Annotated in this window: 93 protein-coding genes, 1 tRNA gene and 3 pseudogenes; 22 read left to right on the plus strand and 75 right to left on the minus strand. The window is 43.2% G+C overall.

The genetic code is table 11. The features are described 5' to 3' along the window. The 5 genes from T408_RS10500 to T408_RS10510 all read left to right on the plus strand — a co-directional run. On the plus strand, nucleotides 1-280 hold a 280-nt coding region (locus tag T408_RS10500; protein ID WP_028118713.1), incomplete at its 5' end, for an IS30 family transposase. Between the two features lie 124 nt (nucleotides 281-404). Further along, on the plus strand, nucleotides 405-644 hold the full coding sequence (locus T408_RS10505; RefSeq protein WP_035419799.1) for an AbrB/MazE/SpoVT family DNA-binding domain-containing protein: 240 nt from the start codon (nucleotides 405-407) through the stop codon (nucleotides 642-644). Continuing rightward, nucleotides 638-976 carry a type II toxin-antitoxin system PemK/MazF family toxin gene (locus T408_RS0101790; RefSeq protein ID WP_028118428.1) on the plus strand — a complete coding sequence of 113 codons (339 nt, stop codon included), beginning with the start codon at nucleotides 638-640 and terminating at the stop codon, nucleotides 974-976. The genes T408_RS10505 and T408_RS0101790 overlap by 7 nt, the downstream gene beginning before the upstream one ends. A 265-nt stretch (nucleotides 977-1241) precedes the next feature. Next, a complete protein-coding gene (locus T408_RS0101795; RefSeq protein ID WP_028118429.1) occupies nucleotides 1242-1808 on the plus strand; it encodes a recombinase family protein in 567 nt (188 codons plus the stop codon). A gap of 223 nt (nucleotides 1809-2031) precedes the next feature. Beyond that, a complete protein-coding gene (locus T408_RS10510; RefSeq protein ID WP_051444726.1) occupies nucleotides 2032-3369 on the plus strand; it encodes an ISL3 family transposase in 1338 nt (445 codons plus the stop codon). Nucleotides 3370-3710: 341 nt separating this feature from the next. On the opposite strand, the gene T408_RS0101805 is transcribed toward T408_RS10510, so the two are convergent. The 5 genes and pseudogenes from T408_RS0101805 to T408_RS0101825 form a co-directional block, all read right to left on the minus strand. After that, a complete protein-coding gene (locus T408_RS0101805) occupies nucleotides 3711-4343 on the minus strand; it encodes a hypothetical protein (RefSeq protein WP_028118430.1) in 633 nt (210 codons plus the stop codon). 26 nt (nucleotides 4344-4369) lie between these two features. Next, nucleotides 4370-5365 carry a flotillin-like protein FloA gene (gene floA / locus T408_RS0101810; protein WP_028118431.1) on the minus strand — a complete coding sequence of 332 codons (996 nt, stop codon included), beginning with the start codon at nucleotides 5363-5365 and terminating at the stop codon, nucleotides 4370-4372. After that, nucleotides 5365-5976, minus strand: coding sequence for an NfeD family protein (locus T408_RS0101815; RefSeq protein WP_028118432.1), 612 nt, complete (start codon nucleotides 5974-5976; stop codon nucleotides 5365-5367). The genes floA and T408_RS0101815 overlap by 1 nt, the downstream gene beginning before the upstream one ends. A 227-nt stretch (nucleotides 5977-6203) precedes the next feature. Further along, nucleotides 6204-7873 (minus strand): annotated as a pseudogene (locus T408_RS10515) (IS1182 family transposase). 173 nt (nucleotides 7874-8046) lie between these two features. Then, on the minus strand, nucleotides 8047-9030 hold the full coding sequence (locus T408_RS0101825; RefSeq protein WP_028118433.1) for a hypothetical protein: 984 nt from the start codon (nucleotides 9028-9030) through the stop codon (nucleotides 8047-8049). Between the two features lie 676 nt (nucleotides 9031-9706). On the opposite strand from T408_RS0101825, the gene T408_RS0101830 reads away from it, so the two are divergent. Further along, nucleotides 9707-10678 carry a hypothetical protein gene (locus T408_RS0101830; protein WP_028118434.1) on the plus strand — a complete coding sequence of 324 codons (972 nt, stop codon included), beginning with the start codon at nucleotides 9707-9709 and terminating at the stop codon, nucleotides 10676-10678. An 825-nt stretch (nucleotides 10679-11503) separates the two neighbouring features. Here T408_RS0101830 and pcaG read toward each other — a convergent pair. The 3 genes from pcaG to T408_RS0101845 all read right to left on the minus strand — a co-directional run bounded on the left by pcaG (nucleotide 11504) and on the right by T408_RS0101845 (nucleotide 13630). Further along, entirely contained in the window at nucleotides 11504-12193 is a 690-nt protein-coding gene (gene pcaG / locus T408_RS10520; RefSeq protein WP_051444727.1) for a protocatechuate 3,4-dioxygenase subunit alpha, read from the minus strand. Beyond that, complete coding sequence (locus tag T408_RS11640) at nucleotides 12177-12941, minus strand: dioxygenase family protein (RefSeq protein ID WP_051444728.1); 765 nt, start codon at nucleotides 12939-12941, stop codon at nucleotides 12177-12179. Before T408_RS11640 ends, pcaG begins: the two co-directional genes overlap by 17 nt. Before the next feature lie 161 nt (nucleotides 12942-13102). After that, complete coding sequence (locus T408_RS0101845; protein ID WP_028118435.1) at nucleotides 13103-13630, minus strand: GNAT family N-acetyltransferase; 528 nt, start codon at nucleotides 13628-13630, stop codon at nucleotides 13103-13105. Between the two features lie 106 nt (nucleotides 13631-13736). Here T408_RS0101845 and T408_RS0101850 point away from each other — a divergent pair, with 106 nt between their 5' ends. Beyond that, the gene (locus tag T408_RS0101850) at nucleotides 13737-14849 is read left to right on the plus strand and encodes an SLC13 family permease (protein WP_051444729.1); all 1113 of its coding nucleotides are present in this window, start codon (nucleotides 13737-13739) and stop codon (nucleotides 14847-14849) included. Between the two features lie 89 nt (nucleotides 14850-14938). On the opposite strand, the gene T408_RS0101855 is transcribed toward T408_RS0101850, so the two are convergent. The 19 genes and pseudogenes from T408_RS0101855 to T408_RS0101935 all read right to left on the minus strand — a co-directional run bounded on the left by T408_RS0101855 (nucleotide 14939) and on the right by T408_RS0101935 (nucleotide 31202). Next, nucleotides 14939-15808, minus strand: coding sequence for an ROK family protein (locus tag T408_RS0101855; RefSeq protein WP_028118437.1), 870 nt, complete (start codon nucleotides 15806-15808; stop codon nucleotides 14939-14941). Between the two features lie 14 nt (nucleotides 15809-15822). Next, nucleotides 15823-17214: a glycoside hydrolase family 32 protein gene (locus T408_RS0101860; RefSeq protein ID WP_028118438.1), complete on the minus strand. Its 1392-nt coding sequence runs from the start codon at nucleotides 17212-17214 to the stop codon at nucleotides 15823-15825. Between the two features lie 12 nt (nucleotides 17215-17226). Then, a complete protein-coding gene (locus T408_RS12310) occupies nucleotides 17227-17724 on the minus strand; it encodes a PTS sugar transporter subunit IIA (protein WP_328285587.1) in 498 nt (165 codons plus the stop codon). Nucleotides 17725-17730: 6 nt separating this feature from the next. Then, nucleotides 17731-19101, minus strand: a pseudogene (locus T408_RS10530) (PTS transporter subunit EIIC); the annotation flags it as partial. 98 nt (nucleotides 19102-19199) lie between these two features. After that, nucleotides 19200-20198, minus strand: coding sequence for a LacI family DNA-binding transcriptional regulator (locus T408_RS0101870; protein ID WP_028118439.1), 999 nt, complete (start codon nucleotides 20196-20198; stop codon nucleotides 19200-19202). Nucleotides 20199-20306: 108 nt separating this feature from the next. Continuing rightward, a complete protein-coding gene (gene pcp / locus T408_RS0101875) occupies nucleotides 20307-20951 on the minus strand; it encodes a pyroglutamyl-peptidase I (RefSeq protein WP_028118440.1) in 645 nt (214 codons plus the stop codon). A 29-nt stretch (nucleotides 20952-20980) separates the two neighbouring features. Further along, complete coding sequence (locus T408_RS0101880; protein ID WP_028118441.1) at nucleotides 20981-21904, minus strand: DUF979 domain-containing protein; 924 nt, start codon at nucleotides 21902-21904, stop codon at nucleotides 20981-20983. Between the two features lie 20 nt (nucleotides 21905-21924). Next, the gene (locus T408_RS0101885) at nucleotides 21925-22626 is read right to left on the minus strand and encodes a DUF969 domain-containing protein (protein WP_028118442.1); all 702 of its coding nucleotides are present in this window, start codon (nucleotides 22624-22626) and stop codon (nucleotides 21925-21927) included. A gap of 64 nt (nucleotides 22627-22690) precedes the next feature. After that, nucleotides 22691-22990: a rhodanese-like domain-containing protein gene (locus T408_RS0101890; RefSeq protein WP_028118443.1), complete on the minus strand. Its 300-nt coding sequence runs from the start codon at nucleotides 22988-22990 to the stop codon at nucleotides 22691-22693. Nucleotides 22991-23003: 13 nt separating this feature from the next. Beyond that, nucleotides 23004-23309 (minus strand): annotated as a pseudogene (locus T408_RS12315) (exonuclease domain-containing protein); the annotation flags it as partial. An 18-nt stretch (nucleotides 23310-23327) separates the two neighbouring features. Then, nucleotides 23328-23537 carry a 3'-5' exonuclease family protein gene (locus tag T408_RS12320; RefSeq protein ID WP_328285586.1) on the minus strand — a complete coding sequence of 70 codons (210 nt, stop codon included), beginning with the start codon at nucleotides 23535-23537 and terminating at the stop codon, nucleotides 23328-23330. Nucleotides 23538-23548: 11 nt separating this feature from the next. After that, entirely contained in the window at nucleotides 23549-24511 is a 963-nt protein-coding gene (locus tag T408_RS10540) for a 2-keto-3-deoxygluconate permease (protein WP_051444730.1), read from the minus strand. 122 nt (nucleotides 24512-24633) lie between these two features. Then, complete coding sequence (locus T408_RS0101905; RefSeq protein WP_051444731.1) at nucleotides 24634-26256, minus strand: gamma-glutamyltransferase family protein; 1623 nt, start codon at nucleotides 26254-26256, stop codon at nucleotides 24634-24636. 88 nt (nucleotides 26257-26344) lie between these two features. Beyond that, nucleotides 26345-27307, minus strand: coding sequence for a helix-turn-helix domain-containing protein (locus tag T408_RS0101910; protein ID WP_028118445.1), 963 nt, complete (start codon nucleotides 27305-27307; stop codon nucleotides 26345-26347). Nucleotides 27308-27454: 147 nt separating this feature from the next. After that, on the minus strand, nucleotides 27455-28000 hold the full coding sequence (hpt, locus tag T408_RS0101915; RefSeq protein ID WP_028118446.1) for a hypoxanthine phosphoribosyltransferase: 546 nt from the start codon (nucleotides 27998-28000) through the stop codon (nucleotides 27455-27457). Nucleotides 28001-28122: 122 nt separating this feature from the next. Continuing rightward, nucleotides 28123-28761, minus strand: coding sequence for a hypothetical protein (locus tag T408_RS12170; protein ID WP_211230821.1), 639 nt, complete (start codon nucleotides 28759-28761; stop codon nucleotides 28123-28125). Between the two features lie 148 nt (nucleotides 28762-28909). Then, nucleotides 28910-29113: a hypothetical protein gene (locus T408_RS0101925; RefSeq protein WP_028118447.1), complete on the minus strand. Its 204-nt coding sequence runs from the start codon at nucleotides 29111-29113 to the stop codon at nucleotides 28910-28912. Nucleotides 29114-29316: 203 nt separating this feature from the next. Next, entirely contained in the window at nucleotides 29317-30063 is a 747-nt protein-coding gene (locus T408_RS0101930) for a cyclase family protein (protein ID WP_028118448.1), read from the minus strand. 2 nt (nucleotides 30064-30065) lie between these two features. Beyond that, nucleotides 30066-31202, minus strand: coding sequence for a 5-methyltetrahydropteroyltriglutamate--homocysteine S-methyltransferase (locus T408_RS0101935; RefSeq protein ID WP_028118449.1), 1137 nt, complete (start codon nucleotides 31200-31202; stop codon nucleotides 30066-30068). Nucleotides 31203-31597: 395 nt separating this feature from the next. Here T408_RS0101935 and T408_RS0101940 point away from each other — a divergent pair, with 395 nt between their 5' ends. Then, entirely contained in the window at nucleotides 31598-32470 is an 873-nt protein-coding gene (locus T408_RS0101940) for a PPK2 family polyphosphate kinase (protein WP_028118450.1), read from the plus strand. Nucleotides 32471-32551: 81 nt separating this feature from the next. Here T408_RS0101940 and T408_RS0101945 read toward each other — a convergent pair whose 3' ends face one another. Continuing rightward, a complete protein-coding gene (locus T408_RS0101945) occupies nucleotides 32552-33862 on the minus strand; it encodes a histone deacetylase family protein (protein ID WP_028118451.1) in 1311 nt (436 codons plus the stop codon). After that, complete coding sequence (locus T408_RS10550) at nucleotides 33852-35525, minus strand: hydantoinase/oxoprolinase family protein (RefSeq protein WP_051444732.1); 1674 nt, start codon at nucleotides 35523-35525, stop codon at nucleotides 33852-33854. Before T408_RS10550 ends, T408_RS0101945 begins: the two co-directional genes overlap by 11 nt. Nucleotides 35526-35764: 239 nt before the next feature. On the opposite strand from T408_RS10550, the gene T408_RS10555 reads away from it, so the two are divergent. The 3 genes from T408_RS10555 to T408_RS0101965 all read left to right on the plus strand — a co-directional run bounded on the left by T408_RS10555 (nucleotide 35765) and on the right by T408_RS0101965 (nucleotide 36683). Next, entirely contained in the window at nucleotides 35765-36094 is a 330-nt protein-coding gene (locus T408_RS10555; RefSeq protein WP_035419804.1) for an AbrB/MazE/SpoVT family DNA-binding domain-containing protein, read from the plus strand. Next, the gene (locus tag T408_RS0101960; protein WP_051444733.1) at nucleotides 36078-36383 is read left to right on the plus strand and encodes a type II toxin-antitoxin system RelE/ParE family toxin; all 306 of its coding nucleotides are present in this window, start codon (nucleotides 36078-36080) and stop codon (nucleotides 36381-36383) included. Before T408_RS10555 ends, T408_RS0101960 begins: the two co-directional genes overlap by 17 nt. Nucleotides 36384-36610: 227 nt before the next feature. After that, a tRNA-Lys gene (locus T408_RS0101965) sits at nucleotides 36611-36683 on the plus strand. A 52-nt stretch (nucleotides 36684-36735) separates the two neighbouring features. On the opposite strand, the gene T408_RS0101970 is transcribed toward T408_RS0101965, so the two are convergent. Further along, nucleotides 36736-37032: a DUF4298 domain-containing protein gene (locus T408_RS0101970; protein WP_028118453.1), complete on the minus strand. Its 297-nt coding sequence runs from the start codon at nucleotides 37030-37032 to the stop codon at nucleotides 36736-36738. A 384-nt stretch (nucleotides 37033-37416) separates the two neighbouring features. Here T408_RS0101970 and T408_RS0101975 point away from each other — a divergent pair, with 384 nt between their 5' ends. Next, entirely contained in the window at nucleotides 37417-37905 is a 489-nt protein-coding gene (locus tag T408_RS0101975) for a hypothetical protein (protein ID WP_157060748.1), read from the plus strand. A gap of 50 nt (nucleotides 37906-37955) precedes the next feature. Here T408_RS0101975 and T408_RS10560 read toward each other — a convergent pair whose 3' ends face one another. From T408_RS10560 to T408_RS11645, 6 genes are all read right to left on the minus strand, one after another. Continuing rightward, a complete protein-coding gene (locus tag T408_RS10560) occupies nucleotides 37956-39362 on the minus strand; it encodes an FMN-binding protein (RefSeq protein WP_051444734.1) in 1407 nt (468 codons plus the stop codon). 134 nt (nucleotides 39363-39496) lie between these two features. Continuing rightward, the gene (locus T408_RS0101985; RefSeq protein WP_028118455.1) at nucleotides 39497-40645 is read right to left on the minus strand and encodes an MFS transporter; all 1149 of its coding nucleotides are present in this window, start codon (nucleotides 40643-40645) and stop codon (nucleotides 39497-39499) included. Between the two features lie 19 nt (nucleotides 40646-40664). Beyond that, entirely contained in the window at nucleotides 40665-41540 is an 876-nt protein-coding gene (locus T408_RS0101990) for a fructosamine kinase family protein (protein ID WP_028118456.1), read from the minus strand. A gap of 143 nt (nucleotides 41541-41683) precedes the next feature. Continuing rightward, nucleotides 41684-43513: an ABC transporter ATP-binding protein gene (locus T408_RS0101995; RefSeq protein ID WP_035419807.1), complete on the minus strand. Its 1830-nt coding sequence runs from the start codon at nucleotides 43511-43513 to the stop codon at nucleotides 41684-41686. After that, nucleotides 43513-45234: an ABC transporter ATP-binding protein gene (locus T408_RS0102000; RefSeq protein WP_028118458.1), complete on the minus strand. Its 1722-nt coding sequence runs from the start codon at nucleotides 45232-45234 to the stop codon at nucleotides 43513-43515. Before T408_RS0102000 ends, T408_RS0101995 begins: the two co-directional genes overlap by 1 nt. 22 nt (nucleotides 45235-45256) lie before the next feature. Then, the gene (locus tag T408_RS11645) at nucleotides 45257-45844 is read right to left on the minus strand and encodes a TetR family transcriptional regulator (RefSeq protein WP_051444735.1); all 588 of its coding nucleotides are present in this window, start codon (nucleotides 45842-45844) and stop codon (nucleotides 45257-45259) included. Nucleotides 45845-45993: 149 nt separating this feature from the next. On the opposite strand from T408_RS11645, the gene T408_RS0102010 reads away from it, so the two are divergent. Continuing rightward, entirely contained in the window at nucleotides 45994-46413 is a 420-nt protein-coding gene (locus T408_RS0102010; RefSeq protein WP_028118459.1) for a bis(5'-nucleosyl)-tetraphosphatase, read from the plus strand. Nucleotides 46414-46460: 47 nt separating this feature from the next. Here T408_RS0102010 and T408_RS0102015 read toward each other — a convergent pair whose 3' ends face one another. The 4 genes from T408_RS0102015 to T408_RS0102030 form a co-directional block, all read right to left on the minus strand. After that, the gene (locus T408_RS0102015; RefSeq protein WP_028118460.1) at nucleotides 46461-47591 is read right to left on the minus strand and encodes a CapA family protein; all 1131 of its coding nucleotides are present in this window, start codon (nucleotides 47589-47591) and stop codon (nucleotides 46461-46463) included. A gap of 9 nt (nucleotides 47592-47600) precedes the next feature. Beyond that, entirely contained in the window at nucleotides 47601-51095 is a 3495-nt protein-coding gene (locus T408_RS0102020; protein WP_028118461.1) for a pyruvate carboxylase, read from the minus strand. Nucleotides 51096-51122: 27 nt separating this feature from the next. Then, complete coding sequence (locus T408_RS10570; protein ID WP_051444736.1) at nucleotides 51123-51677, minus strand: thermonuclease family protein; 555 nt, start codon at nucleotides 51675-51677, stop codon at nucleotides 51123-51125. 154 nt (nucleotides 51678-51831) lie between these two features. Then, on the minus strand, nucleotides 51832-52284 hold the full coding sequence (locus tag T408_RS0102030) for a PTS sugar transporter subunit IIB (RefSeq protein ID WP_028118462.1): 453 nt from the start codon (nucleotides 52282-52284) through the stop codon (nucleotides 51832-51834). Between the two features lie 159 nt (nucleotides 52285-52443). Here T408_RS0102030 and T408_RS11650 point away from each other — a divergent pair, with 159 nt between their 5' ends. Further along, nucleotides 52444-53592: a helix-turn-helix transcriptional regulator gene (locus T408_RS11650; protein WP_051444737.1), complete on the plus strand. Its 1149-nt coding sequence runs from the start codon at nucleotides 52444-52446 to the stop codon at nucleotides 53590-53592. Nucleotides 53593-53792: 200 nt separating this feature from the next. Here T408_RS11650 and T408_RS0102040 read toward each other — a convergent pair whose 3' ends face one another. The 4 genes from T408_RS0102040 to T408_RS0102055 all read right to left on the minus strand — a co-directional run bounded on the left by T408_RS0102040 (nucleotide 53793) and on the right by T408_RS0102055 (nucleotide 57337). Continuing rightward, a complete protein-coding gene (locus T408_RS0102040) occupies nucleotides 53793-54512 on the minus strand; it encodes a YebC/PmpR family DNA-binding transcriptional regulator (RefSeq protein WP_028118463.1) in 720 nt (239 codons plus the stop codon). 107 nt (nucleotides 54513-54619) lie between these two features. After that, nucleotides 54620-55390, minus strand: a complete 771-nt coding sequence (locus T408_RS0102045; RefSeq protein WP_028118464.1) for an ABC transporter ATP-binding protein — start codon at nucleotides 55388-55390, stop codon at nucleotides 54620-54622. Nucleotides 55391-55392: 2 nt separating this feature from the next. After that, on the minus strand, nucleotides 55393-56286 hold the full coding sequence (locus tag T408_RS0102050; protein ID WP_028118465.1) for an ABC transporter permease: 894 nt from the start codon (nucleotides 56284-56286) through the stop codon (nucleotides 55393-55395). 52 nt (nucleotides 56287-56338) lie between these two features. Then, entirely contained in the window at nucleotides 56339-57337 is a 999-nt protein-coding gene (locus T408_RS0102055) for an ABC transporter substrate-binding protein (RefSeq protein WP_028118466.1), read from the minus strand. 101 nt (nucleotides 57338-57438) lie between these two features. Between T408_RS0102055 and T408_RS12270 the strand changes: the two genes are divergently transcribed. After that, complete coding sequence (locus T408_RS12270; protein ID WP_268870425.1) at nucleotides 57439-57564, plus strand: hypothetical protein; 126 nt, start codon at nucleotides 57439-57441, stop codon at nucleotides 57562-57564. Between the two features lie 93 nt (nucleotides 57565-57657). Here the strand turns inward: T408_RS12270 and sdaAA are convergent, their stop codons facing one another. Beyond that, nucleotides 57658-59226 carry an L-serine ammonia-lyase, iron-sulfur-dependent, subunit alpha gene (gene sdaAA / locus T408_RS12370; RefSeq protein WP_028118467.1) on the minus strand — a complete coding sequence of 523 codons (1569 nt, stop codon included), beginning with the start codon at nucleotides 59224-59226 and terminating at the stop codon, nucleotides 57658-57660. 180 nt (nucleotides 59227-59406) lie between these two features. On the opposite strand from sdaAA, the gene T408_RS0102065 reads away from it, so the two are divergent. Next, nucleotides 59407-61107 carry an Rqc2 family fibronectin-binding protein gene (locus T408_RS0102065; RefSeq protein ID WP_028118468.1) on the plus strand — a complete coding sequence of 567 codons (1701 nt, stop codon included), beginning with the start codon at nucleotides 59407-59409 and terminating at the stop codon, nucleotides 61105-61107. A gap of 70 nt (nucleotides 61108-61177) precedes the next feature. Here the strand turns inward: T408_RS0102065 and T408_RS0102070 are convergent, their stop codons facing one another. From T408_RS0102070 to parE, 3 genes are read right to left on the minus strand one after another with little or no spacing between them, the layout of a single operon-like run. Continuing rightward, nucleotides 61178-62110, minus strand: a complete 933-nt coding sequence (locus tag T408_RS0102070) for a manganese-dependent inorganic pyrophosphatase (RefSeq protein ID WP_028118469.1) — start codon at nucleotides 62108-62110, stop codon at nucleotides 61178-61180. Nucleotides 62111-62170: 60 nt separating this feature from the next. Beyond that, entirely contained in the window at nucleotides 62171-64675 is a 2505-nt protein-coding gene (parC, locus tag T408_RS0102075; protein WP_035419810.1) for a DNA topoisomerase IV subunit A, read from the minus strand. Between the two features lies 1 nt (nucleotide 64676). After that, nucleotides 64677-66728, minus strand: coding sequence for a DNA topoisomerase IV subunit B (gene parE / locus T408_RS0102080; protein WP_028118471.1), 2052 nt, complete (start codon nucleotides 66726-66728; stop codon nucleotides 64677-64679). Nucleotides 66729-66865: 137 nt separating this feature from the next. Here parE and plsY point away from each other — a divergent pair, with 137 nt between their 5' ends. Then, nucleotides 66866-67486 carry a glycerol-3-phosphate 1-O-acyltransferase PlsY gene (gene plsY / locus T408_RS0102085; RefSeq protein WP_028118472.1) on the plus strand — a complete coding sequence of 207 codons (621 nt, stop codon included), beginning with the start codon at nucleotides 66866-66868 and terminating at the stop codon, nucleotides 67484-67486. Between the two features lie 277 nt (nucleotides 67487-67763). Here plsY and T408_RS10580 read toward each other — a convergent pair whose 3' ends face one another. After that, complete coding sequence (locus tag T408_RS10580; RefSeq protein ID WP_051444738.1) at nucleotides 67764-68576, minus strand: transporter substrate-binding domain-containing protein; 813 nt, start codon at nucleotides 68574-68576, stop codon at nucleotides 67764-67766. Between the two features lie 141 nt (nucleotides 68577-68717). Here T408_RS10580 and T408_RS0102095 point away from each other — a divergent pair, with 141 nt between their 5' ends. Next, entirely contained in the window at nucleotides 68718-69830 is a 1113-nt protein-coding gene (locus tag T408_RS0102095; protein ID WP_028118473.1) for an alanine racemase, read from the plus strand. A gap of 133 nt (nucleotides 69831-69963) precedes the next feature. Here T408_RS0102095 and T408_RS0102100 read toward each other — a convergent pair whose 3' ends face one another. The 14 genes from T408_RS0102100 to lspA form a co-directional block, all read right to left on the minus strand. Then, a complete protein-coding gene (locus tag T408_RS0102100; RefSeq protein ID WP_035419813.1) occupies nucleotides 69964-70860 on the minus strand; it encodes an aldose 1-epimerase family protein in 897 nt (298 codons plus the stop codon). Nucleotides 70861-70877: 17 nt separating this feature from the next. Beyond that, nucleotides 70878-72314, minus strand: coding sequence for an ATP-dependent protease ATPase subunit HslU (gene hslU, locus T408_RS0102105; protein ID WP_028118475.1), 1437 nt, complete (start codon nucleotides 72312-72314; stop codon nucleotides 70878-70880). A gap of 9 nt (nucleotides 72315-72323) precedes the next feature. Then, on the minus strand, nucleotides 72324-72851 hold the full coding sequence (hslV, locus tag T408_RS0102110) for an HslVU peptidase proteolytic subunit (protein WP_028118476.1): 528 nt from the start codon (nucleotides 72849-72851) through the stop codon (nucleotides 72324-72326). A 6-nt stretch (nucleotides 72852-72857) separates the two neighbouring features. Then, nucleotides 72858-73784 carry a tyrosine recombinase XerC gene (gene xerC / locus T408_RS0102115; RefSeq protein ID WP_028118477.1) on the minus strand — a complete coding sequence of 309 codons (927 nt, stop codon included), beginning with the start codon at nucleotides 73782-73784 and terminating at the stop codon, nucleotides 72858-72860. Between the two features lie 312 nt (nucleotides 73785-74096). Next, nucleotides 74097-76157, minus strand: a complete 2061-nt coding sequence (topA, locus tag T408_RS0102120; protein WP_028118478.1) for a type I DNA topoisomerase — start codon at nucleotides 76155-76157, stop codon at nucleotides 74097-74099. A gap of 95 nt (nucleotides 76158-76252) precedes the next feature. After that, on the minus strand, nucleotides 76253-77158 hold the full coding sequence (dprA, locus tag T408_RS0102125) for a DNA-processing protein DprA (protein ID WP_035419816.1): 906 nt from the start codon (nucleotides 77156-77158) through the stop codon (nucleotides 76253-76255). A gap of 46 nt (nucleotides 77159-77204) precedes the next feature. Beyond that, entirely contained in the window at nucleotides 77205-77990 is a 786-nt protein-coding gene (locus tag T408_RS0102130; protein WP_028118480.1) for a ribonuclease HII, read from the minus strand. Beyond that, on the minus strand, nucleotides 77983-78852 hold the full coding sequence (gene ylqF, locus T408_RS0102135; protein WP_028118481.1) for a ribosome biogenesis GTPase YlqF: 870 nt from the start codon (nucleotides 78850-78852) through the stop codon (nucleotides 77983-77985). The genes T408_RS0102130 and ylqF overlap by 8 nt, the downstream gene beginning before the upstream one ends. A 157-nt stretch (nucleotides 78853-79009) precedes the next feature. Continuing rightward, the gene (locus T408_RS0102140; RefSeq protein ID WP_028118482.1) at nucleotides 79010-80449 is read right to left on the minus strand and encodes a S41 family peptidase; all 1440 of its coding nucleotides are present in this window, start codon (nucleotides 80447-80449) and stop codon (nucleotides 79010-79012) included. Between the two features lie 12 nt (nucleotides 80450-80461). Continuing rightward, the gene (gene deoD, locus T408_RS0102145; protein WP_028118483.1) at nucleotides 80462-81187 is read right to left on the minus strand and encodes a purine-nucleoside phosphorylase; all 726 of its coding nucleotides are present in this window, start codon (nucleotides 81185-81187) and stop codon (nucleotides 80462-80464) included. 11 nt (nucleotides 81188-81198) lie between these two features. Beyond that, nucleotides 81199-81420: a YozE family protein gene (locus T408_RS0102150; protein ID WP_028118484.1), complete on the minus strand. Its 222-nt coding sequence runs from the start codon at nucleotides 81418-81420 to the stop codon at nucleotides 81199-81201. Nucleotides 81421-81440: 20 nt separating this feature from the next. After that, nucleotides 81441-82139, minus strand: a complete 699-nt coding sequence (locus tag T408_RS0102155; RefSeq protein ID WP_028118485.1) for a DUF2786 domain-containing protein — start codon at nucleotides 82137-82139, stop codon at nucleotides 81441-81443. A gap of 99 nt (nucleotides 82140-82238) precedes the next feature. Beyond that, nucleotides 82239-83168 carry an RluA family pseudouridine synthase gene (locus tag T408_RS0102160; RefSeq protein ID WP_035419818.1) on the minus strand — a complete coding sequence of 310 codons (930 nt, stop codon included), beginning with the start codon at nucleotides 83166-83168 and terminating at the stop codon, nucleotides 82239-82241. After that, complete coding sequence (lspA, locus tag T408_RS0102165; protein ID WP_028118487.1) at nucleotides 83168-83626, minus strand: signal peptidase II; 459 nt, start codon at nucleotides 83624-83626, stop codon at nucleotides 83168-83170. Before lspA ends, T408_RS0102160 begins: the two co-directional genes overlap by 1 nt. Before the next feature lie 128 nt (nucleotides 83627-83754). Here lspA and T408_RS0102170 point away from each other — a divergent pair, with 128 nt between their 5' ends. The 4 genes from T408_RS0102170 to T408_RS12340 all read left to right on the plus strand — a co-directional run bounded on the left by T408_RS0102170 (nucleotide 83755) and on the right by T408_RS12340 (nucleotide 87372). Then, nucleotides 83755-84393 carry a YkyA family protein gene (locus T408_RS0102170; protein WP_028118488.1) on the plus strand — a complete coding sequence of 213 codons (639 nt, stop codon included), beginning with the start codon at nucleotides 83755-83757 and terminating at the stop codon, nucleotides 84391-84393. Between the two features lie 41 nt (nucleotides 84394-84434). After that, complete coding sequence (locus tag T408_RS10585) at nucleotides 84435-85820, plus strand: putative glycoside hydrolase (RefSeq protein ID WP_051444739.1); 1386 nt, start codon at nucleotides 84435-84437, stop codon at nucleotides 85818-85820. Nucleotides 85821-85945: 125 nt separating this feature from the next. Further along, nucleotides 85946-86533, plus strand: coding sequence for a helix-turn-helix domain-containing protein (locus T408_RS12335; RefSeq protein WP_028118489.1), 588 nt, complete (start codon nucleotides 85946-85948; stop codon nucleotides 86531-86533). Further along, nucleotides 86497-87372: an IS3 family transposase gene (locus T408_RS12340; protein ID WP_328285589.1), complete on the plus strand. Its 876-nt coding sequence runs from the start codon at nucleotides 86497-86499 to the stop codon at nucleotides 87370-87372. The genes T408_RS12335 and T408_RS12340 overlap by 37 nt, the downstream gene beginning before the upstream one ends. A 614-nt stretch (nucleotides 87373-87986) precedes the next feature. On the opposite strand, the gene T408_RS10590 is transcribed toward T408_RS12340, so the two are convergent. The 12 genes from T408_RS10590 to T408_RS12050 all read right to left on the minus strand — a co-directional run. After that, complete coding sequence (locus T408_RS10590; protein WP_035419821.1) at nucleotides 87987-88223, minus strand: hypothetical protein; 237 nt, start codon at nucleotides 88221-88223, stop codon at nucleotides 87987-87989. A gap of 209 nt (nucleotides 88224-88432) precedes the next feature. Then, nucleotides 88433-88645, minus strand: a complete 213-nt coding sequence (locus T408_RS0102195) for a hypothetical protein (protein WP_028118491.1) — start codon at nucleotides 88643-88645, stop codon at nucleotides 88433-88435. A 221-nt stretch (nucleotides 88646-88866) separates the two neighbouring features. Continuing rightward, complete coding sequence (locus tag T408_RS10595; RefSeq protein ID WP_051444740.1) at nucleotides 88867-90303, minus strand: sugar transferase; 1437 nt, start codon at nucleotides 90301-90303, stop codon at nucleotides 88867-88869. A gap of 188 nt (nucleotides 90304-90491) precedes the next feature. Next, complete coding sequence (locus T408_RS0102205) at nucleotides 90492-90677, minus strand: hypothetical protein (RefSeq protein ID WP_028118492.1); 186 nt, start codon at nucleotides 90675-90677, stop codon at nucleotides 90492-90494. Between the two features lie 14 nt (nucleotides 90678-90691). Then, entirely contained in the window at nucleotides 90692-93061 is a 2370-nt protein-coding gene (gene secA2, locus T408_RS0102210) for an accessory Sec system translocase SecA2 (RefSeq protein WP_028118493.1), read from the minus strand. Further along, entirely contained in the window at nucleotides 93042-93524 is a 483-nt protein-coding gene (asp3, locus tag T408_RS10600) for an accessory Sec system protein Asp3 (RefSeq protein WP_051444741.1), read from the minus strand. Before asp3 ends, secA2 begins: the two co-directional genes overlap by 20 nt. Further along, nucleotides 93508-95052 (minus strand): accessory Sec system protein Asp2, encoded by a 1545-nt coding sequence (gene asp2 / locus T408_RS0102220; RefSeq protein WP_028118494.1) that lies wholly within the window; start codon nucleotides 95050-95052, stop codon nucleotides 93508-93510. The genes asp3 and asp2 overlap by 17 nt, the downstream gene beginning before the upstream one ends. Beyond that, the gene (gene asp1 / locus T408_RS0102225; RefSeq protein WP_028118495.1) at nucleotides 95045-96607 is read right to left on the minus strand and encodes an accessory Sec system protein Asp1; all 1563 of its coding nucleotides are present in this window, start codon (nucleotides 96605-96607) and stop codon (nucleotides 95045-95047) included. Before asp1 ends, asp2 begins: the two co-directional genes overlap by 8 nt. 44 nt (nucleotides 96608-96651) lie before the next feature. Then, nucleotides 96652-97914 (minus strand): accessory Sec system protein translocase subunit SecY2, encoded by a 1263-nt coding sequence (gene secY2 / locus T408_RS0102230; RefSeq protein WP_028118496.1) that lies wholly within the window; start codon nucleotides 97912-97914, stop codon nucleotides 96652-96654. A gap of 20 nt (nucleotides 97915-97934) precedes the next feature. Beyond that, a complete protein-coding gene (gene gtfB / locus T408_RS0102235; protein ID WP_028118497.1) occupies nucleotides 97935-99278 on the minus strand; it encodes an accessory Sec system glycosylation chaperone GtfB in 1344 nt (447 codons plus the stop codon). Then, nucleotides 99271-100782: an accessory Sec system glycosyltransferase GtfA gene (gene gtfA, locus T408_RS0102240; protein ID WP_028118498.1), complete on the minus strand. Its 1512-nt coding sequence runs from the start codon at nucleotides 100780-100782 to the stop codon at nucleotides 99271-99273. Before gtfA ends, gtfB begins: the two co-directional genes overlap by 8 nt. Nucleotides 100783-100911: 129 nt before the next feature. Next, nucleotides 100912-102666: LPXTG cell wall anchor domain-containing protein (locus T408_RS12050; RefSeq protein ID WP_035419855.1), on the minus strand; the 1755-nt coding region annotated here is incomplete at its 5' end.

Genomic DNA, 102666 nt, shown 5'->3' on the forward strand with positions numbered 1-102666 from the left:
CACCTCTGACCGTGGGAAAGAATTTGCTTGTTATTCTGACATCGAACAACAAGAGATCGCTTTTTACTTTGCGGATGCTTATAGTGCTTGGCAGAGAGGGACTAACGAGAACGCCAACGGATTACTGAGAGAATTCTTTCCTAAACGCACAGATCTAGCTAAAATTACGGAAGATGAACTTTTCAATGCGCTATGGTTGATAAACAATCGACCTAGAAAGTGTTTAAATTTTAAGACGCCCTTTGAGGTATTCATGCACGAACTTGTTCAGTTAGAATGATTTTTTGTCGCAATAATTATTGCAATTCATCAAATAAAAAAAGTTAAACGTATGACAAATGTATGACATTTAATCGAATATAGGGTATAATGAGTAGGAGATATAATATGATGGAGGGTTTAGCATGGAAACTACTGTGATTAAGAACGGCAATAGTCAAGCTATTAGACTTAGTAAGCAGCTTATGACACAAGCAGGTTTAAACATCGGCGATGAACTAACTATAGAATTAAAAGACAATGCTTTAATTTTCGAAAAGAAAGAAGATCACTTTAAAAACAGACTACGAAAATTTTATCAAAACAAAGGAACCTATAATGAAGAATTTATAGATTACGGCGAGTCGGTAGGTGAAGAATGGTAAAGCAGTTTGACATTGCATGGATAAACCTTAATCCTATAAAAGGAAAAGAAAAAGCTGGAAATTATCGACCAGTAGTAATTGTTAGCAATGAATATATTAATGGTAGTACAGGGCTAACATGGATTATGCCTATCACTAGTCGGAAGGCTAAATATCCTTCAGATATTCCGATAAAAACGACCCATGGAAAAATAACAGGGTGCATTGATACCGTTCAAATACGCTGCATTGATTTCAAAGCTAGACAGGCTAAAGTTGTTGATCATCTGGATCCATCGCTACATCAAATGATTATAGATTCTATCGAAGTCCACACAGAAATTATTGATTAACTGATCACCCACTTAATGGAAGCAAGGTTTATGAAATTAAACTTTGCTTCTTTTTTATTGTCAAAACTTGTGTTTCCACTTCTTGCCATCGTGGCAAGAAGTGGAATATAATTCAATGAATCTAGTCCAAATAGAAAGCATTCTTTTCAATAACGGTACCATAACTTAGAAGTATTGACACCGAAAACTAACTAGCGTATTATCAATGTTACTAGGGTGTCATAACTTAGGTTCATAAGTACACGATATATAAGAGGTGAAAAGCATGATTTATGGCTACGCTAGAGTCAGTACTTATCAGCAAGACTTACAATCTCAACTTAACCAATTGAAACTAGCAGGCTGCGAAAAGATATTCCAAGAAAAATTTACAGGAACTAAAATCGAAAGAACTGAATTTAATAATTTAATTCAAACAATTGGACAGGGTGATACATTAGTTATTACCAAACTAGATCGTTTTGCTAGATCAACGTCTGGGGCTTTGAAAACTATCAAAGCTTTATTTGATAAAGGTGTAACGGTTCATGTTTTAAATATGGGGATCATCGACAATACACCAAGTGGAAGGTTGATTTTTACTATATTCAGCGCTTTTGCGGAGTTTGAAAGAGATTTGATCGTTGAACGAACGCAAGAGGGCAAATCATTAGCTAAACTAAATCCTAATTTCAAAGAAGGGCGACCACGTAAATATTCGAAGCAGCAAATTGAACACGCCTTATCTCTTCTGAAAATCCATACTTATAAGGAAGTTACACAGATGACCGGAATCAGCAAAAGCACGTTAATTAGGAGTAAAAGAAAAGATAGTCATAATAAGTCTGAATAATCACTAGATTTGATCATGTTTATATCCATTATATCTGCTTTTTTACAAAAATACTCTAATAAACAGAATCATAAAATAAAGAGAAACTTCTTGCCATTCTGGTTCTATAATATATGGTGTTGGTGAGTAAAAACTCGCCAACACCATTTTAAATTTATATGGAAAAAGAGCCATAGAATTCCTACAATGTAGTTACCAACAACCCATTAGAAAGGAAATCTCTATGACTCTCAATCATTGTATCGCAAAACTCACACAAATGAAAGAACCGCATATCACTTTTGAAAAGCGTATCGAAGAGGATCAAAAGAAAGTGCTTTTATTTGCCTCTTTAACCTATACCCCGACCTGTTGTGAACACTGTGGGGTGGTCAATCAGTCCGCAGCGGATATCATCCGCCATGGTAGTAAAACTTCTACCGTCTTGCTTGGTCAGTTTAACTTTCAAGCCATTTATCTCAAGCTCAAGAAACAACGCTTTCTATATAAACATTGCGGACGGACCTTTACGGCCCAAACCAAGCTGGTTGAACCTCATTTCTTCATCAGTCAACCTATCAAGCAAATGATCCTCTTTGAATTAAAGGAAACCCAAGCCATGTCCTTGATTGCCAAACGTCTCCATGTCTCTTCTCAGACCGTTATACGAGTCTTAGAGGGCGTCCTAGCAGCTGAAAAGAAGTATTTACCCAGTCTGCCCATTCATCTAGCTATCGATAAATTCAAGTCCGTCAAACAAGTCAAAGGCGCCATGTCCTGTGTGCTGGTGAATAGCCACCGACACACCTTATTTGATGTGCTAGAAGACCGGACACAAGCGACTTTAAGAGACTATTTCCTTCGTTACCCGCTAGAGGAACGCCTGAAGGTCCAGACCATCACCCTCGATATGTATAGTCCTTATTATCAATTTCTGCAGCAGCTTTTTCCTAACGCTCAGGTGATTATCGACCGCTTCAATATCGTTCAATTACTCAACCGCACGCTGAATCAACTGCGGATTCAAGTCATGAATCGCTTGAAAACGAAGCAACCCCGGGACTACCGCAAATTAAAACAACAGTGGCGGCTCCTTCTCAAGAATGCCAACAAACTAGATTTTACTCATTATCAAGGACACCGTCTTTATGAGGGCTTAATGACCGAGAAGATGATGGTCAACTACTTGATTCAACTGGATCCCAAACTCGCTCAGGCACATGATTGGGTGAATCGAATCAAGGTCGCGCTTGAACGCCGAGACTTCCCACGCCTGCTTCATTGGCTAGAAGAAAGTCATAAATATACCTTTTCTAGACCTTTGCGCAAGAGCTTTCAGACACTGGAACGCTACTTGGAAGGTATTCAAAATGCCTGCCACTACACCTTATCCAATGGCTATATTGAAGGTCTAAACAACAAGATTAAGCTCATGAAACGGACAGGATATGGGTATCGCCGCTTTGATCACTTGAAGGCTAGAATCTTCTTAAGTCAGAATTTAAAAGATAGGGGCTTTAAAGAACCCAGGCCTCTTACCTTTGAAGAAGAGAGGCAACTACAGGTGGATTCGGTCGCTTAGTTCCTTATCTAAATAGCTTCACCTCTACTTAAGCCTAGGTTTTCTACCGGAAAAATATCACTGGTGGAGACCTCAGTTTGTTGTACCTAAAATAGACGCTCTCTTTCTTCTTTCGTTCATCCATCAATGAACGCACATTGGCTCATTCAATTTGCCTGGAAAACATAACAAAAAAGCCCAGAGATTATTGAAATCTCTGAGCTAGGACTTTCTCACCAACACCATTTGACAAAGAATCGAATTTTATTCTTTCAGAATAAGATTCTGGTTTTTTTGAGACTTATCATACATCCTCTCGATCATTAGTCGTTAACTTGAATATAAACTAAGTGTAGAGAAGTCTAGTCCCTATAACTGAGGGGCTTGTCCAAGATTTCCTTCATAATCACAGCTTGGCGTAGGCTCCTAGGCTCTAGCTGTAAGCTTGGGCGACGGGCCCCTTGAGCTTTCCGCCTTCTTTCGACCTGTGGTTCTTCTATAAATTCTTGATTCATCAACTCATCATAGAACTCATCCCGTCGAAAAGGACGGTCATCAGTTAAGGTCTGACGCTGCTCTCGCTTCTTAAGCGAGGCTTGCTTGACTCTAATCGATTGGTCGATCGATGGCGTCTCGGCGGGATAAGCTTGTGTTGGCTGTTCAGGTAGGAAAGCGCCTTGCTTTGTGACCTTGGCTTCATGTTCCCAGTTCTTAGCCAGCTGTAACTGGTCTTTCTCCGGGTGAGTGGGTATTTGAACCGGGTCCTCTGCTTTCTGTCTTTCTTGGTCGCCGCTTGATTTAGGCTTAGTTTCAGCACGTTTAACTTTAAACCAAGAGAGGGGAGAGTAGACGATCTCTTCATTTGCTTCGGCTTTAGCTAGCTTTGCCGTTTGCTTGTTTTCTTTGGCTTTTCTTGTCTGCTTAGCTTCTTGCTTTTGCTTGGCTCTTCCAGCTATAAAAAGAAAGACAAGGAGCACCAACAAATCAATAATCATTATCCGACTCACCTCCACTGCTTAACTTATTTGGAATCATTAGATGGGTCGCCGTCATCTTGGGCGATGGCTTGGCGCATTTGTGAATCGGATTGGATATTCTGCATGCGGTAATAATCCATCACGCCAAGGCTTCCTTCCTTGAGGGCTTGGGCCATAGCCAATGGTACTTCAGCTTCAGATTCGACCACCTTGGCCCGCATCCGTTGCACTTCAGCTAACATCTCTTGTTCTTCGGCGACTGCGAAGGCCCGGCGTTCCTCAGCCTTAGCTTGGGCAACATTCTTGTCGGCGATGGCTTGGTCGGCTTGTAATTTGGCGCCGATATTGCGGCCCACATCGACATCAGCGATATCAATGGACAAGATCTCGAAGGCGGTTCCGGAGTCTAGACCTTTGCGTAAGATGGTCTGGGAGATGGCATCCGGATTCTCTAAGACAACCGAGTGGGTCTGGGAAGAGCCGACGGTCGTTACAATACCTTCGCCTACTCGGGCGATGATAGTCTCTTCACCGGCCCCACCTACTAAGCGTTCAATATTAGCACGAACGGTTACCTTGGCCTTAGCTTGGACTTCAATCCCGTTCATGGCGACACCGGCAATCACAGGTGTCTCAATGACTTTCGGATTGACGGAAACTTGGACGGCCTCGAAGACGTCTCGCCCAGCTAGGTCAATGGCTGCTGCTTGTTCAAATTCCAGATCAATATTAGCTCTTTGGGCAGCAATCAAGGCATCGATCACCAGGTTGATATTCCCACCGGCCAGGTGGTGGGCTTCCAATTGGTCGGTCGTCAAGGATAAGCCGGCTTTGGTAGCCTTGATCAAGGGTTGGACGATATCAGCCGGCCGGACTCGACGTAGCCGCATCCCGATTAGGTTTCCAATCGATACTTTTGCCCCAGAGAAGTAGGCCGTCACCCATAAGCCTATCGGAACAAAGCGGAAAAAGATAAGGAGCAATAAGATAAGAACGAAAGCAATAATACCAACAGTAATTATTGAATAAGGATTGTGCATTATTTATCCACCTTTCTGACGAAAATCTGGTTGCCACGTAGTTGCGTGATGATAATTGCTTGGCCAATATCAATGAAGCCTTCATCAGAAATAACTTCTAGATGACGGTCATTAAAGACGGCTTTGCCGACGGGTCTTAGAATCGAGACAGTCGTCCCTTTTTGACCGATTGTTAATTCATTCAGTTGATCTGACTGGGCTGGGTAGTGGGTGGATTGGATGGCTTCTTCTAAAACGAAACCAGGGCTCAATACCAACTCTCGACCACTGCGAAGATAAAGAAAGCCGGTTAAAGCAATCGTAAAGAGGGCGGCGAGTAGGAGAATAACAATGGTAGTAAAGTCTTGATATTCTGCCCACAGAGTATACAAGATAGCCCCTAGACCTAAGAGACCCACCAGCCCGAAATCAGGCACATAGAGTTCAACAATAATTAAGATAATACCTAGCATAAAGAGTAAAAACAAAAGTAAGTTAAAGCTAATGGACCAAAAATAAAGGCCAAAAGAAATAACCGACAAGGTCAAAAAGAGTCCTGAGGGCCGGTTAAAAACCGCCGTGACGATAAAAACGAGCCCCAGTAAAAAGAGTAGGACATTCCATTCAAGCATTGATAACCTCCTTTTTGATAGAATTGATGCTTCATAATCAATTCTCTAACTTAATTATAACATAAGGTCAAAAGAGATGGCTAACAGTAACCCTGGTCATTTATGGGTTAGTGGGATTATACTAGCACTAAAAAACACCCTGTAAAGTGACCCCAAAAAGTTAGACTAAATTTAAGGGACATAATTAAATGTAAATCTTCTAGTTAACTAAAGCCTTAGTTTGAAGGCTACATATATGCTAAAAAAGTTGTCCTTATATTAAAAAAATCTCTAAGAGGCTGTATGATAAGTCCAAAAAAGACCCAGAATCTTATTCTTAAGGAATAAAATTCTTGGGTCTTTTTATTTGCCCATGATCTTAGGGTAAGCTTCCTCATATTGCAGGCCATCAAGGCTAATCCTACCTCATTATTAACCTTTTCATTGCCCCTAACGTGACATCTTGTGAAGCCCAAAGTGGCCTTCAGAAAACCGAAAGCTGGTTCTACATCGATCTTCCGAATGCCATATACTTCTTGATAATCTTTATCAGAAAGATATTCTCGTTGCTTTGCTTTGTAATACTCTAGCTCTGGGTTCACTCGTATCTTTCTTACTTTACCTTTAGGTGTTAGTGCCTCTTCTATGATGTTTTGATCGGCGTCATATTTCTCTGCCTCATATTCTTTAAAACACCTCTCATAACCATAGCGGTCGGTCTGCTTGCGATAAGCTTTAAAGTTAAAGCGAACCCCATCCAGATCCACGTAGTAGTCTTAGTCTTCATGATAAGTTCAATTCATCACCTTGGTCCTATCTGTTCGCCACTTCTTACATTGTTCTTTGAGATAAGTGTTGTAAGGGACGAGCGCGACAAGCTCAGGAAATTCATCCTCTAAAAATTCATAGTTGGACTGAGACCCATAGCCGGCATCCATGCTGAGTATGTCACTGGCTTTGAATAGACACTGATGGGCTTGCATAAAAGGAATCAAGGTGCGAGTATCCGTCGGATTAGGAAAGAGAGAGTAAGCTAAGAAAAATTGATTTCTTGTCGCTACTTGTAAGTTATAGCCCGGTTTTAATTGACCATTACGCATGGGATCTTCTTTCATCCGCATAAAGGTGGCATCCTGATCTGTCTTTGAATAGGAGTTACGCTCACCCAGTATTTCGTACTGATCCTTGTAGTCTACGACTTTGGAACGTCGCTCTTTCAGTCGGTTCATCCGGCTTTTAACAAAGCGGCGCTCTTGTTTATCGAGGTTAGGGGAACGTTGAGGCTCTGCTTCAATCTGCGCTTCTAAATCTTGTAAGCGAATCTCCAGCTCAGTTAAAATTTCACCAAGATCCTCTAAGGTCAAGGGCGTGTCCTCGGGGGGGTGGCTCTTTCGTAATAATCATTCAGTTCATTGATCAATTGAATCAATTGTTTGCGATTCATTTCTTCATAGCGAATCGTATTTTTCTTCCAAACAAAGGTATATTTATTGGCGTCCGCCAATAACTTGGTTCCATCAATGAAGACTTTATCGTCAATGAATCCCTGTTCTTTCAAGAAGGAGACGAAGCGTTCGAAGGCATCGGTCATTATTTCACCCAGTTCTTCTGACCGTCTGAATCGACAAATCGTATCATGTTGGGGACATTGTTCTTGTGTCAACCATCTCGCTGGCAAGTTTTCTTGAGCGAAGCGAGCCATCGGTCGACTCGTGAAGATGCCACGAGAGTAAGCATAGAGGAGTAATTTTAGAAGCATGGCAAAATCATACTCTCTCGGTCTTCCGAAAATATAAGTGTATTGTATTTCAAGACTCTCAACAAATTCGTGAATATGCCACACAACATGGTCAGACTCAGGCAAATATTGCGTAGAGAGTTCCAAAGTGACTTGATTCATGTTATAATAAGTATGCATTTTGGGTAGTCCTTTCTGGATTATCTTAGACAGAGGGTGGCTGCCCTCTGTTTTTTCATTTTATACACTAATATTATACCACAAAACCGTCAGGAATGCTGATTCAACAGCATTTCTGACGGTTCTTTGACCTGACTTATCATACAGCCTCAAAATGAACATATCTGGATCGATTAAGCGGCAGATTCAGTAAGTTCGTCACTTTCTGACGCATCGAAAGTTGGAGCACCTTCAGGCACTTGAATAACCACATCTTCCCCGTACTGATCAATCACTAGGTGGAAGTCCACTGAAACAGATAAATTAGCAAATTCTTCTGCGTCAGCTCCCATAATATCAGTAAGTTGATCTGGACTTAAGGCAAACTTCATCGTCATTTCTTTGAGCTTCTTGCTTTCTTTGTCATAAACTGCTTCACTTTGCTGAATTCCAGCAAAGGCTACCTTGATTCCTTTTTCCTGGGCCTCTTTAATTGCCGCTTCTTCTTCAGCGCTGAGTGGCTCGTCCTGGAGTTCGCGTGCTTGAGCGAGAGAGTCTTCGATTATCTGGTCAAAGTTTACCGTCTCATTTAGTCGCTCATACAAGCTATCTGGGTCCAGGTCAGTTTTCATGGACACAACATAAGCGTCATCTGTTTCAGTGATTTCGCTTAATTCTGCATTTAATTGTCGATTAGCAGCTACATTTGCTTCCGCCTCATCTTTGGCTTCTTCGTAACGTGACTGAAATTCATTAATCTCCCCTGAGACATCTTGGACCGTCCAAGTTGTGCCATCGAAGAGGTAAGCTACATTATCAACAATTGTCGCTGATCCAGCGAAGTGGATGGGTTCCGCTTCACTACTTGACTCAGAATCTTCGCTGACGAAGTCTTGAGCCAGACCGTCAATTTGACCACTTAGTTGAAGAGCAAAGGGCTCTGGCTGGAACTGAAACTCAAGATCAGTCTGAACATCTAGCAAGTCCGCCGTGGAATCAGCGATAGTCACTGTGACAGCACCGTGTCCGGTCATAGCCTCCACGTCTTGATTGGCAGCTTCTAATTCTTCTAGAATGGCTTCTGAATCTAACTCTTCCGCTTGCACTAGATGACTGACAGGGGATAGGGCTAAACCTAGAATACTCATACTTGCTAACCACTTATAAACTCGTTTCATGATAAACTCTCCTCCTTTACTCAATGATACCACAAGGGTTGTGACTGAAGCAATTTTAACTACTTGAACAAGCACAAAAAAAGGGGCTGTATGATAAGTCAAGACATCTTATTCTATTGTTAACATTTAATAAAAATACGTGATGAATGTTCCGATAAGTTATATTAGAGATAGAAATATATCGGAAGAATCGAACAATCCCCATGCAGTGGTCCTAGGACGACCTGGCACACCTCAAGGCGTTACCGCTTTAGCGGTTTTACGCCTTGAGTAGCCAGGCGAGCCGTAAGCTCTTTTAAGAGCGTCAGGCGGTCCACCACAGCATGGGGATTGTTCGTATTCTGGAGAGATGTTTCTATTATCGAGAACTTATCATACAGCCTCTTTTATTATTCAGATATAAAGACGCTAAAAGGCATGGAAAATTTACATTAAAATAACAAATATTAAGGTTGTGTAACAAAATATGGGGCGTAAGAAAAGAGAATACATCTCTTTTCAGATTAGGAGGTCACTTTAATCTTTAACTCTACGTTAACAGTCATGACATTCACCTAGTATATCTATTAGAGTACCAATTCTTAAAAGGATAACCATACCTAATCGCTCTCATAACGTAAAAAACGAGGGTTTGTGTGTGATATTTCTGTGATATTATTGAGCTGAAGGTGATAATATGCTTACAGATTATTATAACTATTTGCTTCAAAATAACTATTCAAAACACACCATTAGACTTTATACTAGAGTTGCAGAAGAGTTTAAAGAAACAGATCATATTATACCAATCAAAAAAAGACTTCATCATCTATTTGTTAAGTGGCATAACAGAAATATATCCAATCGATCGATAAACGCCATGAAAAGCGCTCTAAAAAGATTTATTAAATACTTAGCTTTATATCACGATAGGCGGCTTTCAGACGGGTTGAACTATATCCATTACAACTATGGTTATCATTTGCCGAAAAAACCCGATGAAAGACATGTAAAACTTCTAAGAGAAATAGCTCAAGATATAGAGGATGACCAGACTTCGATCATTGTGTACCTTATCAGTTACCACGGATTAAAAGGAAGTACGATTAGTTCAATCAAAGTATCAGATTTTAATAAGCAAGAAAGCAGTTTGACAATCCGTTATCCATACTCAAAAATTAAAATATCTTTCAAAGGAAAGTTAAAGAAGAAAATGGAACGATTAATCAAAGGAAAGGAAAACACAAATCCTATTTTCGATAAAAATGGGAAAGCGCTTACTAATGATCAGATATGGTATTTGTTTAAAAAGCTGAACACTAAATACAATATCTACATTACACCCAGACTAGCACGTAATCAGTTTGTTATTGATTTCCTAGATAGATCGAAAAATATCCTTGCTGTTAGAGATTACATAGGAATTGCTAATATTAAAAGAGTAGCTGAATTTATGCCATTTACACCCGATTACGTTAAATCCGTCAAAGAAAAAGTAAATTTAATGAGATTTAATAGCAGACTTTCGACTAAAATATTTAAGATTAAGGAGAAAAGAGAAAATGTTAAAGAAAAGCAGCCTTGTCAAACTAAAGTCAGACATCGCGTTACTATCAACAGAGGAAAGAAAAGACTTAATACATTCACTCCTACACGAATACACCGTTAACCAAACACTAGCTTCAGAAATCCTAGACATTAATACTTCCCATCTTAAACGCCTCGTAAAATCAGGCAGAATATCGGAACCCTTATATAAATATACAACGCATAAACAAACACAACATTATATCTTTTACTATCAAGACATTGTTAATTACCTAAATTTCCTTGAAGCCTATAGAGAAACCCAAGAATTATTAAAACATAAATGAGTAAAAAGAGAACGAATGTTCAAAAAGGTATGGACATGCAAATTATAAATGTTATAATTATGTTAGAGGGCAACCTCTTCGCTCATTGACAATCTAGAGCAGTCTGGGAAACTGCTGAAAAGGGGATAGCTCCCCTCTATTTAAATTATCTTAATTTATTTAGTAACAAGTAGTCGGTCGGAAAGGACGGACTATTGCTTATAGAAATAAGCTGCAACGCTGTGAAAGATAATGGTATGTAAATTAACACCTACCTATATCAGCTATGAATGCGCCACGACCTAATTTCTAGCGAGCCATTCAGAGACGCCGAGACATTCTTAGTAAGAATTGAGCGACTAAAATATGATAAATGATAAAAATTATTCTCCTATAGGAGAATAATTATGTTTAATGATATATATGATCAGGCAAACCCAAGCAAAAAGTAGTCAAAGGCTTCAGGCCTTTATTATTTTTTGCTTTTTTATTTTCCTGATAATATATATTATGTAAACTCAAATAAAAACTAACTTATTTAGCCTCTTCCCTAGTTAGATCTAAGTCTGCTCTCTAGTGTTATTTAATAAATAGTAATACCGCCTCCATATCCACTTTTGAGGCGGTATTATTTTTAGTTATTAATCGATGACGAATAGATGAGTTACTGGACGATGAATCTCTTCTTTTAAGTCTTTAGCTTGTTGGTCAGTAATCAAGGGTTCATTAAGAAGCTCTTTACCTGTGCCATCAAGAACAATATCTATATGATAACGGTTCATACCTGCAGAACCTACTTTCTTAGCAATAATGCCTTGGTGTTCTTGGTCTGTAAGCGTTTTACTATAATCATCCACTGTATTTTCATCTTCAAAATAAATACGAGTGGCTAAAGGATGCGCTACACCACGCGAGTGGATAATCATCATAATATGTGGCGCCTCACTGTCTTCGAAATGATTAGAATGCTTGGTAGGTCCCGGTTTAAAGGTCTTAAATTCAAAATGCCCCATGCGATTGGTAATCGCTCGTCCAAAGCCAACAAAGCTGGGATCATAGTCTGGATTGTCATGGTCAATACTATGATTAAAGACGCCTTTAGAATTGGCTTGCCAAATCTCAACCATCACATTAAACATAGGATAATTATCACTGGCCATAATATTACCTTCGATAATAATTTTCTCCCCGGATCCTCCTTTTTCAGTTAAATCGTTATTTAATTCATCACGGTTAGAAAATTTATTCAACAAACCTAAGGTAACATAAGGACCAACGGTTTGCTGTGGCGTTTTTCCAATAGCTGCATCGGTTTTATTTATTTTTGCCATATTTTTCCTCCTGCATGCGTTCAATTTCAGCCAGATCTTCGTCCGTTAGTTCATGTTTATTAGGCATCACGGGTAAGGACTGGGAACCACGAAGGACGATATCGAAGTCGAAGCCTAAAGCCCAATCCGGCAAGGTCTTATCGTGGTTATAAGTGGCGATTACTCGTTTCTGTTCTTCTTCGGATAACTTTTGGTAAACAGTGCTATCATATGGAAGCAGCGGGTCTCCTTCAAAGTACAATTGTGTGACTAATCGGTCAATAAACTTGGGTCCCATAACCGATAAGTGGATATGAGCCGGTCGCCAGTGGTTATTCTCTGGTCTAAAACAATAATTCCCGGGCTTAATGGTCGTGAAGGAATATCTTCCATGGTCATCCGTATGAGTCCAACCGCTCCCTACAAAGTTCGGATCAAGGGGCGCATCCCAGTACTCTAACTTGTGAATGTAACGACCGGCGGCGTTGGCTTGCCAGATTTCAATAAAGGCATTAGGGACGGGTTCGCCCTCTTCGTCAAGAACACGACCTGAAATAACGATCCGCTGGCCGATAGCTTCTTCGCCCTCTTTGGCTGAATTAGTCGTCAAATCATCATTTTTACCGTAAAGCTTAGCCAGTGCTGGTCCTGGGCCTGGTTCAAACAATGGAAAGTAACTCTTGAATTCTTCACGGTCCATATCTTTTCCATTTTCGACAATGTACTGGTAGGCTTCAAGATTCGAGGCCTTTTTTATCTCTTTAGTCATTCGATCGCTCCTTCTCATTAAAATATTATTTACTTTAAATTTTTACAATAAAACTCATTATTGTCTAATTATATGCCCGTAGATCATTGCTTGCTATTTGTCTAATAAAAAAGAGCCAAAATTTCAGCTACACTGAAATCGGCTCTTATTCCCGATTCTAATTACTGGGTAGAATCAGTATTAACCCAATATCTATGGTAAGTGAGTCCTTGATGTTCAACCTTATTTTCTAGCTGGCCACCGTTACCTTCAATGACTTTGGCGCTAGCTCTATTATCACTTTGACAGGTGATTAAGACCTGATCAAGGCCAAGATTATAAGCTTGTTTGAGACCCAAGGCCAACAATTGACGACCATAGCCTTGCCCTTGATACATGGGGGCTACACTATATCCAATATGACCGCCTACATGTTCTAAGTAATCATTGAGTCGGTGACGAATATTAATTACACCGATGATCGTGTCTGGCTGGCTTGAATCAATCAATAAGTAAGTCGAAGCCGGCACCCAACCCGGTGCAACAGTAGGCTCAGATTTAGCCTGATGGAGTATTTCAAGCCAGTCTTCAAAGCTTTCAGCCGATTCAAGGCCAAAAGCACCGGGTATCCCTGTCCCTTCATTGAATTGATTTTTGAAGGCAAGTAAGGCTTCCTTGTGTTTAGCTGATAGTTCAACGATTTGTAACATCATTAGCTCCAGATTCTAGCCTGTCTTCACAAGCGAAAATTAGCAAAAATTTATTAAATTTAGCTATAATTGTATCATATTATCATGTAGAAAGAAGGATCAATCATTGATCAAACGTTTATTTCAATTTATTTACCAGGATAAGGTCTTCTTGATTGCCTTACTGTTGGCACTTGCCAGTGTCTTTTTGGGTGAATTTCAGCTGGCCTTTATTAATTGGCAAGTCATCTTGAGCTTATTCGGAATGATGTTAGTCTTGGCCTTATTTAGTGCTTCAGGCTTACTCCAGCATGTTTCTATTCGTATTATCCACTGGAGTCACCATACCCGGCAGATGGCTCTGTGGATGGTTAATCTAGCCTTTTTCTTCTCAATGATCTTGTCTAACGATGTCGCTGTTTTAACACTTCTGCCTCTATACTTGATGATGGTGGCCGAGATTGGTAACTTTCGTGGAAAAGTTGCTGGCAGTGTCCTAATTACGGTCGCCGCTAATCTAGGGGGCATTATTTTTCCTTTTTCAAATCCTCAAAACTTAATTATCTATATTCAAAATAATATGACCAGTCAAGATTTTTTAAAGATGTCATTGCCGATGACACTATTCTCATTTTTTATCTTGATCCTAATAACTTGGTTGTTAGTAGAGGACAAGCCGATCGTTCATGATCTTGAACTCAACCCCCTCCATCAACAAAAACTGCTCGTAGCTAGTTTTAGCTTCATCGTGATGGCCTCAGCGATCTTAGGCTTTATGCCGATTTTAAAAGCAGTAATCATTGTTAGTCTCATCTGTCTCTTCTATTTGCCGGCTAGTTATCAGAAGATAGACTACCGGCTCTTGATAACCTTTGCTTGCTTCTTTATTATAGTGGGTAATGTCAGTCACTTAAGTGTCCTAAACGAATTTCTTACCAAGGGTCTTAATCATTCCAGTCAGACTTTTCTAACCAGTTTAGGGCTTAGCCAGATCTTCTCGAATGTACCAACCACTATTTTACTTGAACCCTATACTCAACATATTGAAGCTCTCTGGTACGGGGTTAATATCGGGGGTTTGGGATCTCTGGTAGGTTCACTGGCTAATCTGATTGGCTACCAAATCATCAAGGCCTACCATCCTGCTTCTTTAGGAGCTTATTTAAAGTCTTTTCTAGTGATCAATTTTTCTGTCTTGGCTATTCTTTCTGCCTTTTATTATCTAATAACGAGTATGTAACCTTGTCAATTCATGACCATACTGAAAAACCAGCGCCGGCCGGTTGCCCTAAGGCGACCGACTAGCGCTGGTTTATTGATTGATCCGATTTAATTTTTAAGCGCCTCCTGAGCTAGGAGGAGGCAACCTACGATACCTGCTTCATCTCCCAGTCCAGGTCTAACAATAAATTCATCCAAGTCCGGTAAGGGAAGATAGTCTGCCCATTCCTCTTGGAAGTGCTTCTTAACTAGATCCATCATCTTCTCTTGGTGCATGACACCGCCACCAATAATTATCTGCTCTGGCATCAAGGTTAAGCTATAATTTCTCAAGGCTTGAGCAATATAGTAGGCAGCCTGATTCCAGATAGGATCATCTGCGTCAAGATCCTGGCCCTTGACACCTGCTGGAAAACGGTCAGCAATGGCCGGCCCACAGACCAAGCCCTCCAAACAATCACCGTGGTATGGGCAATGCCCTTGATAATCATCTTCTGGATGTTTTCGAACGACGACGTGGCCCATCTCTAAGTGGCCCATCCCAATCTGAATTTCTCCACGATTAATGAAGCCACCGCCAACACCCGTTCCTATGGTTAAATACAGGCAGGAATCCTTATCGACTGCGGCTCCTTGATGGTATTCACCAAAGCCAGAGGCATTAACATCGGTAGTCCAATAGACTGGAATGTCGTACCGCTTCTTAATCGATCCCAAAAAGTCAAAGTTTGCCCATCCGGGTTTAGGAGTCGTTGTAACATAGCCATAAGTAGCGGAATCTTCCAGAACATCAATCGGTCCAAAGGATCCAATTCCCATAGCATCCAAGGAATATCGGTCAAAGAAATCATAGACACTCTCCATAGTTTCCTCAGGTTGGACCGTGGGAAATTGTACCTGGTCAATGATATTAAAATTTTCATCGCTGACGGCACAATTGAATTTAGTGCCTCCAGCTTCAATGGCTCCAAAAATCATCTGAATCTTCCCTTCTATTTGGCCAAGGACCAAAGCTTTACTTCAAGTTCTTGGTCAGACTTGATCTGAATAGTATCTGCGTGCTGATCTGGATAAATACGACTTGTTAAGGCGTACTCACCCCCATTGACAAAGATTTCAAGCGATGAATAATCACTAAATATTTGCAAGGAGTCTAATTGTGATAATTCTAACAGACGTTTGCGTCGGCCAAAACCTGATGAACCATGACGCAGGCTGAATAGACCTTCTTCCTTATCATAATGGATCTGGCTGTCTTGACGAAGGAATAGCTCTATTTGCTCTATATCTTGACCTTTAATGGCTAATTCATAGACTTCTCCTTGGAGTTGGATCTCTTTGCCCTTTTCTTCGACAAGCTCTTGTCTAAGCGCTTGATATTCTTCTAAGGGAACTTGATAGAGGTGATTTTCCTTGACCACTAATTGTCTAGGGATCGTCAGGCAATGCTGCCAACCGTATGAGACCGTCGGATTAACATAATCGGGTTCATGGTCCGGTACCCCCATCCAAGCCCACATAATTTGTCTACCGCTTTCGTCTGTAAAGGATTGAGGCGCATAGAAGTCAAAGCCATAATCCAGTTCCTCGAATTCACTTGTCGGTTGGAAGATCTTGTCAGTCCAATTTAACTCACCTAATAAATAACCGGCTGAATATTGATTTTGGTAATGGGTAGGTGAACCAATGACCCCCTGAGGCGAGAAGATCAAGACCGTTTGCCCAGCTTGTGTAAATAAGTCTGGACATTCCCACATAAAGCCTTGATCTTCATTGCCTCTGAGTAGGTCCCCGACAAAGGCCCAATTATCAAGATCTTGAGACTCAAATAATAAGATTGCTCCTCTATTATCTCGCGTACGTCCTCCTAAGATCATATAATAGCGATCTCCTTGCCACCAGACTTTAGGATCTCTGATATGGTCTGAATAACCCGAAGGAAAGTCATCGTGGTCAATAACTACTCGGCGTTCTTTGATTTGAAAGCCATCGGCTGAGATAACCCGGACGACATTTTGTTGGCGGCCAGAATAGACGTAGTCATAAAAGCCCTCTTTCTTGACGTTTCCAGTATAGAAAAAGTTCAATTGGCCGTCAACTTCAATCGCAGAACCGGAGTATACCCCATCACGGTCAAAAGTTTGATCCGGCGACATAAAGATAGGTTCTTCTTTGAAATGAATGAGGTCGGTAGAAGTCTTATGGCCCCAGTGGGTGGCTCCACCCTTAGCTGAAGTCGGTTCGTATTGATGGTAGACATGGTAAGTACCTTGGAATTGACACGTTCCATTAGGATCATTCAGCCAACCCTTTTCTGGCATTAAGTGATAGGCTTGCCGCCACTTAGAATCTTTTTGGACTAATTCCTTAAGATCTAACTTCAAGTCGCTACCTCCTTAAACTTTTGCCGTCATTAAAGTCTCTGAATCACCGTCGAAGTCAACCGAGCTGAAGTCACCAGCATTAGTGACAATCACTGGGGTAATTGTTGAGCGTCCGGATTCTTCAATAGCTACTAAGTCAACATCAACGAGTAATTGACCGCGTGTCACAGAATCCCCCGCTTGAACATGAACTTCAAATGGCTGACCGGCTAATTCGACCGTATCAATACCTATATGAATAAGTACCTCGGCTCCGGTATTTGCCTTAAGACCAATAGCGTGCTTGGTATCAGCAATCATGACCACTTCACCATCAAACGGAGCCACTACTCGACCTTGACTTGGCTTAATGGCAAGACTTGGTCCCATCGCCCCCGATGAGAAGACAGGGTCAGGAATATCTGCTTGTTGGATAATATCACCAATAAGTGGAGGATAAATAGGAGTATCAGCTAACAGCGAATTTTGGATTTCAGCTGGTTCTTCGTCCACTTGAACTTGTTCAACCACTGGCTCTAGTTCTTGACGAATGGCAGTTCCTTGACTTCTAACTAATAAGAAGGCAACAACAAAGGCAGAAGCAACGACAATCAAGTAACGAGCCATTGACCAGAGAGAATCAGTATAAAGTAATAAGCCAGGAATAAAGGTAATTCCCATTCCAGTTGCTGATAAGTTCAATAGGTATGCTAGGAAGCCAGCCACCGCACCACCAGCAACACCGGATAGGAGAATTCTTAAGGATCTCAAGTTAACCCCGAACAAGAGAGGCTCAGTGATTCCAAAAAGCGTTGATGAAGCAGAAGAAATCATATTAGAACGACGAACCTTATCCTTCATCAAGCTAGCTGTTGCGATCGCTGCCCCAAATTGACCCGCCATCGAAGCCGTCATCAAAGGATTCAAGATGTTTCTTCCGGTATCTTCAATCAAGCTAATCTCGATGATCGATAAGGAATGGTGGAGTCCCGTTACCACTAGTAACTGCTGCAAACCACCAAACAAGATATAACCAATGCCAAATGGCGCTTGAAGAATCATAACAATAAAGCCAATCACACCATCTTCAATAAAGGAGATCACTGGTCCCAAAGCAAAGAGCATAATCACTAAAGTTAAGGTAATCGTTAAGAATGGCGTCACAATTAAGTCTAAAGCCTTAGGAACAAATTGACGTAATTTCTGGTCCAACCAGGAAATTAACCAACCCGCAATGATTGCTGGGAAGATGGATCCCTGATAACCTTGAATGTTGATGCCAAATACGTTTAATGGTGTCGCATCGCCTCCTGCAACTGAATAAGCGTTAGGAAGTTGTGGAGCGACCAACATTAATCCAACCGCAATACCAATGATCGGATTACCTCCGAATTTCTTGGTAGCTGAATAAGTGATAAAGACAGGTAAAAAGGCAAAAGCTGTATCAGTTAGGACTGCAAACAAGGCCGCAAAGTCATCACTCATAACCATGCCTAATTCAAGCAAGAGCCCTCTTAGCCCCATTAAGAGCCCAGTGGTAACCAATACTGGAATCAATGGCACCAAGATATCAGCTAGAATACGAACCACCTTTTGTACCGGATTCATATTGGCATAAGCATCTTCTTTAACTGAATCTGAAGAAATTTCGATATTGGCTTGTTGCAAACGATTGGCTAAGGCTTGGTAGACATCATTAACCTTACCCGTTCCAAAGACAAATTGGTGCTGCCCGGTGGAGTAAAAATAGCCTTGTAAATTATCAATTTGTTCGGCCTCCTGCTTATCAACCACCTCATTATCCTTAAGGACAATCCGCAAACGAGTCGCACAATGTTCGAAGTTCTTGATGTTATCTGCCCCACCAATCACTTCCAGTAACTGATCAATTATTTTACTAGTATCCATGGAATCCCTTCTTTCTAAAAATTTATGAAACCGATTACTAGAACCGGTTCCAGTTTACCATAAATTTATTATTTTGCAATATAAAAAATCCCACGAAACTAAATTTCGTAGGATGATGGATCAAATTTTTGAGTAGACTCCCGTTTCACCAACTCAACGGGCAAGCTGGTTTGGTAGTTGTCTTGCTCCTTATCGGTTAGTTGAAGCAAGGCTTCCATGGCTTGTCGTCCTGCTTGGCGGTAGGGATAATGGACGGTCGTTAGAGATGGATTCAAGTAGAGGCCATCGCTATATCCCCCAAAACCAGCTACCGATAAGTCGCCCGGTACTGATAACCCAAGATGACTAGCCGCCTTGATAATCGCAATAGCCATCCGGTCAGTAGCCGCAAGCAGAAAACTAGCTTGAAGTTGGGGTAAAATTTTAAGAGCTAGTTGATAATTATCTTCTTGCAAGAAGGTGGACTCGACGACTTGGCAATTTGCCCCTGCTTCTTGAATAGTATCCAAGAAACCTTGCAGGCGAACTTGGCCTACCGCCACGTCGTGGCGATCGCTATTAATATAGACGAATTCTCGGTGTCCTAAATCTAAGGCATGACGCCCGATTAAAGAGCCCGCATGATAATCATCATAGCTAATGTAATTCAAGTCAGGGTAAGCCTGCCCGAGAATCAACATCTGTGCGCTTAATGATTGGTCTATTTCAAGTAAGGGCGCTTGCAAATTACGTGTTAATACAATCATCCCGTCAACGTTCTCACGGTCAAGCGCTTGAATCTGATCGAGTTCGACTTGAGGATCGAGATTGGAATTAACAATCAGTAAACGACGATCATGCTGGACAGCGACTTGATCAATTCCATCCAGAACATCTGAGATCGACGAAGAGTTAAAGCGTGGAACAACGACGCCAATCAGCCGAGTTTTAGAAGCCTTCAGACTCCTAGCAAAGCTATTGGGTTGGTAGCCAGTCTGTTCAATAATCTCCTTGATCTTCTCACTGGTCGCCTGGCTCACTTGTCCCTTGTTTAAATAGCGAGAAACAGTGCTCTTGGAAACACCCGCTAAGCGAGCAATATCATTTAAAGTTGTCATCACTGCCTCCTTATCTTAATTACCATTAACTAATTGTAGCTATTTAATCTTGGGATTGCAATCAAGACAAGAAAAACTCTCCCAAGTAATGGGAGAGTATCTATAACATTAGTGAGTAGTCCCACCTACAGCTTCGATATCTTGGTCTTTGTACTTGACCACTGCCTCTACAGCTGCTTCAAGACCACGGGCAATATCATCCAAGTTCATGGCTGCTTGGTCAGGCTTATCAACAACTTGCTGCATCATATATGGAATATGGACAAAACCACCTAATACATGAGGAAACTCCTTATCGATTAAGTATAAGGTCTGATACATAATATGGTTGCAGACAAAGGTTCCAGCCGTATTCGATACACTTGCTGGAAGGCCAGCTTGGTGAATAGCTTCCACCATGGCCTTAATAGGTAAGCTTGAAAAATAAGCATTCTCACCATCTTCTTGGATCACAACATCAATCGGTTGGTTGCCTTCATTATCTTCAATCCGAGCGTCATCTTGGTTGATAGCCACTCGTTCAGGAGTAATTCCTGTCCGGCCCCCTGCTTGTCCGATATTAATAATGACATCCGGTTGGTGTTGTCTTACTTTATCACGCATAACTTCTGCCGACTTGTGGAAGACGGTTGGTATTTCCACCTTGATGATTTCGGCACCTGCAATTGTATCAGGTAACCTCTTCACCGCTTCAATAGCTGGATTAATGGCTTCGCCACCAAATGGATCAAAACCAGTAATTAAGATCTTCATCGAATCTCTCCTTTAACTATATTTCCTTCTTAAAAGGCCCACATATACATTAACACAATATGAGCTAAAATCATGACTAAAGCAACTGGAATTTGTTGAATAATCACAGAATAAGGACTCTTCATTTCCAATAAGGCTGCTGGTAGCGCATTAAAGTTACCCGCCATAGGCGTCATTAAGGTGCCACAGAATCCGGCAGTCATCGCCAGAGCAGAAGCAATGGCAGGATCTGCTCCCTGGTTAAAGACAAATGGAATACCAATACCTACGGTAATCACTGCAAAAGCCGCAAAGGCATTACCCATAATCATGGTAAAGATGACCATGCCTAGGACATAAGCGATTACGCCCCATAGGCGACTATCAGCTGGTATGACGCCAGAAATGATCTGCGCAATGACTTCTCCAACACCAGCAGCAGTAAAGACGGCTCCAACAGCTGCTAATAATTGAGGCAAGATACCAGTCGTTGAAACTTGTTGAACCATCCGGTCGGACTCTGCCAGGAACTCTTGCCCGCTAGGCTTAACTAAGATAACCATCGCAATAGTAGCCACCAAGCCACCAAAACCAAGTACCGCCGAACTAAGTGAAGGTAGGAGCGCGGAGACAATAATCGATGTCGCCCCAATGAGTATAACTGGAAGAAAGACCCAGTTTCCATAGCGATTTCCCCTAGCTGTCTGCTCTTCTTCACTCACCTGTTTGATCTGACCAATTTCAACTTGTTTAAATAAGGTTAATCCTCCCAAGACGAAGATCAAGAGTCCAGTTAGAGCTGATGGAATATAGGGTCCAGCGATAAAAATAAAGCCAAGAATTCCCCAGAACAGACTGGTCCCAATGCGCTTAGGGTTTGTCGAATCAGTGATGGATTGGTAGGCAGTATAGATAAGTTGAGCACCAATAACGATAAAGATAATTTCTAGTATCAAATTTGTGTATTGTGCCAAAAAGCTATCTAAATTTTGCATTATTTAGTCCCTCCCTTATGTCTATTAATAATCATTCGTTCCTTAATAAGGTTATAAGCACTTCCTACAACTAGAGCAATAATCGCAATCGGAATCGATGCAAAGGCAATTTGAGCTGCCCCTGTATTGAAGCCTTGGTCGTTAAGTATGCCGACCATTAAAAGGACACCCCCTGCCCCAACAAAGGTATCTTGACCAAAGAAGTTTCCGATATTCTCATTAGCAGCGGCTAATGCTTTAACTTCATCATCCGAGGTCGAATCCAAGTGGAAGTCTTCCGCATCCTCCTTGGCAATTTGTGTCTTGACCGCTGCTTCTCCCATCGGATGAACAATCGGTCTAACAAATTGCGGGTGTCCGCCTAAACGAACTGAGAAGAAGCCGGCGAGCAGTCGAATCAGTAAGTAGAAGCTGTAGAATAAGCCCATACTCATTCCCTTGATTGACTGAATCAGCTTAACAGCTTGTTGCTTCAAACCGTAAGATTCTGCTAATCCGATAACGGGTAGCGTTAAGAAAAACAAGGAGACAATCCGGTTGTTGACAAATGATTCACCAATGATTGATAAGAATTCAACCAAATTGATCCCAGAAACCAGGGCTGTAACTAGCCCTGCGATAATAACCGTTCCGATAGTATTCAGTTTAAATACAAAGCCTAGAACGATAATGACGATTCCTATTAAACGAATCCATTCCATATCATTTCCTCCTTTAAGAGTAGATAAATTTTTGTAGCTGTAACGAGTGATATAAAGGTGATCTTTATTTTTCGAGTTCTCCTGGGTAATCCAGCGTGCCCTCTGTAATATTAATGGCTTGATAACCCTGATGGTCTAATAATTGACAAGCCTGTTTGGATCGATTACCAGATCGACAGATGAGATAGTAAGTCTCGTTGTGATCCAGGTCAGCCAAGGAATCCTCTAATTCCTCCAAGGGTATATTAATAGCAGCTGGAACGTGCCCTTGGCTATAGGCAGAAGCTGGACGTACATCTATGACCTTAAGCTCTTGACCTGCTCTCTGCATTTGATAAAAGTCATTAATTGAAATTTGTTTCATACTTTCTCCTTCTTTATTGGTGACGAATAAAATCACTGACCCGATCATCTCCAAACTCTTGCAGTTGATGACTGAGAATTAGTCCACATGCTCTAGCGTCATCGAGCGCTTGGTGGTGGTTGAGTGGAATTTGGTAGTAAGAAGCTAATGTATTCAACTTGAAGTTTGCTACCCTTCCAGTTAAGAAATGCCTAGATGTAACAACTGTATCTAGAGTCTTAACCGGCGGTAAATAAAGTCCGTAATAAGCCAAACTAGCTCTCATGACTTTGAGATCAAAGGGCATATTATGAGCCACAAGAAGAGGCTCTCCTTCAAACCAGTCTGCCCACTGGCCTCATAATTGGTTAAATTTTGGCGCATGAATGACATCAATCGGGCGAATATGGTGAACTCGTATATTTCCCGGGTGGAAACTGGTTTCTGGCCGGATCAGTGAATAGCGTTCATCCACTATCCGACCGTCCTTTATATGAACCATTCCCAATGAACAAGCACTATGCGCTTGCCGGTTAGCCGTTTCAAAATCCATCGCCAAAAATTCCATAATTAACCCCTTTATTCGTGCAAGTTATTTTTTCCGTAAGCCGATTGGAAGAGTCTTTGAGCGACAATCGGTGAAATGACAGAAGTGATAATACAAACCATCATCACAATCGCTGTTCCACTAGTGACTTGCTCTTGGAATAATCCTGGCAAGGCTGCCCCGACAATTGCCGGGTTGGCTACAGAGACTCCTGCCACATTCCAAATAGCAGCCCCATCGACCCCAGCATTATTCTTGGTTACAAACTTATCAAAAGGAATAAGTGGTAACATCAAGACCATAAAGATAAGGCCCATCATAATACCTGGTAAACCTGACTTCACCGCATCCATTAGGTTCATTCCGGCTCCTAAGTTCCAACCCAGGAAGGGTAACAATTTACCAACTAGAGGGGTGAAGAATTCTTTGAAGTCTGTATCAATATTACCCAAGGCAATCCCGACTAGTAGCGGAATGAAGATCGAAATAACTGGATCCCAATCAATTCCCCCTAGGCCTCCATCAGAAGTTAGCACACTCAACAAGATTAGAGGGGTAAAGGATAAACCCAAGATCCCAAAAATACCATAAACAGCACCAAACTGTTGGTCACCGTAATCATTGTGGATCGCTAAGGCAACCGCTGGGTTCAAGGAATATATAACACAAGCAAAGGCCAGTAAATTAATCCCGGCCACACCTTCAACACCGAACAGATAATAAAAAGCGACAATAATAACAGTAGATAAAACTAATTTAAATAAAATCATCGGCAAGTGACGCTTCAACAAAGGGCCAACCTGGCGAATATCCAAAGAAGTCCCAGCAGCAAAAACTAAAAAGCCGATAACGGCACTGGTTCCGTTTTGGAAGGCGATTTGCGTCGTACCTCCAAAGACCTCATACATATTAGGGAAAAATGAAATCAGCAACATACTGACAACCATCGGCACCAAAAAGGTTCCCGCTGGTATCCTAGAGATGGCTTTAAACATGAGTCATACTCCTCCTATAAATAATTTCTTCTTTTATTATAAAGATTTGCTATATTTAAGCAAGTTTGATTAACGAAACTTAGACTAAATAGAAAAAGAGACAGTTACCTGTCTCTAAAATTTTAATAAGCAGCAATACTACCATCTGTCCGGCCATCAGTGGCTCCAACGAGGGCGCCGTTTTCCTGCAACCAGACTACTTGTCCCCGGCCAAAGAAATCATAAGTGGAAACAATTTGTACTTCGTGCCCTAATTCAATTAATTGCTTGACTTGATTGAAAGGCATGTGAGGCTCCACTTCAATCTGCCGGCCGCGTTTCCACTGCCATCTTGGGGCATCTAATGATTCTTGAGGATTCATCTGACCATCAATTATTCGGTTCAGCATCTGAACATGAGCTTGCGGTTGAAGTGTTCCTCCCATACAGCCATAAGGACCGATATTTCTGTCTCCTTTTGTCAGGTAGCCCGGCATGGTTGTATGATAAGGCCGTTTACCTGGGGCTAAGCAGTTAGGATTATCAGGATCCAGACTAAAGTGAGTCCCCCGACAATGGAGGGCAATTCCTCTACCAGGAACTACCAAGCCTGAGCCAAAGCCCTTACAATTACTTTGGATAAAGGACACGCCGTTTCCTTGACCATCCATAATACTGAAGTAAATGGTTCCACCAATGACTTCTTCCCCATTCGGCGGTTGCCAGGCTGCCTGGTCATCCAGCTCTTGGAAGCGTTCACGGGCATGGTCAACTGAATAGAGATGATCGTAATCTAAATCGTTGAATCTTGGATCTCCAATATAGTTCACTCCGTCTACAATGGCCATCTTACAGGCATCAATCAGTCGGTGCTGAACCAAGGGTGAATCACAATCAGAGAGGTCTTCAAAGTTCTCTAGTATCTTTAAGGCTTCCAAGGTAATAATTCCCTGACCATTCGGTGGAAGTTGCCAGACATCATAACCACGATAATTAGCAGTAATAGGTTCCACCCATTCCACCTCAAAGGACGCCAGGTCCTCTTTTCTCAAGCTACCGCCCGTTTCTCTAGCAAAAGCATCAATATCATCAGCAATCGCTCCCCGGTAAAAAGATTCACCTGATGTAGCCGCAATCTCGCGGATGGTATCTGCCATCTCTTGATTGAAATAGATATCACCGGGTTCAGGTACCCGGCCATCTGGTAAGAAGGTATCAAACCAAGTCTGAACCGCTGGTTCAATCTCGACTGCTTGACGGTATTTGCCAATATTATTCTTCCAAACATCCGCTACCGTTGTCTGAAGCGGAAAGCCTTCTTCGGCTAGTTTAGCTGCCGGCTCCAACAAATCAACCAAGGACATGGTGCCAAAACGTTGATTCAAGGCCACCCAACCCGCAACCGTTCCAGGAACGGTAACTGGATCCCAACCGACTTCTTGAATATATTTACCAGACCGAGCCCGACTCTTGATCCCATCATAGTCAGTAAGTGCTGGAGCTGGTCCAGTCGCATTTAAACCATACATCTTGCCCTCATAATAGACAAGCGCATTATTGTCCGTTCCCAATCCATTAGAGATGGGTTCCATAACAGCGATGGCTGCAGCAGCTGCTACCGTTGCATCAATCGCATTTCCCCCTGCCTTTAAGACATCTAGGCCAATTTGAGAAACAATGGGGTTACTGGAAGCAACCATGCCCTTCTTCCCATACTGCAGACTACGCCTGGAAGGATAACGGTATGAATATTTATTAAATTCCATGATAGATTTCACCTTTCTTTTAATGTATCACTCTATTTATAACATAGTAAACCATTAAAAATAAATGAAAACTACTTATTCAATTAAATTAAACCAAAATCCAATAATCATCTTCAAAGATATTTAAAATATCCTCTTTTTTCTTGAAGTTATTGAAGTCTTCAGAATACTTGACAAAATACTCTGGGAAATGCTTCAAAGTCTCAACATAGAATAAGTCAAAGTAATCTTCATGACCCATGGCCTGCATAATAACAAAAGCTTTACGCGTCTCATCTAAGTCCTTGGTAGCAATCCCCCGTCGCACTAAATAGGTTAAGTAAGACCGCAAGGGTAACAAGGGAATCCATTCAGGCTTGATTAAGTCCAAGACTTCGACCGCTTCCTTGAAGTTTAAATTCAAGATATGAATCTGGCTCAGATTGAGCACAAAAGCTGAAAAACCATCTAAGTACTCTCGGTGATCCTTGAAATCCTCATAGCGAGCGAGAATGTGAGGAACTTGCACTTGAATGACATCATAAGGCAGACGACTCAAAATAAAGTTAATGACCCGTAAATCTACCCAATACCACTCGTTGACCGACTGCAGCCCTTGCCAGAGTTGGTTGATCTGGTAGGCCAGGTTCTCACGAAACTCCTGCCCCGTCAATTGACCCGAGCGATACTGCGTCAAGGTCACCACATAAAAATCAATGACTTCTAAATAAGGATCCAGGGGATTCTCTTGATGATAACATTCAATATCTTGGTGCAACTGCATTAACTGCTCATCAGTCCCCGTCTGATGGATCACAATAAAGCGATCATATAAGCTTTCCCGATCTTCTTTATGATAGCCATTACTGATAAAAATAAATTCAGAAACCGTGACATTAAAAATTTTAGAGTAATTCAAGAAGTTCTCCACGGTAATTTTCTGGCTACCGTTTTCATGCTTAGAAACGACGGAATTGGTTTGTCCCTTCAAATTCAATTCCTTTTGCCGTAGTCCCTTGCTAGTTCTAATTTTTTTAATGGTTTGACCAATTTTTGCATTGATATCTTTCATATTACCCTACCCCTATTATCCGATTTGTTATTACCTATAAAAATTTGATCGTTAACTCTTATTTTACCATACTTTTCACGTGCTTAATAACAAAAATTTATAAAGAAAAAGTAACCAGACCCAGCTGGTTACTTAATCGTGACGGTCTTATTCATAGATTTCATGCTTCAAGACACCAATATATGGTAAGTTTCGATACCGCTCTTGGTAGTCTAAGCCAAAACCAACCACAAATTCATCCGGAATCTCAAACCCTACCCAATCAGGCTGGACCCCTTGATGCTGGGGGCTTCTTCGTGCCGGCTTATCCAGCAGGCAGACCGTTTTAACAGAGGCAGCATCACGCGAATCCATCAGATTATACAGATACTTGAGGGTCAATCCGGTATCAACAATATCCTCAACAAACAAAACATGCCGACCAGTAACCGGCTGAGACAAGTCCTTAAGGATCTCTACTTCCCCACTGGATTGAGTCTGGTTGCCATATGAAGAGACAGCCATAAAATCAATGGATAATTCGGTTGCTATTTCTTGCATTAGAGCAGCCATAAATGGCATCCCGCCCTTGAGGACACAAACCAGGAGTGGACGCTTACCGGCATATTCTTGGGTTAATTCTCGACCCAATTCCTGAATTCGTTGCTGCAGGGCTTCTTTGCTTAATAGGACTTCTTCAATAAATGATTCCATATTTAACTCCTTTAACCTAAATCTTTCAATCTCTCCAAGAATAACTGGCCCCAGAGCAGACTTCAAGTAAATAAGTAGCAATTTCCATTAGATTTACTTGAATGTTCGCTATTTAACTAGAATTAAATGCCTAGCTCATCTACGAGTAATTGATCAATCCGTCCGTCGGAGGTCATGGATACAATGGTAATCAAGGCATGATTGATCTGAAATTGCTCATTAACTAAGACTTGGCGTTCTTCTTTGAGGGCGTAATAACGAAGTAATTCTTTCATAGTCTCTCCATGGTCAACAGGCAAGACAATCCCAGTCTCAGCGATCACATCCGCCACCAAGTCACCACCAGTGAATTGGTTCTCACTTCGACTGACAAAATCATTGACCCGGCTAGTAACCAAAAAGCGCATCACCACGAAAATAATTGCGATTGCCGTGGTCCCTAAAACCAAATCAAGCATGGTCGAAGCATAGATAAGCATCTTGCGCGCAATCACAAAAAGAATCAATTCCAAAATTGCATTGGTTGAATGGTACAAGATCATTAAAATCAATTCAATCCCCACAATTAGCAACAAGGCATAACCTAAGAAAGATTGGATGACATCATAAGTGGCAACGGTATCCGCTTGAAAAATACGAATTAAATAGTCCAGTAAATCAATGATCCCAACCGCAATTCCAAGGCAAATAATAATCGCAATCACTAATTCTAAGATACCCGTGGAGTGTTTAATATGGTGCTTGGCCGTTTCAAGTCTCATAAAGGAAGTCCTTTCTCATCATATGCTTAATAAATCTATTGTATCAAATGAATTGAAATCTGGGTAGAAAAATAGACCCTTAACTTTGATCGTTAAAGGGTCTTAGGATAAGTATTCAATTAGGTCTAGAGGCATGACGCTCGGCTCCTTATCTACTTGGGCTGACAAGAGATGCTAAACTACTTTGATATTCTTGAATCTGTTCTTTGGAGAACCTAACAACAAAGTCTTTGTTGGATTGGTCTAAAACGACATCTTTGATATATTCAGTGGGCGTTTTATCATAATAGTCAGCCATTTCGCGGATTAATTGAAACTCTTTATCCGTTATTTTTATGCTGATTGTACACATTTTCGTACACTCCTTTCTTCCGTCCTTAACTATAATGGATAAAAGAAAGATTGTCTAGTTAATTACTTTTAAAAGTTTTTGAATAATTTAAGAATTTATGATGTGAATGATAAGCGACCGTCTCATCTCCCACTAAAAAATCTAGGCCATAGACCAGCTAATGCGCTACTACAGCCTAGTTATACTAATTAATAGATCGACTTTTAAGCCTCAGGATCAACAATGGCATAGACTTGCGCATTAAAGCCGGGACATTGGTCAATTCTAGGGAAACCAATACTAATCAAGCTACCCGTGCTAGGAAGCTGGCGCAAATGACACAAAACCTCCACTTGAAACTTGTTTAAACCCAGCCAGTAGCGTTCAGCCACCAAGTCTCCCTGATCGCGGTAGTCCAAGGAGCTATCCGTGTTCAAGGTCTCATGGCCAATAGCCTTGACCTGACGGACTTGGTCTAAGTATTTCAAGGCATCAATGGTCCAACCCGGTGCATGATCCAAGCCCTCTTCATCTAAATTAAAGAAGGCGTCAGGATCCAAGAATTTCTCGGACCAGCCGGTCGACAAGGCAACAAAAGCCCCGTTAGGAATTTCACCATGAATGGCTTCATAGTCTTGGATATCTTGAGCTGTGATGGCATAATCAGCATTGCTTGTCGCCTCCTCTTCCTTGTGGATCACGTAGAGGGGTAAGACCAAATCCTTGAGTGGAATATCATTAAGATAAGCCCGGTCTTCAACAAAATGAATGGGGGCATCAATATGCGTTCCATACTGACTGCCCAAAGTATATTTCTTAGCCAAGAATCCCCCATCAGCAACGGTTGCTAGGGTCTCCTCCTCAATGGGATCAAAGATCGGGAAATGAGGAATTTCAGGAGTTACCGTATGAGATAAGTTGACCCATTCATATTCTTTAAGGTCAGCTAAAATTTGATATAACTTACTCATCCTTAAGCCTCCTCGCCCCAGACTTCCTTAGCAACTTCAATAATTAGACGGATCTTATTCCATTGATCTTCTTCAGTTAATTCGTTACCTACCTCATTGGAAGAAAAGCCACATTGAGGACTCAATGATAATCGATCAAGATCAATATACTGGCTGGCTTCTTGAATACGTGCCTTCAAGTCTTCCTTGCTTTCTAACTGGCCATTCTTACTAGTCACCAGTCCCAGAACAACATGTTTACCCTCGCTTACTTTAGCTAGAGGTTCAAATCCCCCTGCTCGGTCACTGTCGTATTCCAAGAAGTAAGCATGAACATTTTCTTGGTCAAATAAAGGCGTTGATACTGTATCATAAGCGCCTGAGGCAAACCAGGTGGAACGGAAGTTCCCCCGGCAGACGTGGGTATTGATGCGAAGTCCTTCTGGCTTGTATGAGATGGCTAGGTTATTGACTTTGACATAAAGGGCTAATAATTGATCTTTTTGTTCTTGACTATAAGGCGTACCATCATAATCTAAGCCCCCGGCTAGTCGACCCCATGTACAATCATCAAACTGAACCGTCCGGCAACCCGCATCATAGAGGTCTTGCAAGACTTGGCCATAGGCCTTGGCTACATCTTGAACGAGATCTTCTTGAGAGGCATAGACCTCTTTAGTGAAGTTGATATTGAAGTCCCGGCGAACTTCTTGAATAAACTGAGCAGGGGCTGGAATGGTCTGCTTAACGTCAACGGTTTCGCTAGCATGTTGACGGGTAAATTTGTAGTGGTCAACAAAAGGATGATCTTCACCAGAGATCGGCCCTACAATTCGTGCCGTCGTAGCAAAGACTTGTTGACCTTGAAATTGAGTACCCGCTTCGACTTCCACTTGTTCCACCCCTTGAAGGCCCCAGAAGAAGTCAAAGTGCCAGGATTTACGACGGAATTCTCCGTCCGTAATCGTCTTCAAGCCCACTTCTTCCTGCTTATGAATCAGATCAATAATGGCTTTATCCTCTAATTGAGTGAGTTCTTCTCTTGATAAGTCTCCGGCTTCAAACTTATGACGAGCTTCTAGCAAGTACGCCGGTCTTAGAAATGAACCGACATGGTCGTAGCGGAAAGGTGATTGGTTGAGTTGTGTAAATGTTGTCATTGATATCGCTCCTTTAATAATAAAAAATCCCTAAGCACTTCAGTGCTTAGGGACGAATACAAAGTTATCCGTGGTACCACCCACATTTAATCTACAAAGAGATCCTTATTACTATTAGTAATTACAAGATATCGGTTGCCCGTCTAGAAAGCTTGCACCTTCTAGAAAATCCTGAGTTCATCTAATAATCCGGTCATACTTGGTTCCACCACCCCCAAGCTCGCTTGAAATCCCTAGATTATCTCTTCTCAATCATCTCTTAACTATTAGATTGACATTAGATTATCATGAAATATATTTTAATTCAAGTCCTTTTATCATATTTCTTGAAATATTCTTTAATAAACAGTAATTTAATATTAGGATCAAAAATATTTAATAAAGGAGAAATAATTATGGACCTTAAACGTTTTATGGTGGAACCCGGTCAAGCCATTAACCTGGCTCAAAGGCAGACCAAATGGGAAGCCTCACCCTTTCAATCGAGCCAAGAAGTGCTTGAAGCGATTGATACCAACATGGAAGAAATCAAAGAACTTCAACAAAAATTAATGGCCCAAGAAACCGAAGCCCTCATCTTCGCCCTTCAAGCCCTTGATGCGGCTGGTAAGGATGAAGCCGAACGTTACCTCTTCTCGCAGCTTTCCAGTCAAGGCTTACGAACAACGGCTATGAAAAAGCCTACTTCAGAAGACTTGAAGCATGACTACCTCTGGCGCTTAGGGCCCGCCATGCCAGAACGGGGGGAAATCGCTGTCTTTAACCGGTCTCACTACGAAGAAGTTATCGGGGCCCGGATGCACCAATCTTATCAAGACCAGAATCTTCCCGACCAGGCAGTAGGCGGTCATATGTGGCAGCAGCGCTTCAAGCACATCAATCACTTTGAAGATTATTTATATGATAACGGCTTCTACATGATTAAGATCTATCTTCATATCTCTAAAGAAGTCCAAAAGGACCGACTCCTTCAGCGGATGGAGGATCCTGACCATCTATGGGAATTCTCCATGAGCGACTTGGATGATCGAGCTAAATGGGATGAATACATGGATTATTTCCAAGAAACCTTCAGCCAGACATCAACTGAACGCGCCCCATGGTATATCATTCCAGCTGATGATGGGGACTTGGGTCGTTATATTATCTCTGAGATTTTACTGGATAAGTTGCGCAGTCTTGATCTTTCATATCCTGAAGTGAGTTCCGAATACAAACAAGAAATTCAAGAGGCTGCCGATAAGTTACGTCAAGGCGATTACGATTAATGGTTAAACTTTTAAATCAACTAGACGCTCCCGCAGGCATTGATCAGGTGTCAAGCTGGAGCGTCTTAAATTTATAGGTATTTAAGCTAGTCGATGTTTATAGATATCATTAACACGATCTTGTAAATAGATATGGGTATAGGGGCCGGTTTTCTCTTGGTATTCTTGGTAGGCTTTTTCAAGGCAAGCCGGACAAGCTCGCCGATGCAAACAATAGGCATAAATATGTAAGCCGGTATCGGTCTTGGATTCAATGGTTTCAATGCCTGGACAATCTGGACATCGGTGGAAGACCTTCTCCTCTTGGGCTAAGATGCCATCGGTATCATAGTAAATTTGTTGATTATAGGAAACGGCCTCTAGACCTTGGAACTTGGCCTCAGCAATAGCTTGACGATTTTGCCAATTAGAGCGAATTTGCTGGCAGAGTTGGTCGATATAGTGAGTGATTTCAGCTGATTGCGCCGTTTTAGACGCTTGGAAATCCGGTTCAATCACTTGAGAATAATCCAGCCCTGCTAAGGCTAAGACTAGAGCCAGATTCACATAAGGCAGGGCTGATTCAATCGAATAGCCCCCTTCTAAGACCACAATATCCGGATCTAATTGGTCAGTTAGATGGCCATAACCTTGAGCGGTAAAATTCATATTAGTCAAGGGATCACTGTAATGATTATCTTGGCCAGCTGAATTAATAATGATATCTGGCTGGAAGTCTTCCAGAATCGGCATCACCACTTGATCCATCACCTGCTGGAAACCTTGTTCTCCCGTACCTGGAGGCAAGGGAACATTTACTGTGAGCCCATAAGCAGCAGGCCCACCTGCCTCTTCGATAAATCCAGTGCCAGGGAATAAGGTCCGTCCATCTTGGTGAATAGAAATGAACAAGGTATCCGGATCATTCCAGTAGATATCTTGAGTCCCGTCTCCATGGTGGCAGTCGGTATCAACAATGGCTACCCGGAGCTTTTTGTTGCCTTGGCGAATATGTTCAAGCGCTACCGCCTCGATATTAGCAATACAAAAACCCCGGTCACCAAAGACGGTCTTAAAAGCATGATGACCCGGCGGACGAACCATGGCAAAGGCCTTTTCAACTTCTTGACTCTGGTATAATTCAAAGGCCTTAATGGTCGCTCCAATTGAGACTAGATGAGAATCTGTAACCACCTGATCGACACTAGGTGCCACAATATGTACACGTTCAATATCCAGAGGGCTCGCCATTTCATGGCGGTAGAAACCGATTGAATCAATATCTTCAATGCCCTCTTCTCTTAATTGGTCTTGCGTATAGAGAAGTCTTTCTTCTCGTTCCGGATGAGTGGGACTAATGGCCCAATCAAAGGCTGGGAAAAAGACAATCCCTAATCGCTTCTTATCGCTCATAAACGCTTCCTCCTTCTAAGTTGGTCAATGGATCCAAAGTAAAGGCCGGACCGGGCTTAATCTGAGCTTGAATTCGGATAATCTGACTTATTCGATAGCCTTGAACTCGATTGAACCGGGATTGGTCAATGATTTCAATTGACTTTGAATCCAGCCCTCTCTTACTAGCTTCCCGGGTGAGTAGGTCCCTAATAAGCTGGAGTCCCTCCTCAAGGCTAAAATTAGGGTCAATCTCTTGATAAGAGTCAAACTCCGGAATCGTCAACCGTCTTCGGTCCGTATCCGCTAGCAAGGTAGCTTGGAGGGTCGGCTTAGAAATAGCTGCCCCAATCGCATTTGCCACTTGATAAAGCGGGGTTAAATGAGTAGGGAGATTAAATTGAACTTGTAAATAAGGACTTAGATCAGCCACAGGACCCCCAATCAAATATAAGGATTCTGGCTCGATTTGCCGATCAGTTAATACTTCCTTAATGGTTTCTACTGGGCGATTATTGAGTTGCTGAAGAAGTTGATCAACACGGTCTTTTATCTGCTGGCATGCAAGGTCCACAATCGCCTGAGCCACTGCTTGGGGATTTTCTTGCTGGCTAGTGGTCAGTTGGGCAAGATAAGGTTCAACCAAGTCTACCTGTTCACCCTTCAAGTAAGCCAAAGCATCAGTCAAGGTCAAATCAGACCCACCATGAATGAGGGCCGGCCCCATTCTCTTAGGGCCCACGGCTAACTTCCCATCCACCTGGCTCACTTTTGAGTCGCCTCCTAGAGCCACCGAATCACTATAGATGGCCCGAACCAAGGTCTTATTGCCTTGAATTTCAATCCCTAAAGGTTCAAAAACAACCGATCCATCCACCAAAAAGAAAATATCCGTCGTGGTCCCACCAATATCCAACAAGACGGATTGGCCTTTGGGATCGCTCAAGGCCCACATGCCCATAAAGCTAGCTGCAGGTCCCGATAAGATCGATTCCACTGGAATATCTTTGGCCTCTTCTAAGGTCATAGTCCCTCCGTCAGCCTTCAAGATATTGACTTGGGCCTGATCGAGTCCAAAATCAGCCAGAGCCGAGGCTACAGAATTCAAGAAAGCTTGATTGGTTGAGGCTAACTGACTATTCAAGATAGCTGTATGGACCCGTCTTGGGTAGTTTAATCGACCAGACATCCGGTGGCCCAAGCTGACAAAGTCACTTGAAGCTAAGACTGCTTGGCCGATTTGATCTTCATGAAGTGGGTTGCGGGTTGAAAAGCGACTCACCACCGCTAGATGAGGATAAGTTACTTGTTCAGTTAAGTGGTCCAACTCTTCCTGATTGACAGGCTCCACTTCGATTCCGCGGTGGTCAACATAGCCGGATAAGACCAAAGTCTGGCTAGCTACATCCGAAAAATCATGAGCCATCCCCGGCCCTTTTTGGGTAATTAAGGTTACGGGATCCACTAGTCCTTGGACAATCGCGTTAGTCGATACTGTAGTTGATAAATTGATTCGGCCTACTTCCTTGGGATCAATCCCTTGAGTTAGGGGCTCAAGACACGATTGAATGGCCTGGGTCAGACGATTCTTGTCATAGGCTTGCTTAACCGTCTCCAGAACCTGCCCTTGATCAATTAAGACACCGTCGATGTTGGTTCCGCCTACATCAATTCCTATAATCATAGCTACCTCCTTTATGGATACAGGAACAACTTAGGATAAGTATAACATAGATTGAATGAGCCAAACATTTTCCTTGGATATATTGTGAGGAAGATCAGCTTTGAAGAGAAGTAAAATAAAAGGTTGTATCATGTATATTTAGAAATATTGCGGTTGTAAATGTAAACCCAAGTTGTTACTCCTTGGTGAACTTGTTATAATGTAATTACCATGTAAATACCCCTGAGGAGGAATCTAATATGGAAGTTAAAGCAAGAAAACAGGGTAATTCATTAGTAATCACCATACCTAGTAGTTTTAACATAGCTGAAGGAACAAAGTTTAATCCTCAACTACAAGGAGATACAATTATCTTTAAGCCGATTCAAGCAGAAGCTCCTAGATATATCGATCAATTTGACGATTTGTTGATTGACGATATTCTTAATGATGGTTTCACTACTGGTAAAGAGATTGCCAAAGAGATTGAACGGCGGAAAGCAGCAATGGATGATGAACTAGGTGAGATAATGGCCCAACCAGCTGTTGAGATGTCTATAGAGGACTTTAATCGTGAATTTGGATTATAAAATAAAATTTAGACCTTCAGCCATTAAAGATTTAAAAAAATTGAAAGATAAGCATCTTCAAAAGCTGATAAGAGATCAAATATTCTTTAATATTGCTAAAGCTCCTTATGAGGGAGATAAGAAAAAGGCTAACCTTAAAGATATATACACCCGCCCCATCACCTATAAGAAAAACCAATACAGAATAGCCTATTCAATTAATGACCAAGAGATAACCGTTGAAATCATTCAAGTAGGTAGCCGAGAAAGATTCTATGAAAGGCTGACTAGAAGACTTAATAAACATTGAGATGAAAGGCTAAGATTTTATAATTCTATATCCGTCCTAGCTTCAATGAATGGTAATATAACCGTTAATACTATATTTTCTTAAAAATAAAAGCTCAAATCTTTTATGGTTTGCGTCCTCTTCTTTGAGGCTCGATACATTTTAGGGTAAATAAATTTATCTGAAATTTTTAAAAAATGTTTGACAAGATTAGCTGACGGGTGTATCATATATTCATTGATTGATACGGACGCTTAGCTCAGTTGGTAGAGCAACGGACTCTTAATCCGTGGGTCGCGGGTTCGATCCCCTCAGCGTCCATAAAAAGAGCAAACCTTTACGGTTTGCTTTTTTATTTTGAATGACGATTAAATTAAGACTTCAATAACTTTAGAGCTAATTCCAAAAGGTCAATGGATAGATAGTGTTCTTGCACAAATAAATTATACAGGGTATCTTCGGTAAGTATCCCTTGGTTGAGATCCTCAGGCAAGTTCCCTGCTTGGCTAGCTAAAAAGTCCTCGGTCCAAGCTTCCTTATAGTAAGCCTTTAATTGATCGGATTGACTTTGTAGTTTTTGGACCTGTTTGAGGCTTTCTTCTAATTGATCCAGAGCCTGGCTAACTTCTTGGTAGGCTTGGGTCATCTGCTTGATGCGTTGGATAGACATGATTTCCTCCTTAGAAAGATAACGAAAGGAGCCCCACCTAGCGACTAGTAACAGAAGTGGTAGGTAATTATCGGAAGAGTTACTAGCCGCTAGCTGGAGCTTTCATTCGATATTAGAATATTTACTTTGAAATATTTCTTAATTTAATTAGATTATAAAACAATAACCATTAAAAAGATAGTAAATATTATAAAAATTTATTAATAATCAAGGCAAATCAAAGGCAAAAGATTTTGTTGAATGCAATTTTGCATGTTTTTAGATACAAAATGAGAATCAGATGATAAAAAGACGTCATATTTATTGCTTAATCATTGATTTGTGATATAATGGACATATAAAGATGATGATGGAGTCATTGAATAACATTTAAAGAAGGTGGAAATGATGAACCCTACTTTGTCTCGTTATCAATTGTTTATCTCTCCAGTCTTGAAGCAACATGGTGTGTCTTCTTATCAGTTATCCGTCTGCTATTTAGGCAGAAGCTTGTGTATTTTAGTTGAACTTAAGCACAATGAATACTTATCGTCAAGTGAATGCCACCAGATTGAAGCGGAAATTAATTCTTTAATCAATAGTTATCAATACAATGGACTCGGACGCCCGTTCAAGATACAAGTTCTTAACTCCATCGATCGATGTGTGCTAGTGACTGACCAAACTTTACAAAAAGCCATCGGTCAAGACGTCTATCTTACTTATATCCAGGATTATTCTTCCCACTTACCAAATCAGGGTAAGTTATTGGATGCTGACTTTGATCATTTATTGATCGCCTCCGAATGGAACAATAAACGGATGATCGTTCGGGTACCAAGAGAGCTTGTTGGTGAATTGAGAGCTCCACTTATCAATCCTATTAGTGCATAAGAATAGGCCAACCTTCTCAAAGTAAGGTTGGCCCTTTTTACTATCTAAAATTATAATTTTTGACTAGCTGAACTAGCAGTATCAGAGACTTCTTCAATTCCCTTTATTTGAGGTTTCGGTTTATCAGCCTTTACTTCAATATTAGCTTCAGGCATCTTATGCTGCGACTCAGAAGCACCCGATACGCTATCTTGATTTGGACTCGCTTCTACTGATTGGGTATGGCTTGCGCTAGCACCAGAGTGGCTATCCGTTTCCGGCTGGTCCTTTTTCTTGGTGGCTTGGGTAACGCTATCTGCATTCGCCCCACCTTGAGAACTTTCAATATATGGAATATCACGCACTTGCCCTTTCACTGGATCTAAGCCAGCCCGGTAACGCGCTTCAAACCAATCTTCCACATCCTGAGGAATCTCACCAATAAATGGATTGGGTACCGCTGGATCGTGCAAGGTACGGTCCCAGACAGACCCGTCAGTATCGATAAAGGGTTGGCCATTTTGGACCGTTTCTAGGACCCCTAGATACTTGCCATGCTTGTCATAAACGGGGCGATAAGTTAAGAAGATCTTGTAGCCATTGCCCTTGGTATACCACATAGACTCACTCCGACGGCTACCATTAGCCAAGTCGGCCATAATCTTCTCCACCTTATCACGAATTTGAGGTGGGTGGCAGTCAGAAACATTGCCTCCAAGAGTAACAGGTGAACGAGGGGTTCCAGCGTGTTCTTGGTGGCGACGCTTATTGTAATACAAGAAACGGTTATCCGCATCAACGAAACTAATCTCTACTTCCAAATTATCCAAGATAGCTTGGACTTCATCCAAGGTAAGACGGCCAGTACCAAAGTCAATTCGTGTATCCAACTCATGACTATAAGGCTTCGCATGCGGATCCTTGAGACCCCGGGCATAGTCTAAGGCCAGGTCGAGGGCTTCTTGGATTCCCTTACTGGTGTAGGTAGCTCCTGAGACGACATCTAGGTCACGAATCGACCCATCCGCTTGAATGTCAGCCATTAACTTCTCTTTAGCTCTTCCACCTAATTCTGGCGTTTCAATATCTTGAATGTCAATTTCTGTAATAGATTCTTCATCCACGGTTACCTTCAAGCTAATCTTACCCTTATATCCATCAGCGATGGCTTGGTAAGTCCCTGGAGTGAATTCTGCTGGTAAGGGAGCACCCATGGCTTGTCTGATTGCTTCTCTGGTTGCTTCCAAGAAGCCTCTAGACGATGAGGTAGCTCCAGATACCGTATCCACTTCCACACTTTGCTCCTGGATGACTTGTTGGCTTAAATGTTGGATGGCCAACTTACCAACGCCATCACTATCTCTTTGGCCCACTTCAATCGATTCAATTCGGTCTGGGGAGACACTGACCCGAACGCTTACTTGGTCTAGAAATCCTTTAGCACTCGCTTGATAATCCCCTGCTTGATATCTACTCATTGCTTCCTCCTTTAATTTTGTAACCAATTACATTTAATCATATTATATATTTTTCTATATAAAAATCAATATAAATTATCTAAACTCATCCGACAAAAAAACTCCAAAGACAAAATTGCCTTGGAGTTTGATTATTAACGTTTAAAGAAACGTGATTGAAGGTTGACAATCACAAGTCCGATAGCAAAGAGGACAATGGCTAAACTTAAGTTAGCCTGAAGACCGATCTTCTCTAAGATAAAGCCGCCAAATAGACTGGCTGCCATAATTGAAAAGTCAAAGGCAAAGGTTTGAATAGAAGCAGCCACATCCTTGCCCTGCTTAACTTGCCCCATGGTTAAGTTCTGCAATAAGGAGGAAATTGGACCATAGGACATCCCCCAGGCAAACATCCCAAAGTAAGTTAAGAAGGTCTGGCCAGATAGAAAGGACAACATGGCAAGAATCCCCAAGCTAAAAGCCGCAATAAATAAGTAGCGTAAATACTTATCTATATACCGGGCCACCAAGGTCACGGCAAGAATCGCTCCCAAGCCAAAAATAATTTGAGCCACTTGCAGTTGGTTCCCAGTGCGAGCAGTAATTAACTGCATATAGACATAAGTTGAATACTGCGCCATCACTAAGAGGACAACCACTTGAAGGGCTACTTGGATGCCCCGATTCTTGAAGAAAGACCCAAGAGGTAAGCGGTCTCCTTGCACTTCACCAGGGACACTCATAAAGGTAAAGTAACCAAGAACAGCCAAAGTTAAAAACAAGCCAGCCACCAACAAGAAGGCCACTCGCCAGCCCAACATTTGACCCAGCCAAGTAAATAATGGAAGCCCCAATGAAAGGCCAATCGTTGATCCGGATAATACAATCGTCACTGCCCGACCAGAATGTTCTGGAGCGACTGTTCGGCTAGCATAAGAAGCAATCAGGGGCCAAAATAGACCAGCCGCTGACCCGGAAATTAATCGGGCAATCACGGTAAGCGCGTAAGTTTGACTTTGAGAAAGGATCAGGTTGGCCAAGGCAAATAATAAGCTAGCCCCCATTAAAATATACTTGCGGTTATACTTGGCCACCAACTGGGTCACTGGTATGGCAAGAATTCCAGCCGGGAGCGAGTTAAGACCTACTAAATTACCTATTTGAGCGGGACTGGCGTTCAGCCCCTGGCTCATTTGGGTTAAGAGACCCGAAGGCAAGAGTTCTGAGACAATTGCCAAAAAGACCACACTGGCCATAGATAACCAGGCCAGCCAGGGAGATGTATTTGTTTGTGTGTGTGACATCATGTACTCCTTTTCTGATTTAATTGCTTGAAGCTGGATTCGAGAGAATCTTCTGAAGGCTCAGATCCACACTTCCTGCATAGGTTGAACCAAACTTATTGAGGTGAATCATCAAATAATACAAGCGGTAAAACTCCAGCCTTACTTGATAGCCCGCTTCCAAGGGATAAACTTCATGATAAGCTTGGAAGAATTCCGGTCCAAAGCCACCAAAAACCGTTGCCACACCTAAGTCTAACTCCCGGTCCCCGTATAAGGAAGAAGGATCGCACAAGGCGACACTCCCATCTGCTAGATACATATAATTTCCAGCCCAGAGATCCCCATGTAGTAGGCTAGAATCAATATGGCGATGGGCCAAGTGGTCAAGGATAATTGATCGAGCTTGCCTATAGACTTGAATGTCTGACTCCTGCCATAAGCCTTTATTAAGGATGGACTGAGCCAGCCCATCAAGACGTCGCTGGACAAATAATTCCACCCAGCAATCCGTCCATTGATTGGAAAAGGAAATATCGGATCCCTGATAAGGATAATCAAATCCGTACAAGCCCTCCGGTTGATGTGTTAAATGAAGACGGGCAACCAGCTCGCCTAGTTGTTTCTGACTCCCCTGCCCAACTTCATCTAGATAAGTCAATATTAAATAAGCATCCCCCTCTAAGTCACCAAAGGCGATCACTTCAGGGACTTGAATGCCGGCTTGGGCCATCCGTTTCAAACCAGCCACCTCACCAGCAAAAAATGCCTGGTCTCTACCAGCTTGAACTAGCAAAAATAAGGATTCCCCAGCCTGGGTTTCTATCCGATAAGCGGCATTGACATCGCCACCACTTACTTCTTGGTAATGGATAACGGGATCAATGGGTAATTGTTTGAGCCAATTTTCTTTCATTGTCGACTCCTTTCTACTTGAATCTATTCTTTATTCCTATTCACTCTAGCATAGATCAGGAAATCAATTCAAGAAAAAATCGCCTACCAGTAGGCCGTGCTACCGGTAGGCGGATTTTAGTTGATATTACATCAAGTATATTATCAAGCAAACTGAGCATTATATAAGTTTGCATAGAAGCCTTCAGCTTCCATCAACTGATCGTGAGTTCCTTGCTCAATAACATCTCCTTGATTCATCACAATAATCTTATCAGCATTGCGAATGGTTGATAGACGGTGAGCCACCACGAAAGAGGTCCGTCCTTCTAGCAACCGATTCATGGCTCGCTGGATAAGAACTTCCGTCCGGGTATCAACACTAGAAGTGGCTTCATCCAAGATCAGAACGTCCGGATCTTGCAAGAAGGCACGGGCAATGGTAATCAATTGACGTTGACCTTGGGATAAGTTGGTTCCATCTTCTTCTAGAATCGTCTCATAACCTTCCGGCAAGCGTTCGACGAAGTCATGAACGTGCGCTGCCTTAGAGGCTTTAAGAACATCTTCATCACTGACATCCGGTGAACCATACTTCAAGTTATCCCATATCGTCCCACTAAAGAGCCAAGTGTCTTGTAAGACCATAGAGAAATCATTACGCAAAGCTTCCCGACTCATATTGCGGATATCGGTTCCTTCATAATAGATCGCTCCTCCACTAACATCATAGAAGCGTTCCAATAAATTAATCAAGGTCGTCTTACCAGCTCCAGTAGGCCCAACAACAGCTACCATTTGGCCAGGCTTTACTTCCAAGTTAAAGTCGGTCATTAACAGTTCATCTGGATCCGAAGAATAGCCAAACTGCACATGATCAAACTCAACCTTGTAGGGGGTCTCTGGTTTTGAAGCTAGCCCTTGAGGGTGTTCCATTTCTTTCTCGTCTAAGACTTCGAAAATCCGTTCAGCCGCTGCAATAGTCATTTGGATGGTAGAAGCTAGACTGGCCATTTCTCTAAAGGGTTGGTTGAACTGGCGAGCATATTGAAGAAAGCTCTGCACGGTCCCAACCAAGGTACCACCCGCTAAGACCTTGAAACCACCAATGATAGCAACCAATACATAGGTCACATCACCAGAAAACCCAATCATCGGATTCAAGAGACCAGCGAAATATTCAGCCTTCCAAGAAGCTTGGTTTAAGAGATCACTTTGCTTGTTGAATCTAGCCATTTCATAATCTTCTTGGTTGTTGACCTTGACAGCGGAATGACCTGAATAGACCTCTTCAATTAAGGCATTCAAGTGACCCAACTCTAATTGACGTTTCGAGAATTGCTTTTGAGATTTGGGTGCAATCCAAGCGATCGCTCCTAGACTAATCGGAATGGCTGATAATAGAACTACCCAAGATAAGCCTGGATCCAAGAAGAACATAATGACTAGTACCGTGATGAACTGCAACACACTGGTAGAAATTTGGGTCAAGGTCTGGCCTAGAGCGTTTGCAATTTGGTCCATATCATTGATCACCCGAGAGAGGATATCCCCTGTGGAATGCTCATCAAAGTAAGAGATCGGCAACCGCCCCATCTTCTCCTTAAGTGCCCGTCTCAAGTCATAGACAGTGCGTTGAGCCACGCGGGTCGTAATATGTTGTTGGAGAAAACGGAAGATAGAAGCTGCTAAGTATAAGCCAACTAAGATCACGATATGTTGACCCACAGCGGCATAGTCTATCTCGTATAAGAGCTGGCCTCCCTGGTCGCTCATCCCTCTACTAACCCCTTCAACCAAGAGGTTGGTAATCCGTCCCATCACGATCGGTAGCAAGGCATTCAATAAGACTGACAAAGCTGAAAAAACAAACACTAAGACCATTAACCAGGCACGGTCACTCATGAAAGAAACAAATTTCTTGATCGTCCGCCAAGAATTTCTTGGTTTACGCCGGCGGTGATAAGATTTCTTTTGAATATTTTCTTGACTCATTAAATATCTTCTCCTTTCATTTGTGATTTGACGATGTCACGGTAGACGTCATTATTAGCCTTTAATTCTTGGTGGCTACCCATTCCAACAATCTGACCATTATCCAAGACAATAATTCGGTCCGCGTCAATAACCGTGTTCACCCGTTGCGCAATAATAATATTAATAGCATCCTGAGTAGCCGGCTTCAAGGCTTGGCGCAACTTAGCATCGGTCTGGAAGTCTAAGGCACTAAAGGAATCATCAAACAAGTAAATATCTGGTTGGCTAATAACTGCCCGAGCAATACTCAAGCGCTGTCTTTGACCTCCAGAGAAGTTGACGCCTCCTTGTTCGACAATTGAGTCTAGACCGTCATCTAAGCGTTCGACAAATTCCAATCCTTGAGCAATCTCCAAGGCCCGCCACATCATTTCTTCACTGGCCTCCGGATTTCCGTATAATAAGTTGGAACGAATCGTTCCACTGAAGAGGACTGCCTTTTGGGTGGCAAAACCAATCCGACCGCGTAGATCTTCTAGTCCCAGTTGGCGGATGTCGATTCCATTGAGTAGGACTTTCCCTTGGGACGGGTCATAAAGGCGAGGAATCAAGTTAGCAATGGTCGTCTTACCCGATCCGGTCCCACCAATGATGGCTAGAGTCTCCCCTGCTTGAGCCTTGAAGTTGATCTGACAAATGGCTGGTTTCTCAGCTCCTGGGAATTCATATGAAACGTCCTTGAATTCTAGGGTTAATTCAGAATTAGCTGGTAAGCTCTTAGCATGATCAGCCTCTTCAACTGTAACTGGTGCATCTAAAACTTCAATAATCCGTTCAGAAGAGATTTGCGCCCGCGGAACCATCATAGTAATCATAGCCAAATTAATCACCGAAAAGATAATCTGGAAACCGTAGTTGACAAAAGCAATCAAGTTCCCTACTTCGGTTTGACCTTGGGCAATTAAACGAGTCCCAAAAACAAAAATCAAAATATTAGAGACACCTAAAATACTAATAAAGGATGGCAACATTAAATTATTAATTGAAAAAGCCATAATCGCATTGTCACGGTAGTCACTATTGGCCTCATCAAAACGCTTGGTCTCATAATCCGTCGTATTAAAAGCCCGAATCACTCGTATACCAGTCAAACCTTCACGAAAAACCTGGTTTAACTTATCTAACTTGGTCTGAATCTGTCTAAAATATGGCATCGCCCAGCGGAAAATCAAGGCCAAAGCTAGAATAATTAAGGGCAAAGTAATCGCAAAAATAAAGGCCAAACGATCCTCTCTTAAATAAGCCAAGACCGTTGAGACAATGATCACCATGGGTGACATAAAAGCTAGACGCATGGACAACATGGTCACAAACTGCAATTGCATGACGTCATTGGTAGTCCGTGTCATCAAGGTAGAAGCGCCAAATTGAGCCATATCCGCACTTGAAAAGTGCATAATCTTCTTGAAAATATCCTTGCGAATCTTATTCCCCATCTCTTGCGTCTCTTGAGCGGATAGTCGGACATTGACCGCAGCAATCAAGATCGAAATAAAAGAAAAAGCAATCATCAAGGCTCCGAGCTTGATAATAGTCTGCGTATCACCAGGAATAATTCCATCGTTGATGATATTAGCAGCTAAACTCGGCAGGGAGAGAAAGGTAATCGCTTCTAATACAATCAAGAAAAATATTTGAATAACTCGTTTGCTATTCATATATTTCCAAAGTCTAATCATACATTATAACCCTCTTTCTATATTAATAATCCAGACCATAAAACAACCAATCCAAGCGTTGGCAGATTTCCAAGTGACAATCGCTTTGGCTGAGACCTAATAAAAAACCATCACTAATGGTTCGGTGGATGGTCTCAACTAAGAAGCGAATTTTAGGACTGGCTTGGCTTTTTTCTAATTGCAACCATGTTTGGGACGGTCTAAGGTCCAAGCATCGCTGTAAATATTGGTCAAATTCCACCAAGGCATGATGGTCCATCGATAAATAGACTTGCTTGAAAAAGGCTACCTGGTCCGGTTGATAAATAAATTTCAGGTAATCACCAGTAAAGGTCTTCATCGATTTCAAGAGTGAAGAAGCATCCTGCCAGTCAATAGAAGCTAAATGATGCTTCATGAACCGATCTTTTTCTAGGAAAATAAGATAAAAGTATAAATCCTCCAAATTGGCAAAGTATTGGTAAAAACTTCCCCTAGAAATATCAGCTTGGCGGACAATTCGAGCAATCGAAGCCTCCCAGAAAGGAACCTGCTCGAATTCGTGCCTAGCTACTGCCAATAAGCGCGTCTTCTTATCCTCAGCCAAATTAAAAAAAGTTTGAGTGGGCATGATTCCTCCTTCATAAGATGACACCCTGTCACATCAACTTTACTATTCTAGCTAATATCCCCAGCCCTGTCAAACATCCCACCTCTCCTTCAGCTTAAGAGTGACAAAAGGGTCCCCTTCTAGCTATAATAGAAGCTGAGGTGATCAAGATGAAAAAAGAAAAATCATGTGGGGCCATTGTCTACCGATTAGGTGAAGACATGGATCAAGTGGAATATTTATTGATTCGTCATGTCAATGGTGGACACTGGGCCTTTACCAAGGGGCACGTTGAAGCCGGTGAGTCAGAAAGCGACACAGCCTTAAGAGAAATCCGTGAAGAAACGGGTCTAGAAGTAGAATTAGATCAGAATTTCCGCCAGGTAAATACCTATAGCCCCGCAGAAGGGATTGAAAAGGATGTGATTTATTTCATCGCCCAAAGTCTTGACCAAGCAGTCACTAAGCAGACAGTTGAAGTCTCAGACTTTGCCTGGTTACCCTATGAAGAAGCTCTGGACCGCTTAACCTATTCCAACGACCAAGGGATTCTAAAACTAGCCCAAGACTATTTAACACAAGACGAGTAAAGAAAAAGACTCCACAATATTGTGGAGTCTTTTATCTTTTGTATTCATTAATCCAAGTAATCGACTACTTCCAGGTCTGTATAGACTCGCATGTAATCACGGATCTGGGCAAATTGACCTTCAACGTCAATCCCGTATTCTCCAGCATCTGCTAACGGCATGACCGTGCAAACAGCTGATTCTGGCATCCCATGAGTATAGACAGGCATCAAGCGCATTTTATCTAAGGTGACCTTCCCATCCTTGTGTTTAGTATAGACGGTCTCTAAGATACCACCGATCCGGTTCTCAATATCCCACTGGCCGGAGATAAAGTTCCCTTGAGAGAAGATAATCCCTTGGCTATCGCTGTAACGAAGGGCCGGCTGCATCACGTGAGGGTGTCCGCCCAGTACAAAGTGACCACCCGCATCACGGATTAATTTACCGATATCTAATTGGAATTTATTAGGCAAGTATTCATACTCTTCACCCATCTCCACATTAATAAAGGAAATATCGGCCGCTTCATTGAGCCGTTCCACTTCCAAAGGAATCAGTTCCGTATCAATTTGCGTGAAAAGATAACCTTCATCTTCAGGAATAGGATTACCATTAGCATCCATCGCATAGGCTAGGAAACCAACCTTAACGCCATTGACGTCAATGATTCGTAAATCATTATAATCATCCCAAGATTCATAACTCCCTACATACATCATGTCACGTTCCTTGAGAGCGCGAATAGAGGCATGGGCTCCTTCAGCTCCTAAATCCAGGGTGTGGTTGGTCACATTATTAACAATATCAACCCCGGCATCCTTCAAGCAATCAATAATCTCACTAGGAGCGTTGAAGGCTGGATAAGTTGATAGAGGCAACTCATCTCCAGCAGCAATCACTTCCAGCTTAGCAACCGTAATATCCGCATTCTCCAAGTAAGGCTTGACCGCTGCCAATTGATGGCTAAAGTCATAGCCATCTGCAGTAGCCGCGTCTTGATAAACAGTATCATGGATCAAGACATCCCCAACCGAACGGACCCGGATGGTAACATCTTCACCAGACGTCTCTTCTACTTGTTGGTCCACTTGTGAGCTAGCCTCACTGGATTCATCGCTTGCTGGCTTAGTTTGGGGGCTGCAAGCTGCTAATAAACCTAAGCTTGTCAATAATAAGATTGTTTGTTTTAGCTTCATGGTCAACTCCTATTCGAATTCAATCAATAAGTCACCGGCTTCAATTTGGTCTTTGACGTCGACATGGATGGCCTTAATGACACCGGCTTGAGGGGCTTGGACAGCAGATTCCATCTTCATCGCCTCTGTCACCATCAAGACTTGACCTTGTTCCACTGAATCACCAACAGACACTTCTACTTTATAGACTGATCCGGGCATCTGGCAGGCAATATGTTTTGGATTGGCTTTATCAGCTTTAGGTTTAATAGCTAAGTGAGTATCGGCTGATAAATCTTGGACTTCCACCGTCTCAGGCATACCATTCAAGTTGAAGTAGACATTCCGTAGGCCGTTTTCCTTAACGGGACCAATACTGGTCAATTCAATCAAGAGGGATTTACCAGGCTCCAAGTCAACAACAATCTTCTCATTCAAGTTCATCCCATAGAAGAAGGTTGGTGTTTCAACGTTGGTAACCTGACCAAATTCATCGATGAAATCCAAAAAGTCCATGTAAACTTTCGGATAAATAGCGTAAGACAAACGACTGGTTTGGTCAATTTGCTTGTAGAGACGGTCGGCTAGAATCTGGTCATTGGCTTGGAAATCATAGGCTTCTAAGCGCTCGCCTGGTCGGCTAGTATAAGTAGGTTCACCCTTTAAGACGACAGCTTGCAATTCTTTGCTCATACCACCAGCTGGTTGACCAATGTCTCCTCTGAAGAAGGAGATCACGGATTGTGGGAAGTCGAGTTGGGCTCCTTTTTCGATGACACTTTCTTCGTCCAGATCATTTTGGACCATGAATAAGGCCATATCACCCACAATCTTAGAAGATGGAGTGACCTTGACGATGTCACCAAACAACAAGTTGACGCGGTGATACATATCAGTCACTTCGTCATAGCGGTCACCGAGGCCCACAGCCTCAGCTTGCATCTTCAAGTTAGAGTATTGGCCGCCTGGCATCTCATAGAGATAGTTCTTGGTCCAAGCATTCTTAATATCAGATTCAAATGGCGCATAATAGGACCGTGTCACTGACCAGTACTCTTGAAGGGCATCGTTAGCTTCCAAGTTGGTCTTCACATTACGGTCTCTTCCTTGACGAGCATAGAACAAGGCATTAGCGTCCACTTGGGAGTTCTGACCAGACAAGGCAGCATTGGCCGTATCGACAATATCGGCCCCGGCATCAATAGCCCGTGAATAGGTTAACAAGGAATTACCACTCGTATCATGGCTATGTAGGTGAATTGGTATTTGAATTTCTTCCTTAAGGGCGGATACTAGCTGGTAGGCCGCTTCAGGCTTCAATAGTCCAGACATATCCTTAATGGCTAAGGTATGAACACCTAGAGCTTGAATCTCCTTGGCTAAATTAACATAGTAATCCAAGGTATAAACCTTTGACCGTTCAGGATTCAAGATGTCCCCGGTATAACACATGGTCCCTTCGACCATCTTGCCAGTCTCTAGCGCCACTTCAATTGGAAGCTTTAAGGATTCCAACCAGTTCAAGGAGTCAAAAATTCGAAAAACATCAATTCCCTGACTAGCGCTAGTTTCAATAAAGGACTTGACCACATTATCCGGATAATTAGTATAGCCTACAGCGTTGGAAGCTCTTAAGAGCATTTGGAACGGAATATCCGGAATCGCTTGCCGTAAGCGAGTTAACCGGTCCCAGGCGCCTTCTTTTAAGAAGTTGTAGGCCACATCGAAGGTCGCCCCACCCCATACTTCTAGCGAGAAGTAGTCTCTTAGGGTTTCATTCATAAATGGAGCCACCTGTAGCATATCGGTGGTCCGAAGCCGAGTGGTTAAGACCGATTGATGCGCATCTCTCAATGTCGTATCAGTAAGCAGTGCCATTGGCTCTTCTTGAATCGCTCTCACTACAGCTTCAGGTCCTTCTTGATCGAGGATCTCCTTAAAGGTTCGGTCCTCTTCCTGGTGAGCTTCAAAGCGTTGGCCAATCGCATTAAAGGATTCACGGTGAAGTCTTGGCGCTTGGGTCTTGATTTGTGGAACTTTACGCGTAGCAAACTTCGGCTTGTCCCCTTTTTCGATGCCGGGGAAACCATTAATGGTCACATTGGCAATATACTTGAGTAATTTAGTGCCTCGGTTTCTAGGGGGTATAAAGTCGAATAATTCTTGGTTGCTGTCGATAAAGGTCGTATCGTAGTCCCCTTCAATAAAGGTCGGGTGACGGAGAATATTCAGCAAGAAGCGAATATTAGTCTTAACCCCGACAATAGAGATTTCAGATAGGGCCCGAATCATCTTTTCGATGGTCTCCTTCTTGGTCATCGCACTCGTTGATAGTTTAACCAAGAGCGAGTCATAATAAGGGGAGACAATGGCCCCACCATAGGCATCGCCAGCATCCAAGCGGATACCAAATCCACCCGGAGAGTTGTAACCAATAATTTTACCAGAATCCGGGGCAAAGTTATTTTGCGGATCTTCAGTGGTCACCCGGCATTGGATAGCATAACCGCGAGTACTAATCATTTCCTGCGATTTCATGCCAATAGCTTCACTGTCTAATCGTTGGCCATCAGCAATCAAGATTTGTGTCTTAACAATATCGTAACCCGTAATCAGTTCCGTAATCGTATGTTCCACTTGAACTCTCGGGTTAACTTCAATAAAGAAGAACTCGTCACCAGAAACCAGAAACTCAACCGTCCCAGCATTGACATAGCCAACGTGTTGCATCAGTTGAAGAGCTTCCTGACAAAGGGCTAGCCGCACATCATCACTCAATCCAAAGGATGGCGCCACTTCCACTACCTTCTGATGGCGACGTTGAATCGAGCAGTCCCGTTCATACAGGTGAACCACTTGACCGTGTTGGTCGCCTAAAATTTGAACTTCAATATGCTTAGGATGATCAATATAACGCTCAACATATAGGGAAGGATCCCCAAAAGAGGTCATCGCCTCAGACTGGGCCCGTTGATAGGCTTCATCGATTTCTTCCAGGTCGCGGACAATCCGCATCCCCTTACCGCCTCCACCGCTAACGGCCTTAATAATAATGGGTAAGCCATGTTCTTCAGCAAAGGCCTTGACTTCATCAACGCTGGCCACTGAACCATCACTACCAGGAACTACCCGTATACCGGCATCAATAGCCGTTTGACGAGCCCGGGTCTTGTTACCAAACATCTGTAAGTGTCTGATTTCTGGCCCGATAAAGATAATCCCTTCTTCTTGACAGCGACGAGCAAAGGTCTCGTTCTCACTCAAGAAGCCGTACCCGGGGTGAATAGCGTCAACGTTCTTCTCCTTGGCCAAAGAGATAATGCCTTCAATATCTAAGTAGGCCGCTACGGGTTCTAACTCTTCTCCAATCAAGTAGGACTCATCAGCCTTCCGGCGGTGCAGGGCCCCGACATCTTCCTTGGAATAGATAGCAACTGTCTCTAAGGATAATTCCTTACAAGCCCGGATAATCCGTGTGGCAATCTCCCCCCGGTTAGCTATTAGTACTTTCTTAATTTGATTCATCTTTGTAATTCCACCTTCCTATCTATCCTAGCGCCAAAGATTGACCCGGTCAGCCTGTGCAGCTTCTTGGCTTTTGCGTAGTAAGTTCTCATACGAATTATTAGGTGGGTAAACATACCGCACCTCTGCCAATCCCTGACGAACCAGGGCTTCATTAATCATCAGATCATCACTATAAACATAAGCCAACAAGCGCTGGTACTTATCTGTAGCCGGTCCTCGATCTAATTCCAGATAGATCTGATTAGCCGATTCCAGTAATTCGCGGTTACGCTCCTTGGCCACTAGCCCTAATTGCTTGCGTTTACTCGTTCCCGTCCGCAATTCGGGCGTATCAATGATTAAATAACGCACATCCACAATGTACCCAGCTAAGTCCACTTGAATGGTATCACCATCCTTGACTCGTTCGAGTTCAACTGGCAAGCGCATATGTCTCGGTAACACTTCATAATTGCTGCCATTAAAGTCATAGGAAACCTGACTCCATTCATCCTGGGTAACAATATCGCCTTGATAATCAGTTTCCAACCATTCAGGAGCAAATATGGCAATGAGAACAACAATTATTATCGTGATCAACCAATCTCGCCAGGTTCTTGGCCTCAGTGATGATTGACTTCTTTTATTTCTAATAACTATCGTCCCCAATCTAAGACCCAAATGAGAGGCCTATTAGCGTAAATTATAGCATATTAATTCAATTTTAGGGATAATAAAGTTGCTTTATTCTTATTTATTTCTCATCTTTGGGAAGATTTTGATAGTCCACTCGGGTTCCTAGGTTTTCCAACCAAGCAATGCGTCTCAGATCCTCTTGATTTAAGCTGACATCTTCATTGATGACTTGTACTTGACCACTTCCTTCGTAATTAGCAATTACCAACCGTTTAATTGCTACACCCGTTCGCGCGAGCAAGAAGAGATCATCTAGATCCTTGAAGATCACCAGACCCTTCTGGTTGGATTTCAACCTAGCTAACTGATCATGGGCTTCTTCCAATGAATAACATCGAAGAATACGATCGCCCCCTAAATTCATTTCAATGAGTCCTTGTCTTAAATTATCTTGCGCTAATTGGTCATTAATGATGACGACAATCTCTGAATTAGCTTCTTGACACCACAATTGACCGACCTGACCGTGCGTAAAATAACGGTCGATTAATGCAATTTCTAGTTGTACCACTAGTCCAACCCTTTCTCTATCAATCTACCTTATAGTGTAGGATAAGCCCGCCTCTGAATCAATTCAATTTTAGCAAAAATACTCGCATCCTGATCAAAATATGATAAACTAGGTCTAAGTAAAAAAGATAAAATAAATTTTAAAAGGAGGTAGCATTCATTGATTCGTTCGATAAAAGAATTAATAAATGTTAGTCCAGCTATTGATATTGACCATTCTGTTGTTAATAAAGACTCAAAAACTGGCCTGGTCCCTTTAAAAAACAATTTCACCAAAACCTTATTCCTATTTAACGTCCCTGTTCGCTTGGCTCCTCAACAAGGCTTGGCTGCACTAGTCGTTGCCTCAAGCCTTGATCCATTGGTAACTGAAGTCTATTTATTGGACCGACAAATCCGCCTCCAGGCCAATACTCCCTTCAACATGTTAAGTATGACGGGTCAGGACAGTATCTACCTATTAGCAGACAAGGCTAAACAACCGCGCCTGATCAAGCTAGATCAAACGATCTCCCTTGAACCAGCCACGGAATCCTTACAAGTCCAAGCAATCTATGATTTCCGCTCGACCTTAACCTTAAGTAAACATGAAGAAATTTTATACACCAGTAATTATTACCAAGTCTTGATTGCTAGTGACGGTGCCCTTGAAGTCCATGAAGGTCACAAGAAGCATCTAGTCAACCGAAATGACTGCTATATTTTAGCCCCCTACTCCAAGGCAAGCATTCAACCTTCTAATCGAGCGAGTGTTCGCTATCTGTCAATCTGCTTGAACTTTAACCAAGCGATCCAGGAATTAGTTGGCCGAGTTCACTCCTTAAATAACGCGGAACTCAAGGCACTGGTTAAAGCTCAAGAATTAGCCCAGCAAGAAAATCCGCGGATGGAATGGCTGAAGTTCTATTGCCAGTATCTCTTCCTGTCTCTAGCTTCAGGTGGAGAAGCCACTGTTAAATCAGACACAACCATCATGCAAGCCAACCATGACCATGAATTATTAGAAGAAATGATTGCTTATATTCAGGATAATATCGAAACTAAACACGAAGTTAGCGATTTAGTGGAGCATTTTGACCTGTCGCGGTCAACCATCCAAGGGCTCTTTAATCATTACTTGGGTCAAAGTCCCAAGGACTATATTAACGATGTCCGAATGGAGAAAAGCAAACAACTGATCCGAAACTCACAGATGAACTTATCACAAATTTCTGAAAAACTAGGTTTTGGTTCCATTCAATACTTCTCCAGAGCCTTCAAGAAAAAATATAAGATCACCCCGTCCCATTATGCTAAGACCGTCCATTAATCGAGCTAATGTAAAATAATCCAAATAATTCCCTCAGCAGTAGTCACTTGATACTAGACTCTGTTGCTTTAGCAACTTAGAGCCTCAGTAGGCAAGGCGCTAGACGTGCATCCGCACTCTAGTCCACTACAGCTGAGGGAATATTAGATTTTTTTGGCTTTATATTTTGTTGATTCAACAATTAGCTCAGGTAATAGCTCTTAATAATTGGCATTATGAATAACCTCGGTGACGTCGTCATCATCTTCCAAGGCGTCAACCAGCTGTTCCAACTTCTCGCTAGCTTCTGGGCTAATATCAATAGTAATATTTGGAATCATGGTCAATTCTGCCCGCGCTAAGGTGAAATCTTTCTCTAATTGGTCTCTAACGCTAGCAAGGTCAGTGGGTTCAGTGTAGATTTCAAAGACTTCCTCTTCGACATTCATATCTTCAGCCCCTGCTTCCAATACGGCCATTAACATTTCATCTTCATCTACTTCAAGACCTTCTCGTTCGATGACAATATAACCTTTGCGATCAAATTGGAAAGAAACGGATCCCGTCTCACCCATGTTACCATGGTTCTTGCCAAAGGTCGAACGAACATTGGCACTGGTCCGGTTATGGTTGTCTGTTAAGCCGTAAACAATGATTCCAACACCTTCTGGGCCATAGCCTTCATAGACAACCTCATCAAAGTCATCGCCAACATTCGGATCGGTGGCTTTCTTGATGGCACGGTTGATATTGTCTTTAGGCATATTTTCAGCCCGTGCTTTGTCTAATACCATCCGTAAGGCTGGATTCATTTCAGGGTCTTCCCCTTGTTTAGCTGCCACATAAATTTCTCGTGACAATTTTTGGAAGATTTTTCCTCGCTTGGCATCTTGGGCTCCCTTGCGTTGCTTAATATTGTTCCATTTAGAATGTCCTGCCATATCTTCACTCCTATAACTTATAAAGTATTGTAACATGACTAGTATAGCAGATTGGCTAGCCCTTGACAAACCGCTTGATGGCAAAGTTTCAATCACTTAAATCTAGTTTATAGAACCAGGGATTCTAATTCCTCATAGAGCTCACCAGCTGATAGTTTTTGAATTTGATCTTTCTGGTAGATCTTTTGGATACTTCCCTGATGCATCAAGAGAATCCGGTCACTGTAAGTGAGGGCATCTTGTAGATGGTGGGTAATCATCAAGGTTGTCAAACCTTGCGATTGGATCATTTCTTGAGTCATCTCCATGACCTGGCGGGCAGTTCTTGGATCTAGAGCCGCTGTATGTTCATCCAAGAGTAGGAGCTTGGGGCGCTTCAAGGTGGCCATCACTAGGGATACCGTCTGTCTTTGGCCACCTGATAAATATTCGATGGGAACATCCAAGCGTTTCTCTAAGTCCAAGCGGAAGCCAGCTAGGTAGTCATGCATGGCTTGATAATTATCGTTGGTTAGAGACCGGCCAAATCGCCGAGCTTCGCCCCGTTTTTGGGCCAGCATTAAGTTCTCAAATACCGTCATCCGTGGAGCCGTTCCCATAGAAGGATTTTGGAAGACGCGACCAATGAATTCAGCTGTCTGGACCTGGTTGAGTCCATCGACGCGAATGCCGTCCAAGTAGATTTCACCTTGGTCGATGGGAATCTGCCCACTCAAGCAATTAAATAAGGTCGACTTGCCAGCACCATTGGTTCCAATCACAGAAACCACTTCTCCTTGACCCAAGGTAAGATTAACATCACTTAGACCGCGAATCGTCTCCCCCGTCTTGGATTGGAAAGCCTTGGAAACTTGGCGCATTTCAACTTGTTCTTGCATTCTTAGGCTCCTTTCTTGTGACTAGATTGCCCTTGAGTCAACTTACGCTTAACAGTTGGAAAGGCTAAGAAGACGGCTAAGACTAAAGCTGATACCAGTCTAAAGTCATTCGGATTAAAGCCTAAGCGCAAGACAAAGACCAGAATCAGGCGATAAATAATCGCTCCAAAGACAATGGACACTAGGCGTAAGGACAAAGTTAATTGCTTGCGGAAGAGGACTTCCCCGATAACAATTGAAGACATAGCAACAACGACCGTTCCGCTTCCCATGGAGATATCTGAGAAACCGTTATCTTGGGCGACCAAGGCCCCACTTAAGGCAATTAGACCATTAGCTAACATCAAGGCGATTCGCTTCATTTGATTGGCCGGAATACCTAGTGACCGAGCCATAACTTCATTATCACCGGTCGCAATAATAGATTGACCGAGATCCGTTTTAAAGAAGTAATTAAGAGTTAGAATAATCACTAAAACAACCAGCCCACCCAATAAATATTGACGCAACAAGGCAGAGTCCAATTGATTGGCCAGTTGGTCATAGACCGTCTCAAACCCTCTCAAACTCAAGTTTGGCCGTCCCATAATTCTCAAGTTGATCGAATAGAGTCCGGTTAATGAGATAATCGAACTTAAAAGGCCCGGTATCTCGAAGAAAGTAGTCAGGAAGCCAGTAATCCAACCGGCAAACATCCCGGCAAAAATAGCAAGAAAAGTTGCTAGAAACGGATTCATTCCTGTCGTAATTAGATAAACGCCACTGGCTGCCCCCATGGTAAAGGAAGCTTCACTGGTCAAATCGGCAAAGTTCAAAATACGAAAACTGATGTAAAGGCCGATTCCCATCACACTCCAGAGAACCCCCTGGCCGATTGCACTTAAATATACTTGCATAATCTACTCCTAACTAAACAACCAGGCCCCAAAGGGACCTGGCAGTCATCTTTTATTCCTTGGCAGCAGGTCGTGATTGGTCTAAGATTTCTTTTGGAATTTCAAGCTTGAGTCGGTCTGCAGTATCTTGGTTCAAGACCGTCTCCAACTTATCGATAAAGGCAACGGGGGTTTGGCTAATGTCTTGTCCAGAATCTACCAGTTGTTTTAAGAATTTGGCAGCTTGAAGGCCAATTTCCTTCTGGCTCATTGCTTCCCCGGCAAGGGCGCCTTGAGCAACCATTGGTTCCACTGAAGTGAAGACTGGAATACCTTGCTTATCTGTCGCATCCAATAAAGATTCAAAGGCTGAAGCAATCGTATTATCTGATCCGACAAAGATAGCATCCACTTGACTGGCTAAGTTTTCGGCCACCATTTGCATATCCAAGGCACTAGAGATCCCTTCGAGTTGAACTTCAAGTCCTAAGGATTCAGCCGCTTGCTTGGCTTCATTCATCTCAGCTTCTGAATTGTCTTCACTAGTTGTATAGATTAATCCTACCTTCTTAGCATCGGGTAAGATTTCTTGAAGTAGCTTGAATTGAACATCGTGAGGAATCTTATCTGAGATACCTGAAATATTACCACCCGGTTGATCAAGGGATTCCACTAGGTTAACTGATTCTGGATCAGTAATACCAGCCATAATGATCGGAATCTCCTTGGTTTCATTTTGTAAGGCTTGGGCAACTGGTGTCGTGATCGCGAAGATGTAATCCGGTTCACTGGAGACTACTTGTTGTGCAATAGTCGAGAGAAGGTTCATATCTCCTTCAGCATTTTGGTAGTCAATCTCTAGGTTCTCACCTACTTGGTAACCCTCGGCTGCAAGCCCTTCTTCAATTCCTTGGTGAATTAGATCCAGGGATGGATGAGAGACCAGCTGAATGATTGCGACCTTCAAAGACTCCTTGGCTTCATTGGCTTTGGCAGTGCTTGGTAGAAGTGAGCTGGTTAAGACTAGGGCGACTAGGGCTAAGACAGTTAAGACTTGCTTGAATTTTTTCATGGGTATTCCTTCTTTCTAATTAGATACATCAAAAAAGCTAGTGCATGATTATCTTCCATGCACTAGCTTAGATAAACTACCACATAGGAGATAATCTCTACGTGGTAAACTGGATGGGTCGCCACATAGATACAACTTCAGTCCATTCAAACTGGGCTGTATCCATAGAACATGTCCAAGTCTACAACCTATCTATGCCAGCTTTGCCAGTTAGCGATGCGGTTTAGAACGATTTCTTGATACATGTTTTGGACCCCTTTCTTTCTTAGTGAATCCATCTTAACTAATTGCCATCAAATTGTCAAGCAACTCATTGTATTTTAATTTGTTTTGACGACTTTAAGATCGAGGATAAAGGGACAAGCTTCTAGCATGGCCTTTTGTAAGTCTTCAGTAAAGGCTTGGTCTAATTCAAAGACGGACAAGGCCGGACCATGAATCTTACTGCGTCGATTGGCCATATGGGAGACATTTAAGTCATGCTCTTGTAAGAAGTGACTCAAACTAGCAATAGCCCCTACCCGGTCTTGGTGGGCAACCAATAAGGTCGGCTGGTCCCCACTAAACTTAATCGGATAATCATTTAATTCTTGAACTTCAATCTTACCGCCACCAATTGAAGAAGCAATCAGTTGGACATGGTTAGTCGCCCCCCATAAGTTCACTTCTACAGTATTAGGATGATAGAAGCCTAGATTACGCTTAACAAAATGATAGGTCAGCCCCCGCTCCTCTGCCCTTGCTTCAGCTTGAGCAATATCTTCATCCTTGGTTGTATACCCTAGAACACCGGATATTAAGGCCTTGTCAGTCCCATGACCTTGGTAGGTCTCGGCAAAGGACCCCATCAAGACAAAGACCACTTCTTCTACCTCTTCTCCCAGAAGCTGGCGAGCGACATTGCCAATTCTAACTGCACCTGCTGTATGCGAAGAAGAAGGGCCAATCATAATGGGGCCAATCACTTCATAGGCACTCTGATAGGTTGCCTGGGTCGATTCTTCTTCTAATTGGTCTTGGCCAAAGATCTCTTCCTTGATTTGGCAGCCGGTCTTGGTACCAGCCAGACCACCGATACCTGTTTCTCTTAAGGAGGCGGGCATTTCCTGGCCAATTGCTCCCATAGCATCAATGACTTCATCGGCAGGAATGACACTTTGAACGCCAGCCAAGGCCATATCACAAGCAGCTAAAGCCGTTAGAGCATGGAAGCCATTACGAACAATACAAGGGATCTCTACGAGACCAGCTACCGGATCACAGACAAGGCCCAGAGAATTCTTCAAGGCCAAGGCAAAGGCTTGGCCAGATTGACTCGGACTCCCCCCTCTTAACTCTACCAAGGCTGCTGCACTCATGGCAGTAGCAGATCCAATTTCAGCTTGGCAGCCTCCGGTAGCTCCTGCAATTGAAGCTCGGTTAGCCACCACCATACCAAAGGCCGCTGCTGTAAACATCACTTGGATCAAGTCTTCCTTCTGGTAGTGGTCAGTATCATACTGCTGCACCAAGACAGCCGGTAGAATGCCAGCTGACCCAGCCGTAGGGGTCGCTACTATCCGCCCCATGGCAGCGTTAACCTCATTAACAGCCATGGCGTTGGCCAAGGCTTGTAGCGGGGTCGGGTCGATTAAGGGATCCCCCTGTTCTAAATATTGATAGACCCGGTGGCCATCTCCTCCAGTTAAGCCGGTCTTACTCATCGCCGGCTTCAAGGTCCCTTGACGAACAGAGTCAACCATCACCTCAAACTGGTCAGCCATCTCTTGGATCAATTGGTCGCGGCTGACGCCCCGAAGATCGATTTCACTTTGGATCATTAATTCTGATATCGGGGTCTGCTTTTCTTCAGCAAGTTTAATTAAGGCTTCTAAACTTGTAAAAGACATTTACTCACTCCGTTCTCTTGGATCATTTCTCACTGACTGCTTCTTCATTCTAGCATGCCATTTCCATGACTGCAATCAATTGATCACCCGGTCTTAATGGCTCTGAATTGGCTATCTGATCGATTTGTTTTATAATAAGAGTCGTTAGTATTTCAGTAAGTATTTATAGGAGGTAATTTGATGTCATTTGATGGATTTTTTACAAGAGGGGTCGTCCATGAATTACAGGACCTCGTTGGTGGCCGTATCAATAAGATCTTCCAACCTTATGAACAAGACCTCCATCTCGTCATTCGCAGACAAAGGCAGAATTTCCGCCTCAATGCGTCGATTCATCCCCAATACTACCGCTTGCACCTCAGCCAGGAACGTCCCAATAATCCGATTGAACCCTATATGTTCTGTATGGTCTTACGCAAGCATATCGAAGGAGCCACGATTCAGGCCATTCGCCAAGTGGATAATGACCGAATCATCGTGATCGATTTATCTGGAACTGATGAATTAGGCGACCGTCAAAATTATCAACTCATCTTTGAGCTGATGGGACGCCATAGTAACATCCTCTTGATCAACCATCCTAGTCAAACGATCATTGACTGTATGAAGCATGTGCCGGCTTATATGAATTCCTACCGTAGCCTCCATCCAGGCGCAGACTACCTGCGGCCACCCCTTCAGGAAGGCCAAGTCAATCTTTTTGACCTAGACTTTATCCAGCTAAGCGACTGGGCCAATCAGCACCAGGAAGACTTGTTAGCTGGACAAGCCGGCCGGTTGGTCCAAGGTCTCAGCCGCTTAGGAGCACAGGAGATCGGCTACCAGATAAAGCAAGGGCAATCGGCCTTTCAAGCCCTAGATCGTCTAATGAAGGCCTGCCAGGAACCTCAAGCCAGCCTTATTCAGACTGACAAGAATGTCTTCTTCTACCTACTGCCCTTGGAACACTTTAAGGGGCAGATTCAGTCCTACGAGAGCTTGAGCCAACTGGTCGAGGCTTATTTTCAAGAGAAAGTTCGCTTTGACCGGATCAAGCAAGTTTCAGGTGACTTGACCCAACAAGTTCAGCAACTGATTACCAAGCGCCAACATAAACTTAAGAACCTAGCCAAGGACCGGCTAACAGCAGCCAAGGCCCCTACTTACCAACTCTATGGTGAGCTCTTAAGCGCTTATGCCTACCAAGTCCCTAAAGGGAGCCAAGAAGTCCGTCTTGCTAATTATTACCAAGACAATCAAGAAGTTACCATTCCTCTGGATCCTCGTTTATCAGCTATTGACAATAGCCAGGCCTACTTCAAGAAGTACAGCAAGTACCGGGATTCCCTTAAGTATATCGACCGAGAAGAAGCCAAGGGGCAAGCAGAGATTGACTATCTGGAAGGCATCTTGGTCCAACTGGCCAATGCTGATATTGAAGACTTGCCAGATATCAAGCATGAACTCATTGACCAAGGCTTCATTCGTTCCAAGAAAGACCAGAAGAAGAAGCGAAGCAAGTCTAAGTCCAAGCCACGTCAGTTCCAATCAAGTGATGGCAGCTTGATCTTGGTCGGACGTAACAATCAACAAAATGACCAACTATCCATGAAGTCAGCCAATAAAAATCACTGGTGGCTCCACACCAAGAATATTCCTGGCTCCCACGTGATCATTCAAGATAGTCATCCCAGCCAAGAAACCTTTATCCAAGCAGCCCAGCTGGCAGCCTATTACTCCAAGTCGCAACAATCGGCTAATGTGCCCGTCGACACTGTTCAAGTCAAGCACTTACGTAAGCCTAATGGCGCTAAGCCTGGCTATGTGATCTATGAAGGACAAGAGACCCTCTATGTCACACCTGAAGCCAGCCTAGTTCAAGCACTAGCCATCCAAAAATAATAGCAAGAAGCCCCAGCCAAAATCAGGTGATTTCGGCTGGGGCCCTTTTAATATTCACGATACTAGCTTATTAAGCTTGGTCAAATCGCTCTTGAAGTGGGGGAACAATTTGTTTCTTACGTGAGACAATGCCTGGTAATTCCAAGCGGTGGTTAACTAGAGATTGGCCAAAGGCTTCGGCAGCTAATTCAGTCTGCTTACCAGATACAAAGGCAAATGAATCGTTATCCAAGATATTAGTGATCACTAAGACAAATAAGTCTAATTCATCCGTCGCGATATCCTTATCCATCTCTTGGAGAAGGATAGATTCACGCAAGATAATATCAGAGAAATCAACAGTATTGACTTGGCCGATACGAATCTTGGCTCCATTCATATCAAAGTCCTTGCTGTCAGATTCCATCAAGTCCCGGTCGGACTTGTCGGCGATATTGGTTCCGGCCTTCAACATCTCAAGACCATAACTTTCCAAATCAACGCCAGCTGTTTCAGCTAATTGATCAGCAATTTCCCGGTCTTCAGCGGTGGCAGTTGGCGACTTGAATAAGAGGGTATCTGAGATAATCGCTGACAGCATGATACCTGCTACCTTAGGATCGATAGCTAGACCGGCTTCGCGGTATAACTTGAATAAGACACTCGCCGTTGAGCCAATCGGTTCACAACGATAATAAAGCGGTTGGGCAGTCTCAAAACCAGCAATCCGGTGGTGGTCCACCACATAATCAACCGTAACTTCTTGAATATCAGCAACGGATTGTTGGGGTTCATTGTGGTCGACTAGGGCTACCCGGTCCGTTTGATCAGCCACTGATTCAACGACCCGTGGGGCTTCAAAGCCAAAGTATTCCAAGGCATAAGCCGTCTCATCATTGGGACTTCCCAATGCAACCGCTTCTGCCTCCTTACCTTGTAGATTCAAATAAGCCGCAAAGGCAATAGCTGAGCCGATGGCATCCGTGTCCGGATTTTTGTGGCCAAAAACTAAATATTTTGTCATATTAACTCCTCCTTTAAGCTTCTCTTAGTGTATCATTTTTCTGTCTAAAGTTAAATTGAATTATTTACCAGCTTTAGCGGCTGCTAACTGGGACAGGCGGTCCGGATAAATGGCCAGGACCTGACCCAACCCTTCAAGAGCTGGCAAGGAATTACCATTACTTAAGCGTTCAGTAATTGGAACTTCAGTGGAGCTGAAGCGAGCTACCTGGCCACTCTCAGTCATGATAGCTAGGTCCTGACTGCCTTCATTCAGGGCTAGGCCATCTAAGACCCGGTGTGGATCATTCTTACGGTCTTTGTATAAGAGGATTCCGCGACTGGCCCGAGCGGCTTGGCCGATAATCTCACTGTCAAAACGTTTAACTAAGCCATGCTGAGAGACCACCATCATCTGTGGTCGGCTGGCCTCTAGGTCAATTAGTCCCGCCAAGCGTAATTGATCCCCTTCCTTGAGATTGATGGCGACAACCCCTTGGGCCCTGAGGCCATAGTTAGAGACTTCATCCAAGGAATAGCGCAAACTGTATGACCGTTGGGTGACTAGTCCAATCTCGTAAGGATGGTCTTGTTTGATGAGATGGGCTACCAATAATTCATCATCGTCAAACTTGAACTTCATGGCCATAGCCGTTCGGGTCTTATAGGAGCGATAAGTCACAAATTCACTTAATGAGGTCTTTTTAATCATGCCTAGACGGGTAATTAGGACCACCTGCATGGACTCTGAATAGTCAGGATTTACCTGATCATCTAGACCATATAAGGCTGGGAAGGCAGCAATCATTTGCTCTCCTTCAGCCAGCTGATAACTTTGTGACAAGTGAGTGCCTAAGTCCTTCCAGCGGGCTTCTGGAATCTCATGCACAGGCAGATGGATATAATTCCCCTTGCTAGTAATCAAAATCAGAGCCTGGTGGGTGTCCATACTTTGGATAAAAAGTGGATAATCCAAGTCGCGGCAACCAAACTCACTTGCTTCACTGGACCCGTAAGACCTTAGACTGACCCGCTTAATATAGCCTTCCTTGGTGACACCAACCATCACTTCTTCTTGAGGAATCAGGAGACTGGTATCTATTTCGATTGCTTCGACTTGGGCTTCCACTTGAGTGAGCCGATCACTGTGATATTTCTTCTTAATCACTTGCAATTCTTGCTGGATGGTCTGGTTGAGTATTTGCTTGTTGGCCAAGATATTCTGGTAGTGAAGAATGTTCTCGTTTAATTCCAGACGTTCTTCCTGGAGCTTGACAATATCTGTATTAGTCAAGCGGTATAGCTGTAAGGAGACAATCGCTTCGGCCTGGTCCTGACTAAAGTCAAAGCGGGCCACCAAGTTATCCTTGGCATCTTGCTTGCTATTGCTTTGCCGGATGGTGGCAATAACTTCATCCAAGATTGAGACCATCCGAATCAAACCATCTACAATATGAAGTCTGGCTTGGTCTGAGGCTAGCTTGTGCTGGGTCCGTCGGGTCACTACTTCCTGGCGGTGTTGGATGTAAGCTTCCAACATCAAGCCCAGACTCGCTTGAACCGGTCGGTTGTTATGAATAGCAACCATGTTGAAGTTATAATTGGTCTGCAAGTCAGTATTCTTCAAAAGATAATTCAAAATTCCTTCAGGATCCGCCTCGCGCTTGAGTTCGATAACTAGACGAACCCCATTGATATCGGATTCATCCCGGACTTCAACAATCCCTTCGACCTTGTTTTGAAGGCGGATATCGTCAATCTTTTGGATTAATTTGGACTTGTTGACTTCATATGGGAGTTCGGTAGCGACAATTTGGTGTTTGCCGCCGCGGAGTTTTTCGATCTCGGTCCGACTTCTAACAACTACCTTCCCATGACCGGTCCGGTAGACTTCTTCAAGGTCTTCGGCACCTTGGATAATAGCCCCCGTAGGAAAGTCTGGCCCCTTAACAAACTGCAATAAATCTGACAATTCATAGTGGTCGTGGCTGAGGATATAATCAGTAGCATCAATCACCTCACTGAGATTATGAGGCGGGATATCGGTGGCATAACCAGCTGAAATTCCTGTGGCCCCATTCACCAATAAGTTTGGGAATCCTGCGGGTAAGACTAGGGGCTCTTCCAAGGTATCATCGAAGTTAAGCCCAAATTCAACCGTCTCACTATCAATATCTGTTAAGAGCTCACTAGCTATAGGCGCTAGTCTCGCTTCAGTATACCGCATAGCTGCAGCGGGATCCCCGTCCATACTCCCGTTGTTACCGTGCATATCAATGAGGGGCATCCGGTTCTTCCAAGATTGACTCATCCGGACCATCGCCTCATAGACTGAACTATCCCCGTGAGGGTGGTAGTTACCAATCACATTCCCCACCGTCTTGGCAGACTTGCGGTAAGGATGGTCATGGGTGTTGCGGTCCTTGTACATGGCAAACAAGATTCGCCGTTGGACCGGCTTCAAGCCATCACGAATATCCGGTAGGGCCCGGTCTTGGATGATATATTTAGAATAACGACCAAAACGGTCACCAATCACATTGGTAAAGGATAATTCTTCAATATGTTCATTTATTTGCTTCACCATCTTAATCCTCCTCTTGGAATAAATCTAGCTGGTCGGCCTGATCTTCAAGCTTCTCTTCTACATCCAAGCTTGTGGTGGTCTGGTTCTCATTAAGGAGTGTGTCCTCCTCAGCCAAGGTGAACTGAACATTCTCTTCAATCCACCGACGACGCGGTTCTACTTTGGATCCCATCAAGGTAGTCAAACGGCGCTCAGAAGCTGCCGAATCATCGATGGTCACCCGGATAAGGAGGCGGGTTTCGGGGTTCATCGTCGTCTGCCATAATTGGTCTGCGTTCATTTCCCCTAGACCCTTGTAGCGTTGGAGGATATAGCCTTTGCCAATCTTTTGGATCGCTTCATCCAATTCCTCATCGGTCCAGGCATAGGCTTCCTTGTAAGACTTGCCCTTCCCCTTAGAGATTTTATAGAGCGGTGGCATGGCCAAATAGATCCGTCCGGCCTCCAAGAGTGGCTTCATATAACGATAGAAGAAGGTCAAGAGTAGGACCTGGATATGGGCCCCATCCGTATCCGCATCTGTCATAATAATGACCTTGTCATAATTGGCATCCTCTAGGTTGAATTCGCTACCAACACCAGCCCCAATGGTGTAGATCATTGTATTGATTTCTTCATTCTTAAGAATATCGTCCATGGAGGCCTTCTCAGTGTTAATAACCTTCCCTCGCAGAGGTAGAATCGCCTGGTAACGACGGTCCCGACCCAGCTTAGCTGATCCTCCTGCGGAGTCCCCCTCCACCAAGTAGAGTTCATTCTTGGAAGCATCCTTGGACTGGGCCTTGGTCAACTTACCTGAGATTAATTTCTCTTGCTGGGACTTCTTCGCCCCAGACCTTGAAGCGTCCCGAGCCTTGCGAGCGGCTTCTCGAGTCTGACGAGCCTTAATCGCCTTGCGCAAAATCATTTGCGAGAAGGCCCCATTCTCATTCAAGTAAGACGTAAGAAAGTCACTAATAAAGCTCTCAACCAAGCGTCTAGCCTTAGGTGTTCCGAGCTTGTCTTTGGTCTGACCTTCAAATTGCAAGTACTCTTCTGGAATCCGTAGGGATAAGACCGCTGTTAAACCTTCCCGGACATCACTTCCTTCTAGATTCTTGTCCTTTTCCTTGAGTAGGCCAACCTTGCGACCATATTCATTGAAGGCCTTGGTAATTCCAGACTTCATGCCCGTCTCATGGCTACCCCCGCCACCTGTTCGAACATTATTAGCAAATGACAGGATCGTCTCAGAATAGCCATCATTGTATTGCATGGCAAAGTCGATCTCAAAACCATCCTCTTCCCCAGATACCGATGCAATCTCTCCCAGGGTATCCTTTTCTTCGTTGAGATAGTTGATAAAATCTTCTAGTCCTTGTTCATAGTGATAAGTCTCACTCTTAGCCTGTCCTTCCTCATCAACTTGCCGTTCATCAACCAAGCGAATCGAGAGATTCTTCAAGAGAAAGGCCGATTCCCGCAATCGCTCACTAATCACACTGGCATCCACTTGACGCTTGCCGAAGATCTCAGGATCCGGCATAAAATGAACACTTGTTCCTGATGGCATGGACTTGGCGATCTTCTTGGATTCCAACTTGCTGACAGGCTTGCCCCCATCTTCAAAGCGCATCCGGTATTCCTTACCGTCTCTATGAACCCGGACTTCCAGCCAAGCCGATAAGGCATTAACCACGCTGGCACCTACACCGTGGAGTCCCCCGGCAGACTTGTAGCCTCCTTGGCCGAACTTACCTCCAGCATGAAGCACAGTAAAAATAACTTGAATTGTCGGAATACCGCTCTCATGCTGGCCAACCGGCATCCCACGGCCATTATCCTTGACTTCAATACTGCCGTCAGAATGGAGAATCACTTGAATCGCATCACAAAAGCCCGACAAGGCCTCATCCACTGAATTATCAACGATCTCATAGATCAAGTGGTGGAGACCCCGTTGGTCAGTGGATCCGATATACATACCCGGCCGCTTACGGACGGCATCCAGGCCTTCTAATATTTGGATAGCTTCATCGCCATATTGATTTAAATTAGTTTTTGCTGCAACCATATAGTCACCTCTTTATTATTTGCACCCTTAAAGTTATCATAGCACAAGAATAGTCGCAAGACTTATTATAGCACACAAAGGCGCTACTAATTAATCAGCGATTATGATAAAATGACCTCATAACGGAGGTGGAATCCATGACATTATTATCCATTATATATATTCTGCTAGCCTACTGTATCGGCTCCATTCCCACGGGCGTTTGGTACTCTAAGCTGATTCATCAGACTGACGTTCGCACCCTTGGATCCGGCAATAGCGGAGGCACTAACATTGGCCGGAATTTCGGACGGACCGGAGCGATCATCGTTATCGCTATCGATGTGCTCAAGGGCTGGATTCCGCTCCTACTGGCCAAGTTCCTCTTCCCAGGTATGGATGGAGTGATCATGTTGACTGGTATTGCTTGCGTTCTCGGTCATGCTTATACTTTATGGGCTGGTTTTCGTGGAGGCAAGGTCGTGGCTACTTCCATTGGGGTCCTCTTGGGCTTCAACTTCTTCTTAGCCCTCGCCATGGTCCTCGCCTTGGTCATCTTGCTGATCATAACCAAGATGGTCTCCTTGTCGGCCATGGTCAGCTATGGCCTAGCCGCCATCTATATTGCTCTAACCTACCCGTCTCTTAGTTATAAGTTAGGCTTTCTCGCCATCTGGCTCTTTATGATCTACCGCCACCGGGATAACGTAAAGCGCATCCTATCCGGCACCGAACGCCAGGTGAACTTAGAAGCCATCTTCTCCCTACGGAAAAAATAAATTTAACTAGACCGGAAATCTAATCAAAAAATACTAAAAGCGAATCACAGGCACCCTTGCCTATCATCCGCTTCAAAATAATTTATATATAAATGAACTTGCCTAGAGTTGAAAGAATAGCTGCTTAGGATCAAAACCATTGTGCCTTTGCACTGGTGAATTGACCAAGCAAATAAGCCACCGAACCTTATCCGGTGGCTTAACTTTAGTTGCATGTTCATTTTTTGTTTGATTCGATCTTGAGATAGTAATACCTCAAGATCGAACTAGACTTTAATTAATTAGCACCTGTTTCTTCGGCTAACTTAACATTGCGGTTGAAGATATCTTCAAGTTCTCCAGAATCCTTTAATTCTTGAAGTACCTTGTTAATAACATCCATCAACTCTTGGCTATCTAAGTCCGTCACAATCGCTGAGCCGTCTGGATTTTCTTCAACTTGAAGATCCATTAACTTAGCTGTTGTGTCAGGATTTTGTTGGTGGAAGCTTTCAGTAACGATGCCATCGAACAAGACAGCGTCCACCCGTCCGGCCTTCAAGGCTTCCACAAGGTCACCATTTTTGTTCATGGAAGTTAATTCAGCTTCAGGGAATTTTTCTTTGGCTAGAATTTCTTGCGAATTCCCTTTTTGAACACCGATCTTAGCATTTTTGAAGTCGTCTAAGCTCGTGTATTTATCCGCATCTTCCGCACGAACCAAGAAGCGGCTGTTGGTTTCGTAATAAATATCAGAGAAAAGCACTTGTTTAGCACGTTCTTCTGTGTAAGTCATCCCCGCTAAGGCCATGTCAATCTTACCAGACTTAGCTTGTTGGATCAGGGAATCAAAGGTTGTCTCCACAATCTCTAACTCAACCCCTAATTCATCCGCAATCTTCTGGGCAATCTCGACGTCAACCCCTACAACTTTAGGTTCGCCTTGAGACATATCCACCCATTCAAATGGTGGGAAGTCTGGGCTGGTTCCCATGATTACCTTGCCACGGTCTTGGATATCTTCCACCGTCACCGCTTGAGCTTGGGGAACGACCAGAACAAAGGCTAGAAAAGTAACAATCATGACTAAGTTCCGCATCAATTTCTTCATACTTTTACCTACTTTCTTTAAATGATGCCTCTATTATAACTAAAGCTTGGGGGATGTGCAATCTATGCCCATCAAGGCTGACCTTTCTCAATTGTACTTTTTCTCAATTAGTCTTATACTAAGCTACTAGGAGGTTATTCCATGTCTATTATTACACCTTATCCCCAATTGTTGATTGATTTAGCCAAGGTTAGGGCAAATGCAAGAGCACTAAAAGCTCTCAATCAAGAACAAAACATTGAGACCACCATTATTACCAAGGGGGTGGCTGGTGACCGCCAGGTGAGTCAAGCTATTCTAGAAGCTGGTATCTCTTCTATTGGTTCTTCTCGCCTAAGTCATCTGGAGACGGTTAAAAGCTTAGATTCCACCATTTATACCTTAATGATCCGCATTCCCATGTTGTCTGAATTAGATCAGATGCTTGAAGTCGCAAATGCCTCGCTCCAATCCGAGCTAGTGACTATTCAAGCAACAGACCAATTAGCTCAAGACAAAAGTCAAGTCCATGACATTATCTTAATGGTTGAGTTAGGTGATTTGCGCGAAGGCTTCCTCCATCCACAAGAATTGGTTGAGGTGGCTAAGCGAGTAGAATTTGACTGCCCCGGCCTCTATCTTAAAGGGATCGGAAGCAACTTGGGTTGCTATGGATCTATTCGCCCGACCCGCGAGAAGATGGAAGACTTGAGTGAACTTGCTCGCCAAGTCGAAGCAGCCATCGGTAGATCTCTTGATTGGGTCTCGGGTGGAGCTTCTACTAATATGCCCCTAGTTCTTAATCAATCCATGCCAGCTAAGATCAACCACCTCCGCCTGGGCTATGTCACCTATTCAAGAGGTTTGGAGGCTGATTTTGACTTTTCTCTTGAGCAGACCCAAGACGCTGCCTTCCAGATTCGAGCCGAGATCATTGAAGTCAAGGACAAACCCAGCCATCCAATTGGTGAAATTGTTGCCGATGCCTTTGGCCGGCGACCTGTTTACCAAGATATTGGCACCCGAAGACGGGCTCTTTTAGCACTTGGACGCCAAGATGTCGGAGAATTAGAGAAGTTAAGCCCTCTAGACAGCCACATCACCATCGTTGGAGGATCTAGTGACCATCTGATTGTGGACCTTTCTAACTGCCAAAATACCTACCAAGTCGGTGATCAGCTTGACTTTGTGCTCGACTATGAGAACATCCTCTATGCCATGAATGCTCAAGACTTGAACAAGCAATATAGTGATGATTCTAATTCTAGCCTATAGCCGGACTGGCGAAATCAAAATAAAATTCAAAAAAGTTCCCTCACTCATCTTGAAGCCAGTGCCTAAGACAAGTGAGGGAATGTTTGTTTTTGGTCATTATTCCAACCAGCCCTAATAGAAAGGCTTGAGATTGCTAGTTGATCTTCTTATTAAAGGTCATTGTAAAGCCGTGGGTGGCCAATTCATGTGGTCCTACTTGAGAGATACTATACTTGTCTTCAAGATGACCACTGGCATCCTTGGAATCAGCAATGCCCGACCAAGGCTCAATACATAAGAAGCCCGCTAACTTAGGATAAGGAGTCCAAATACCAATAAAGTCCATATTATTATGGCTAAAGTTAATCTCTACTTGGTTGGCCTGATCCACCAAGCTCACTTCAGTAGTCTGAGGAAGTTGATAGATAAAGGTATCAGCCTTAAAGTCTTCATGAGCCACTTGCTTGAGGCCGATATTAGTATAGCTCTGCCGGTTCTTGTTGATTAATCCTTGATCATTAAGCGGTAAACGCAAATAGAGTGTCTCTGGATCGAATTTGACATATAGATCCTTGAAATCAGGCTCTTCTTCCCCTTCCTGAAGGGAAACATTAAAGGCTGGGTGAGCACCGATCGAATAATAGAGGGGTTCATCAAGGCTAGGATTTAGAATTTCATAACTCACACTTAACTTATTATCATAGAGGACATAATTAATTTGTAAGCTAAACTCAAAAGGATAGACCTTCATCGTCTCTGGCGTACTCTTCAAGTTAAAGCTAGCGGTAGAATCCGTCACACTTTGAACGTCAAATTCTAAGTCACGAGCAAATCCATGACGGCCTAACAAGTAAGATTGGCCTTGATATTGATAACGGCCATCTTTTAAATTACCAGCAATCGGGAAAAGATTAGGTGCCCGACGTCCCCAATAATCGGGGTCGCCTTGCCATAAATACTCATAAGCGGCATCATTATCATAGATGGACTGCAATTCCGCTCCCATCCGGCTAATCTTGACTGTTAAATGGTCGTTTTTTAATTCTATCATCCTCACAAACCTCACTTCTATAAGATATAATGACTCAAATCCTTGTTTTCAACTATTGGATCTAATTTATCCTTGACATAAGCGGCATTAATTTCTACCTGAACAATCCCGTTATCGGATGCTTCAAATAAGAGCTCTTCCAACACGGTCTCGATAATTGTGTGCAAGCGTCTAGCCCCGATATTATCAGTATGGGTGTTCAAGTCCACAGCATATTCAGCCATTTGACTAATGGCATCTTCCGTGAAGACCACTTCCACGCCTTCCGTCGCTAGTAAGGCCTGATATTGCTTGGTTAAGGCATTCTCTGGTTCTTCTAGAATCCGCTTGAAGTCATCGCCTGTTAAGTCATCCAAGTTGACCCGAATTGGGAACCGTCCCTGTAATTCTGGGATCAGATCCGAAGGCTTGCTGACGTGGAAGGCACCACTGCCGATAAAGAGTATATGATCCGTCTGGATGATTCCATACTTAGTCTGAACTTGTGTTCCTTCGACAATTGGTAGGATATCGCGTTGGACCCCTTCCCGGCTAACCTGACCGCCTTGGGAGCCTTGACCATTGCTGGCAATCTTGTCAATCTCATCAATAAAGATAATGCCTCGTTCTTGCGCCAGTTGCAGGGCTTCTTGGTGGATGTCTTCTTGATTAATCAATCGATCAGCCGCTTCTTCGGTTAAGAGTTCAATCGCTTCAGCGACAGTGACCGTGCGTTCCACCTTCTTCTTAGGTGACATAGAATTCAAGGTCTCTTGAATATCCATCATTTGCTCCATAGCTGGATTCAGGCTATTTAATTGAACCTTCTTCTCCTCCAATTGGATCTTGACTTCTCGCTTGTCAAGCTTGCCCTCAGCTAACTGTTTTTTTATTTCGCGGCGACTGGAGGCAATCTCTTCTGTGACTTCTTCCTCTTCTTCACCACTGCCATCCATTAAGTTACCCGCTCCAGGTAATTGGTTCAACATCTCAAAGAATTGATCAAAACTACCTGCTTGAGGATTAGCTGAAGATTTGGCTTGTCCTTTTGGCTTCTTGAGGCCAGGCTTCAAGATCTTAGCTAATTGGTCTAGGGCTTGATCTCTAGCTTCATCTGCTACTTCTTCATGCTTAAGACGGCGAACAATGGTGATCGCATTCTCAACCAGGTCCCTAACCATGGACTCCACATCCCGGCCCACATAACCTACTTCGGTAAACTTCGTCGCTTCCACCTTGATAAAGGGGGCGTTAGCAATATCAGCTAAACGACGAGCAATTTCGGTCTTACCTACCCCAGTTGGTCCGATCATCAACAAATTCTTAGGTTTAACTTCCTTTTGCATCGCGGCATCAAGACGCAACCGACGCATACGGTTTCTTAAGGCAACCGCAACTGCCCGCTTGGCTGAAGCCTGGCCAATAATGTACTGGTCCAAGGCTTGCACTATTTCTCTAGGACTTAATTGATCCATTCTCTCCTCCTATTCAAAACTTTCTACAATAATATTGTCATTGGTAAAGATATCAATCTCACTAGCAATTTGCAGGGCTTGACGGGCTGTCTCTTCAGCTGATAAGTCAGGGGCTTGGCGAATCATCGCTCGGGCAGCTGCCAGGGCATAATTGCCCCCCGAGCCAATGGTTAAGACCCCATCATCAGGAACAATCACTTCACCGGTTCCACTGACTAGGAGTAACTCATCCTTGTCCATCACGATTAGCATAGCTTCTAACTTCTGCAAGGTCCGGTCGGTCCGCCAAGATTTGGCCACTTCAATGGCTGCCCGCGTGAGTTGCCCTTGGTGGGCTTGCAGCTTGCTTTCAAACATTTCTGATAGGGTAATAGCATCTGCTACCCCACCGGCAAAACCTACCACCACTTGGTTATTGAAGATCCGGCGTAATTTCTTAGCTCCGCCCTTCATGATAACTGACTCACCCATGGTCACTTGACCATCGCCAGCCATGGCTAATTGATTATTCTTCTTGACCGCACAAATTGTTGTCATGCTTGATTATTCCTCCTCTGAATGTCTACGCGCTCTGGGAAAAGCTTGCATATAAGCTTTCTTAAGATTGTCTTTAGTAATATGGGTATAGATCTGGGTGGAAGAGAGGTCTTCATGCCCCAGCAATTCTTGAACGGACCGCATGTCTGCTCCATGATTCATTAAATGACTGGCAAAGGTGTGGCGGAACTTGTGGGGGTGGATTTTTAGTTTGTTGCCCCCTTCTTGACTCAGTAAATTCAAGATGCGTCTAACTTGGTCCTCACTCAAGGCCTGCCCCTTATCAGATAAGAAGAGATGGTGACTTAAGTCAGGATCAGCCCCTAAGGCTAATAAATGGGGACGCTCTTCCTGGCAATAATTCGTTAGAGCCTCAATCGCCGCATCACCCACAGGAACAATTCGTTCCTTGTCCCCTTTACCTCGAACTCGGATGATCTGATTTTGAAAGTCAACTTGATAATCTTCCAGACCCACTAGCTCAGCGACCCGCATCCCCGTCGCATACAAAAGCTCAATGATCGCCAAATTACGCTTGGGGTTAGCTAACTTGGATTGTCTGGCTAGTTGGAGGATCTGGTCAATCTCCGCTTCATAGAAGAAGTCGGGCAAACGGTCCCGCTTAGACGAATAATGGACCAATTCCATGGGATTATGCTCAATCCAGCCCTTACGCAGGCTGTACTTAAAGAAAGTGCGCAAACTCGATAATTTGCGCGCCACACTGGTCCGTTGAATCCCCTGTTCATGTAAGTATGCAATAAACAAGCGGATATCTGTATAAGCCAAGTCAGCTAAATTCGTAGGATCCGTTGAATCCACGAAGCCCTTGAATTGATCTAAATCACTGGCATAGGCCTTAATCGTTTGCTTGGAGTAACGCCGTTCCACTTCAAGATAAGTCAAAAATTCATCAATCTGACTATTTTTCATCTTAACACCTTCTTTGACAATCCTTGACTTTCATTTATTGTACCGGCTAAAGTGCCTTCTGGCAACCAAAAGCTTCCCTTAAATTAAAACAATCACTAAATGTTCACAAATTTTTAATGTTTAATCCTGTGACTAGTAGGCCTCTTAAAGCTCCGGGATTAAGAACGCAAAAAGTCGAATCCTTTTGTTGCTCATTAAGGGGGCAGTCAGGGCAACGAGGCCCTTAAGACGATCTCCTACAACAAAAATCTTCGACTCTTCTTGTCAGCCGGTCCCCTAGAAGGGACCCATTGGCAAGCATCTGATAGTTTCTTAACTTACCAAATCCTCTTGGTAATCGCAATTTGAACACTTCACTTGGCTTCCCTTCCGGGTCACCTTTTCGATCAAGAAGTGATCGCACTTAGGACAATTACGGGCAATGGGCTTGTCCCAAGAAGCAAAGTCACATTCTGGGTACCGGTCGCATCCATAGAAGATCCGATTCTTCTTAGACTTACGTTCAACCACTTCACCCTTCTTGCACTTAGGACACTGGACACCAATCTTCTTGACAATCGCTTCAGTGTGACGGCAATCTGGGAAGTTGCTACAAGCATAGAACTTACCGTAGCGACCAATCTTAATAACCATCGGGTTGCCACATTCAGGACAGTCAAATCCAGCAGGTTCATCCTTGATCTCAATTTCTTCCATATCTTCTTCGGCCTTGTCTATGTCCTTCTTGAAAGGTTTGTAGAACTGGTCGAGCACCTTGACCCAATTGCGTTGGCCTTCTTCAATCTTGTCCAATTCACCTTCCATGGTGGCCGTGAACTCAGAATCAACTATATCTGGGAAGAATTGAACCATCACATTATTGACAATCTCCCCTAACTCGGTTGGCTTGAAGCGCTTGGCTTCCATCTTCACATAGTAACGCTTACGCAAGGTCTCCAAGGTAGGTGCATAGGTGGAAGGTCGACCAATTCCTAACTCTTCCAAGGTCTTAACCAAACTCGCCTCATTGAAGCGCGCTGGTGGCTGGGTGAAGTGCTGGCTGGGTTCAATCTTAGCCAACTTGACCCCATCACCTACAGCTAGTTCAGGCAAGTAATTATCCTTGGTGTTGTTAGAAGGATAGACTTTCAAGAAACCTTCGAATTTGATTCGTTGCCCGTTAGCTCTAAAGTTGACCTCATTCTGGCTGATATCTGCCCGTATGGTATCAAACACAGCGTCAGCCATCTGACTAGCCACAAAGCGAGCCCAAATTAAAGCATACAGGCGGAACTGGTCTCTAGATAAGTGGTCCTTAATCGAATCCGGCGTTAAGGTCACATCTGAAGGACGAACAGCCTCATGGGCGTCTTGGGCGCCTGCAGGTACCTTGCCACCAGATCCTTTGCCTAAATAATTCTTGCCATATTCTTCTGTAATGAATTTGCTGGCGGCACTGGCGGCTGAGGCTGAGATACGGGTTGAATCTGTACGCATATAGGTAATCAGACCCACCGCTTGGCCTCCCAGCTTAATCCCTTCATAGAGTTGTTGGGCAATCATCATGGTCTTACCCGCTCTAAAGTTCAAGCGGTTAGCCGCTTCCTGTTGTAAGGTAGAGGTTGTAAATGGCTTATAAGGTTTACGGCGCCGTTCCCGTTCAACAATATCGTCTACTTGGAAGTCCGCTTTTTGGTCCAGCCGCTTCATAATGTCTTGAACGGCTTCTTCATTAGGTAGGTCCATCTTCTTACCTTCAAGACCATAGAAGTCGGCCTTAAACTTCTTGCTCCCCTTCTTGAATTCCGTTGGGATTGTCCAATATTCTTCCGGCTTGAAGTCCCGAATCTCTTGTTCGCGGTCGACAATAATCTTCAAGGCAGTCGATTGCACCCGGCCGGCACTCAAGCCTCGCTTAATTTTCTTCCATAATAAGGGAGAGATGGAGTAACCAACAATCCGGTCAAGAATCCGCCGGGCCTGCTGGGCGTCTACCAAGTCTTGATCAATATGTCGTGGTGATTTGAAGGCTTCCTTAACCGCATCCTTAGTAATCTCGTTAAAGACTACCCGGTTGGCTTGGTCTGGATCCAATTTCAATAAGTGGCTAAGATGCCACGCAATCGCTTCCCCTTCGCGGTCCGGGTCGGCTGCAAGGTAGACATTTTCAGCTTTTTTGGCTAGTTTCTTAAGTTCCTTGACCGTATTCCCACGGCCTCGAATAGTAATATAGTCCGGTTGGAAGTCATGTTCCAGGTCAACACCCATCCGACTCTTAGGCAAGTCTCTCAGGTGTCCTTTACTGGCCACAACCTTGTAATTTCTTCCTAAATATTTATCAATGGTCTTGGCCTTTGTCGGAGATTCGACAATCACTAAATGTTTATAAGCCAAACTCATACCCCTCTCTGGCTATTCCCGTCAGGCAGGAATTTATCTAAAATCGAACTAATCTTATTCGAAAGTCCCCTATCTGTCAAATATTATCTTTAATTAATTTGCTGGAAGGCCATTAATTCAGCAATCGTCTGGATGGTGTCAGCTAGATCAACTACCGGTTGAGCACCCGCTTGAATTAAGAGATTACAGCCCTTGGAGCAAGGATCATCAATCCGGCCCGGCACCGCTAAGACCTCCCGGTTAAACTGCAAGGCATAGTTAGCCGTTATCAACGACCCGCTCTTTTGGGCCGCTTCAATCACAATCGTTACCGGCGATAAGCCAGCAACCAGTCGGTTACGCATGACAAAATGATGTTTCAAAGCTCCTTGCTTGGGTGGGTATTCACTCAAGACCAGGTGACGTTGGCTTAGCCGATCCTGGAGCTGCTGGTTGCTTGTTGGATAAGCTTGATCTAAGCCTGTAGCAATAATGGCTATCGTCTGGCCTGACTGCCACTGGTCTGCCGTCTGGTGGCTGATGGTGTCAATACCCTGAGCTAGACCTGAGACCACCACCCAACCCTGGTCGATAATGGCTTGGGTCAGCTCCTGGGTAACCTTGCGCCCATAAGAAGAGATCTGCCGCGTTCCCACCAAGGAGACACAGGGCTGCTTCAATAAGTCAATCCGGCCCCGGTAATAGATGAGCAGGGGTGGTTGCGGAATCTCCAACCAAATTCTCGGAAATAAATCTGTTTCTTCTATAAAGATAGCTTCTTGAGACCAAGACCTAACCTGGGCTTGAAGCGATGGGTAATCTCTAAAGGATATCTCTTGCGCCCAGCACTTCCCCAACTGAGACTGGACTTGGCTCAGAACAGCTTGACAATCAGCTAGGGATCCTGCTTCTTTACCGACTCTTGCATAATAACTTCTTAAATACTTCCATTGTTGACTATAGGTCATTCCTTGAGACTGTAGATAGATTAATTGTTCTTTTAATGTTATTTCCATGTGTATTCACCTCATCTAATAAATACACATTTTTTGCCAAATTACATTATTTTTCTTGATATTTCTGTGTCATCGACTTGATCGGTTCAAAGCTTTTCCGGTGCAAGGGGGTATAACCGTATTGGTCGAGGGCCTGTAGGTGTTCCTTGGTCCCATATCCCATATTCTTATCCCAGCGGTATTGAGGGTAAGATTGGGCATATTCAACCATCATTTGGTCACGGTGCTCCTTAGCCAAAATACTAGCTGCAGCAATGGATAAAGACCTTTGGTCGCCCTTAATAATAGCTGCTTGAGGAAGGGCAGATGGAATCTCTAGGGCATCAATCAAGAGGTAGTCGGGTTGGATAGATAGACCAGCCACAGCTTCCACCATCGATTGTTTGGTCGCTTCTAGAATATTCAACTGATCAATCTGATCAACGCTGTAGACCGAGATTGAATAAGCCAAGGCTTCTTGCCGAATAATCTCGGCAAAGCTGGCTCGCTTCTTAGCTGAGACTTGCTTGGAATCATTGATTCCGACAAAGGCAGTCGTATCTTGAGGTAGGATGACCGCGCAAGTTACCACTGGTCCAGCCAAGGGGCCACGACCGACTTCGTCAATACCAGCAATCAGCCGGTAACCCGCTTGGTGAAGATCAGTCTCTATTTGAAGCCGTGCCTGATGATCAGCTTGAAGCTGGGCTAGTTGGTCCAGTTGCCGGTACTTTTGCTGGAGTAACTTTTGGACGCCTGATCTGGGATCTAGGGCTAGCTCTTGAAGAAGGGATGCCTCCTTATTATTAATTAAGATTAGTTCCTCTTTAATTTGTGCAATGGTCTTATTCATTTACTTCGGTGTCCTTATCGGTTAATTCCAAACTAATAGCGCCTAATTTGCCTGATCGGAAGTCATTAATCAAGCGCAGACTGGCTTGGTCATAGTCCTCCTTGAGTCCCATCTTCTGGGTGATTAATAACAAGAGATCCACCTTGGATAGAGCTTCAACGTCTTCTGAACTGATCTTGTATCGTTGGCTAATGGATTCGGGGTAATGGTTTTGCAGGTGGTCCAGCAAGGATAAGGCTAAGTCATCCATATATAAGAGACTGTCCTTGATGGCTCCAGAGATGGCTAATTTAACACCAGTTTGCGGATCTTCGAACTTGGGCCAGAGGATACCTGGGGTGTCTAATAATTCGAAGTCACGGCCGATTTTGAGCCAACGTTGGGCTTTGGTCACTCCAGGTTTATTTCCCGTCTGGGCTTGGTTTTTGCCGACAAATCGATTGATTAAGGTGGACTTGCCCACGTTAGGTATACCTAGAATCATTAAGCGGATTGGACGATCTTTAACGCCCTTCTCTCTTTGCTTTTGGAAGTAGTCGCTCATCATCTCTTTCAGATAGTCCTGGACCTTCTTGATACCTTTGTTATGTTGAGCGTCAATTGCGATCGCTTCAAGACCCGATTGCTTGAAGTAATGAATCCAAGCTTGGGTGGCAGCTGGATCAGCCAAGTCGGCCTTATTTAAGACAACTAGACTCTTCTTGTTGCCAATAATCTCTTCAATGACAGGATTACGACTAGCCAAGGGGAGTCTTGCATCAACTAGTTCGATGACGATATCAACTAAGTTTAACTTTTCTTTGGCTTCCCGGCGGGCCTTGGCCATATGGCCAGGATACCATTGGATGTGGTGGTCAGACATAGTTTCCCTTCTTTCTCTTGATTTTTCTTTTGATACTTTTTGTTAATATAAGTGATTCTTGATCCTATTGCAAGTCCAGACAAAAATCAAGACCACCCAGCCTTCAAGCCCATCACTAGCTTCCTAGCTGGCTTGTCTCTGGGTGGTCTCAGTGATCTTACTGCTTGTCTAAGACTTCTTTAGCTGCTTGATATTGACGGTCATTAGCTTGTAGGTAGTCTCTAATTTCTTGGTAGAGTTCTGTTAAGAAAGCCTCATCTACTTGACCAGTAGCCTCTAGATCGTTGGCTTGTTGGAAGTCTTTGATCGCCGCTTCTAATTGGTCATCAAAGTAATCACTCTGATTAGTCTGATAGCCTAAGCGATCAAGAATCATAGCAATGGACTTGGTTTCAGGTGAACTCTTGCCCGCTTCAAGCTTGCTTGGATCACTCACAAGGAGGGCCTGGCTGACCGGATCCGCTTCAACGACTTGGGTGGGTTCAACCCCCTCCTCGTGGATCCATTGTCCAGTTGGGGTTAGCCATCGTGCGATGGTTAATTTCAATTCACCCAGATCGTTTTGGGTCAAGATGGTTTGAACGGAGCCCTTGCCAAAGGTTTGCGTCCCCACCAAGTCATGGTCAGTATTTTCCTTGATGGCTGCTGCTAAGATCTCAGAGGCACTGGCAGAACCTTCATTGACCAAGAGAACATAAGGTTCAGTGATCTTGAAGTCACCATATTCCTTCTGATCCGCCTTGTAGACGGTTGGATCTTGATGGCCGTCATCCGTCTGCATTAAGACTTGACCTTCTTCAACAAACATATTGGCAACTTTTAAGGCCTGGTCCATCAGACCACCCGGATTGAAGCGAACATCGAAGATGAACTTCTTTGCTCCCTTCTCTCTCAAGTCTTCAACGGCTGCCTGAAGTTCATCACTGGTGGTGCCGCTGAACTGGTTGATTTGAACGTAGCCCAAGTCCGAGTCATCCTCATCAAGCTGGCCCTTGACAGAATGAATCGGAATTTCTGCTCGCTCTAACTCTACTTCAAAGCTATCTGAACCACGTTGCAACTTAAGCTTGACTGAACTACCCTTAGGCCCTCGAATCAAGCTGACCACTTCCCCGGTGTCCATACCGGTTAATTCCTGACCATCCGCTTCAAGGAGAATATCATTGGGTTGAATGCCTGCTTGACTGGCTGGTGTATCTTCAATCGGACTAATCACGACAATCTGACCATCGCGAGAAGCGATTTGAATCCCGACTCCTTCGAAACTGCCATCAATATCATCATCAAAGGAAACAGATTCTTGCTTGTTTAAGAATTCAGAATGAGGGTCCCCCAGCGCTTGAACCATCCCCTTCATGGCCCCTTCTAACAAGTCTGTCTTATTGACATCCTCGATATAGAAGTGTTGGATGGTGGCATTCAGATCCGACAGCATCTGGAAGTCTTGCCCTGTTAGTGATTGAACATTGGAATCGGAAGCAGGACTCGGAGCTAATAAATGATAGCGGGCAGAGTAACGGCCCGCTAGAAAGATCGCAAAGGCAAGGATGAGAACGGTCAATCCTTGCACCAAGCGTTTCATGGTTTTATTTTTCATAGAGTGCCCAGCTTACTTTTCTTGAAGTTTGACTACAGTTTCTAGGGCTACTTCCATCATTTGAGTGAAGGTGTTTTGACGTTCCTCACTCGTAGTCTCTTCTCCGGTTAAGATATGGTCACTAATAGTCATCATGGCTAGCGCTTGGCGGTGGTGCTTGGCAGCCGCTGCATAAATACCGGCAGCTTCCATCTCAACCGCTAGGACACCGTAGTGAGCCAATTTCTTAAGGTCTAGTTCTTCGTTGTAGAAGCGGTCAGAACTAAGGACGTTTCCAACAAAAACCTGGTCAGCATCCAATAATTCCATCGCTGTATGATAGGCCGTATCTAGCACCTTGAAGCTAGCAATCGCTGAATAGGAGACTTGACCATTGAAGATATTAGTTAAGACACTGGAGTCCGTGGTCGCTCCTTGGGCAATCACAATATCGCGGATATGGACATCTTCTTGAATCGCTCCAGCAGATCCAATCCGAATAATCGTTTCAACATCGTATTCCTGGAAGAGTTCTTCGGCATAGATCATAGCTGAAGGAATCCCCATCCCTGATCCTTGAACAGAGATCTCCACGCCCTTATAAGTTCCAGTGAAGCCAAACATATTACGAACGGTATTGTATTGACGAACATCTTCTAAGAAATGATCGGCTATAAATTTTGCCCGCAATGGATCTCCTGGAAATAAGACTGTTTTGGCGATATCGCCTTTCTTTGCTTCAATATGTGGTGTTGCCATCTATATTCCTCCTAAATTTTTTCTAACTGGTAGCTTTGCCAAACATCATCAAATACCACCATCAAACTCCCGTAATCAGGATGCGATTCCATATACTTACTAATCTCATCAAAGTCGTCACTATGCTTGGGAAAACCCGTATCCTTTACCGCAATATTAGCAAGGCGCGCCTTGGGACTGCGGTCTTCCGGATTGGCATAGCGTCTTAAGAATTGATAGAAATTCAAATTCATAGGCGTCGGTCCTTTCTCCCTTAATCACTTAAGTAATGCTTATTCAAGGATAAGCGATTACCCCGGTCATAACCATCCATATAAGCATCCGTTTCCTTGGATAATCTAGGGCTTTCAAAGGCCAGCGAGCCGTTAATCTCCCGGTTGAACTTATCCACCACTTCCTGAGGTGTCATGATCATCAAGGCGTATTGCTCATTTTCTTGGGCCATTTCTTTTCTTTGTTGGTCGAACTTATGGTCCAGCCCGTCCATGAAGCCTTGGTAATAAGACTTACGTAACTGGCTGTCGGTGGCTTGATCTTCTTGATGAGCCTTAATGAAGTGAGAAGCATAATACTTCATCGATTCACTCGCCAAGTGGAAAACCTCATAGGCCAGGTCGACATCTTCTTGATAACCCATCAGGACCAACTTGCGTTGGACCGACTTCTGATGAGGCAGGCGGTTGGATTGAATATAGAACATCACGCGGAAGTTCTCGGCAATAATTCGAACCAGAATCTTCTCCCACCAGAATATCCGTTTGTAGACCGATAAGGACCGGATGACAATCTCATTGGAGCCATCCTGGCTGACTTGGTCTTGGGAGATCTTGTACTTGAGCATCAACTTTTGGGCCATTAAGAGGGCCGTCTGACTCTCTTCATCCCCGCCACCATCTTCTGCCAAGCTCAAGAGGTTGCGTATCTTCATTAGAATCTTCTCATTAGCATCCATCTTGAATCCCCCCTTCAAACTGTTAATTATTATACCATAATACCTAGTCCCACTTCACGTCAAAAACAATAAACCCGCCCAATTATAGAAGTCTAACCCCTAACGACTTCTTAACTGCTCCAACAAGGCTTGAAAAGCAGGCGGTAAGTCGCTAGTAAAGGTCATCGCTTCTCCCGTTCGCGGATGGGTAAAGCTCAAGGTCTTAGCATGCAAGTATTGCCCCTCATGAAGGCGGGTTAAAGGGGTGCTCTTCATCTGATGGATCCCCTCCCGGTAGACCGGGTCACCCACAATCGGATGACCAATGTATTCCATATGCACCCGAATCTGATGGGTTCGTCCAGTGGCTAGTTCTAATTCCAATAGACTAGCTTGAGGAAAAGTCTCTAAGACTTCAAAGCAAGTCTTGGCGTACTTACCCTCGGGATCCGCTCCAAACTTCAAGCGATTGTGCTTGTTGCGACCAATCGGCACCTCAATCACGCCGGATTGATTGGCCAGGCTACCGTAAACCAAGGCAAAGTAATGCCGCTTAACTTCATGGCGACTGATCGCTTCAGCTAGAGCTTGATGAATCTGTCGATTCTTAGCCACCACCAACAGACCTGAGGTATCCTTATCAATCCGGTGGACAATTCCTGGACGAATCGACCCTTCAAATTCCCCTTTCAAGGATTCGAGGTGATGGACAAGACTATTGACCAAGGTTCCAGCTGGGTGCCCCTTGGAAGGATGAACCACCAGGCCAGCTGGCTTATTAACCACTAATAGATCCGCATCCTCATAGACAATATCCAAGGGCATAGCTTGAGCTTCAATCTCCAATTCTTGCTCCGGAAGAAGAGTCACTTGAATGGCCTCCTGGCCGGTCAGCTTGTAGTTGGCTTTTTGAGAGGCTTGGTCTACTAGGACTAGCCCCTCCTTGATTAATTCTTGAACTTGCGAGCGACTATAACCTGCCATCAGGTCCGTTAAGACCTTATCCAGGCGGCCCTTTTGCCCGTCTAATTGATAATCTATTCTCTCCATTAAATAACCTCCTCATCCCAATCCAATACAACAATCAACAACAACAAGACCGCCCCTAAACAGACGAAGGAATCCGCCAAGTTAAAGACTGGAAAGTCTATAAAGGACAAGCGGATCATATCGATCACATAACCATGAAGCAGGCGGTCAATCAAGTTACCACTGGCCCCACCCACAATCAGACCATAGGCCAAGAAAGAAATGGGCTGGAGGTCTTGGGACTTTTTCCATAAATGATAACAGATTAAGCCAATAATCAATACAGAAACTATAATCAGACCTCCTGTCTGATTGGCTAGCATTCCCCAGCTGGCTCCTGTGTTCTGCAAGTAGTACCAGTCGAAGACGCCGGGCCAGGCTTGTAGGTGACTATGAAGGGGGATCACCTGGACCGTCCAGTACTTCAAAGCCTGGTCCATGAGGATACAAATAATGCTGGTAATCAGTGCTATAATCATGTCAAGTCACATCTTTCTAATTCGTTATATTTATTTGAATTACAAGTACAGTTATTATATACTAAGTAAAGTTATAAGAATCAAGAACTAATCACATTTCTGTGAAAATCTATTTACAAGGAGTAACTATGAAAACGATTATCAAACGCTTAGTTATCCTGAGTAGCCTAATTCTCTTAGTTGCTTGTGATAATACGCTCCAACGAACGGACCGATTAATCTCGCTCGTTCAAGAAAATGTTACCCAGCTAGTCAACCAGCTCAATGAAATTCAATTGGCTGAATCCGACTTACAAGCTGACTTTGAAGAAACGCTTCACGCTCAAGGAGACAAGCTCACTTCCTTTGCCCAAGGAGATGCTAAGGTCTACCAGAACATCAAGAGGCGTCAAGACCACTTGCGTAAGCTAGAAGAACTAACCGACCAACTGGTTGAATATGCTGAAGAGTTCACCAAGCAAGCCAATAAGTCTAACTTGCCTGTTGCTGATAGCCAACGCACGGTTGACTTGATGGTTCAACTGGCTGATGACTTAACCACCTATAATGAGGATTACAAGCACAGTCTAACGCTAGAAGAACAGACCTATCAATCCATTGCCAGCCCGGAGATGGACTATACCAAATTCTTTGGCGTCTTTGACAATGTCCAAACCTTACAAACAACCAATCATATTAATCTTGAGCGTGTCCTGTCTCATTTCGAGCCAATTAACACTCAACTCATTAATTTTAAGGTTTATTTAACGAATTTACAAGAAGACTAATTCAACCAGTCAACTCTGATAAAAGGATCGGTATTTAATCTATGAATTTAACAATCAACAAACGAGCTTGGCGGTCTGCTGCCCTAGCGGCTACTTGTCTAGCCTTCTTGACGGCCTGTCAAGGAAGTAAGTCCAAGCCTGAAGAACAGCACCAAGATCTGCCCAAGGTAGAGAATAAATATGATGACAAGACGCGCGTTGACTTCTATAACCGGGTCGCCCAAGATAATGCGGAGCGCTATGAAGGGCTTGTCTTATCCAACAAACCTATATTGACCCAACCGGACAAACTCCCTCAAGGTCTCTATTATGACTCAGGAATCCATATTGAATACCCTGAAGATGGGGTCAAAGGGGTCTACTTAACGGCAGATAATGTCGCCAATGAGGAATACTTGAACTACATCATTGACTACATCAACAAGACAGACCTGAACGCAGTAGTTATCGACTTCAAGGATGACCATGGTAATATTGTTACCCCAGTGGATTCAGATAATTCCTTGATCCAAGAAAATGTTCTCAATGCTGTCGACCTACGCCCTGTTCTCAAGAAACTCGAAGAAAATAATATCTATCCGATTGCCCGGATTGTTACCTTTAAGGACTACCTACTATCCTCGGCCCGCCCTGACCTCTCCTTCCACAGTCAAGAGACAGGGGAGATATGGGAAGATGGTAACGGCGCACGCTTTACCAACCCCTTCAACAAGGAAGTCTGGGACTATAACGTTCAGATTGCGATTGAAGCGGCCAAGATGGGCTTCAAGGATATTCAATTCGACTATATTCGCTTCCCTGAAGGCTTCGAGACCTTCGCTGATGAGATTGAATATGATATTGGAGACTACCAAGCCTATCTAACAGATGATCCTGAGAAGAAGGGTTATGAACGGGTGGCAGCTATTAACGATTTCCTTGTCTATGCCAACCAACGTCTCGCTTCATACGGTGTCGATCTAAGTGCCGACGTCTTTGGTTACACGGCGATTGCCGGAGATGCCCCTGACGTACGTGGTATCGGTCAAAACTTTGCCCAAATGGCGGAACGTGTGGATGCTATATCTTCAATGATCTACCCTTCTCACTGGGGAACGGCCTTCTTTGGTTATGAATGGCCAGACTTATATCCTTATGAGATAGTAGATGAATACATGCAGCACGAAATTCCAATCTTGGAAAACCTTGACAGCCCCGTGACAAGTCGTCCTTGGCTACAAGACTTTACCTTAGCTGGTGCCCCGGGTACTTACTTGGAGTATGGTCCAGAAGAAGTTCAAGCTCAGATTAACGCCCTCTATCAACATGGCATCCATGAATTCCTACTATGGAACGCCCTGGGAGAATATACCGAAGGTGTAGACTACTCACCAGATATTGAGCCTGGCAGCTTGACTCCAGAAGATAGCCAATCACAAATTCAATAAAATTAAAGTCTATTAATTGACTTCATATAAATTCAAAAATAAAGATTCCCTCAGCTGATGTCCTAGAATTATGAACTGACCCCCTAAAGTTGGACCAAGAAAATCCAACTTTAGGGGGTATTAGTATGGCTAAATATAGTTTAGAATTTAAAATAAAAATCGTCGCTGAATATCTTTCTGGTACTATTAGTTTAAAAGCACTAGCTAATAAATACCATTTTAAATCAACCAAGCATATAAGAATATGGATCAATGCATACCAAACTTTAGGTATTGAAGGTTTAAAACGTTCTCGCAAAAACAAATCATACAGTGTAGAATTTAAGTTAAAGGCAATTATGATGTATGAGACTAGCGAGAAATCCTATCAAGACCTAGCGAATGAGTTGGAGCTAAATAATCCAACTCTCATTACCAGATGGCATCGGGAGTACCGAAATAATGGGATTGAAGGGCTTTCTCGTAAACAAGGGAGGCCAACAATGTCTAAAAAGAAAGAGTCTAAAAGCCAAAAGCAAAGCGTTTCTCAGCCACTAAAAGTAACGGATCTAGAACAAGCAAACAAGCGAATTGAAGAACTTGAATATGAACTCAAGATGCAAACGATAAAAAATAAATACTTGGAAATGCTAAGGAGCTTGCGGATTCAGAAAACAACGAAGACAAAGCAAGAATCATCCACAAGCTCCGACAAGAAGAAAAATATACCTTAACTGAGATTCTTGCGGCGATCAACTTCCCTAAATCCACTTATATGTACTGGCAGGCTCAATGGAACAAGCCAGATCCAGACCAAAAAATTAAAGATGAAATGTTGAGTATTCGTGAGAAACACCCAAATTATGGTTACCGTCGGATACATGCAACGCTTATTAAAGATGGTTGGGTAATCAACCGAAAGAAAGTCCAACGTCTCTGTCAAGAATTAAACATTCAAGTTAGAAATTATGGTCGAAAATATCGCAGATACAACAGCTATAAAGGCGTCGTAGGACAGATTGCACCCAATCGAGTCAATCGCCAATTTGACAGCTCTGTCCCCTATCAAAAGATTACAACTGATACAACTGAATTCAAGTATTACGAAGAAGATGCTTCTGATAAGCTTCGAGTTAGAAAGCTATATTTAGATCCTTTTATGGATTTATATAATTTAGAAATTATTAGTTTTAGAGTTTCTCACCAACCGAATAAGGAAACGATGCTTAAAGCATTAGAAGAAGCGATTGAGGCTTCAAAAATCTGTGCTTATCGGCGAACCTTCCACTCAGACCGTGGATGGGCTTATCAAATGAAGGATTATCAGACGCTATTAGAAGACCATCAGATATTTCAAAGTATGTCACGCAAAGGTAACTGCTATGATAATGCACCGATAGAGAATTTCTTTGGTGTGATGAAACAAGAGATGTATTATGGAAAAGTTTATCGAAGTTACAAGGAATTAGAACAAGCTATCATTGATTATATTCTTTACTATAACGAGGAGCGAATTAAAGAGAAATTGAATTGGCTAAGTCCTGTTGAATATCGAAAAACACAGGCTGCTTAAGAGATAACTCTTGAGAAAATAAAAAGAGAGACAAACATAGAATTATGTCTATCTCTCTGGTCCAACTTTTTGGGGTCACTATATTATCAACGGACGGCTAAGGGAATTTTTTGTTTTATTTGTTAGTTTCACTTTCTTAAAATAAGCGTAATTAGTAGGAATCGGTTTGATTGATCTTTACTCAATGGGTTGACGCTAACTAGGCTTTCACCCTGGTTATAACTAAAATGACTACAGTCCAGAGCAACTGTTACACGCTTAATGATTCAAAGCCTAGAACCACCCATCCAATAGATCAACCCCCACTTGAATCGGTGGTCTATAACTAAAGCCAGAAACGCTCACCTTGCAGAGAATGACAAGGAGAAAAACAATGAGAATGACAATGACAATGTAAATGACAATGAGAATGAGGTATCGGGCCCCGAATCGGAGACCGAATCACTCAGAGCCCTGAAAGTTACCCGTTCGGCAAGTTTAAATTAAGGGGATTATAATCCCTTAATTATTTTTCCAATTTGGGTGACATATTTGGAATTTATTTTGTGTATAGGTATGAGAGTACATATTAGCATAACTCCTAAATCGAGAATCTAATCCGAAAAATTGCCCTACTAACTCTGAGAATCTATCTCTAACAAATCCCTGAGTTCTGCTTCTGATAGCTTGGTCCATTTCATTAAGGTGTCGATGTCTGCCCCATTCTCTAGCATTTGATGAACTAAGTCTTTGATACCAAGTTCAGCCCCTTGCTTTCTACCCACTTTAATTCCTTGTTCAATCCCTCTTCGCTCTACTTCGTGTAGATAAGCCTCGGCGTTCGCTCGTTTATACTCAGCTTGGGTAATCATATCCATCTCCTCCTGTTCGATATTGACTCGACTGATGACATAATTATGAGCGATATCAAGTCTATAGAATCATATTATCCAGAGGAATATAAGATTCGGTAATTTGGTTAAATAGGGTAACACTTTGCTAGGGAAAAGTTGTGTATAGGTATGAGAGTACATATTAGCATAACTCCTAAATCGAGAATCTAATCCGAAAAATTGCCCTACTAACTCTGAGAATCTATCTCTAACAAATCCCTGAGTTCTGCTTCTGATAGCTTGGTCCATTTCATTAAGGTTTTGATGTTTGCGCCATTCTCTAACATTTGATGAACTAAGCTCCTAGCACCTTGCTCGATCCCTTGCTCAATCCCTCTTCGCTCTACTTCATGTAGGTAGGCCTCGGCGTTCGCTCGTTTATATTCAGCTTGGGTGATCATATCCATCTCCTCCTGTTCGATATTGACTCGGCTGATGACATAATTATGAGCGATATCAAATCTATAGAATTATATTATCCAGAAGAATATAAAATTCGGTAATTTGGTTAAATAGGGTGACACTTTGCTAGGGAAAACTTGTGTATAGGTATAGCGGTCCGTTCTTATAGATAAAGCACTGATATAAATTAAAACTAGAAAAACCTCAAATAGTATTTCCTCTACTCAATTAAATCCCTGATTCTCTCAACTAGCATGCTGACCTGAGTTTTATCAAAAACATTGGCTGAAGGACAAAGCTTCAAGTTCTTAACAGTTTCTGTGAAAGCTAAACAATTAAGATTACGTGCATTAGCCATTGCTAAACCCGAATACACTTCCGGACCGTAGCCTATATCTAAATAAAAATCACATTTATCGAGTAATTGAATAGCAGTTTCTCGACTTCCTGCCTCGTAGAGTGAAACATTAGAATATCGACTGAGTTCATGGACACCAGCTGCCATTAAAGTAGGGGCCATAATATGAAAATTAAAATCACTTAGACTCTCAAGTAAATTTTCAATACTCTCCATCTGGTGGGTAGAGATGAATATGGCAATTTCCTTTCGGCCTAAGTTTTTACGCAGTTTACTTGGCTTAGCAGACAACTGAGGTAACTTATTAGTAAGGGTTTGAAACATGGTCTCAGTTAGCAACCTTTGGCTAAAATAGCCCTGACTAATCAGTGGCCGAAAATCAGCAACGTTCTTAACTAAATTTAAGTAGTCTTGGTTGCTTAATTGATTAATGATTTGTTCAGCTTCTTCTAAATTATTTATAACATATCCCAAACCATTATCAATAATAATATCCTTATTTGATAAACTTGCGGGAATAAAAACAGGAATTCCAGCTAAAAGATAAGTGGATAGTTTGTGGGTAATACACAATTTAAAATAATCATCTATATATTCTGAATCGGTCCACACAAGACCGAATCCCCCTTCGGATAATCGACTCAAAAGAGTGTTATTAGCTAACCAACCATTGAGGTGTACATTTTCTGGTAAAGATCCTGAGTCTCCTCTTGAATAGACTTCCAAGGGTGTAGTCAAAGACCAATTTTTCACAAAATCAAATTTTTCGATATCTCCAGCAAAATGAATGACTTTATTGAACTGAATATTTCCCGGTTGAAAGGTAGATAGTTGATCCCACATTTTTTGAATTAAGATTTTTTCAACTGTTACACCTTCCAATCTCAATCGATCAGCCATTGCTTGGGATGGCACAATCAATAGATCAGCTTGATTATAAAGCTCGACGTATTTGGACATTAAAAAATAATTGCTAGGAAACATTATTGGAGGGATATCATGAATAAAGATGGCTATTCGACACTGGAGTCTTCTTAATTTAGCGACCATCTCTTCTTCAAGTAAAAAATCATTCCAGGTGGGTAATTGAACAACCACTAAATCTCCTCTTGATACACCGGCCAAAATACCATCTAATCTAGCACTCAGTTCACCATCGGTATCGCTAGATACTTGATAGGCATATATAGCTAATTCATTGAATCCCATTGACTTAGCCACATCCATTACCGTATGCTGAGAAATTTGAGCGGTACTAGATTGTGCGTGACCATGAAGTACGGTTAAATGTTTACGCATAATGATTCCTTTCAGTTCTTCAAATGATAATAATTAAGCAGAATTTAAATATCGATCATGATGATATGAAACACATCAAATTTAGTATACGAGCCCCATGACACTAATACTTAACAAATTTTTGAATACATGATCTGTTGATTCCGAATGAGACCTTACCATTAAAATTTAAGATTACATATATCTTTCTAGAAAAATCTCAATAAATTAAATAATAAGCCTAAAATTATTGAAGCCGCCATGAAGATACCTAATAATTTCCCTAACCGGGTAAAGAAGCTGTCTGGCTCCTTGTCGTTGGATATTTTATTACGCTGAGCATCCATCTGGACATCAATGACTTGTTGAAGTGGGTTCTTCTCTTCTTTCTTCATCCTTAACTCCTCTCTTAGGCAAAGTAGACAACCAGTTCACCGTCAGAATTCGTCGATATCTCACTTAAGCATAAATAGCGGACCATAGCCTGCTTGATCTTTAACTGCATTTGTTTGTAGGCTTTAACCGCTTCTTGCTGGTATTCATAGATCGGATTACGTTGGGCAGAAGACCGCATCTGAACCACTTGTTTGTATTGCGACAAGTAATCCACTTCCTCAATCCAATTCTCATCAATCGACTTCAAGGCACACTTCAAGATAAAGCTATCAAATGACTTTTGAGGGACCGTTTGACCCTTTAGATTAATGACCTGATTAAACAAATCCATTAAGACATCCTCCAAGGAAGCCCTTGATCTATATCTTCGTTCAAGAAGATTAGGGTCAACCTGAAATGACAGGTTATCATAAATAAAGCGTTCAATCTCCCCTACTGATGGATCAGGATGTTTGTCCAGAAAGGCTTGGACCACTTCTAAGGCAAAGGCTTCGATATCAATGGTCTCCCTGCCTTGTCCCTCTTGTAATTGGCGTCTAGCCTGGTAGACAATTTCTCGTTGAATCCGTAAATTTTCATCGAACTCCAAGGAGTTGCGTCTAGCTGCCTCACCGGAACTATCGGAGGCAGATTGAGCACCATCAAAAACGTGTTGATATTTCCGATTGGATAAGGGTTCAAAGCTTGCCCGATAATCCGGATGGTCAGCGATAGTAAAGCGGTGCTCTTCAGCCGCGAACTTAATGATCAACTCATCTTCTAGACAAGCAAAGAACTGACTCATTCCTGGATCTCCTTGACGACCGGCCCGACCTCTAAGTTGAAGGTCAATCCGTTCACTCATCATCCGTTCGGTTCCGATCACAGCCAATCCACCCAGTTCTTCCACACCAGGTCCTAACTTAATATCGGTTCCTCGTCCAGCCATGGAGGTGGCCACCGTGACCGCTCCTAATTGCCCGGCCTCAGCGATGATCGCCGCTTCCTTGGCAGCATTATAAGCATTCAAGACCGAATGTGAGATCCCCTCACCCAATAATAAGTTAGAGTAAAGCGCTGAGACTTCCACTGAGCCCGTCGCTAATAAGATCGGTTGCCCTGTAGCATGAATCTCCTTGACAAATTCCAAGGAAGCCGCCATCTTCTCAGGGAAAGTCCGATAGAATATATCTGGGTGGTCAACCCGTTGGTTGGGGCGGTTGGGTGGAATTTGGACCACAGTCATATTATAGGTTTCGTTGAATTCACCATCTGCTGGCTTGCCGGTACCGGTCATTCCACTCATCTTGTCAAATAGTTTGAACAAGTTCTGATAAGTAATGGTAGCCATAGCACGTGTCGCTTCGGACAAGTCGACCCCTTCCTTGGCTTCAATCGCTTGATGAAGGCCGGATTGAAGTTTAGTTCCATGAAGAACTCGGCCATTTCGTTCATCAACCAACTTCATCTCCCCATCGGTTACAATATATCGGTTATCAAATTCATAGAGCTGATTGGCCATTAGGGCTAGTTGGATATGGCGAACTAATTCGAAGTTGCCCGGGCCGTATAAGTTATCAATTCGAAAATACGCCTCAGCTGCCTTGACTCCCGGTTTTAGAAGCCAGACGGCATCTTTTTCTTCTGTAACTTCAAAGTCTGTTGCCGGATCCAAGGTCTCCACGAACTTCTGGGTCATGGCGTAATAATTGGACTGGGTCCTTGGAGCTCCTGAGATAATCAAGGGAGTCGTCGCTGAATCCATTAAGATCTCATCAATCTCATCAATCAAGACGTAATTCAAGGGACGCATATAGCGACTCTCAAGACTATCAGCCAGGTTATCGTTCAAATAGTCAAAGCCTAAAGCCGAATGTGTCGTATAGATAATATCAGAATGATAAATAGCTCGCTTCTCTTCTGGGCTAGGGGGCTCTTCATCCTCAGCGGGTCCAACACCTGAAGCGGTGGTTAGACCCAGCCAATGGTAGACCGGGCCCATCTCTTCTAAGTCACGCTTGGACAAGTAGTCGTTTACAGTAATTAAGAAGGCACCCTTTCCTTCCAAGGCATTCAAGTAGATAGGCATAGTTGCGGTTAAGGTCTTCCCTTCACCGGTCCGCATCTCAGCCACATTCCCTTGATGCATGACAATAGCCCCCATGACTTGAACATCATATGGGTACATTCCCAGAACCCGCTTATCTGCTTCCCGAACCACAGCATAAGCCTCAACTAGTAGACTATCCAAGCTTGCTCCCGCTTGAAGCCTAGATTGGAATTCTTGAGTCTTGCCTTGCAGGTCACTATCTGACAGCTTAGCCATCTGAGGAGCTAGGGCATTGATTTGCTTCAATAAGCGACGAACGGGTCGCAAGCGCCAATTATTCAAAAAGTTGGACATCCATTCGCTCCTCTCTAGGTTCTTCATTCAAGCAAATACTATTAAAAGTAAATGCCACACAGCCAGCACTAAATAAACTCATGTGATAATAATAAGTTCCCAGAGGCACTTGGAAGTCCTCTTGCCCATCCTTTACATAAACAGCTTGAATTAGATTATCATAACGATCATAGAAGCTTAGTTCGACGAAGACCGATTCCTTGGGTTGACAAGTTAGGTGGGCTTCCAGGTGGTAGTGTCGGCCCGGAATTAACTGAATCAGTTCACTCCCTTGACGATTATGGAAAAAGTTACTACCAGAGGTCCAAGTATGGATTCGTTTACCCGATGGCAAGAGTTCATTTTCGAAGCGAACCTGTCCTGAATCCATAAAGTCCACTTGAGAGCCATGCATATAGGTACTAGGCTTAATGTAATGCCACTTGATCTCCTGTAACAAAGACGTCTTACGCTTCCCGATCATCAAAACTCTCCTTTAACACTTGTTTGAAATATTGCACAAAATAATTAATCCGCGTCCCTAAATTATCTGTATGTCGCCCAGGAATCGCCTTACCAATAATCTTAACAGCTTGCCCCTTAAAAATCTGGAGCAATTGGTCATAACCATCATTATCGTAATCATCTTCAGTCATATAGACAACTCGAAAGCTAGTCCCATCAAAAGCTCCCCGTCTTAAATGGGCATAAGTCGCCTCATCAAAAGCATCACGAGCCTCTTGGGAGATCCCACCAGCAAGCTTCAGCATCATATCAAGACTCGTCTCGAAAGAATCCGGACGCTTGAGACGTAAATTTCCAGCAATTTGACCCAAACTGACCAGTGGGGTTCCTAGGACAATGGAATGAGGATTTAACTGGGCACCATAATACAAGGCACCATAAGTTCCCATGGATAAACCGGCCATCACCAATTGACGATTAGTGTAACCAAGTTTCTCCATGATCTGACGAACGTATTGCAATAATAGGTGTTCTAATTCATCTGATCCCCGGTAGAAGGACCCCCCTTCCAATCTTGGATCTGTTACTAGAATAAAGGGATGATCAAAGCCTTTCATCATCCACATACCCTCATAACCTTCAGCCGTCCGGTAACCCGAGAAGTAGATATTAAGGGGTGGCTTGAGGTTGCCTGGATGGAAATAAACGGCTAATTCTTCCCCTTGACTGTCAATCAAACGCTCCCCACCTAAGACATACATTCCGTATTTACCGCGTGAGAATCGCATATGTAATTGCTTCAGGTGGACCGTTCCTTGCCCTTTAACAAATAGAGAAAAGAGGATGAGCCCCCCTTCTGAATAATCACAAAAGATAGGATAGGGACCTTCTAATAAATAGTGCTTTTGTGATTGAATCTGACCCGTTGAATGGGGAATAAAGGTCACTTCAAGTAACAAATCAACGGAACCCTCTTGGGCGTATTCCATCCAGAATTCTAATGGAGCCCCAGCATCATAATATTGACCGTATTGATAACTTCCAAGTGGTCGCCATTGATCGCCAAAGTCATCCGTAATCGACAAGGATACATTCCCCTTATAAGAGGCTTTATTTCGAAGATCTTCTTGAAGGATCAACGTTCGCATCTCCCGCCGTTCACCGTATTGACCGTCGAAGAAGAAGCGAATAATGTCTTGAACAATCGCTTCTTGTTGCTGATTGTCGAAGAGGCGAATTCTTAAGTATTTGAAGACAGGATCAAATAACTTTTGATAAGTCTTGACAACACCAGACTCAACTAAATAACTATAAGGCTCAGCTAGACCCTTAATTACTTCCGGCTCACTTACTCCCTCAAGGCTAGTAATCACTATCCCATTAAAGTACGGGAATCGGTCATGCTCTTCTTGATAAGCTAATAAGTAAGCTTCCAATTCAGATGAGGGAACATACTCCCACTTTACATCCGGGCGGTGAGAAAATAAGTCTGCCCAATTATCAACACTCTTGCCTATTTGAAGCATCTTAACGCGTGCATTAGCCATCTACTTCCCCCTTTAATAAGGCCTTCCAGGTCTCAACGAGTTGTCCTGAATAATAAGTATTGATTTTATCCACACAGTGAACCAAGGATTGGTTCCAATTCTTTAAGCCCTTTAAGAAATAATCCAGCGCTTGGTCTAATTGGTCTAAGTTATTAACTAGATAGCCATTTTCTTGATGGGTGACATAAGCCGATTCATAACGAACCAGTTGCGGAATGCCGGTTGATACTGCTGCAATTTGGGTATACAAGTCCGCTGGATCCCCTAGATCGATGACCAACCGAGCGTATTCCATCGCCTTCATCAGATCATTCTCACTGGAGAGAATCACTGCTTCTACATAAGATTCCTCATCTTCACTCTCCTGCTTATCGGCAAAGTCTTCCACATCTGTAAGTGCTGGAATCTCATGGAAATTAGCTTGAGCTTGATTGGCAAGAGACTCAACTGTCTCTTGATCGATTGCCCCAGAGAGGTCCGTGATGAGCTTCACCCGTAACTGATCGTCCTGCTTCATGCGCTGAACCAGATGATCTAACACTTCTTGTAAATAGGTTGGGCTTAACCCATCAACCTTTAATAGGAGAATCGATTCTTCTAATCGCTGACTCTTACCTAATTGTAAACGCGTATCAAACGGGGTTACTGAGTAAATGGCTAGATCATGATGATTCTGATCATCAAGCTGGTCTTGAATCAAGGGTTTAGTGGACTCCCGGTCCGTAACCAACAGGGACAGAGCATCCATTTCGCCCTCAGTTAAGTCTACTTGGTAGCTAGGATTACGCAATTGAAATAGAGACAAGGCCACTGAATAATCTTGAGCCTGATTCAATAGTAAACCATTGTGATGAGGATGACTGGCTATAACCAGAGAATCTTGTCTCGATAAACGCCTTGGAAGCTCCTTATGAATCACTTCTTCAATAAGCTGGCTCATGGAAGTATAAGTAGACGCTTCTAAGTGCCGACTCGCTTCACCCGTGACCTGCACCTGCCCATTTAATCGGTCATCTCGGATAACAACTTGACCCTCTCGGTCTAGATAGTCATCATGACTTAAGTGATCCTCCTGGAAATAGCGAATCCGTGATAAATAGCCCCGATCATCATACTCATGATAAGCAATCTTTTGACCCGCATGGAAATAATCAATTCCTGTCAGATAACCCATTTCACTGAGATAAACTTGCGCATACAGGTCTCCCTGATGTATCACCCGGATAAAATATTGCATAAAAAGAAAATTTGCCTGCTCTGGCCAATCAATCTGCCAGTAATTAAGTGGAATGGTATGTTGATGATCAAACCCCTGCAATTGGTCGAATAAAGACCAGTAAGCTACCCCTGTTAATTCATGGCGATGTAAGAAGCTTCTCAAGAAGGGCTGGTAGTTCAAGACCATAATTTCAATGGCCTCACCGGCTTCTTGAAACATTCGCAATTGATTGACTGTATCATCAAACTCTAGAAAGCCCCTCCTCAAGGAGGAACCATCTAGGCGGTCATACCAATTTCCTTGAGAGGGGTACCAGGCAGTAATAAAGCGATACATATTCAATAGCTCCTTTCTTACATGTCCAGATAAATCTTAAGAATTTACAACAAGGGGCCATATTGACCTCTTTGATAGTAGGCTCGCATCTCTAGTACAACCGAGATCATAATTCCCCCCACAATTGAGATGGAACCGGGTAGAAAGAGAATCTGCTGATATTCTGGATAAATCACACCAAATAACATCGGCCCACCAGCAACAATCGTCAAAAAGACCGCTCCGATTAACGATAATCGTAAGACCTGTCTGGATAAGAAGTATTCTGTTGGCCGACCGGGCCGAATCCCCAGAATATAATCCCCAGATCGCTTCAACTGATCCGTCAGTTCTGACGGGTTAACATTAACAAAAGCCATCAGAATCGATAGACCAAATAAAGTTCCAAGATAGAGTAAGACTCCTGTCCAGGAAGTCATCTCCAAACTCGACCGAGTCGCTTGGATCCAATCCTTAGGTCCAATGACCAGTTCAATAGCCGCTAATAGATACTGCGGTAAAGCGAGAAAAGTCATCGCATACATAATTGCCATTCCTCCTGAAGGATTGAGTTTGATAGGTAAATAATTCTTCTCATTATACTCGCTATCGATCATAATTCGATTCAAAGGAATGCGAAGCTCTGCTAATTCAAAGATAATGGTTCCCATGAACGAGATAACCGCCAGAAGTCCCAGAATTAATAACACGCGAATCTCTTGGCTCGAGGCGATTGATGAAAAGTAGTCACGGTAAATCTCTGGCGAGAAGGCATAACGTGAGATAATACTAATACAAATAAAGACTGTAAATTGCCCAAAGCCATGCTTGGAATTTTGAAAGCCCAACCATATGGTAAAGAGCGATCCAGCAAGTAAGAATAAGACCAATAAGGCCTGCATCCAATTGATACTACCAATAATTCCGGCGCGAGTGACTTGACCTAATTGATAACTTGCTACAATCCCCATCGCTTGAATCAAACCAATCACTAAAGTTAGTAGGTTCTGAAGACGTCCGGATTGTTCCATCGATAATTTCTTCCGCTTGAACCAGTCACTCATAGAGACAAAGCGCCATATCATCATCGTGGACATATAGGGTCCAACCCCTAGAGTCACTAGACTACGAGTCGAAGCATCCCCACCAGCAGCCATCATGGCATAAGACATGAAGTTATTCATCTCTTGGCGAGGAATGGCTTGTTGACCGACAAAGGGTAATGGAATATTTCGACCTAAAATATAGATCATTAAGATCCCAAGGGTAAATAAACTTTTGCGACTAATTACCCGAAAAGAATAACTTTTGGAAAGTTCTGAAATCATAGTCTCCCCTTTCAAGTTGTTTACCTATTAGCAGTTATATCCTGCCAAGCCGCCTGGAAGCTCTCAGGAGTCAGACAGTTAGAAGATCTTACTTGTTCATCCAAGGCTTGCCAATAGGCCTGTTCATCAGCTAACAGACGATGAAGCTTGCTAATTAAATCTTGGTAGTCATCACTAGCATAGCAATTGGCTGGATCTAGATAGACAGTCTGATGCTGAGTCTCCTTAAAAGCGAGAACTAAGGCTTGATATTCGAAGGCCGCTCTAACCGCTTCGACAATCTCATTACCATGGTTAATATCTAAATAATAAGCCGATTGACGCAATAACTGCTTAATCTTTGCCATGGGCGCGCTCGGATACAGACTAACATTCTCGTAGGCATCAAAGTTCATTAACTTATTCGACATCTCAGTAACCGCAGCAATATGGAAATGAAGGTCTGGTAACCCCTCCACAAGTTCTTCTAATCGCTCAATCTGATCCGAATTTGTAAGGATCAGGGCATCCTTGGTCATTCCTTGGCGCTCTATAAATGGATAGAGATAGCCTAATGGATAGACCTGGTCGCTAGCTAATGCTTGACCCTCGGATAAGGCTAATAATCGTTGATAGGTCTCTTGATCCGGCACAACGATTCGCTTTGCACGTGGTGTTTCTTCCTTGAAGATTAATTGCATATTACCAGGAATTTCTCCGCCCAGAGGTTCTTGCCAGACTAAGATATCCTCAGCACGTGCCGGCAATTGGTGGGAGACAAAGAATGGAGTCGATAAGGAGTTGATAATCATCCCTTGATCCAATAATTCCAACTCTTCTAAGAAGTGACAGATAAAGCTTGCCTTATTGGCAAAAATTTGCAATTTCCCATCTTGCAACAGTTCAATTTGGCCACTGGTTAAGTGTTCGATCAGGACTTCCTGGCCCTTGATATCAAAGTAAGTCTTAACTAGGGCGTGGCCTTGACTGCTATAGGACACCGTTGCAAAGTGACGACCATATTGATTATAGCAATCCGACCAAGCGACCTTACCTGCCTCATCATACCAGTCCACATTTTGTACAAAACGACTATTGGATCCAGGATTATTATAATAAATAGTGCCCTTCAAACGATGGTAGTCCTTAATTTGAGCAGAACTACTCGTTGCATGGACCTCCCAGCGATCAGGAATCTGAACTTGATTAAAGTACAAGGGAATACCTGTCTCCTCCCCCATATAATAGCGATAAGGAGATGTCACTCCTTCAGGCAGGAATCCGTCTTCGTTTATGACAATCGTTGGATAATCAAAGCCAGCCCGCTTCAAGGACTGGTGTAGGTCCCGGCTTAAATCATGATACTGATCAAATAAATTAAACATGGGACTCCTCCTTAATTAATGCTTGCCACTGCTTAGCAACTTCTTCATCTAAATAAGCCTCAGCAATCTCATAAGAATGTTTGGCCATCTGCTTGTGGTCAGCTTCTTGGAAATAGCGCATAATTGCTTGAGTGAGATTAGCTACAATTTCTTCTTTCTCCATTGTATTCTCATATGGCAACAGGTAACCATTCTCTTCATGATCAATAAAGGTCGGGTTGCCATAAGGTACATCTAAGCCGATCATGGCTAGTCCGGAAGCAATTGCTTCGAGTAAGGTTAAGCCGAATCCCTCACTGGTTGAAGCCGTTAAATACAAGTCATAATTCTTATATACATCTTCCAAATGATGGTGGCCCTTCAAGCGGATGTACTCATCTGCACCTAACTTAGTAATTAACTCCTGTAAATAGGCCTTCTTACCCCCTTCGCCATAGATATCGAACTGAATAGAAGGAACTTCTTGATGAGCTTGGGCAACGGCTTCAACCAGCCAATCAATATGCTTCTCAGAAGCCAACCTTGAAGCTGTCATCATACTCGATTCCAAACGGTCGCCTTCCGGCTGTCTGACTTGATCGACACTCCCTACCGGAATGACATATATCTTAGGTTCTACGCCTAAATAATGTTTGAACTGACTAGCCAACACTTCCTTTTGAAGGGGCGTAGACACTAAATAAAAATCAAACAAATCATAATTAGTGAATTGATATTCATAATAATTATTCCAGAGGATATAGTTGTCATTCGCCTGATCTGGGGAATAATGTTCCGCATGAACAACAACACCAATACTAGCGCCATTACTATGAGAGACTAGCCCCTGAGCGGTGCCCGTTCCCCGGTCCAAGAGAATAACGTCATCTGAAGCAAAGCCTATCTTCTCAAAGAAATAAGCATGGAACTCCTCATTCGAATAAAGAATCCGATCGGGCATCTTAAAGGTTACTTGGTCACCATTCACATACTGCTCATAAGCAACCGTCCGGTCCCGATTCAAGAAACGGCGCAAACGAACTTGAGCCGATTGATCCTTAATCTCAAAGTATTCGACCAAGAAACAAGTGTCCGTATAATATTCTTTACGAACTAATTGATTATTATAGACAAATTCAACCCGGTCCACCTGATCAGATCCAGCTTGACTCAAATAACAACGAGCAAATTGGCGACCAGAATCATAGACCAGTCTAAGCACTTGATCATTGTCCTGAACCTGCTCTTCTACTGGGTAAGCCAGTGAAGCAATGACTTGGTCCACTCGATAAGTCGTTGGCCCAAGTGGAATATCCGTGAAATATAGATAAGGCCATAAGATATCCTCATCCTTGAAACCTAAGTTACGTGTTAAATGACAAATATTCTCATTCAAAATCAGATCCATAAAAATATAATTAGCTGGTTGATTGATTTGTTGAAATAATTGATTGCGGTACTTCTGGGAGTATTCTACCCCACTACTCGACCAACCAATTCCTAGATTAATACTATATACAGTCATAATCGTCCCCTCTATGAACTTTACTCTATCTCTAGAATACAGTCAAAACAAGCAGTCTTGACTGCATTCTAAAAATAAAGCTGAAGAAGAAAGACGAATCTTTCTTCTTCAAGCTTAAATATTTAAGGATTATTGATCATCCTTTTTGCGACGTTTAGAACCAAAGATTCCTAGACCACCTAGAGCTGTTAAGAATCCACCAAGTGACCATGGACTAGTCATTTCACCCGTCTCTGGTAGACTTGATTTTTCTGCAGAGGCAGTGGCTGAAGCTTGTGGCGCCTTGGCCTCCACAACTTTAGCTGATGGATCCTGAACATTTGTGGCAGAGGATTCGATAGCTCCTGCATTATCTGCACCTTGTTGGCCTCTATTAGGATCTAGATCCCATGGATTAGGTGCTTGAGAATGCGATGGAGTCGCTGATGATGAACTAGATTCGCTAGCACTTGTACTTGGTGCTGTGCTTGTACTTGCGCTTTCGGTTGTACTTGTACTAGTAACAGCTGATTGGCTAGTTGATCCGGCTGATTCAGAAGAGCTATCAGACGTGCTTTGGCTTTCAGCTGCTAGAGATTCTGAGATAGAAGCTGATAGTGATAGCGAGAAGCTTTCAATATCAAATTCTGGTAATTCAGATTCAATCCAACCAGCACCATGTGAATGAACTTCTGAAGAGGATTGTGAGTCAGAATCAGAAGATATAGCTGATTCTTGACTAGCTCTATCAGACATGAGACTGGCGATAACTGACGTCTGTTCAGAAATAGTAGCTGATTGATCTTGGCTAGTTGAAGCCTGAGCAGAAGCTGCTTGAGAAGCTTCTAAGCTGGCACTTAGACTAGCTGATTCTTGCAAGACATCAGATTGAGAATCCAAGACTGATAGTGATTCATGCATTGAAATCTCTTGAGACATCGCTGCACTCATACTACGTAATTCGGATTGTTCAGCGGATTGAACTAGACTCATTGACTGAAGTTCTGATGCAAATTGAGAATCAGATCTTGAGTCTAATTCAGACAAGGATACATGCGTACTTATTGTCTCAGACATTGCTACTGACAAGCTGTGCGCGCTAGCAGACATGGCTTGAGATAAGCTATGAGCTGATTGACTTGCAGCCACTGATGCACTATGAGCTGATTCAGAAGCGACCACTGACAAGCTGTTGGCTTGACTTAAGTCTTGTGAAGCAACTTGTGACAAACTCTTAGCTGTACTTAGCTCTTCAGATGCTACAGCAGAAGCACTTCTTAATTGACTAATCTCTTGAGAAATACTAGTCGATTGGGATGCACTCTCAGAGCTTGAGACTGATTGCGATGCGGACGCTGATTCAGACGCGCTTGTTGAGGCGGAGGCTGATTCAGACGCACTTGCTGAGGCGGATGCTGACTCAGACGCACTCGTTGAGGCGGAGGCTGACTCAAACGCGCTTGTTGACGCGGAGGCTGATTCAGACGCACTTGCTGAGGCAGATGCTGACTCAGACGCACTCGTTGAGGCGGATGCTGATTCAGACGCACTCGTTGAGGCGGAGGCTGACTCAGACGCGCTTGTTGAAGCAGATGCTGACTCAGACGCGCTTGTTGAAGCAGATGCTGACTCAGACGCGCTTGTTGAGGCAGATGCTGATTCAGACGCACTTGCTGAGGCGGAGGCTGATTCAGAGGCACTTACTGAAGCAGATGCTGATTCAGACGCACTTGTTGAAGCAGACGATGACTCAGATGCGCTTATTGAGGCGGAGGCTGATTCAGACGCGCTTGTTGAAACAGACGCTGACTCAGATGCGCTTGTTGAGGCGGATGCTGACTCTGAGGCGCTCGTTGAGGCAGATGCTGACTCAGACGCGCTTGTTGAAGCAGATGCTGATTCAGA

The sequence above is a fragment of the Hutsoniella sourekii ATCC 700629 genome (assembly GCF_000518205.1).
GTDB lineage: Bacteria > Bacillota > Bacilli > Lactobacillales > Aerococcaceae > Hutsoniella > Hutsoniella sourekii.

Excerpts from the sequence above, each read along its gene's own strand:
- T408_RS10505 (WP_035419799.1), top strand. The coding sequence starts at position 405 with ATGGAAACTACTGTGATTAAGAACGGCAATAGTCAAGCTATTAGACTT.
- T408_RS0101790 (WP_028118428.1), top strand. The coding sequence starts at position 638 with ATGGTAAAGCAGTTTGACATTGCATGGATAAACCTTAATCCTATAAAA.
- T408_RS0101795 (WP_028118429.1), top strand. The coding sequence starts at position 1,242 with ATGATTTATGGCTACGCTAGAGTCAGTACTTATCAGCAAGACTTACAA.
- T408_RS10510 (WP_051444726.1), top strand. The coding sequence starts at position 2,032 with ATGACTCTCAATCATTGTATCGCAAAACTCACACAAATGAAAGAACCG.
- T408_RS0101805 (WP_028118430.1), bottom strand. The coding sequence starts at position 4,343 with ATGATTATTGATTTGTTGGTGCTCCTTGTCTTTCTTTTTATAGCTGGA.
- floA (WP_028118431.1), bottom strand. The coding sequence starts at position 5,365 with ATGCACAATCCTTATTCAATAATTACTGTTGGTATTATTGCTTTCGTT.
- T408_RS0101815 (WP_028118432.1), bottom strand. The coding sequence starts at position 5,976 with ATGCTTGAATGGAATGTCCTACTCTTTTTACTGGGGCTCGTTTTTATC.
- T408_RS0101825 (WP_028118433.1), bottom strand. The coding sequence starts at position 9,030 with ATGAAACGAGTTTATAAGTGGTTAGCAAGTATGAGTATTCTAGGTTTA.
- T408_RS0101830 (WP_028118434.1), top strand. The coding sequence starts at position 9,707 with ATGCTTACAGATTATTATAACTATTTGCTTCAAAATAACTATTCAAAA.
- pcaG (WP_051444727.1), bottom strand. The coding sequence starts at position 12,193 with ATGGCAAAAATAAATAAAACCGATGCAGCTATTGGAAAAACGCCACAG.
- T408_RS11640 (WP_051444728.1), bottom strand. The coding sequence starts at position 12,941 with ATGACTAAAGAGATAAAAAAGGCCTCGAATCTTGAAGCCTACCAGTAC.
- T408_RS0101845 (WP_028118435.1), bottom strand. The coding sequence starts at position 13,630 with ATGTTACAAATCGTTGAACTATCAGCTAAACACAAGGAAGCCTTACTT.
- T408_RS0101855 (WP_028118437.1), bottom strand. The coding sequence starts at position 15,808 with ATGATTTTTGGAGCCATTGAAGCTGGAGGCACTAAATTCAATTGTGCC.
- T408_RS0101870 (WP_028118439.1), bottom strand. The coding sequence starts at position 20,198 with ATGACAACTTTAAATGATATTGCTCGCTTAGCGGGTGTTTCCAAGAGC.
- pcp (WP_028118440.1), bottom strand. The coding sequence starts at position 20,951 with ATGAAGATCTTAATTACTGGTTTTGATCCATTTGGTGGCGAAGCCATT.
- T408_RS0101885 (WP_028118442.1), bottom strand. The coding sequence starts at position 22,626 with ATGGAATGGATTCGTTTAATAGGAATCGTCATTATCGTTCTAGGCTTT.
- T408_RS0101890 (WP_028118443.1), bottom strand. The coding sequence starts at position 22,990 with ATGAAACAAATTTCAATTAATGACTTTTATCAAATGCAGAGAGCAGGT.
- T408_RS12320 (WP_328285586.1), bottom strand. The coding sequence starts at position 23,537 with ATGGAATTTTTGGCGATGGATTTTGAAACGGCTAACCGGCAAGCGCAT.
- T408_RS10540 (WP_051444730.1), bottom strand. The coding sequence starts at position 24,511 with ATGTTTAAAGCCATCTCTAGGATACCAGCGGGAACCTTTTTGGTGCCG.
- T408_RS0101905 (WP_051444731.1), bottom strand. The coding sequence starts at position 26,256 with ATGGAATTTAATAAATATTCATACCGTTATCCTTCCAGGCGTAGTCTG.
- T408_RS0101910 (WP_028118445.1), bottom strand. The coding sequence starts at position 27,307 with ATGAAAGATATCAATGCAAAAATTGGTCAAACCATTAAAAAAATTAGA.
- hpt (WP_028118446.1), bottom strand. The coding sequence starts at position 28,000 with ATGGAATCATTTATTGAAGAAGTCCTATTAAGCAAAGAAGCCCTGCAG.
- T408_RS12170 (WP_211230821.1), bottom strand. The coding sequence starts at position 28,761 with ATGAGACTTGAAACGGCCAAGCACCATATTAAACACTCCACGGGTATC.
- T408_RS0101925 (WP_028118447.1), bottom strand. The coding sequence starts at position 29,113 with ATGTGTACAATCAGCATAAAAATAACGGATAAAGAGTTTCAATTAATC.
- T408_RS0101930 (WP_028118448.1), bottom strand. The coding sequence starts at position 30,063 with ATGAGTAAGTTATATCAAATTTTAGCTGACCTTAAAGAATATGAATGG.
- T408_RS0101935 (WP_028118449.1), bottom strand. The coding sequence starts at position 31,202 with ATGACAACATTTACACAACTCAACCAATCACCTTTCCGCTACGACCAT.
- T408_RS0101940 (WP_028118450.1), top strand. The coding sequence starts at position 31,598 with ATGGACCTTAAACGTTTTATGGTGGAACCCGGTCAAGCCATTAACCTG.
- T408_RS0101945 (WP_028118451.1), bottom strand. The coding sequence starts at position 33,862 with ATGAGCGATAAGAAGCGATTAGGGATTGTCTTTTTCCCAGCCTTTGAT.
- T408_RS10550 (WP_051444732.1), bottom strand. The coding sequence starts at position 35,525 with ATGATTATAGGAATTGATGTAGGCGGAACCAACATCGACGGTGTCTTA.
- T408_RS10555 (WP_035419804.1), top strand. The coding sequence starts at position 35,765 with ATGGAAGTTAAAGCAAGAAAACAGGGTAATTCATTAGTAATCACCATA.
- T408_RS0101970 (WP_028118453.1), bottom strand. The coding sequence starts at position 37,032 with ATGTCTATCCAACGCATCAAGCAGATGACCCAAGCCTACCAAGAAGTT.
- T408_RS0101975 (WP_157060748.1), top strand. The coding sequence starts at position 37,417 with ATGATGAACCCTACTTTGTCTCGTTATCAATTGTTTATCTCTCCAGTC.
- T408_RS10560 (WP_051444734.1), bottom strand. The coding sequence starts at position 39,362 with ATGAGTAGATATCAAGCAGGGGATTATCAAGCGAGTGCTAAAGGATTT.
- T408_RS0101985 (WP_028118455.1), bottom strand. The coding sequence starts at position 40,645 with ATGTCACACACACAAACAAATACATCTCCCTGGCTGGCCTGGTTATCT.
- T408_RS0101990 (WP_028118456.1), bottom strand. The coding sequence starts at position 41,540 with ATGAAAGAAAATTGGCTCAAACAATTACCCATTGATCCCGTTATCCAT.
- T408_RS0101995 (WP_035419807.1), bottom strand. The coding sequence starts at position 43,513 with ATGAGTCAAGAAAATATTCAAAAGAAATCTTATCACCGCCGGCGTAAA.
- T408_RS0102000 (WP_028118458.1), bottom strand. The coding sequence starts at position 45,234 with ATGATTAGACTTTGGAAATATATGAATAGCAAACGAGTTATTCAAATA.
- T408_RS11645 (WP_051444735.1), bottom strand. The coding sequence starts at position 45,844 with ATGCCCACTCAAACTTTTTTTAATTTGGCTGAGGATAAGAAGACGCGC.
- T408_RS0102010 (WP_028118459.1), top strand. The coding sequence starts at position 45,994 with ATGAAAAAAGAAAAATCATGTGGGGCCATTGTCTACCGATTAGGTGAA.
- T408_RS0102015 (WP_028118460.1), bottom strand. The coding sequence starts at position 47,591 with ATGAAGCTAAAACAAACAATCTTATTATTGACAAGCTTAGGTTTATTA.
- T408_RS0102020 (WP_028118461.1), bottom strand. The coding sequence starts at position 51,095 with ATGAATCAAATTAAGAAAGTACTAATAGCTAACCGGGGGGAGATTGCC.
- T408_RS0102040 (WP_028118463.1), bottom strand. The coding sequence starts at position 54,512 with ATGGCAGGACATTCTAAATGGAACAATATTAAGCAACGCAAGGGAGCC.
- T408_RS0102045 (WP_028118464.1), bottom strand. The coding sequence starts at position 55,390 with ATGCAAGAACAAGTTGAAATGCGCCAAGTTTCCAAGGCTTTCCAATCC.
- T408_RS0102050 (WP_028118465.1), bottom strand. The coding sequence starts at position 56,286 with ATGCAAGTATATTTAAGTGCAATCGGCCAGGGGGTTCTCTGGAGTGTG.
- T408_RS0102055 (WP_028118466.1), bottom strand. The coding sequence starts at position 57,337 with ATGAAAAAATTCAAGCAAGTCTTAACTGTCTTAGCCCTAGTCGCCCTA.
- sdaAA (WP_028118467.1), bottom strand. The coding sequence starts at position 59,226 with ATGTCTTTTACAAGTTTAGAAGCCTTAATTAAACTTGCTGAAGAAAAG.
- T408_RS0102065 (WP_028118468.1), top strand. The coding sequence starts at position 59,407 with ATGTCATTTGATGGATTTTTTACAAGAGGGGTCGTCCATGAATTACAG.
- T408_RS0102070 (WP_028118469.1), bottom strand. The coding sequence starts at position 62,110 with ATGACAAAATATTTAGTTTTTGGCCACAAAAATCCGGACACGGATGCC.
- parC (WP_035419810.1), bottom strand. The coding sequence starts at position 64,675 with ATGGTGAAGCAAATAAATGAACATATTGAAGAATTATCCTTTACCAAT.
- parE (WP_028118471.1), bottom strand. The coding sequence starts at position 66,728 with ATGGTTGCAGCAAAAACTAATTTAAATCAATATGGCGATGAAGCTATC.
- plsY (WP_028118472.1), top strand. The coding sequence starts at position 66,866 with ATGACATTATTATCCATTATATATATTCTGCTAGCCTACTGTATCGGC.
- T408_RS10580 (WP_051444738.1), bottom strand. The coding sequence starts at position 68,576 with ATGAAGAAATTGATGCGGAACTTAGTCATGATTGTTACTTTTCTAGCC.
- T408_RS0102095 (WP_028118473.1), top strand. The coding sequence starts at position 68,718 with ATGTCTATTATTACACCTTATCCCCAATTGTTGATTGATTTAGCCAAG.
- T408_RS0102100 (WP_035419813.1), bottom strand. The coding sequence starts at position 70,860 with ATGATAGAATTAAAAAACGACCATTTAACAGTCAAGATTAGCCGGATG.
- hslU (WP_028118475.1), bottom strand. The coding sequence starts at position 72,314 with ATGGATCAATTAAGTCCTAGAGAAATAGTGCAAGCCTTGGACCAGTAC.
- hslV (WP_028118476.1), bottom strand. The coding sequence starts at position 72,851 with ATGACAACAATTTGTGCGGTCAAGAAGAATAATCAATTAGCCATGGCT.
- xerC (WP_028118477.1), bottom strand. The coding sequence starts at position 73,784 with ATGAAAAATAGTCAGATTGATGAATTTTTGACTTATCTTGAAGTGGAA.
- dprA (WP_035419816.1), bottom strand. The coding sequence starts at position 77,158 with ATGGAAATAACATTAAAAGAACAATTAATCTATCTACAGTCTCAAGGA.
- T408_RS0102130 (WP_028118480.1), bottom strand. The coding sequence starts at position 77,990 with ATGAATAAGACCATTGCACAAATTAAAGAGGAACTAATCTTAATTAAT.
- ylqF (WP_028118481.1), bottom strand. The coding sequence starts at position 78,852 with ATGTCTGACCACCACATCCAATGGTATCCTGGCCATATGGCCAAGGCC.
- T408_RS0102140 (WP_028118482.1), bottom strand. The coding sequence starts at position 80,449 with ATGAAAAATAAAACCATGAAACGCTTGGTGCAAGGATTGACCGTTCTC.
- deoD (WP_028118483.1), bottom strand. The coding sequence starts at position 81,187 with ATGGCAACACCACATATTGAAGCAAAGAAAGGCGATATCGCCAAAACA.
- T408_RS0102150 (WP_028118484.1), bottom strand. The coding sequence starts at position 81,420 with ATGAATTTGAATTTCTATCAATTCTTAAGACGCTATGCCAATCCGGAA.
- T408_RS0102155 (WP_028118485.1), bottom strand. The coding sequence starts at position 82,139 with ATGGATGCTAATGAGAAGATTCTAATGAAGATACGCAACCTCTTGAGC.
- T408_RS0102160 (WP_035419818.1), bottom strand. The coding sequence starts at position 83,168 with ATGGAGAGAATAGATTATCAATTAGACGGGCAAAAGGGCCGCCTGGAT.
- lspA (WP_028118487.1), bottom strand. The coding sequence starts at position 83,626 with ATGATTATAGCACTGATTACCAGCATTATTTGTATCCTCATGGACCAG.
- T408_RS0102170 (WP_028118488.1), top strand. The coding sequence starts at position 83,755 with ATGAAAACGATTATCAAACGCTTAGTTATCCTGAGTAGCCTAATTCTC.
- T408_RS10585 (WP_051444739.1), top strand. The coding sequence starts at position 84,435 with ATGAATTTAACAATCAACAAACGAGCTTGGCGGTCTGCTGCCCTAGCG.
- T408_RS12335 (WP_028118489.1), top strand. The coding sequence starts at position 85,946 with ATGGCTAAATATAGTTTAGAATTTAAAATAAAAATCGTCGCTGAATAT.
- T408_RS10590 (WP_035419821.1), bottom strand. The coding sequence starts at position 88,223 with ATGATTACCCAAGCTGAGTATAAACGAGCGAACGCCGAGGCTTATCTA.
- T408_RS0102195 (WP_028118491.1), bottom strand. The coding sequence starts at position 88,645 with ATGATCACCCAAGCTGAATATAAACGAGCGAACGCCGAGGCCTACCTA.
- T408_RS10595 (WP_051444740.1), bottom strand. The coding sequence starts at position 90,303 with ATGCGTAAACATTTAACCGTACTTCATGGTCACGCACAATCTAGTACC.
- T408_RS0102205 (WP_028118492.1), bottom strand. The coding sequence starts at position 90,677 with ATGAAGAAAGAAGAGAAGAACCCACTTCAACAAGTCATTGATGTCCAG.
- secA2 (WP_028118493.1), bottom strand. The coding sequence starts at position 93,061 with ATGTCCAACTTTTTGAATAATTGGCGCTTGCGACCCGTTCGTCGCTTA.
- asp3 (WP_051444741.1), bottom strand. The coding sequence starts at position 93,524 with ATGATCGGGAAGCGTAAGACGTCTTTGTTACAGGAGATCAAGTGGCAT.
- asp2 (WP_028118494.1), bottom strand. The coding sequence starts at position 95,052 with ATGGCTAATGCACGCGTTAAGATGCTTCAAATAGGCAAGAGTGTTGAT.
- asp1 (WP_028118495.1), bottom strand. The coding sequence starts at position 96,607 with ATGTATCGCTTTATTACTGCCTGGTACCCCTCTCAAGGAAATTGGTAT.
- secY2 (WP_028118496.1), bottom strand. The coding sequence starts at position 97,914 with ATGATTTCAGAACTTTCCAAAAGTTATTCTTTTCGGGTAATTAGTCGC.
- gtfB (WP_028118497.1), bottom strand. The coding sequence starts at position 99,278 with ATGTTTAATTTATTTGATCAGTATCATGATTTAAGCCGGGACCTACAC.
- gtfA (WP_028118498.1), bottom strand. The coding sequence starts at position 100,782 with ATGACTGTATATAGTATTAATCTAGGAATTGGTTGGTCGAGTAGTGGG.